General features: G+C 70.2%; 96 protein-coding genes and 1 pseudogene (1 of these 97 running past the window's edge). 52 read left to right on the plus strand and 45 right to left on the minus strand.

Features of this window, described 5'->3' with window-relative positions; translation table 11 throughout:
- Positions 1–697 precede the first annotated feature (697 nt).
- The 3 genes from ACT3UL_RS12525 (at position 698) to ACT3UL_RS12535 (ending at position 5905) form a co-directional block, all read left to right on the plus strand.
- Entirely contained in the window at positions 698–979 is a 282-nt protein-coding gene (locus ACT3UL_RS12525; RefSeq protein ID WP_343926361.1) for a hypothetical protein, read from the plus strand.
- A 60-nt stretch (positions 980–1039) separates the two neighbouring features.
- Positions 1040–4192: a DEAD/DEAH box helicase gene (locus ACT3UL_RS12530; protein WP_444578590.1), complete on the plus strand. Its 3153-nt coding sequence runs from the start codon at positions 1040–1042 to the stop codon at positions 4190–4192.
- A 105-nt stretch (positions 4193–4297) separates the two neighbouring features.
- Entirely contained in the window at positions 4298–5905 is a 1608-nt protein-coding gene (locus ACT3UL_RS12535) for a homing endonuclease associated repeat-containing protein (protein ID WP_441448885.1), read from the plus strand.
- Positions 5906–5980: 75 nt separating this feature from the next.
- On the opposite strand, the gene ACT3UL_RS12540 is transcribed toward ACT3UL_RS12535, so the two are convergent.
- On the minus strand, positions 5981–6169 hold the full coding sequence (locus tag ACT3UL_RS12540; RefSeq protein WP_444578591.1) for a hypothetical protein: 189 nt from the start codon (positions 6167–6169) through the stop codon (positions 5981–5983).
- Positions 6170–6411: 242 nt separating this feature from the next.
- Between ACT3UL_RS12540 and ACT3UL_RS12545 the strand changes: the two genes are divergently transcribed.
- The gene (locus ACT3UL_RS12545; protein ID WP_343922990.1) at positions 6412–6621 is read left to right on the plus strand and encodes a hypothetical protein; all 210 of its coding nucleotides are present in this window, start codon (positions 6412–6414) and stop codon (positions 6619–6621) included.
- 140 nt (positions 6622–6761) lie between these two features.
- A complete protein-coding gene (locus tag ACT3UL_RS12550; protein ID WP_444578592.1) occupies positions 6762–7838 on the plus strand; it encodes a helix-turn-helix domain-containing protein in 1077 nt (358 codons plus the stop codon).
- Positions 7839–7916: 78 nt separating this feature from the next.
- Here ACT3UL_RS12550 and ACT3UL_RS12555 read toward each other — a convergent pair whose 3' ends face one another.
- Positions 7917–11102: a GH92 family glycosyl hydrolase gene (locus tag ACT3UL_RS12555; protein WP_444578593.1), complete on the minus strand. Its 3186-nt coding sequence runs from the start codon at positions 11100–11102 to the stop codon at positions 7917–7919.
- A gap of 321 nt (positions 11103–11423) precedes the next feature.
- Here ACT3UL_RS12555 and ACT3UL_RS12560 point away from each other — a divergent pair, with 321 nt between their 5' ends.
- From ACT3UL_RS12560 to ACT3UL_RS12570, 3 genes are all read left to right on the plus strand, one after another.
- The gene (locus ACT3UL_RS12560; RefSeq protein ID WP_444578594.1) at positions 11424–12392 is read left to right on the plus strand and encodes a hypothetical protein; all 969 of its coding nucleotides are present in this window, start codon (positions 11424–11426) and stop codon (positions 12390–12392) included.
- 258 nt (positions 12393–12650) lie between these two features.
- Complete coding sequence (locus ACT3UL_RS12565; RefSeq protein ID WP_444578595.1) at positions 12651–16592, plus strand: GH92 family glycosyl hydrolase; 3942 nt, start codon at positions 12651–12653, stop codon at positions 16590–16592.
- A 9-nt stretch (positions 16593–16601) separates the two neighbouring features.
- Entirely contained in the window at positions 16602–19862 is a 3261-nt protein-coding gene (locus ACT3UL_RS12570) for a GH92 family glycosyl hydrolase (RefSeq protein WP_444578596.1), read from the plus strand.
- Positions 19863–19903: 41 nt separating this feature from the next.
- Here ACT3UL_RS12570 and ACT3UL_RS12575 read toward each other — a convergent pair whose 3' ends face one another.
- The 8 genes from ACT3UL_RS12575 to ACT3UL_RS12610 all read right to left on the minus strand — a co-directional run bounded on the left by ACT3UL_RS12575 (position 19904) and on the right by ACT3UL_RS12610 (position 29204).
- Complete coding sequence (locus tag ACT3UL_RS12575; RefSeq protein WP_444578597.1) at positions 19904–20920, minus strand: LacI family DNA-binding transcriptional regulator; 1017 nt, start codon at positions 20918–20920, stop codon at positions 19904–19906.
- A gap of 67 nt (positions 20921–20987) precedes the next feature.
- Positions 20988–22001 carry a LacI family DNA-binding transcriptional regulator gene (locus tag ACT3UL_RS12580; protein WP_444578598.1) on the minus strand — a complete coding sequence of 338 codons (1014 nt, stop codon included), beginning with the start codon at positions 21999–22001 and terminating at the stop codon, positions 20988–20990.
- A gap of 80 nt (positions 22002–22081) precedes the next feature.
- Entirely contained in the window at positions 22082–23218 is a 1137-nt protein-coding gene (locus tag ACT3UL_RS12585; protein ID WP_444578599.1) for a substrate-binding domain-containing protein, read from the minus strand.
- A 142-nt stretch (positions 23219–23360) separates the two neighbouring features.
- Positions 23361–24632 (minus strand): sugar ABC transporter permease, encoded by a 1272-nt coding sequence (locus ACT3UL_RS12590; RefSeq protein WP_444578600.1) that lies wholly within the window; start codon positions 24630–24632, stop codon positions 23361–23363.
- A 27-nt stretch (positions 24633–24659) separates the two neighbouring features.
- The gene (gene mmsA / locus ACT3UL_RS12595) at positions 24660–26207 is read right to left on the minus strand and encodes a multiple monosaccharide ABC transporter ATP-binding protein (RefSeq protein WP_444578601.1); all 1548 of its coding nucleotides are present in this window, start codon (positions 26205–26207) and stop codon (positions 24660–24662) included.
- Positions 26208–26531: 324 nt separating this feature from the next.
- Positions 26532–26687 (minus strand): hypothetical protein, encoded by a 156-nt coding sequence (locus tag ACT3UL_RS12600; RefSeq protein ID WP_444578602.1) that lies wholly within the window; start codon positions 26685–26687, stop codon positions 26532–26534.
- A complete protein-coding gene (locus tag ACT3UL_RS12605) occupies positions 26684–28414 on the minus strand; it encodes a GH39 family glycosyl hydrolase (RefSeq protein WP_444578603.1) in 1731 nt (576 codons plus the stop codon). The genes ACT3UL_RS12600 and ACT3UL_RS12605 overlap by 4 nt, the downstream gene beginning before the upstream one ends.
- A gap of 184 nt (positions 28415–28598) precedes the next feature.
- On the minus strand, positions 28599–29204 hold the full coding sequence (locus ACT3UL_RS12610; protein ID WP_444578604.1) for a flavin reductase family protein: 606 nt from the start codon (positions 29202–29204) through the stop codon (positions 28599–28601).
- A 307-nt stretch (positions 29205–29511) separates the two neighbouring features.
- Here ACT3UL_RS12610 and ACT3UL_RS12615 point away from each other — a divergent pair, with 307 nt between their 5' ends.
- Positions 29512–30162, plus strand: coding sequence for a VOC family protein (locus ACT3UL_RS12615; protein WP_444578605.1), 651 nt, complete (start codon positions 29512–29514; stop codon positions 30160–30162).
- Between the two features lie 74 nt (positions 30163–30236).
- Positions 30237–30689: a hypothetical protein gene (locus ACT3UL_RS12620; protein ID WP_444578606.1), complete on the plus strand. Its 453-nt coding sequence runs from the start codon at positions 30237–30239 to the stop codon at positions 30687–30689.
- A gap of 84 nt (positions 30690–30773) precedes the next feature.
- Here ACT3UL_RS12620 and ACT3UL_RS12625 read toward each other — a convergent pair whose 3' ends face one another.
- Together ACT3UL_RS12625 and ACT3UL_RS12630 are read right to left on the minus strand one after the other, a co-directional pair.
- A complete protein-coding gene (locus ACT3UL_RS12625; protein ID WP_444578607.1) occupies positions 30774–31529 on the minus strand; it encodes a metallophosphoesterase family protein in 756 nt (251 codons plus the stop codon).
- A 101-nt stretch (positions 31530–31630) separates the two neighbouring features.
- The gene (locus ACT3UL_RS12630) at positions 31631–32179 is read right to left on the minus strand and encodes a hypothetical protein (protein ID WP_444578608.1); all 549 of its coding nucleotides are present in this window, start codon (positions 32177–32179) and stop codon (positions 31631–31633) included.
- A gap of 147 nt (positions 32180–32326) precedes the next feature.
- Here ACT3UL_RS12630 and ACT3UL_RS12635 point away from each other — a divergent pair, with 147 nt between their 5' ends.
- Positions 32327–33760 (plus strand): Nramp family divalent metal transporter, encoded by a 1434-nt coding sequence (locus ACT3UL_RS12635; protein WP_444578609.1) that lies wholly within the window; start codon positions 32327–32329, stop codon positions 33758–33760.
- Between the two features lie 61 nt (positions 33761–33821).
- Positions 33822–34748, plus strand: a complete 927-nt coding sequence (locus tag ACT3UL_RS12640; protein WP_444578610.1) for an alpha/beta hydrolase fold domain-containing protein — start codon at positions 33822–33824, stop codon at positions 34746–34748.
- 24 nt (positions 34749–34772) lie between these two features.
- Here ACT3UL_RS12640 and ACT3UL_RS12645 read toward each other — a convergent pair whose 3' ends face one another.
- The 11 genes from ACT3UL_RS12645 to ACT3UL_RS12695 all read right to left on the minus strand — a co-directional run bounded on the left by ACT3UL_RS12645 (position 34773) and on the right by ACT3UL_RS12695 (position 46964).
- Entirely contained in the window at positions 34773–35519 is a 747-nt protein-coding gene (locus ACT3UL_RS12645) for a phosphotransferase family protein (protein ID WP_444578611.1), read from the minus strand.
- A gap of 40 nt (positions 35520–35559) precedes the next feature.
- Entirely contained in the window at positions 35560–36882 is a 1323-nt protein-coding gene (locus tag ACT3UL_RS12650; protein WP_444578612.1) for a sulfatase-like hydrolase/transferase, read from the minus strand.
- Positions 36883–36907: 25 nt separating this feature from the next.
- Positions 36908–37459 (minus strand): dihydrofolate reductase family protein, encoded by a 552-nt coding sequence (locus ACT3UL_RS12655; protein ID WP_444578613.1) that lies wholly within the window; start codon positions 37457–37459, stop codon positions 36908–36910.
- A gap of 185 nt (positions 37460–37644) precedes the next feature.
- Entirely contained in the window at positions 37645–39291 is a 1647-nt protein-coding gene (locus tag ACT3UL_RS12660; RefSeq protein WP_444578614.1) for an alpha-L-arabinofuranosidase C-terminal domain-containing protein, read from the minus strand.
- Between the two features lie 138 nt (positions 39292–39429).
- Positions 39430–39999 (minus strand): DUF421 domain-containing protein, encoded by a 570-nt coding sequence (locus ACT3UL_RS12665; RefSeq protein WP_444578615.1) that lies wholly within the window; start codon positions 39997–39999, stop codon positions 39430–39432.
- A gap of 84 nt (positions 40000–40083) precedes the next feature.
- The gene (locus ACT3UL_RS12670; RefSeq protein ID WP_444578616.1) at positions 40084–41145 is read right to left on the minus strand and encodes an ABC transporter ATP-binding protein; all 1062 of its coding nucleotides are present in this window, start codon (positions 41143–41145) and stop codon (positions 40084–40086) included.
- Positions 41142–42755 (minus strand): ABC transporter permease, encoded by a 1614-nt coding sequence (locus ACT3UL_RS12675; protein ID WP_444578617.1) that lies wholly within the window; start codon positions 42753–42755, stop codon positions 41142–41144. Before ACT3UL_RS12675 ends, ACT3UL_RS12670 begins: the two co-directional genes overlap by 4 nt.
- On the minus strand, positions 42752–43786 hold the full coding sequence (locus ACT3UL_RS12680; RefSeq protein ID WP_444578618.1) for an ABC transporter substrate-binding protein: 1035 nt from the start codon (positions 43784–43786) through the stop codon (positions 42752–42754). The genes ACT3UL_RS12675 and ACT3UL_RS12680 overlap by 4 nt, the downstream gene beginning before the upstream one ends.
- 24 nt (positions 43787–43810) lie before the next feature.
- The gene (locus ACT3UL_RS12685; RefSeq protein ID WP_443353392.1) at positions 43811–45232 is read right to left on the minus strand and encodes an MFS transporter; all 1422 of its coding nucleotides are present in this window, start codon (positions 45230–45232) and stop codon (positions 43811–43813) included.
- A gap of 156 nt (positions 45233–45388) precedes the next feature.
- Entirely contained in the window at positions 45389–46144 is a 756-nt protein-coding gene (locus tag ACT3UL_RS12690; protein ID WP_444578619.1) for a response regulator transcription factor, read from the minus strand.
- Entirely contained in the window at positions 46137–46964 is an 828-nt protein-coding gene (locus ACT3UL_RS12695) for a sensor histidine kinase (RefSeq protein ID WP_444578620.1), read from the minus strand. Before ACT3UL_RS12695 ends, ACT3UL_RS12690 begins: the two co-directional genes overlap by 8 nt.
- A 167-nt stretch (positions 46965–47131) precedes the next feature.
- On the opposite strand from ACT3UL_RS12695, the gene ACT3UL_RS12700 reads away from it, so the two are divergent.
- Positions 47132–48322, plus strand: coding sequence for a MalY/PatB family protein (locus ACT3UL_RS12700; protein ID WP_444578621.1), 1191 nt, complete (start codon positions 47132–47134; stop codon positions 48320–48322).
- 57 nt (positions 48323–48379) lie between these two features.
- Here the strand turns inward: ACT3UL_RS12700 and ACT3UL_RS12705 are convergent, their stop codons facing one another.
- Positions 48380–49147: a hypothetical protein gene (locus ACT3UL_RS12705; protein WP_444578622.1), complete on the minus strand. Its 768-nt coding sequence runs from the start codon at positions 49145–49147 to the stop codon at positions 48380–48382.
- A 96-nt stretch (positions 49148–49243) separates the two neighbouring features.
- Positions 49244–50005: an SDR family NAD(P)-dependent oxidoreductase gene (locus ACT3UL_RS12710; protein ID WP_444578623.1), complete on the minus strand. Its 762-nt coding sequence runs from the start codon at positions 50003–50005 to the stop codon at positions 49244–49246.
- Between the two features lie 214 nt (positions 50006–50219).
- Between ACT3UL_RS12710 and ACT3UL_RS12715 the strand changes: the two genes are divergently transcribed.
- From ACT3UL_RS12715 to ACT3UL_RS12750, 8 genes are all read left to right on the plus strand, one after another.
- Positions 50220–50813 (plus strand): hypothetical protein, encoded by a 594-nt coding sequence (locus ACT3UL_RS12715; protein WP_444578624.1) that lies wholly within the window; start codon positions 50220–50222, stop codon positions 50811–50813.
- A 191-nt stretch (positions 50814–51004) separates the two neighbouring features.
- Entirely contained in the window at positions 51005–52057 is a 1053-nt protein-coding gene (locus ACT3UL_RS12720) for an NAD(P)-dependent alcohol dehydrogenase (RefSeq protein ID WP_444578625.1), read from the plus strand.
- Complete coding sequence (locus ACT3UL_RS12725) at positions 52054–53028, plus strand: carbohydrate ABC transporter permease (protein ID WP_443412227.1); 975 nt, start codon at positions 52054–52056, stop codon at positions 53026–53028. The genes ACT3UL_RS12720 and ACT3UL_RS12725 overlap by 4 nt, the downstream gene beginning before the upstream one ends.
- Positions 53028–53963 (plus strand): carbohydrate ABC transporter permease, encoded by a 936-nt coding sequence (locus ACT3UL_RS12730; RefSeq protein WP_444578626.1) that lies wholly within the window; start codon positions 53028–53030, stop codon positions 53961–53963. The genes ACT3UL_RS12725 and ACT3UL_RS12730 overlap by 1 nt, the downstream gene beginning before the upstream one ends.
- A gap of 29 nt (positions 53964–53992) precedes the next feature.
- On the plus strand, positions 53993–55372 hold the full coding sequence (locus tag ACT3UL_RS12735; protein WP_444578627.1) for an ABC transporter substrate-binding protein: 1380 nt from the start codon (positions 53993–53995) through the stop codon (positions 55370–55372).
- A gap of 8 nt (positions 55373–55380) precedes the next feature.
- Complete coding sequence (locus tag ACT3UL_RS12740) at positions 55381–56124, plus strand: glycerophosphodiester phosphodiesterase (RefSeq protein ID WP_444578628.1); 744 nt, start codon at positions 55381–55383, stop codon at positions 56122–56124.
- A 142-nt stretch (positions 56125–56266) separates the two neighbouring features.
- Entirely contained in the window at positions 56267–57220 is a 954-nt protein-coding gene (locus ACT3UL_RS12745) for a sugar-binding transcriptional regulator (protein ID WP_444578629.1), read from the plus strand.
- A gap of 237 nt (positions 57221–57457) precedes the next feature.
- Positions 57458–58561: an ROK family protein gene (locus ACT3UL_RS12750; protein WP_444578630.1), complete on the plus strand. Its 1104-nt coding sequence runs from the start codon at positions 57458–57460 to the stop codon at positions 58559–58561.
- Between the two features lie 72 nt (positions 58562–58633).
- Here ACT3UL_RS12750 and ACT3UL_RS12755 read toward each other — a convergent pair whose 3' ends face one another.
- Both ACT3UL_RS12755 and ACT3UL_RS12760 read right to left on the minus strand, forming a co-directional pair.
- A complete protein-coding gene (locus tag ACT3UL_RS12755) occupies positions 58634–59308 on the minus strand; it encodes a dihydrofolate reductase family protein (RefSeq protein WP_444578631.1) in 675 nt (224 codons plus the stop codon).
- A 194-nt stretch (positions 59309–59502) separates the two neighbouring features.
- Entirely contained in the window at positions 59503–59715 is a 213-nt protein-coding gene (locus ACT3UL_RS12760; RefSeq protein ID WP_193116467.1) for a CsbD family protein, read from the minus strand.
- Between the two features lie 274 nt (positions 59716–59989).
- Between ACT3UL_RS12760 and ACT3UL_RS12765 the strand changes: the two genes are divergently transcribed.
- Both ACT3UL_RS12765 and ACT3UL_RS12770 read left to right on the plus strand, forming a co-directional pair.
- A complete protein-coding gene (locus ACT3UL_RS12765) occupies positions 59990–61117 on the plus strand; it encodes a methyltransferase (protein WP_444578632.1) in 1128 nt (375 codons plus the stop codon).
- A 233-nt stretch (positions 61118–61350) separates the two neighbouring features.
- A complete protein-coding gene (locus ACT3UL_RS12770) occupies positions 61351–62574 on the plus strand; it encodes a 3-deoxy-7-phosphoheptulonate synthase (protein WP_444578633.1) in 1224 nt (407 codons plus the stop codon).
- A gap of 19 nt (positions 62575–62593) precedes the next feature.
- On the opposite strand, the gene ACT3UL_RS12775 is transcribed toward ACT3UL_RS12770, so the two are convergent.
- Together ACT3UL_RS12775 and ACT3UL_RS12780 are read right to left on the minus strand one after the other, a co-directional pair.
- Complete coding sequence (locus ACT3UL_RS12775; RefSeq protein ID WP_444578634.1) at positions 62594–64537, minus strand: aconitate hydratase; 1944 nt, start codon at positions 64535–64537, stop codon at positions 62594–62596.
- Between the two features lie 222 nt (positions 64538–64759).
- Positions 64760–65818 carry a phosphotransferase family protein gene (locus tag ACT3UL_RS12780; RefSeq protein ID WP_444578635.1) on the minus strand — a complete coding sequence of 353 codons (1059 nt, stop codon included), beginning with the start codon at positions 65816–65818 and terminating at the stop codon, positions 64760–64762.
- 404 nt (positions 65819–66222) lie between these two features.
- Here ACT3UL_RS12780 and ACT3UL_RS12785 point away from each other — a divergent pair, with 404 nt between their 5' ends.
- Together ACT3UL_RS12785 and ACT3UL_RS12790 are read left to right on the plus strand one after the other, a co-directional pair.
- Positions 66223–66864, plus strand: a complete 642-nt coding sequence (locus tag ACT3UL_RS12785) for a DUF5701 family protein (protein WP_444578636.1) — start codon at positions 66223–66225, stop codon at positions 66862–66864.
- 365 nt (positions 66865–67229) lie between these two features.
- Complete coding sequence (locus tag ACT3UL_RS12790) at positions 67230–68753, plus strand: DUF1990 domain-containing protein (RefSeq protein ID WP_444578637.1); 1524 nt, start codon at positions 67230–67232, stop codon at positions 68751–68753.
- A gap of 158 nt (positions 68754–68911) precedes the next feature.
- On the opposite strand, the gene ACT3UL_RS12795 is transcribed toward ACT3UL_RS12790, so the two are convergent.
- Positions 68912–69103, minus strand: a complete 192-nt coding sequence (locus ACT3UL_RS12795; RefSeq protein WP_444578638.1) for a hypothetical protein — start codon at positions 69101–69103, stop codon at positions 68912–68914.
- A 261-nt stretch (positions 69104–69364) separates the two neighbouring features.
- On the opposite strand from ACT3UL_RS12795, the gene ACT3UL_RS12800 reads away from it, so the two are divergent.
- The 3 genes from ACT3UL_RS12800 to ACT3UL_RS12810 all read left to right on the plus strand — a co-directional run bounded on the left by ACT3UL_RS12800 (position 69365) and on the right by ACT3UL_RS12810 (position 72401).
- The gene (locus tag ACT3UL_RS12800) at positions 69365–71077 is read left to right on the plus strand and encodes a carbon starvation CstA family protein (RefSeq protein ID WP_444578639.1); all 1713 of its coding nucleotides are present in this window, start codon (positions 69365–69367) and stop codon (positions 71075–71077) included.
- A gap of 116 nt (positions 71078–71193) precedes the next feature.
- Positions 71194–71418: a cory-CC-star protein gene (locus ACT3UL_RS12805; protein ID WP_444578692.1), complete on the plus strand. Its 225-nt coding sequence runs from the start codon at positions 71194–71196 to the stop codon at positions 71416–71418.
- Positions 71409–72401: an ArsA family ATPase gene (locus ACT3UL_RS12810; protein ID WP_444578640.1), complete on the plus strand. Its 993-nt coding sequence runs from the start codon at positions 71409–71411 to the stop codon at positions 72399–72401. Before ACT3UL_RS12805 ends, ACT3UL_RS12810 begins: the two co-directional genes overlap by 10 nt.
- A 102-nt stretch (positions 72402–72503) precedes the next feature.
- Here ACT3UL_RS12810 and ACT3UL_RS12815 read toward each other — a convergent pair whose 3' ends face one another.
- The 5 genes from ACT3UL_RS12815 to ACT3UL_RS12835 form a co-directional block, all read right to left on the minus strand.
- On the minus strand, positions 72504–73271 hold the full coding sequence (locus ACT3UL_RS12815; protein WP_444578641.1) for an SDR family NAD(P)-dependent oxidoreductase: 768 nt from the start codon (positions 73269–73271) through the stop codon (positions 72504–72506).
- Between the two features lie 28 nt (positions 73272–73299).
- Positions 73300–73767 (minus strand): AAA family ATPase, encoded by a 468-nt coding sequence (locus ACT3UL_RS12820; protein ID WP_444578642.1) that lies wholly within the window; start codon positions 73765–73767, stop codon positions 73300–73302.
- Between the two features lie 158 nt (positions 73768–73925).
- Complete coding sequence (locus tag ACT3UL_RS12825) at positions 73926–75494, minus strand: MDR family MFS transporter (protein WP_444578643.1); 1569 nt, start codon at positions 75492–75494, stop codon at positions 73926–73928.
- A 494-nt stretch (positions 75495–75988) separates the two neighbouring features.
- Positions 75989–76699: a response regulator gene (locus ACT3UL_RS12830; protein WP_444578693.1), complete on the minus strand. Its 711-nt coding sequence runs from the start codon at positions 76697–76699 to the stop codon at positions 75989–75991.
- Positions 76700–76821: 122 nt separating this feature from the next.
- A complete protein-coding gene (locus ACT3UL_RS12835) occupies positions 76822–78195 on the minus strand; it encodes a sensor histidine kinase (RefSeq protein ID WP_444578644.1) in 1374 nt (457 codons plus the stop codon).
- A 102-nt stretch (positions 78196–78297) separates the two neighbouring features.
- Here ACT3UL_RS12835 and ACT3UL_RS12840 point away from each other — a divergent pair, with 102 nt between their 5' ends.
- Entirely contained in the window at positions 78298–79047 is a 750-nt protein-coding gene (locus ACT3UL_RS12840; RefSeq protein WP_444578645.1) for a GAP family protein, read from the plus strand.
- Between the two features lie 33 nt (positions 79048–79080).
- Here ACT3UL_RS12840 and ACT3UL_RS12845 read toward each other — a convergent pair whose 3' ends face one another.
- Positions 79081–79722: a hypothetical protein gene (locus ACT3UL_RS12845; RefSeq protein ID WP_444578646.1), complete on the minus strand. Its 642-nt coding sequence runs from the start codon at positions 79720–79722 to the stop codon at positions 79081–79083.
- Positions 79723–79846: 124 nt separating this feature from the next.
- On the opposite strand from ACT3UL_RS12845, the gene ACT3UL_RS12850 reads away from it, so the two are divergent.
- The 5 genes from ACT3UL_RS12850 to ACT3UL_RS12870 all read left to right on the plus strand — a co-directional run bounded on the left by ACT3UL_RS12850 (position 79847) and on the right by ACT3UL_RS12870 (position 85525).
- Complete coding sequence (locus ACT3UL_RS12850; protein ID WP_444578647.1) at positions 79847–80470, plus strand: TetR/AcrR family transcriptional regulator; 624 nt, start codon at positions 79847–79849, stop codon at positions 80468–80470.
- 225 nt (positions 80471–80695) lie between these two features.
- Positions 80696–81742 carry a LacI family DNA-binding transcriptional regulator gene (locus ACT3UL_RS12855; protein ID WP_444578648.1) on the plus strand — a complete coding sequence of 349 codons (1047 nt, stop codon included), beginning with the start codon at positions 80696–80698 and terminating at the stop codon, positions 81740–81742.
- A 5-nt stretch (positions 81743–81747) separates the two neighbouring features.
- Positions 81748–83034, plus strand: coding sequence for an alpha/beta fold hydrolase (locus ACT3UL_RS12860; protein ID WP_444578649.1), 1287 nt, complete (start codon positions 81748–81750; stop codon positions 83032–83034).
- 425 nt (positions 83035–83459) lie between these two features.
- On the plus strand, positions 83460–84800 hold the full coding sequence (locus ACT3UL_RS12865; protein WP_444578650.1) for an MFS transporter: 1341 nt from the start codon (positions 83460–83462) through the stop codon (positions 84798–84800).
- An 83-nt stretch (positions 84801–84883) separates the two neighbouring features.
- Positions 84884–85525 carry a TetR/AcrR family transcriptional regulator gene (locus ACT3UL_RS12870; RefSeq protein ID WP_444578651.1) on the plus strand — a complete coding sequence of 214 codons (642 nt, stop codon included), beginning with the start codon at positions 84884–84886 and terminating at the stop codon, positions 85523–85525.
- Positions 85526–85542: 17 nt separating this feature from the next.
- Here ACT3UL_RS12870 and ACT3UL_RS12875 read toward each other — a convergent pair whose 3' ends face one another.
- A complete protein-coding gene (locus ACT3UL_RS12875; RefSeq protein ID WP_444578652.1) occupies positions 85543–86487 on the minus strand; it encodes a formylglycine-generating enzyme family protein in 945 nt (314 codons plus the stop codon).
- A gap of 242 nt (positions 86488–86729) precedes the next feature.
- On the opposite strand from ACT3UL_RS12875, the gene ACT3UL_RS12880 reads away from it, so the two are divergent.
- The 3 genes from ACT3UL_RS12880 to ACT3UL_RS12890 all read left to right on the plus strand — a co-directional run bounded on the left by ACT3UL_RS12880 (position 86730) and on the right by ACT3UL_RS12890 (position 90495).
- The gene (locus tag ACT3UL_RS12880) at positions 86730–87152 is read left to right on the plus strand and encodes an RbsD/FucU family protein (protein ID WP_444578653.1); all 423 of its coding nucleotides are present in this window, start codon (positions 86730–86732) and stop codon (positions 87150–87152) included.
- A gap of 155 nt (positions 87153–87307) precedes the next feature.
- Entirely contained in the window at positions 87308–88687 is a 1380-nt protein-coding gene (locus tag ACT3UL_RS12885; protein ID WP_444578654.1) for an exo-beta-N-acetylmuramidase NamZ family protein, read from the plus strand.
- Between the two features lie 14 nt (positions 88688–88701).
- Positions 88702–90495, plus strand: a complete 1794-nt coding sequence (locus ACT3UL_RS12890; protein ID WP_444578655.1) for a glycoside hydrolase family 3 protein — start codon at positions 88702–88704, stop codon at positions 90493–90495.
- Between the two features lie 35 nt (positions 90496–90530).
- On the opposite strand, the gene ACT3UL_RS12895 is transcribed toward ACT3UL_RS12890, so the two are convergent.
- Positions 90531–91820, minus strand: coding sequence for an MFS transporter (locus ACT3UL_RS12895; RefSeq protein ID WP_444578656.1), 1290 nt, complete (start codon positions 91818–91820; stop codon positions 90531–90533).
- A 117-nt stretch (positions 91821–91937) separates the two neighbouring features.
- Here ACT3UL_RS12895 and ACT3UL_RS12900 point away from each other — a divergent pair, with 117 nt between their 5' ends.
- The 3 genes from ACT3UL_RS12900 to ACT3UL_RS12910 all read left to right on the plus strand — a co-directional run bounded on the left by ACT3UL_RS12900 (position 91938) and on the right by ACT3UL_RS12910 (position 94153).
- Positions 91938–92501 (plus strand): helix-turn-helix domain-containing protein, encoded by a 564-nt coding sequence (locus ACT3UL_RS12900; protein ID WP_444578657.1) that lies wholly within the window; start codon positions 91938–91940, stop codon positions 92499–92501.
- 62 nt (positions 92502–92563) lie between these two features.
- A complete protein-coding gene (locus ACT3UL_RS12905; RefSeq protein WP_444578658.1) occupies positions 92564–93451 on the plus strand; it encodes a family 43 glycosylhydrolase in 888 nt (295 codons plus the stop codon).
- Between the two features lie 177 nt (positions 93452–93628).
- Complete coding sequence (locus ACT3UL_RS12910; RefSeq protein WP_444578659.1) at positions 93629–94153, plus strand: AAA family ATPase; 525 nt, start codon at positions 93629–93631, stop codon at positions 94151–94153.
- A gap of 50 nt (positions 94154–94203) precedes the next feature.
- Here ACT3UL_RS12910 and ACT3UL_RS12915 read toward each other — a convergent pair whose 3' ends face one another.
- Complete coding sequence (locus tag ACT3UL_RS12915; RefSeq protein WP_444578660.1) at positions 94204–94920, minus strand: hypothetical protein; 717 nt, start codon at positions 94918–94920, stop codon at positions 94204–94206.
- Between the two features lie 180 nt (positions 94921–95100).
- Between ACT3UL_RS12915 and ACT3UL_RS12920 the strand changes: the two genes are divergently transcribed.
- A complete protein-coding gene (locus ACT3UL_RS12920; protein WP_444578661.1) occupies positions 95101–95817 on the plus strand; it encodes an enolase C-terminal domain-like protein in 717 nt (238 codons plus the stop codon).
- A 70-nt stretch (positions 95818–95887) separates the two neighbouring features.
- Here the strand turns inward: ACT3UL_RS12920 and ACT3UL_RS12925 are convergent, their stop codons facing one another.
- Positions 95888–96286, minus strand: a complete 399-nt coding sequence (locus ACT3UL_RS12925; protein ID WP_444578662.1) for an NUDIX domain-containing protein — start codon at positions 96284–96286, stop codon at positions 95888–95890.
- 62 nt (positions 96287–96348) lie between these two features.
- Here ACT3UL_RS12925 and ACT3UL_RS12930 point away from each other — a divergent pair, with 62 nt between their 5' ends.
- A complete protein-coding gene (locus ACT3UL_RS12930; protein WP_444578663.1) occupies positions 96349–97272 on the plus strand; it encodes a phosphotransferase family protein in 924 nt (307 codons plus the stop codon).
- A gap of 87 nt (positions 97273–97359) precedes the next feature.
- On the plus strand, positions 97360–98130 hold the full coding sequence (locus tag ACT3UL_RS12935) for an SDR family oxidoreductase (RefSeq protein ID WP_444578664.1): 771 nt from the start codon (positions 97360–97362) through the stop codon (positions 98128–98130).
- Between the two features lie 23 nt (positions 98131–98153).
- On the opposite strand, the gene ACT3UL_RS12940 is transcribed toward ACT3UL_RS12935, so the two are convergent.
- The 4 genes from ACT3UL_RS12940 to ACT3UL_RS12955 form a co-directional block, all read right to left on the minus strand.
- Complete coding sequence (locus ACT3UL_RS12940) at positions 98154–99548, minus strand: extracellular solute-binding protein (RefSeq protein WP_444578665.1); 1395 nt, start codon at positions 99546–99548, stop codon at positions 98154–98156.
- Between the two features lie 193 nt (positions 99549–99741).
- Positions 99742–100644 (minus strand): carbohydrate ABC transporter permease, encoded by a 903-nt coding sequence (locus ACT3UL_RS12945; protein ID WP_444578666.1) that lies wholly within the window; start codon positions 100642–100644, stop codon positions 99742–99744.
- On the minus strand, positions 100644–101564 hold the full coding sequence (locus ACT3UL_RS12950) for a carbohydrate ABC transporter permease (protein WP_444578667.1): 921 nt from the start codon (positions 101562–101564) through the stop codon (positions 100644–100646). The genes ACT3UL_RS12945 and ACT3UL_RS12950 overlap by 1 nt, the downstream gene beginning before the upstream one ends.
- 6 nt (positions 101565–101570) lie before the next feature.
- A complete protein-coding gene (locus ACT3UL_RS12955) occupies positions 101571–102920 on the minus strand; it encodes an ABC transporter substrate-binding protein (RefSeq protein ID WP_444578668.1) in 1350 nt (449 codons plus the stop codon).
- Positions 102921–103271: 351 nt separating this feature from the next.
- Between ACT3UL_RS12955 and ACT3UL_RS12960 the strand changes: the two genes are divergently transcribed.
- On the plus strand, positions 103272–104405 hold the full coding sequence (locus ACT3UL_RS12960) for a glycoside hydrolase family 172 protein (protein ID WP_444578669.1): 1134 nt from the start codon (positions 103272–103274) through the stop codon (positions 104403–104405).
- A gap of 28 nt (positions 104406–104433) precedes the next feature.
- Entirely contained in the window at positions 104434–105426 is a 993-nt protein-coding gene (locus ACT3UL_RS12965; RefSeq protein ID WP_444578670.1) for a LacI family DNA-binding transcriptional regulator, read from the plus strand.
- Positions 105427–105444: 18 nt separating this feature from the next.
- Here the strand turns inward: ACT3UL_RS12965 and ACT3UL_RS12970 are convergent, their stop codons facing one another.
- Positions 105445–106110: a helix-turn-helix transcriptional regulator gene (locus ACT3UL_RS12970; protein WP_444578671.1), complete on the minus strand. Its 666-nt coding sequence runs from the start codon at positions 106108–106110 to the stop codon at positions 105445–105447.
- A gap of 91 nt (positions 106111–106201) precedes the next feature.
- On the opposite strand from ACT3UL_RS12970, the gene ACT3UL_RS12975 reads away from it, so the two are divergent.
- The 7 genes and pseudogenes from ACT3UL_RS12975 to ACT3UL_RS13005 all read left to right on the plus strand — a co-directional run.
- Positions 106202–106675: a hypothetical protein gene (locus tag ACT3UL_RS12975; protein WP_444578672.1), complete on the plus strand. Its 474-nt coding sequence runs from the start codon at positions 106202–106204 to the stop codon at positions 106673–106675.
- Between the two features lie 59 nt (positions 106676–106734).
- Positions 106735–107279 (plus strand): annotated as a pseudogene (gene folE, locus ACT3UL_RS12980) (GTP cyclohydrolase I).
- A gap of 34 nt (positions 107280–107313) precedes the next feature.
- Positions 107314–108546 carry an NAD(P)/FAD-dependent oxidoreductase gene (locus ACT3UL_RS12985; RefSeq protein ID WP_444578673.1) on the plus strand — a complete coding sequence of 411 codons (1233 nt, stop codon included), beginning with the start codon at positions 107314–107316 and terminating at the stop codon, positions 108544–108546.
- A gap of 84 nt (positions 108547–108630) precedes the next feature.
- Complete coding sequence (locus tag ACT3UL_RS12990) at positions 108631–109662, plus strand: hypothetical protein (protein WP_444578674.1); 1032 nt, start codon at positions 108631–108633, stop codon at positions 109660–109662.
- A 49-nt stretch (positions 109663–109711) separates the two neighbouring features.
- Entirely contained in the window at positions 109712–110599 is an 888-nt protein-coding gene (locus tag ACT3UL_RS12995; RefSeq protein ID WP_444578675.1) for an aldo/keto reductase, read from the plus strand.
- Between the two features lie 442 nt (positions 110600–111041).
- Positions 111042–114581 (plus strand): beta-galactosidase, encoded by a 3540-nt coding sequence (locus ACT3UL_RS13000; protein WP_444578676.1) that lies wholly within the window; start codon positions 111042–111044, stop codon positions 114579–114581.
- A gap of 262 nt (positions 114582–114843) precedes the next feature.
- Positions 114844–115343 carry the 5' portion of an FBP domain-containing protein gene (locus ACT3UL_RS13005; RefSeq protein WP_444578677.1) on the plus strand. It continues 1 nt past the right edge of the window, so 500 of the gene's 501 nt are visible here — the first part of the coding sequence; its start codon is at positions 114844–114846; only part of the stop codon is in view: it crosses the right edge, with 2 bases visible at positions 115342–115343.

Below are 115343 nucleotides of genomic sequence, written 5' to 3' on the forward strand. Positions count from 1 at the left end.
GGCGGCCCATTTGCGGTCTCTCCGCCATTAGTCGATGAGTCCGAGGGCCTCGATCGGCAGCCGCGAGGACCTGCGAGCAGGAGCAATAGAGCGATCCTGACGAACTTCAATGCCGTCGTTGCGGTAGAGCTGAGTCCATTTCGTCAGGGTCGATTGGGCGACCCTACCTCGGCGGCGACGTGGGTGATTGGATGACCATCAACTTCGACACGTTGGACCAGGCGGAGTCTTTCGGCAGGAACCAGCGACGAAGCGCGGGGCCATGGGATGGGCCTCTTCCAGCAGATGGACGTCTTCAGCACCACCCGTCGTGCAGTCCAGGAGTCCATTCCTTCATCCCTGCTCCGTGACTACTAGGTCGTGCCCTGCAACAGCTAGGGCGCCCAATTCCGTCAGCTCTTTCAAGGTGTTCGTGACGTCATGACCTCATTTTGCTGGTTCCTGTTGATGCCCTCCAAAAGGTGAAATCTATGCCTCCATCGGGGAGGTGTTCGGTGCGCCTCGATAGATTGTCAGTCTGTGCTTGGCCAGCCCACGCAGGCATGACAGCAAGCCCGGGCATCTCGCGGTGAACCTCGGTGGATCAGGTTCGGTGGCGAGCCCAAGGAGGGGCATGGAGTGCCGTTGAACGTGCTCGCGAGGCCAAGAGCTGGCTCTACAGTGAGAACCACACGCCACGAGACGAAGGAGCCGGCTGATGTCTGTGGGACGCACGGAAGCGGACGTCAACCTCGCGGACCGCACAAAGATGGCGCATCAGGTCTGCGCAGGACTGGCCGTCGTCTCCTTGCTGATCTGCATCGTCTCGCCCTTGGTCAGCAGCCAGGTGTTCCTGATCGTGCCGCTCTTCGGGCTGGCATCCATGGCTGTCGGGATCTACGGCAGGGCGTGGTGGGGGTGCGTCGCCGGGCTTCTGGAGTTGATCTCCCCGGCGGTCCTCATCTACCTCACCTACTACCTCCTGGCACACGGCGCGTGAGCGACTCGTCGTCGGCGGAGATGAAGGACGACGGAGCACAAGGCTCGAGGAAGGACCCCCATGGCGGGCGCCAGCACAGCAACGGACCCGAGCACGGTCACGGACTACTTCGCGCAGGTCCTGCGCCGCCAGCCGCTCGAGGAGGTGGCTTTCCAGCGCAGCTCGGTGTTCGTCGCGACCCCACGGGAGCGGATCGCCGAAGGCTCCCTGACCTCGGAGCACACGCAAGCGCTGTTCGACGCCCACGACAGGGAGGCCGAGCGCTCCAGGTCGGAGAAGGACAAGAACAAGGCGCCCGATGCCTCGATCTCCGTGGCGATCTCACTCGCCTCTGTCCCGGAACAGCGCGGATCCACCCAGCAGGGGATCCTGCTGCTCGCGGCCACGCTGAAACGCGACGGCACGCTGGAGCCCGACCTCGAGACCGGCACCTCCCCGTGGGTCCCGGCCGAGCGACTGATCGCTCCGGCAGTGACAGAGCGCGAGGTGATGGTTGGGGACCTCCGGAACTTCTGGGTGTTCACCCGCACCGAGCTCGCCGCCGAGGCCTCCCGCTGCGAGAGCGTCGCCGACGCGATGAAGCTCGCCGGACGACTGTTCACCAGCGTCGCGGGCAGGTCGCTCGACGACTTTGCGACGGAGCACACCGAGGCCGGTCGCATCGTCGAGCGCGAGCTCTGCTACGTCCAGGAACATGATCGGATCAATGCCGTCGGTGCACTCCTCGACGTCTACGAGGCGCTCGACCGTGAGCCGGAGCTGCCTCCGATCCTCGAGCAGATGATCACCGGGTGGGACGGCCAGCGGATCCCAGAAGAGCGGATCCACGTCGGCGACGGTCTGCTCTGGAACGCACGCCTGGCCTGCGGTTCCATGAACGACGAGAACCCGCTCACCGCCTCGCAGCGTCGGGCGGTCCACGCCTTCCTCCAGGGAGGGGAGGGCGAGGTCACCGCCGTGAGCGGCCCGCCGGGAACAGGCAAGACCACGATGCTGCAGGCGATCGTGGCGGGGATGATCACCCGTCGGGCGCTGGAGCGCGAGGACGCCCCGGTCATCGTCGGCACCTCCACCAACAATCAGGCCGTCACGAACATCATCGCCTCGTTCGCCTCCGTGACGAAGAAGGACCCAGGCATCCTGGATCTGCGCTGGCTGCCCCAGGAGCGCGACGGGGGAGCGTCCGAGGAGCCGCTGCGGTCCCTCGCCGTGTACTGCCCCGCGAAGGCGAAGCTCTCCGCCGCGAAGAAGCAGTATCTCGTCGAGCAGAAGGACCGCAGCGAGCTCTACGCGGACTACAGCAGCCCGGGCTACCTCGCCGACGCTCGCGATCATTTCCAGGCCCAGGTGCACTACTTCTTCGGCAGCATCGAGGATCCTGCTCGCGTCCAGGACTGGCTCCACGACGCGCTGACGGAGGTCGACGGATATCGACTCGCGCTGCTGGGAGCCATGAATGCCGACGGCCGCTCGGAGGACTATCTGCAGCTGTGCGCCGAGGTGGAGGAGTGCACGCATCTGCGCGAGCTCGGCGCCCTCTCAGATCTTCGCGACTGCACGAGCCTCGAGGAGCTCGACAAGGCACTCGACACGACGCTCCGGTACGCCGAGTTCTGGCTCGCCGTGCACTACTACGAGGCGGAATGGTTGCTCGCCAAGCACCTGGGCAGAACCAAGCGGTTCAAGAGCACTGTGGACGTTCTGCCACTCGTCTGGCCGCAGGCGGCTGCCCTCACCCCCTGCTTCGTGATGACCCTCTACCAGGTTCCCAAGTACTTCGGCCGCTACACGATGCCGGGCGAACCCAAGGCCTTCGACGTGGGCCGTATCGACCTGCTCATCGTCGACGAGGCCGGGCAGGTGGACACCCCGCTTGCTCTGCCGGTGATCGCGCTCGCCCGGCGCGCTCTCGTCGTGGGCGATGAGAAGCAGCTGGCACCGGTATGGGCGCTCGACGAGGAGACCGACCGGGAGATCGCTGAGGGAGCCGGCATCGAGGCGGGGGAGTGGGCCAACGATCTGCGCGAACGCGGAGTGACCGCCTCCGCGCCCTCGAGCCTGATGCGGGCCGCGAGCCACGCCTCACGATGGAGCTTCGGCGACGACGAGCCCGGACTCCTGCTGCGCGAGCACTTCCGCTGCCACGCCGACATCATCGGCTTCAGCAACGAATTGCTCTACGACGGGCTGCTGGAGCCCATGCGCGCAGCGAAGAATTCATTGCTCCATGGGATCCGCCCGGCATTCGAGTGGATCGACGTCCAAGACTCGGAAGACTCCCGTCGGGGCTCGAGCCGCGTCAACGAGCCGGAGGCGAAGGCGATCGCCGCCTGGATCGTCGAGAACTTCGCGAGCTTCTACGACCTCTACCACCACCAGCAGAAAGAGCCAGACAAGAAGGTCGACGCGGCAGCTCTCATCGGCGTCGTCACGCCCTTCCGCGCGCAGGCTGACGTCATCACCGAGGAGATCCGGAAGGCCGCCCGCGCCGCGGACGCCGATGCGGAGCTCCCGACGAACCTCGCGGACAAGATCACCGTGGGCACGGCGCACCGACTGCAGGGGGCCGAACGGCCGATCATCCTGTTCTCCGCCGTCTACGGCAGCGGCAGTCCCCAGGCCGGGTTCATCGATAAGAACCCCGAGCTCATGAACGTCGCCGTCTCCAGGGCGAAGGATCTGCTCGTCGTGTTCGCGGCGCCGAATCGCTGGGACAACGGCAAGATCTTCTCCGTGATGTCCCGCTTCGCGACGCGGGCGGCGAGGACCGAGACTGTCGAGGCCGAGGAGCCCGTAGCGTCCACGGACCAGACCGAGGGCGAGGTGCCGAGCATCGCCGTCCCGGACCCCGAGCGGCCCGAAGTGCTCCCGGATCCTGCATCCACGTCAGTACCCGAGGTGACCCGCCCGGCTGCGCCGGCCCAGAGCACCGCGTCCGCAGCGGCACAGCAGGGCACGCTGTCCACGGTGCTCGGCAGGTGGCGCGAGGCGGGAGAGCTCCATGAGGACGACGCTGACCTGGGCACCCCCGCTCTCAACCTGCGCCTCGCCGACGCCGGTGTGCTCGTCGGCAAACCGGGGGAGTGGGCGCCGACGCGGCTCGCCGAAGTGCTGGGCGTGCTGGAGGTCGAGCGCAGCACGTACACCTCTCTGGAGTACACGCCGCATATGCAGGAGCTGCTGTTGGGGCTGTATCGGGACGGGCGGCTCTGACGATCGTCTGACTCTCGAGCGCCGTGGCAGTTTCCGGTTCGTCCGTCGGACCCTTCCGACACACTCGTGCTATCAGATACGGCAGTACCGATGGAAGGCGATCCGATGACCACCGAGACGTTCTCCCGTGCAGGCACCTCTCTCATCGACGACGCACCGCTGGACGCGGCAGGGCTCTCCGAAGATGGCATCCGACGTGCCCTCGACCTCAGCCAGCAGGGATTCCTGGCGAGTGAGATCGCGGAGATGCTCGAGGCCCGTCTCGACGATGTGGACGCCGCGCTCGGAGCGCTGGTTCCTGGCGGAGCGCTCGCGATTCGTACGGCATTGAGGCGCCGTCTGCGCGGCTGGCGCGGTGAGCACGGCGACGACACCTGGTCCGAGGCGGAGGCAGCCTTCGGCGTTCCTCATGCCCACGTGCTGCGCATGGTGCGGGCCCCGCGGGACCAGGAGGCGGGCATCGTCGAGCTGGGGGAGCCTGGCTTCCTCGATACCGTCCTCTCCGGGGAGGAGTGCGCCGACGCCCGGGCCGCACGCTGCGCGCAACTCTACGCGTTCGGGGCGACCCTTCAGGAGGTAGGCGACCTCTTCGGGGTGACGCGCGAGCGGATCCGCCAGATTCTCGGGCGGAGCACGCCCTGGTCCAGCACTGACCTGAACGTCGCTGCGAAGGCGCTGCGTGAGGCTCGCCGACGGGAGCAGGAGGCTGCCGTGCAGGCGTGGTCACTTACCCATCCGGCGGCACCGATCGCAGCGTCCGTCGTGGAGCTCGGGCTCTCCGAGGATCAGGTGCGTGAGAAGCTCGGGCGACTCAGGAGCCGGCACGAATCCACCTTCGCGACCAGCCGCACTCCGACGCGTCGCACGCAGGAGCAGATCATCGAAGATCTCCGCACCTTCTATGCCGAGACGGGAAAGCTCACCTGTCAGGCTTTCTCCGACTGGGCTCGTGAGCAGGACGTCCCGGGTCACCAGACCGCCGCGATCCGCTTCGGTACGTGGAACGAAGCGCTTCGCGCGGCAGGCGTCGCCGAGGCGACGGGTGCCCCGCGCAGTGCTTTCACCGACGACGACCTCTGGGCCGCCGTGATCTCTGCGGTGCGCGCGCCCGACGGCGGTACGACATATCGCGCGGTCTCGGAGTGGCTCGCAGCGCGCCCGGCGGCGCCGTCCGGAGTGCTCATCCGGCATCGACTGCGTGGACCGCATGCCCGGAGCTGGGTCGAGATCATCACGACCGCCCTGGAGGCGGTCAACGACCCGAGCGCTCTGGACCCGACCTGGGTCGACGCCGTGACGGCCACGCGTGATTGGGACACGCCGCGCGAGGAGATCACCCCGATCGAGCACATCCTAGAAGCGGTGCGGGAGCTCGGACCGATGGTCACCACGAACCAGTACCGTGACTGGGCGCGGGCGAACGGCCGCCCGACGATGCAGACCCTGCAGCGTCGCAGCGGAAAGGTCTGGTCCGAGATGCTCGCCGAGGCCGGAGGCACGCCGAACGCCTCGAAGGTCAAGGGCCGCAGCCGTGACGAGGTGGGGGAGTTCGTGGACCGGTTCCTCGACGATCGCCCCGAGGGGACCAGCAGCGAATACAGCGCGTGGGCTCCCGACCGCTCCGCACCGTCACTCTCCACCGTCGTCGATCGATTCGATTCCTGGTCCGCAGCGATCGAGGGCGCGCGCTCGTCGGGCCGGAAGGTGATCTGATCACGGCCAGTCGGCCTGGGTTCCACTGGTGCTTCACCCGACCGCGGAAGTCAGGCCCGGAGGTATGCCATCCGTTCAACCGCCGAATGCCAGGACGGTTCCGATGAGGGCGACGGTGAGCTCCTCGCCGGGGTACTCCTCGCGGATGTAGTCGACGGCGTCGAGATACTGCTGCTGGCGTTTCGGGCTGAGGGAGTCCCAGGCATGACGATCCGCGTCGGTGACGAAGTCCGGGTACTCGTTGCTCTGGTCGGTGTCGCTCATCAGAAGTCCTCCATCGTGACGCGTCGATCGGGGTGAGGACAGCAGGTTCTCCAAGGGGTGCGACATCCGGCAGGTGGCCGCTCCTGCGTCTGGCCAGATGGGGGCTTCGACAGCGTCGGGCTGGGGCTGCTCGAACGCCGTCGCCCAACGGGCTGTCCCCCGGCCGAGCTACGCTCGTTCCATGAGTTCCTCCCGTTGCCAACCCTGCCCGCCGGGCGGGGACAGCACTGGAAGGAACACCCATGGACAACACCCACGACTGGCCGCAGAAGAACCGGCTTCCTGAGGGGTATCAGCCGTTCACGAAGGCCGATCTGCTCGACTTCCTCGCCGAAGCAGGCGATCGTGACACCCCGATCTGGATCGACAACTACTGGCAGCCGGTCCGCGGGATCACGCAGCGGCCCATCGAGCTGATGGGTTGCTCGGAGGACGGCATCCACCTCGGGTAGAGCGGCGGGGGGAGGGACGACACCCTGGATCGGAGCGGCGCCTGGTGGTCCGCGCAACGTCACTGGCACCCTGGCGACCGAACACGTGGCTCCGTCCACAGGTGATTGGGATTATCCCAACCGAGGAGTACGGTCGAAAGATGACAACCATCGGAGGCCGTGTCCGCACTGCGATGCTCAGCGCGGGGATTCAGCAGAAGCAGCTTGCACAGCGTGTGGGGATGACTCCCGACGCGCTGTCCCGTGCGCTCAATGACCAGCGAGGCTTCGCGGCAACCGAACTCGCCGACATCGCTGTGGAACTCGACGCCGATGTCCACGAGCTCATCACAGGGGACCCGGATCCGCATCGGCTCGTGCTCTCCGCGCGTCACTCCTTCGATCACGAGACCGGATCGCGAAGCGTCGACGGCCTCGACGGTGACAGGGCGCTTCTTGCAGACGTGCGCCTCGCCTTCGCGCAGGCCGGTGACCTCCAGCCTGGCGCGGAGCTGCCTACCGACGTCGAGAAGGTCCGGCGACTTCTCCCCGAGGAGTTCGTGCGCACGTTCATCGACCACCTCGCGGAGATCGAGGTCGACGTGGTGCGCATCGCGGGGCTCAGCACGGCCTACTCATCCACCGTCGAGGGCAGGTCCGTCATCCTGCTCCCGGAGAGTGGCAACTGGTTCTACGAGAACTGGTCGCTCGCCCACGAGCTCGGCCATCTGGCCCTCGGCCATGCGGGCGTCATCCCCGGCTCGAGCGAATTCGATGCGAGGGAGGGAGAGGCGAATGCGTTCGCCGCCGAGCTTCTCCTGCCCGAGGCGCGGATGCGGGAGAGGGCGTGGGATGAGGTCGGCCTGCGCACCGTCGCCGACGTGATCTGGGAATGGGGTGTCTCGACGGAGGCCCTGCGACGCAGGCTGAATGCCCTCGCGCTCGAACCGTCGCCCGAGGTCCAGGAAGTGCTGACCTGGACCACGCAGAAGCTTCTGCGACGTCACTGGTCGGGAGCGAAGCTCGGTGACCCGATCACCCGGCGCATGACGGAAGCGGGCGAGCGCCGCTTCCCCGCCTGGCTCCAGGAGGCGCACCTCGAGCGGATCGCCGAGGGCGCGGTCGGCAAAGGAACGCTCGCGTGGATGCTCGGCGTTCCCGCGGAGACGCTCGAGGTCGACGAGCCCGAAGGCTCCACCGAACTCTCCGACAACGCGCTCGCCGCGCTGCTCGGGTGATCGGCGATGACCGACGCGCCCCTTCTGTTCTTCCACGACGCGTCGCGGTGGGGGCCGAGCCCCCTCACCTCGCGTCCGCTACGCCATCTCCGCGACCTGCGCCCCGTCGTCCGCGATCGCGAAGACGTGCAGGTTCTCGTTGCTCGGGAAGGTCACGGCGGCGATCTGCGTCCCCTCGGGCGGGGACCAGGCGTCGGTTGCGAAGAGATAGGTGGTGCTCGCCCCGCCGGAGTTGTGGTCCATCGTCGCGACCACCGTGTTGCCGTCGATCGGGGAGCCGTCCTCAGTCGGCAGCACCCAGTCCCCGAGAGCGATCGGCACCTCCTGTGTGGTGCCGTCGGTGAGCTCGACGGAGACCGTGTCGTCGACGTTGCCGTGGGTACCCACACCCACGAAGGAGATCGACTCTGCCGCGCGGGGCAGCTCGACCCGCTGCCCGTCGGCGGTCAGGGCGTTCGGACTGCCCGGGGCCACGTCGGGCCACGAGAAGGCCAGGCCGTGCACCTCATGTTCGGAGCCCGGCACGAGACCCGCGTCGGCCAGCGCCTCCTGCGACAGGCTGTTGCCCGACCCGTCGAGATCTCCCGGTGAGGAGCCGTCGTCCGGGGCGCTGCCGACGGTGTCGAATGCCGCTGTGAGCGACCCGGGCGGGGCGACGCGAAGCCGGATCGGCAGCGTCCTGACCTCGTCGGACCCCTTGCGACCCACCGTGAGCTCAACGTCATGGTCCCCTACGGCGACCTCGTCGGAGACGGTGAGGTCGATATCGGCGACCACCTGCCCGGAGCTGTCAGGGCGCAGGGGCCGTGCCGTGGCGGAGATGCCTTCAGGAGCGTCCACATCGACGGCCACCGGACGGTGATTCCCGCCGAATGCCTGCACGGTGGTCGTGACGGTCGCGGACTCTCCCGGCGCGACGGTGCGGAAGGACGGAGTCGCCGTCGCGACGAGCTCGGATTCGCCCTCACGGAACGACGGCGGAGCCGCCTCCTCGCCGGTGCCCCAGACCTGATCCGGGGAATCGGACATCGACAGGTCGATGACGCCGCCCTCGGCGATCAGGTCCTCGGGCAGGGAGGTCCGCTCCCACGGCTCCCCGTCGACCTCCATGCCGGCGATGTATCTGCCGCCCTCGGCGGCGCCCGGGGCGAGGATCTCCAGCTGGCGATCCTCGCCCAGGTCGATCGCGACCCGTTCGAAGCGCGGGGCGTTGAGGGTCAGCACGTCGGTGCCGGGCGTGGATGGGTACAGCCCCATCGCGGCCCACACGTACCACCCGGCCTGCGCACCGAGGTCGTCATTGCCGGGCTTGCCGTTCGGCGTGGGCTGGAACAGCTCATCGACGATGTCGTCGACGAGCTCCGAGGTGCGCGCCGGCTGGCCGACGTAGTTGTACAGCCAGGGCACACCGAAGTTCGGCTCGTTACCGATCCACAGCTTCGGTGAACCGTCACCGGCGTTGTGCTCGGTGGTGAACTCGTCGAGCCGCGCGCTCGCCGCCTCTCTCCCGCCGAGCGCCTCGACCAGGCCGGCGACGTTCTGGGGGACCAGCCAGGTGTACTGATGGTCGTTGCCCTCGTCGAAGCCCTCCTGCCCGAAGCCCGATCCGGCGCTCGGCTCGATGAACTCCCCGGATTCGGAGCGGGCGGACATCAGATCGGTGGCCGGATCGTAGATGTTCTGCCAGTACTGCCCGCGTTCCTGGAACTCGGCCGCGACCTCGTCCCGGCCGGTGGCCGTGGCCAGCTGCCCGATCGCGAAGTCGGCGATCGACCACTCCAGGGTCACCGAGGCGCCGACGATCCGGTGGTCGCCGCGGAAGTCCTCGGTCTGGGGGCCGTACCCGAGCTCGAGGTAGCTCTCGAGCCCGGGGCGCTGCACGTACCCGTCGGTGTCCGCAGGGGTCTGCGTGGCGCCCTTGATCATGTGGTCCAGGGCGGAGTCCACGTCGAAATCACGGGCGCCGAAGGCGTGCAGGGACGCGATCAGCGGCACGGAGGAGTCGCCCGTCATCTGCCCTGTCGGTTGATTCGCCACCGGCCATCGTGGGAGCCACCCGAACTGCTCCGCGTCGTTGACCAGGGACTGCGCCATGTCGGAGGCACGCTCCGGAGCGATGATCGCGTGAAGGGCAGCGAGCGAGCGGTAGGTGTCCCAGTCGGAGAAGTTGGCGTACTGGGTGTGGCCCGGGTCGACCTCGTGGATCTCGCCGTCGAAGCCGGCGTAGCGCCCGTCGACGTCGTTGAAGGTGTTCGGGTGCATCAGCGAGTGGTACAGCGAGGTATAGAACATCGTGGTGTCGGTGTCGGCCCCTCCGGAGACCTCGATCCTGCCGAGCATCTCGGCCCAGGCGTCACGGTTGGCCTGTTGGAGGGAGTCCACGTCCCACTCGGGGATCTCCTCGGCGAGGTTCGCCGCGGCCCCGGCTGCGTCCACGTAGGAGATGGACGACTTGACGGTGACCTCGGAGCCGGCCGGGAAGGTGAGCCAGGCGCCGGCCGCCTGCCCGGAGGCGGTCGCCTCGCCCGGACGGAGCTCGCCGTCCTGCCAGGTGCCGAAGTCCTCGACGGCGGTGTCGAACTCCATGACGAAATGGGTGGTGTGCTGGTTGTCCTTCCCGCAGAACCCGCCGGTGGTCACGGCACCGGTCACGGTGCTCCCGTCGACCTGCAGGTCGACGTCGTACACGCTGGCCTTCGAGCCGCCGGCGTCGAGGATCACCTGGGCCGGCTCGGCCTCCGGGAAGTCGAACGTCATGCCGGCGGAGCGGGTGGCGGCGAAAAGCTCGACGTCGATGTCCGAGTTCTCCAGCGTGACGGCGTACTTCCCGACCTCGGCGGACTCGGCGTCGTGCGAGAACTGCTCGGTGCGGTCCCATGGCGCCTCGCCGATGTCCCCGGTGACCGGGAGCAGCGGAAGGTCGCCGAACACGTTGCAGCCCGCCGCCGCGTGGGTCAGGCTGAAGCCGCTGATCTCGGAGTCGGAGTGGCGATAGCCCGCATAGGAGCTCGGGGTGTCGGGCGAGACCTGCACCATCCCGAAGGGCATCGACGGGCCGGGGAAGTTGTTGATCTCCCCGACCACCGCCCCCGTCGCCGCACCGGTGCCCACCATCGGGTCGACGTGGTCGAGAGGATCGTGCACCGCCGCGTCGGTCCCGCTCGAGGGAGGGGCCGCCGTCGCGGCGCCGACCGTCCCGCCGACGCTCAGCGCCAGTGCCGTCAGCAGTGCCGCGGCACCGCGCGCTGCTCGTGATCTGGTCAAGGGTCTCATCGCGAATCATCCGCTCAGTTCGTGCCGGGCCGCTGTGCCCGAGCCACTGCGGGCCCGCGTCATCGCGAGCCTCCGGGTGACACCTCTCCACCCGGGAGCAGGGTTCCAGCCGCATGACAACCTTGTCAACGGGCGGGCAAGGGTGTTTACTCGGTGGCGTCCGAGGATGACCGCGCCGAGTGCACGCAGCAGCTCGACCCAGGGCTGCGACGTCTCGGCGCGACCGTCGGACGTCCCGCCTTCCCTCCGACAGCTGGGGTGATCGACGCTCCAGCCCGTCCCTCACGATGATGTGACGACGAAAGGACCGCCATGCGCTGGCGCACCGCACTCTCCACCACTGCCGCCGTAGGACTGCTCTCGATGGGCATCGCCCTGCCCGCCCACGGGGCGCTGACCACGTACTGCCTGGGCACCGCTGCCGACGTGACCGTCCCCGGGGACCTGGTCGTCCGCGCCGACCAGTCCTGCGACCTGTCCGGCGTGACCGTGACCGGGGACGTCACCGTTCGAGCGGGGGCGGATCTGATCGCCCAGGGTTCCACGTTCGACGGCAACCTCCGTGTGCAGGAGGATGCCTATCTCGACGCGAAGGGGTCGACCATCGCGGGCAAACTGGTCCTGCGTTCGGCCTACGGCGCCTACGTCGAGGACGGCGCCGTCGCCGGCCGCACCGACGCCCAGGAGTCAGGATTCCTCTACAGCCTGGGCTCGGAGCACGGTGCCAGGGTCGTCGCCGCGAGCGGGGAGACCTACCTCGACGGGTCCGTGATCCGAGGCGACGTCACCACGACCGACGAGCACCTCACGGACGTCTACGACAGCTGGATCACCGGCGATCTGAGCGTGACCGGCGCCGCCGAGGGCGGGCTGCTGTGCACCAGCGAGGTCGACGGCGACCTCAGCTACGCGGGCAGCGGGGGAGTGGTGCAGATCAGCGCCGGCGCACCGGTCGGACCCTGCGGCGTCAGCTACGTCGGCGGCGACGTCGCGCTGACGGACAACACGGACGGCGTGCTCATCAGCAGCACGATCGTCCGCGGCGACCTGCGCTGCAACGGGAACGACCCGGCCCCGACCGGCACCGACAACCGCGTGCGCGGAGCATCCGAGGGCCAATGCGCCGAGCTCGCCGCGCCGGCGGACACCTCCGGCGGCGCCCGGCTCGCGCCGCAGCAGGTCGACGACCGCCGCGCCGGCGTCCTGGAGAAGGCCGGGGCCCGCGCCGCCGAGGGCGAGCGGGAGGCCGCCGCCGCGGGCAGCGCCGAGATCGGCGGCTGACCCGCACCCGGCGATCGTCGTGCAGCCCGGAGCCCGTCCCTGATCAGGGGCGGGCTCCGGCTATGTGGCGAGGAATTCCGGGCAGTGACCGAATCTCGACGAATCGGACATCTTTGGCAAGAGGGGTTCCCGGGGGTGACGTAGGTCGCTACCATCGCAGATGACATCGTTGTCAAAGGCGTGTCGGCACCGGAGCCCGCAGGGAGAGCCTCACCCACGGAGCACGGCGGCCGGGCACCTCATGAGGGGAACCACCACATGTCCAAGACCAGCAGCAGACGTCTTCCGCGCTCGGCCCGAGTCTCCCGAGCAGCCCTCGCGGCAGCGCTCATCCTCGGCCTGACGGTCCTGCCGCCGGCGGCCGCCGCGCCCAACGCACCGGACGCTCCGGGCACCACGTCCGAGGAGCCCGCACCGCGCTTCTCGACCTCGTACGAGACCGACGACCCGGAGCTCGACTGGACCGATCAGGCCGAGACCCGCCCCGACGGGACCCCCTGGTCCGAGAACATCGCCACCTCGTCGGTCCCCGGCGACCTGACCTCGCGCGTCAGCGCCGTGACCGCGAGTGCCGAGAACTCGCCGCAGGAATCGGCGGCGAAGGCGGTGGACGGGAGCTCCGCATCGAAGTGGCTGGCCTTCGACTCCGCGGCCTGGCTGCAGATCGAACTCGAGGAACCGCTCGTGGTCGCCGACTACCTCCTGACCTCCGCCGATGACTCGCCCGAGCGGGATCCGAAGGACTGGACCCTGCAGGGTTCGACCGACGGCGCCACTTGGACCACCCTGGACACCCAGGCGGACCAGTCGTTCGAAGGGCGCAGCTCCGCGAACACCTACGAGACCGACAACACCACCGCGTACCCGTTCTACCGACTCGACATCTCCGCCGTCGCCAGTGGGGACACCGTCCAGCTCGCCGAACTCACTCTGTCTGACGGCTCCGCCGAGGCCGATCCCGGAATGCAGGTCACGCCCGGCAGCGGCCCCGCCGCGGCGTACGCGTCGGCGACCGAGGTCGGATTCACCGGAGTGGGCTCCCTGCGCTACTCCGGCAGCACGACCTCCGAGGACGGCGGCCACCACTGGCAGAAGCTGCACGACGTGGATCTCCCCATCGCCGCGGACACCGAGCTCAGCTACCGCATCTTCCCGGAGTTCGGGGGCGACCTGAGCTACGCCTCGACGAACGCCGCGATCGACCTCGCCTTCACCGACGGCACCTACCTCAGCGAGCTCGACGCGCAGGACCAGTACCGGTTCGACAGCTCACCCGCCGGGCAAGGAGAGTCCAAGGCCCTCTTCACCGACCAGTGGAACCAGCGCACGCTGCGGCTGGGCGAGGTCGCGGAGGGCAAGACCATCGACCGCATCCTGCTCGGCTACGACGCCGCCGTCGGGCCCGTCGGCTTCGCCGGCTGGATCGACGACATCGAGATCGCCGAACGCCCGGTCCAGAGCGAGGAGCGTCCCTCGGACTGGGTCGACACCCGCCGCGGGACCCATTCCTCCGGCGACTACTCGCGCGGGAACAATCTGCCTGCCACCGTGGTGCCGCACGGCTTCAACTTCTGGACCCCGGTCACGGATGCCAGCGCACTGAACTGGCCCTACTCGTATCACCAGGACAACGACGAGCAGAACCGTCCGCAGCTGCAGGCCTTCGCCGCCAGCCACGCCCCGAGCCCCTGGATGGGTGACCGACAGACCTTCCAGTTCATGCCTTCGACTGATGAAGGCGCCCCGGAGACCGACCGGGACGCTCGGGCGATGACGTTCTCCCATGACAAGGAGAAGGCCACCGCCCATCACTACAGCGTCGAGTTCGACAACGGCATGGTCACCGAGATGGCGCCGACCGACCACGCTGCGCTGGTCCGTTTCGACTTCCCGGAGGGCGACGCCTCCGTCATCTTCGACAACGTCGATGACGACTCCGGTCTCACGCTGAACGACGACGGCACCGTGTCCGGGTACTCCGACGTGCGCAGCGGACTGTCCGCCGGCGCCACGCGCCTGTTCGTCCACGCCGAGTTCGACCAGGAGGTGGTCGAGCAGGACGCCGAGGATGGGAACACCGGCTGGGTGCGGCTCGCGCCCGAGGCCGACGGCAGCGCCACGATGCGCATCGCCACCTCGCTGATCAGCCTGGAGCAGGCGAAGCGGAACCTGGAGCAGGAGATCGCGGCGGACGACACCCTCGACACCGTGCGCGACCGCGCGCAGGCGGCCTGGGACGAGAAGCTGTCGATCATCGAGGTCGAAGGCGCCTCGCCGGACGAGCTCACCACCCTCTACTCGAACCTGTATCGCCTCAGCGCCTACCCGAACTCGGGGTTCGAGAACACCGGCACCCTGGAGGAGCCGCAGTTCCAGTACGCCTCCCCGGTCTCGGACCCGACAGGAGAGAGCACCGAGACCGAGACCGGTGCGAAGATCGTCGACGGCAAGATCTATGTCAACAACGGCTTCTGGGACACGTACCGGACAGCCTGGCCCGCGTACAGCCTGCTCATGCCCGATGACGCGAGCGAACTGGTCGACGGCTTCGTACAGCAGTACCGCGACGGCGGCTGGGTCTCCCGCTGGTCCTCGCCCGGCTACGCGAACCTGATGACCGGCACCAGCTCCGACGCCGCCTTCGCCGACGCCTACACCAAGGGAGTCGAGCTCCCGGATCCGATGGGCACCTACGAGGCCGGCCTCAAGAATGCGACCGTCACCCCGCCCGGCAGCGCGACGGACTCCGACGTCGGCCGCAAGGGGCTGGGCACCTCCATCTTCCGCGGCTGGACCGATACCGAGGTCGGCGAGGGAACCTCCTGGGGGCTCGAGGGCGGCATCAACGACTTCGCCCTGGCCCAGCAGGCCGAGCAGCTCGCCGCGGAACCGGGGCTGAGCGACGCCGACCAGGAGCGGCTCCACACCGAGTCCGCCTACCTCGAGGCACGGTCGAACAACTACGTCAACCACTTCGATCCGGAGGCCGGCTTCTTCCAGGGCCGCAATGACGACGGCAGCTTCCGCTACGCGCCCGACGAGTACGACCCGAGGTCCTGGGGAGAGCACGACTACACCGAGACCAACGGCTGGAACTTCGCCTTCCACGCCCCGTTCGACGGGCAGGGCCTCGCGAACCTGTACGGCGGTCGAGAGGACCTGGCGAAGAAGCTCGACGAGTTCTACTCGACCCCGGAGACGGCCGGATTCCCCGGCACCTACGGCGGCACCATCCACGAGATGACCGAGGCCCGCGACGTCAGGATGGGTCAGTGGGGGTTCTCGAACCAGGTCTCCCACCACATCCCGTTCGCCTATATCGACGCCGGCCAGCCCTGGAAGACCCAGCAGATCACCCGTGAGGTGCAGTCGCGCCACTTCGTGGGCAGCGACATCGGCCAGGGCTATGCGGGCGACGAGGACAACGGGGAGACCTCGGCCTGGTGGCTGTTCACCATGCTCGGGCTCTATCCGCAGCAGCTCGGGGACGGCACCTACGCCGTGACCTCGCCGCTGTTCACGAAGGCGACAGTCCATCTCCCAGGCGGTGAGGACATCGTCGTCAACGCCCCCGAGAACAGCACCGAGAACATCTATGTCCAGTCCCTCGCGGTCGACGGCGAGAACCGGGAGCAGGCCTGGATCGACCACGAGACGCTCGCCGACGGCGCCGTCCTCGACTTCACGATGGGCCCGGAGCCCTCCGACTGGGGAGCGGATCCCGAGGACGCCCGTCCGTCGCCCACCACGGGCGATGAGCCCCCGGAGCCGCTCACCGATCTCCTGGCCGACCCGGCGCAGGTGGGAGGGGTCGAGGGCGCGGAGCAGGTTGTCGACGACGACTCGTCGACCCAGCTCGTCCTCACCCCGGAGGACGCCCTCACCTATCAGTCGGACACCCCGCGCAATGAGGTCACGATGTACACGCTGACCTCGGGCGACGACTCCGTCGGACATCCGACCGCGTGGGTCGTGGAGGGCTCGCGCGATGGCGAACGGTGGTACGAGATCGACCGCCGCGAGGGCGAGGCCTTCGACTGGGAGAACCAGACCCGGCCGTTCCAGGCCACAGGGACGCGCGGCCCGGGCACGTACACCCACTACCGGCTGCGGGTGCTCGAAGGATCTTCCGACGAGATCGGGCTCGCCGAGCTCGAGTTCTTCGACATCGACGTCGACCAGCCCGCCACCGAGAAGTAGGAGCAGACGATGTCGCATCGCCGCCTCGCCCCGTTCATCGCGTTCGCAGCCGCACTGAGCCTGGCCGCCCCGCTCGCCTCCGCCGCGCCGACGGACGCGGCCTCCCCGGCCGACTCGGTCGACCTCGTGAACCCCTTCATCGGCTCCCAGGCCGAGGGGAACACCTTTCCCGGAGCGAGCCTGCCCTTCGGGATGGTGCAGCTCTCCCCGGACACCGGGCACTACGCCGGGTACCGGTACACCGACGACCGCATCCGGGGCTTCTCGATGACCCACGTCTCGGGCGTGGGCTGCGGGCTGGGCGGCGATCTGCCCATGACCCCGATGACCGGACGGCCGGACTCCACCGACTACGGCGAGTACGCGCAGCCCTTCCGGCACGAGACCGAATCGGCCTCCCCGGGGTCCTACCAGGTGACCCTCGATGACCCTGATGGTGCGGTGACCGCGGAGCTCACCGCCACCACCCGCACCGGGCAGCAGCGACTGACCTACGAGGGCTCCGAGGAGTCGGGCCTGATGCTCAACGCCGGGCAGGCGCTGCACGGGATGAGGAGCTCGAAGGTCGAGGTCCTCGACGCCCGCACGATCCGCACGACGGTCGAGGGCTCCGGCTTCTGCCAGGAGACCGAGCCGTACACGCTGCACTTCCTGACCACCTTCGACCGCGACATCGAGAACGTCGACCTCTTCGACGGCGACGAGTTCACCGCCGCGAGCACCGATGGCTCCGCCGCCACCGAGGGGGAGTCGCGGCAGGGAGCCTGGATCGGCTTCGACACCACGCAGGACCAGGACGTCGAGGTCACCACCTCGTTGTCCTGGGTCGACGCGGAGGGTGCCGCCGGGAACCTGGCCGAGGAGGGCGGGCGCAGCTTCGACGAGGTGCGTGATGCCGCCCGCAGCGTCTGGCAGGAGCGGCTCGACGCCATCGCGGTCGAGGGCGGGACCGAGGAGCAGCAGAGCACCTTCTACTCCTCCCTGTACCGCAGCCTGCTGGGACCGCACCGCGGCGACGACGTCGACGGCCGCTACCTGGGCTGGGACGACGAGGTCCACACCGCTGACGGCCACGGGTACTACCAGACCTCCTCGCTGTGGGACACCTACCGCACCCAGATCCAGCTGCTGGCGCTGATCGCCCCGCAGGAGGCGCGGGACCAGTCGATCTCCCTGATCCTGCAGGGCGAGCAGAGCGGGCGGCTCCCGCGCTGGGGATGGGGACCGGTCGAGACCAACGTGATGACCGGCGACCCCGTCACCCCGCAGCTCGTCACGGCCCAGCAGTACGGACTCCTCGAGGGCTGGGAGGATCGACTCTGGACGCAGCTGGTCCAGAACGCCGACACCGTCCCGTCGTCGGACCATCCGGCCAACGGGCGCGCCGGCAACGACCACTACCTCGAGCACGGGTACGTGCCCGCCGAGACCGGGGCGGAGTGCAGACCGGGCGACTGCGACCTGGACCATGCAGGGTCGGCGACGATGGAGTACGCGGTCGCCGATGCGGCGATGTCGGTGCTCGCCGAGGACCTCGGCCACGAGGACGACGCGCTCCGCTACGCCGAGCGTTCCCGCTCCTGGGAGAGCATCATCAACCCGGATACAGGGTTCCCCCAGCCCCGCGATGCCGACGGGGTCTTCGTCGGCGATCCGGACCCGGCCTTCACCAAGGGGTTCCATGAGGGCACCTCCTGGCAGTACAACTGGCTGGTCCCGCAGGACGTGCCGGGGCTGATCGCGAAGATCGGCGGCACGGAGGCCACCAACGAGCGTCTGGACAGCTTCTTCGCCTACGACCAGCTGCTCACGGACCCCGAGGGGACCGCCCGCGACGTCTGGGTCAACAGCGCCTACGACTACTACGGGACCTCCCGCTACAACCCGCAGAACGAGCCGGACCTGCACGCCCCCTACCTCTACCTGTGGACGGGGCAGCCCTGGAAGAGCTCGGACGTGGTGCGGGCGGCGCTCACCCTGTTCTCGGACAACCCCTCCGGCATCACCGGCAATGACGACGTCGGCACCATGTCCGCCTGGCACGTGCTGTCCTCGCTGGGCATCTACCCGGCGATCGCCGGCACTGACGTCCTGACGATCGGGTCCCCGGTCTTCGACCGCGCCGTGATCGACCTGCCGGAGCCGTTCTACGACGGTGATCTGGTGATCGAGGCGCCCGGCACCTCGCAGGACGCCCGCTATGTCCAGCAGGTGGAGCTCGACGGCCGCACGCACCGCCAGAGCTGGCTGACCGCCGCCGACCTGCGCGACGGGGCGGACCTCGATATCGGCCTCGGCACCGAGCCCTCGGACTGGGCCACCCGCCGCGGCGAGCAGCCGCCGGCCCCGGTCCCCGGGCGTGGAGAGCGACAGCAGGAGGATCTCGGCGCCGCGCTCACCACCGAGGCGCCGCTGACAGTGATCTCGGGCGAGGAGACGACGATCGACGCCACTGTGTCGGCCGTGCTGACCGGGCGCGGCGAGATCACGGCCGACGTCGCCCTCACCTCCGACGATGCTGTCGCCGTGACCCCGGAGCAGGGGGAGCTGCGCGTGCAGGGAGACGGTTCCCCGCAGCGCGCCGAGCTGCCCGTGACGCTGACCGTCCCGGCCGATGCTCCCGCGGGCGAGCACACCGTCACCGCGACGGTGACCTCCCGGCTCGGCACCGTCGAGTCCGAGCTGGTGGTGGAGGTGCTGGATACCGGCTGCGAGGCGGCGGGCTCCCAGTGCATCGTGCCGCTGGAGGATGCGCTCACCCTGGACGGCGTCGCCACGCTCGAGGACACCTCGGCGGGGGACTTCGACGGAAAGGGATGGGCCTTCGCGGGCGATGAGCTGCCGGCGCCCGGCGAGGCGCTGGTCGACGACGTGGTGATGCGGATCCCCTCGACCGAGGGCACGGACCCGAACCTGGCGGTCGGCCCCTTCACTGTCGAGGTCGGGCAGCTCACCCAGCGGCTGACCCTGCTCGCCACCGCCCGCAACGGCGATACGAGCGACGTGCCGCTGACCCTCACCTACGCCGACGGCAGCGCCGAGGAGACCACGGTCTCGGTCGGGGACTGGGCAGGCGGCTCACCGAAGTTCGACAACCGGCCGGGCCTCCACCAGGAGTACCGGATCGAGAACGGGGTCGGCCGGGTAGGACCGGAGACCGATCTGTGGCTGCTCGACGTCCCGGCCGACCCGACCCGGGAACTGACCTCGATCACGGTCGGCGACGACCCCGACCTCGCCGTGATGGCGGTGACGGCGCAGCGCGCCTGACCCGCGCCGCCGCAGAGGCGGGCCGGATCGCCGCAGCGTGGTCACTCCAGCGGCGTCGCCGTGGAGCGGCGCACGACCAGCTCGGTCGGCAGCCGCACCCGGCGGCGCCGCCCTGCTCGGCCATGGATCCTCTCCAGCAGCATCTCGGCGCCGACGGTCCCCATGTCGGCGGGGGAGTTCGAGACCACGCTGACCCCCAGCACGTCGGCGAGCTCGACGTCGTCGAAACCGATCAGCGCGGGAGGATGCGCGGCGTCCGCCACCGCGCGCATCCCGCCGACCGCCATCCGGTTGTTGGTGGCGAACACCGCGGTGGGCGGGGAGGGTAGTGTCAGCAGCTGTCGCATCGCGGCCTCGGCCCCGTCGGCGTCGTGGGCGTCGGTGATGATGAGACCCTCGTCGATCGGCACCTCGGCCTCGGCCAGGGCGCGGCGCACGCCGGCGATCCGCTCGCGATGGGTGGGCAGAGAGCCGAGATCGCCGATGACTCCGATCCGCCGGTGCCCCTGGGCCAGCAGGTGGTCGATGGCCGCACGGGATCCTCCGACGTTGTCGAACATGACCTCGTCGACCTCCAGGCCGTGGCCCGGTCGGTCCAGGAACACCGTCGGGGTGCGGCTCTCCGCGTGATGCTGCAGATGACGGTGGTCCGTGCGCGAGGAGACGACGAGCAGGCCGGCGACACGACGCTCGAGGAAACCGCTGATGACGCGTGCCTCCGAGGCCGGGTCCTCGTCGCTGACTCCTGTGAACAGGAGCAGGCCCTGTGCAGCCAGCACCTGGCCGGCGGCATAGGCGATCGCCAGGTAGAACGGGTTGGAGACATCCGCGATGACCATCGCGACGACGTTCGATGTGCTGTGCGAGCGCAGGTCGCGCGCCAGGAGGTTCGGGCGGTACCCGAGCTCGGCGGCTGCCTGCTTCACCCGCTCGTAGGTGATCGGCGCGACGTGCGCCTCATCATTGAGCGCGCGGGACGCCGTCTTGATGCTGACCCCGGCGGTCTCGGCGACCTGTCGCAGCGTGGGGAGCCCCCGCAACGCGTCGTGCGTGGACATTGGGCTCCCTCGACAACTGCTCCGGCATGGTTGTCAGCATGATAGTCGCGCCCTCTCCGCCCTGTTCTCAGCCGCCACATCCGCACGACTGCCGCAGGGTCAGGGTCGTCCCGAGGACCAGATGCTCCACCGGCAGCGAGTGGTCTTCGAGGCGCGCGAGCAGTCGCTCCGTGGCGCGGTGGCCGAGCTGCCCCGGGTCCTGCTTCACCACGCTGATCGCGGGGTCGAACAGGTCCGCGTGGCCGAAGTCGTCGAAGCCCATCAGGGCGATCTCCCGCTGCAGCCCTCGCTGCTGGAGGGCCCTCACCGCTCCCGTGGTGATCTGGTTGCGGGCGGTGAACACCGCGGTCGGCGGGTCGTCGCCGTCGAGGAGGCCGAGCAGCGCTTGCACGATCTCCGCCTCGGTCGTGAGTCCGTCGACGACCTGGAGGTCGTTCGCGGGCAGTCCGGCGTCCTCCCATCGGCGTCGCGCACCGGCGATGCGCTGGGCAGCAGTGTGCAGCGTACCGAGATGGGTGAGTACCGCGACGCGGCGATGTCCGTGGTCGATGAGGTGCGCGATCGCGTCCCGGGCGCCCTGGGTGCTGTCTGCCATCACCGTGTCCACTGTGATCCCGTGGGGTGGGCGGTCGACGGCCACGATCGGGGTGCCCAGGTCGATCTCGTGCTGGAGGTAGGAGAGATCGCCGGGGGAGGGCATGAGGACGAGCCCGTCCACACGACGGGCCAGGAGGCCGAGTGCGAGCTGGCGCTCGCGGTCGGGATCCTCGTCGGTGCTTCCCGTGAAGATGCTGACGCGGTGCTGTTGAGCGGCGTCCTCGATCGCTCGGTGGAGGGCGGCGTCGAACTCGTTGTCGACGCTCGCGACGAGGAGCCCGAGGCTGTCGGTGCGGCCGGTGGCGCGTCGCAGGTTCCCGGCGATCATGTCGCGCCTGTAGTGCAGCTCGGCGGCGGCCAGATGCACCCTCTCCGCTGTCCGCTCGGTGACCCCGGGCTCCCCGTTGATCACGCGGGAGACCGTCTTGAAGCCCACGCCGGCGCGTGCGGCGACGTCCTTCATCGTGGGGCGTTTCCTCGCCACCAAGGGCTCCTCTCAACAGAGGTGGCTCCATGGTCGAGCGACCATGGAGCCACCTGCTGCGTTTCGTCCTGCGGGAGGGTTCAGCCGTCCAGGAGTGCCAGGCGATCGGGGTCGTCGGCGAAGACCTCCTTGGCGTTCTCCTTCGTCACCACCACCGGGTCCAGGGCGTAGATCGGTACGTCGATCGTCCCGTTGTTCTCGGTCTCGTCGGCCGCCGGGGGCTCCTCGCCCTTCTGGTAGGCGGAGATGATCTCGATGGTCTTCGCGACGAGGTCCTTCGTGGGCTTGTGGACGGTGGAGTACTGATCGCCCTTCCAGATGGAGGTGATCGATTCGGTCTCTGCGTCCAGGCCGTCGACGACGGGGACGTCCTGGCCGGCGGCCGTGCAGGACGTGATGATCGCGCGGGCGATCCCGTCGTTGGGGGACAGTGCGCCGTCGATCTGCTTGTCGGAGTAGTTCGCTGCGAGGATCGAGTCCATGCGGCTCTGGGCCTTGCCGTTGTCCCAGTCCTGGGTGGCGGCCTGCTGGAAGTCCACCTGCCCGGAGACGACCACGACGGTGCCGTCGTCGATCTTCGGCTGGAGCACGGACATCGCGCCGGTGAAGAAGTTCGGGGCGTTGGGGTCCGCGGGGCCGCCGCCGAACAGCTCGATGTTGTAGGGGCCCTTTCCCTTGCGCTCGGCGAGGCCGTCGAGCAGCGACTGGCCCTGCAGCTCGCCGGTGCGGATGCTGCCGAACTGCACCACGGCGTCGACCGCGTCGGTGTTCTCGATCAGTCGGTCGTAGCCGATGATCCGCACGCCGGCGTCCTTCGCGGCCTTCAGGGCGCTGCCGAGCTGGGTGCCGTCGATGGGGCCGACGACGATCGCCTTCGCCCCCTGCTGGACCATGGCCTCGATCTGCTGCTGCTGCTGAGGCACCTTGTTGTCTGCCGCCTGGACGAGCGCGGTGAAGCCGGCCTCTTCGAGCTGCGCGGTGAACAGGTCCTGGGCCTCTGCCCAGTTCTGCGTGCCGAGCCAGGGGAGGGAGACTCCGACGGTCGCGTCGGCGTCGAACCCGCCGCCGGCGCCCGAGTCCCCGCCGCTGGTGTCCTCGGCGGTGCGGCCTCCGCCGCACGCGGCGAGGAGGAGGGAACTGGCTGCGGCGACGCCGCCCAGGGCGAACGTCCTTCTCTTCACGCTCGTCATGCTCGTCACGGTCTTCGTGGTCTTCATGGGATCTCCTTATGAGGATGGGTGCCCGCCATCGGGCTCCCAGATGAGGTGATGCGGGGTGAGGTGATGTGGGAGAGGGCGGTGCGCCCGGGGTGGCTGTCGCCCGGTCGCCCAGGGGACTGCGCCCGGCCGCCCAGGGGGATTACTGCCCGGTTGCGCCGGGAGTCGTGGGGGCGATCTGCACGGTCTCGGTGGTGGTCTCCGACTTGGTCCGGTCGCCGAAGAGGCGCCCGCTGATCGAGGGGCGGCCCTGCTGCTTGTTGTAGACGTCGAAGGCGACGGCGGCGAGGAGCACGAGTCCCTTGATCACCTGGGTCTTGTCCTGGCCGACTCCCATGAGGAACAGGCCGGAGTTCAGCGTGGCCATCACGAGGCCGCCGATCATGGTCGCGGTGACGGTGCCGATCCCGCCGGAGACGGCGGCGCCGCCGATGAACACCGCGGCGATCGCGTCGAGCTCCCACATGTTGCCGTCCGAGGGGCCGGCGGAGGTGGCCCGGGCGACGAACAGGATTCCGGCGAGAGCGGCGAGGAAGGACATGTTCATCATGACCAGGAAGTACACCCGGTTGACGCTGACCCCGGAGAGGGCCGCGGCCTGCTTGTTGCCGCCCACGGCGTAGATGTGGCGGCCGAACGTGGTGCGCTGGGTGATGACGTGGTAGATGATCACGAGCGCCACGAGGATCAGGCCGGGCACCGGGAAGGACGTGCCGGGGCGGCCGGAGCCGAACAGGAAGGTGACATAGGCGAGGACCGCGCCGACGAGCACCACGCGGATGATCACGGCGGTGAAATTCAGGCCGGTCTCGCCGTCGGCGACCCGGCGGCGGTAGGTGCTGATCTGGCTCCACGCGTACAGCGCGATCGCGAGGATCCCCAGCAGCAGGGTGGAGTTGTTGAGGTAGGTCCAGCCCGGGCCCCATTCGGGGAGGTAGCCCGCGCCCAGCACGTTCAGCTCGGGCGGCACGGGGACGCTCACGGACCCGCTGATCCAGATCACGCCGCCGCGGAAGAGCATCATGCCGGCCAGCGTGGTGATGAACCCGGGGATCCCGATCTTCGCGAGCCAGAAGCCGTGCCAGCAGCCGATGAGGGCGCCGATCACGAGGCCGGCCAGCAGCGCCGCCCACCACGGGAAGTGGAGGTCGCGCGCGGAGAGGGCGACGCACATGCCGACGAACCCGGCGACCGAGCCGACGGACAGGTCGATGTGGCCGATGACGATCACCATCACCATGCCGATCGCGAGGATCAGCACGTAGGCGTTGCCGGCGATGAGGTTCTGCATGTTCCCGGGGGTGAGCATCTTGCCCCCGGAGGCGAGGTGGAACCCCAGGAGGAGCGCCACGAGGGCGAACACCATCGTGAACTGACGGAAGTCCGTGCCGAATACCTGTTTCACTACATTCATTGTTCAGTTCTCTCGTTCCTGCGCCGGTCAGGCAGCGGATCCGACGGTGGTGGTCATCATGCGCATGAGCGTCTCCTGGTCCGCCTCGGAGCGAGGCACCTCCCCGGTGATGCGTCCTTCGCAGATGGTGTAGATGCGGTCGCAGATCCCCAGGACCTCGGGGAGCTCCGAGGAGATGACGATGACGGCCTTCCCCTGGTCGGCGAGATCCTGGATGAGGCGGTAGATCTCGAACTTCGCGCCGACGTCGATGCCGCGGGTGGGCTCGTCGAGGATCAGCACGTCCGGCTCGGGGAACAGCCACTTCGCGAGGACGACCTTCTGCTGGTTGCCGCCGGAGAGGGTGGCGACGCCGACGTCGATGCCGGGGGTCTTGATCCGCAACGACTTGCGGTACCTCTCCGCGACGGTGCGCTCCATCGCGTCGTCGATGAGCCCGCGCTTCACGACGGCGCGAAGGTTCGCCGACACGATCGTGTCCTTGATGCTGTCCAGGAGGTTCAGGCCGAGGAGCTTGCGGTCCTCGGAGACGTAGGCGAGGCGATGGCGGATCGCCTGCCGCACGGTCTTCAGCTCGACAGGCGCACCGTGGAGCGCGATCTGGCCGGACTTGTGCACGCCGTAGGAGCGGCCGAACAGGGAGCGTGCGAGCTCGGTGCGTCCGGCGCCCATCAGGCCGGCGAAGCCGACGATCTCGCCGCGCCGCGCCACGAAGCTCTCGTCGTCGCAGACGAGCTTGCCGGGCACGGTGGGATGCTCGACCGTCCAGCCCTTGACCTCGAGGATGACCTCGCCGCCGGTGTTCGGCTCGTGCTCGGGGTAACGGTTGTCCAGGGACCGCCCCACCATGGCGCGGATGATCCGGTCCTCGTCGACCTGGCCGGCCTCGACGTCGTAGGTTTCCACGGTGCGGCCGTCACGGATCACGGTGACGGCGTCGGAGACCTCGGCGATCTCGCCCAGCTTGTGGGAGATCATGATCGAGGTGATGCCCTTGGCCTTCAGACCCTTCATGAGGGTGAGCAGGTTCGCGGAATCATCCTCGTTCAGGGCGGAGGTGGGCTCGTCGAGGATCAGGATCTTCACGTTCTTCGCGAGCGCCTTGGCGATCTCGACCAGCTGCTGCTGACCCACGCCCAACGTCTTGATCTGGGTGCCGGGGTCCACGTCGAGACCCACCCGGGCCAGCAGGTCCAGGCTGCGTCGCCGCAGGGTGCGTCGGTCGATGAGCCCCTTGGCGACGATCTCGTTGCCCAGGAAGATGTTGTCCTCCACGGAGAGCTCGGGGATGAGGGCGAGCTCCTGGTGGATGATGACGATGCCGACGCTCTCGGAGGACTTGATGTCCTTGAAGGACATCTCCTCACCCTCGAACAGGATGCTCCCGCTGTAGGTGCCGTGGGGGTAGACCCCGGAGAGCACCTTCATGAGGGTCGACTTGCCGGCGCCGTTCTCCCCGCAGATCGCATGGATGTCACCCCGGCGGACGGTCATCGTGACGTCGTCCAGAGCCCGGACGCCCGGGAACAGCTTGGTGATGGTGCGCATCTCCAAGATCGCGTGCGGATCGCGCATGGAATATCCCTTCCACTCCTCGTCGAGTGCGACCGTCGACCGGTCGACAACGTTGTCATCATAGAGGTGGAGGGGTCGATGGGTCCGCCGAAAACAGATCACAGGAACGTCACGGTTAAGGAAAGCGGCATCCGCGGCTGCTCTGCGAACGCCTCGAGATGCTCCGGCGTGAAAGGGGCCGCTGTGTGATGGGCCCATCGGGCAGGCAACAGGGCTCTTCAGAGGTGAGGGGCGAGGCACCTCATCCCTGTCCACCCTGGTCGTGCCGCTCGATCGCATCGCCTAGCTCGCGGAGCGCATCGGGGTGGAAAATAGCGCGAGTGCTCAATCGCGCGACGCGGCCGAGCGAGCATCCACGTACTCGTCGGCCTCCTCGCGTGTCAGCGCCCTCACGGCCCCGCTCTCGAGCTCGTCGGCTGGTCGCGCGGCGACCAATGCCCAGGCCCCATCGACCTCGCCGGGCTCTGGTTCGTCGATCATCGGACCGGCTCCAGCACGAGCAGGGAGACTGCCGGCAGCGGGAGCTCGACCGTCAGCTCGAGGGTCCCCTCGGCGCTCGCCGTCACGTCGGCCGCCTCCGTCAGCTCCTCGAGCCCTTCGCGCGCATGGATCTGGGCGAGCTGATCCGCGTCGGGCACTTGGGGCGAGCCCAGTCCTTCCCAGATGGTGTGGCTGTTGGAGTGCTCGGCATCGATGCGGTGATGGGTGAGCCGGTACGTGCCTGCCTTGAGCCCGCGCACGGTGAGGGCGACCGGGGTGGGTGCGTCGGCGGTGCGGTACTGGTCGTCGGTGTGCCGCCACAGAGCGGTGACGATCCGGCCGTCGCTGTCGCGGGAGGCGAGCACGTCAACCTCCTCGGGCATGGCGCGGCCGTCGGCCTGATCCAGGAGCTCGACCCCGTGGGCGACGTCGCTCGTGGCCTCCACCCGAGTCTCCCCGAGGTGCGACAGCAGGCGATAGCCGTTCAGCAACGGCTTCTCGATGCGGTCCGCGGTGAGGAATGCGCGCGTGCCCTCGAAGTAGCGCTCGCCCTCGAAGTAGAAGGCCCACGACATCGCCTGCTGGATGTTCGCGCCCTCGAGGTCGTTGAGATCGAGGAGCTTCTTCATGAGCTTGACCTGGAACACCGGGTAGTACTCGGTGTTCTGGAAGCGGAAGTTCGCGTTGTCGTAGAACGAGAAGTGGGCGGGCACGCCCGCATCGCACTCGTCGATGATCGCCGGCAACGTCCGGTAGGCGGGGAACTGCGCCATGACGCGCAGCATCGAGCGCACCTCGTAGAGCATCTTGTGGGCCGACGGGCTCTGCTGCTCCGGGGCGTCGCCGCCGGTGGGGCCGTACACGCGCCACGGGGTGAAGGAGGAACCTTTGGTGTGGAAGGAGACGAAGTCCAGCGGCAGGTCCTGCTCGTCGGTGTACGCCAGGAACCCGTGCAGGAACTCGGTGCCGCCGCCGGTCACGGCCGGCCCGCCCACCTTCGCCTGTGGCAGCGCGCTGCGCACGCCCTCGACGGTCGCCGCATACAGCTCGTGGAATTGCTGGGGAGTGCCGCGCCAGTAGAAGATGTCCGGCTCGTTCCACAGCTCCCACAGCCAGGTGTCCACCTCGTCGGCCCCGTAGCGCTCCAGGCAGTGCGCGGCCAGTGCGGCGAGCAGGTCCCGCCACCGGTCGTAGTCCCGCGGCGGGTAGGACCACTGGCCCGCCTCGTGTGCCGAGTACATGGTGGGGCTGGGGGTGATCGTGAGCTCGTCGGCCCCGGGCGGGAGCAGATCCCGCGGCGTGAAGCCGATCTCGACCAGCACGTGGTGGCCGGCCTCGACGATCGCGTCGTAGGTCTGATCCAGGATCGTGAAGTCGTAGTACGGGGTGCCGTTGGCGTCCTCGTGGTAGACGTTCCCGTTGCCCCAGTGGGGGATACCGAAGCCGGAGCCCGAGCACAGCGCGTAGTGAGGGCGGATATGGAACCCGGTGCTGGTGAGGTCGCCGAAGGTGTTCAGGAGGTGACGCCCGGTGGGGGTGTAGGTCCAGTTGATCTCGTCGTAGCCGACGCTCTCCCACAAGCGGGTGAGCGGCCCGATCTCGCGGCCGGCATCGATCTGCACCGCGGCGGCGGTGACATGCGGGGCGTCGGGATCGCTCGGGGCGTTGGGCGGGAAGGGTCGGGCGCTGGTGAGGTTCTCGTGGGTGGGCTGAGCGGTCGTGGACACGCGCGGTCACTGCCTTTCGGGGCGTCACGGAGGATGCCTGGCAGGTTACGCGCTCGCACGGTCCATGGGAATGCGCTGTCCATTCGAATGTCCCGCGCACCCCTCCGCGCAGCCCGCCACGCACAGCCGGCCCCGCTCCTCGGGGCGGCGCCAGGGGCGATCCGCCCTGAGCCGGGACGGGCGCTCAGTCCGGTCGGTGCAGATCGAACTTCTGGGCCTCGTCGATCCCGAAGTACGCGCTCGGCCCCCCACCGCGCAGCACCGGGTCAGCTGCGGCGGTGTCGAAGAGTCCTTCGACCAGCAGCGAGTCCTCGATGTGGACGGCGACGACCTCGCCGACGACGAACGAGGAGCCGGATGGCTGGCCGGAGACTGCCTGGAGGTCGATGATCTGGGTGACGCGGCACTCGAAGTTCACTGGAGAGGCGGCCACTCGGGGCGCGGCGATTTCGCTCGATGCGGCGGCCTCCAGCCCCGCGATGTCGAACTCGTCGACCTCGGCGGTCGTCGAGGAGGCGTTCATCCTCTCGGCGAGAGCGCGGGTGACCAGATTCCAGGTGAACTCGCCGGTCTCCAGGCAGTTGGCGACCGTGTCCTTCCAGGCGTTGCTGGAGAACCCCACGAGAGGCGGCTGGTAGTTCAGCGCGTTGAAGAACGAATAGGGCGCGAGATTGCGGCGGCCACGAGCGTCGAGCGTGCCGATCCAGCCGATGGGGCGTGGCCCGACGATGGCGTTGAACGGGTCGTGGGGCAGTCGGTGCCCTTCCGCGGGCCGATAGAAGTGGGTCATCGACTCATTGTGTATGACCATCCGCACCAGAATCGTCGCCCCCGTCGGCTCCCTGCCGGCAACGCCTCGCACCTGTCGTCAGCCTGTGTGCTCGAGCACGGCGAGTCCCGTGGCACGGCTGAGCGTCCGCGATCGGGCTGTGCACCTTCTCCCGGACTGCGCGGCGACAGGGCGCACACTCCGGCAAGCCGGGTAACGTCAGAGGCATCGACGGTGGCCCCGTCTCGACGGAGCCCGCCACCTCCTGTTCTTCCTCCTGTTCTTCCTCGGCCGCGCCGAGACCCCGACCCTTCTGAAGGAGCGCCCCATGAGCGTCCCCCACCTGCTCGATCACATCGTCATCGCCGGCCCCGACCTGGCCGAGATCGTGGACTGGTTCCGCGAGCTCACCGGCGTCACCGCCGCGCCCGGCGGCACCCACCCCACCGGCACCGCCAACGCGTTGGTGGCCCTCACCGTGGACGGCGCGAAGCGCCCCCACTACCTCGAGCTGATCGGTCCCGACCCGGAGCGCGAGGGCGAGGAGCTGCCCAAGACCTTCAGCATCAACCGGCTGAAGAAGCCCACCCTCATCACCTACGCCGTGCACCCCGAGGGCATCGACCAGGTCGTCGAGCGCGCCCGCGCCGCCGGTTTCGACCCCGGTGACGTGGAGGAGCTCTCCCGCACCACCGCGGACGGCACCGAGCTGACGTGGCGCCTCACCCAGGCCGCTGCCCCGCGCAACTACGCCGTCCCCTTCCTCATCGACTGGGGCACGGCCACGCAGCCGGGCCTGGGCGATCTCCCCTCGATCGAGCTGGTCTCCTTCGAGCGCATCGAGGTCAATCCCGCCCCGCAGCAGAAGTCCCTCGACGCCCTCGGCCTCGAGGACGGCGTCGCCGAGATCCGTGAGGCCCGTGGCTCCCGCTTCGTGCTGCAGCTGCGCACCGAGGACGGCCGCGACGTCGAGATCTGAGGCGCGGCCCCGCGTACTCTGACGCCCACGAACCTGACGCTCACGACTGCGACGCGCACGACGACGGGAGAACCATGGCGACGAAGAAGCTCACGAACCTGGTCCCGAAGGGGAACACGCTCGTCAACCTCGCGATGACGATGAGCCCCTTCGCCATCGCCCTGATCAAGAAGGCCGCGGACAACCCCGAGGTGTGGAAAAAGGTCCAGGAGCAGATCCTGCGCCTCGTCCAGCACGAAGGGGACACCCCGGAGGACATGCGCCAGACGATCGACGCGCTGCGCGAGCAGATCGGGTACCTCACCGAATCGGCCGACGACGACGCCGAGGCGAAGCAGGCCGAGACCTGGGGGAAGCAGCTGGAGCAGCTGGACCGGGCCGCAGCGCTCCTGACGGCCCCCGGCGCGACCCGCAAGCAGAAGAAGACCCTCAAGAAGAAGATCGGCATCCTGCGCGCCGAGATCCTCCAGGCCTTCATCGCCGAGGTGGACGAGGACGCACAGAAGGACGGCACCTCAGGCGCGTAGGCGCGAAGGGCGGTCGGTTCCCCCGAGGGGCGCGGCAGCGCCGTTCGGCACCAACTCTCCTCGGGGGTCGCCTAAAAGAGATGGTCAGGCCGCAGGCTCGAGCCAGAGCAGGTTCCGCTCCATCGCGGTCCCGTCGCAGTCCAGACCGATCACGGCGGTCTCTTGGCCGCCGCCGTGGTCGACGTGCCCTCGGGTGAGCTGGTGGTAGTGCCCGTGCAGCCACAGTCGTGGACGTAGTTCCGTGGCTACCTCCCACAGGCGCAGGCGGTTCTCCTCGCAGTAGTCGAGAACCCCTGGGTCCGTGTCCTCGTAGTACGCACCGAATCTCGGATCGAGGGCCAGATCGACCCCGGCGGGGCAGTCGTGGGCCACGACGATCTGTGCGGGTCCGTCGGCGATGGCGCGGTCGATCGCAGCGTTCGGGGTGATCTCGTCCGGCCACCAGGAGACTCCGACCAGCCGCCCCGAACGATCGATCGAGGCCGCTCCGCCGAGTGCCACGGCGACCTCGTCGCCCACGGTGAGGCGCTGGCCATCCCGCAGATGCCGGACCCGAGGCGACACGATTCCGCAGCCCTCACCGTCACGTTCCAGCTGCTCGAGATAGCTCGTGTCGTCGTGATTGCCGCGCACGAACAGCAGCTGCATGTCGTACTCGGCGAGAGCCTGCTCGACGGCCTCGCGGAAGCGCGCCTCAAAGGTGTACCCGTAGTCACCCAGGTGGAGGATGGTCCGTGCGCCGCGAGAGCCGACGGAGGAGATCGCGGACGCAGCCCATCGCGTGTTGCCGTGCCAGTCCCCGGCGACGACCGTGGTGCGTGGATCGAGCGGGATCATCATGACCTCCTGAGCGGGATAGGCACGCCATCGTGGCAGAGGAGACCCAGCGCCGGCACGGCCCGCGCTCGAAATGTGGATGACCGGATCGTCCCGCCGGCGGACTACCCGCGTCGACCGTGCGCGCTGCTCAGGCCGAAGGCGTCGGCGAGACGTGCCGCAGCGTCGGTCGGCGACACGCTCTCGGTATCGATCGCGATGTCCGCGGGAGGGACTTCTCCCGCGAGGCTGCCGGCGGTGCGGAGATGCCGCAGGGTCTCGACGCTGGCGAGCTTGCCGAACTTCTTGCGGTCCGTGTTCTCGATCCGGCGTTCCTGCTCGGCGGCGGAGACCTCGAGGCTCGCGAACCGCACGCGCCCGCCGTGGTCGTTCACCGCGGACACAGCACGCTCGGGGAAGTCGGCGGGAACTGTCGACTCCGGTGCGAACGTGAAGATCAGCGACGTGTCCGCGTCGGCTGCGGCGGCGAACGTGTCCAGCCAGAACGTCTCCCGCAGCCGGACGAACTCCGGTGAGCCGAACTCGAAGACTTCGAGGAGCAGGTCGACGACGAGATGGTTGTGGAAGACGGGGATCCCGGTCAGTTCGGAGAGCTGCCGGGCGACGGTGAGCTTCCCCGACGCGACGGGGCCGTGCAGGAAGACGAGGTCCATCCGGGCACAGTAGTCGGCGCGAGGGTGGCGGCGGAAGGTGATTATCACGCGCAGCCCGCCGCAGCCCGCCGCAGCCCGTTGCGGGGCGCCGATAAGGTTGTCCGTCCTGCTCCTGAACGGAGCGACGCACGCGACCAGGAGTCACCGTTGACCGCATCGTCCGCCCATCCCGAACGCTCTGAGGTCGAGGAGACCCCACCGGAACGGTTCGTCAGCGGCGACCCGTATGCGCTGGACCCGTCGGCCGTGAAGACCCCGCCCGTCGGCTGGAAGGCGTCCTCGAAGTTCTTCGGCCCGGGCCTGATCGTCTCCGCCTCCGTGGTGGGCGCCGGTGAGCTGATCACCGCCACGTCCCTCGGGGCCAAGGCCGGCTTCGTGCTGCTGTGGCTCGTGTTCGTCTCCACCATCGTCAAGGTGGCCGTGCAGATGGAGATGGCCCGCTACTCGATCGTCACCGGTGAGGGCGCGATGGAGGGCTACAACCGGGTGCCGCCCAAGGCCGGGCGCGTCAGCTGGGTGTTCCTGCTGTGGGCGCTGATGGCGCTGAGCAAGCTCATCCAGACCGGCGGATTGATCGGCGGCATGGCCGCGGCCCTGTCGATCCTGGCACCGCTCGGCTTCGGCCCGCTGTCCCCGGCGGCCGTGACGATCTGGGCCGTGGTCGTCACGGTGATCGCGATCGCCACGCTCATCTCGAACAGGTACGGGCTGATCGAGAGCGTCGCGACGTTCCTGACCATGGCGTTCGTGCTGGTCACGGTGCTTGTCGTGATCGCCCTGCCATTCAGCGCCTTCGCCTATTCGGGGGCGGACCTCGCCTCCGGACTCAGCCTCCAGCTGCCCATCGGCGCGATCGGCATCGCGCTGACGATGTTCGGCCTGACCGGCGTGGCCTCCGAGGAGATCACCGCCTACACCTACTGGTGCCTGGAGAAGGGTTACGCGCGCTGGTCCGGCCCCAACGACGGCACCTCGGAGTACCGCGCCCGCGCGCTGGGCTGGATCGCCGTGATGCAGAAGGACGCGATCGTCTCCTGGGTCATCTACACCGTCTCCACCGCCGCGTTCTTCATCCTCGGCGCCGCCGTGCTGCACCCGCAGGGCCTGGTCCCCGAGGGGAACGAGATGATCCTGACCCTGTCCGAGACCTTCTCCGGGGTGTTCGGCGAGGTGGGCCGGATCGTGTTCCTGCTCGGCGCGCTCGCGGCGCTGGGCTCGACGATCTGGGCGGCGATCCCCTCGTGGTCGAGGTCCTGGGCCAACGCCCTGTCCATCGTGGGCGTCTTCGACTGGGCCGACGCCCGCAAGCGCACCTTCTGGATGCGCGTGTTCATCGCCTTCCTTCCGGCGATGTGGCTGCTGACGTTCCTGTGGATCAACGAGCCGCTGCTGATGATCATGGTGGGTGGCATCGCCGGGGGCATCTTCCTGGCAGCGGTCGCCATCTCCGCGCTCTACCTGCGCGGGCGCATCGAGCCCGCGCTCCGCGGCGGCCGCTTCATCTACATCGCGCTGATCATCAGCTCCCTCGCGATCATCGCGCTCGGCATCTACTCGGCCGTGACCACGGTGATCGGCTGATGGGCGAGAGCCCTGTGAGCCCTGCACCCCGCCCAGACCGCCCTCGACACGGAGCCCGCTCGTGACCCCTCGCCCGGACCCCGCGCCGGCCGTGCACCCCGGCGTCGCCTCCACCCTGCGTGCGGGGCTAGACGAGATCGGCCGCATCATGCCCACGGATCTGCGCACCCTCGAGGACATCCTCGAATACCGCCGGGTCGGCGCCGCCCGCACCACCACCGCGGCGGAGATCGCCACCCGCCTCGGGCTCACGGCCGCCGAACGGACCGACGTCCCGGCGTGTCCCGTGACCGTGTTCGGCACCGGCCGTGTCCCGGCCGCCAGGGTGCTGTTCCTCCACGGCGGCGGGCTCATCGCGGGCTGCCGCTTCGATGGGGCCGACGTCATCGCCCGTCACGCCGACGCCCTGGACCTCGAGGTATGGACGCTCGAGTACCCGCTGGCGCCGGAGCAGAACCTCGACGCGATGATCGACGTGGTCCTCGAGGTCATCGCCTCGGCAGGAACGGATGTACCCCTCGTGCTCGCCGGCCAGAGCGGCGGGGGAGGCCTCGCCGCGGCGACCGTGATCGCCGCCCGCGACCGCGGGATCCACCTCGACGGTCAGCTGCTGGTGTGCCCCATGCTGGACCGGACCGAGCGCCCCTCGACCCGGCAGTTCGCGGACTCCCCGGCCTGGAGCGCGATCTCCCACCGCACGGCCTGGTCGCACGTGCTCGACGGCGCGCAGACCCTGCCACCCGGCGAGACCGCGGATCTTCGCGGAGTGCCGCCCACCTTCCTGGACACCGGGGGCGCGGAGCTGTTCCGCGACAGCATCCTCGACTACGCCGCACGGCTCAGCGCCGCCGGCACCGCGGTCGAGCTGCACATGTACTCCGGGGCCTTCCACTCCTCGGACTGCGTGCTCGAGGACGCCGAGGTCTCCCGCGATGCGCACCGAGCCCGGGAGAGTTGGCTGCGACGTGTGCTCGCCAGGGACGTGTGAGGCAGATGCGTCTCCCCGCCGGCCCTACCCGTCCTGCATCCGGGCCCTGAGCACGTCGAACTCGCACCCCGGAGCATCGGGATCGAAGCCGCGCTGGCTCAGCCAGCGCGCCACCACCAGGCTGCGCAGCGACCACCAAGCGCGGATCACGTCCCGGTCCGCGCCCGGGCCGTAGCCGGCGAGCAGGTCATCCAGGCGTTCCTCGTGCCCGAGGGTCAGGATGGCGAGGTCGTACATGGCGTCACCGGGGGCGGCCTCGGACCAGTCGATGATCCCGGTGACCTCGTCCCCGTCGACGAACACGTGGGTGAGCTGCAGGTCGCCGTGGATGAACGACGGCGACCAGGGCCGCAGCGCCGCCTCGGCGATCTCCCGGTTGCGATGGATCACCTCAGCCGGCAGAACAGCATGGTCGAGCAGCCAGGCGCACTCCCGGTCGAGCTCCGGCGCCATGCCCTCGAGCCGTTGTCCGGGCCACGGAGGCAACGGGGCGTCGTGCAGAGTGCGGATGACCGCGCCCGCCGCAGCCCATGCCGCCGGCGTCGCGGGCGACGGTTCGCCGAGCACGCCCAGCGCCCGGCCCGGCACAGCGGCGATCGCCAGTACGGGCGGCCGGTGCCAGAGGATCTCCGGGGTCGGGACGGGCGCCATACCCATCGCCCGGATCTCGATGTCCGCGTGCGCCGGGTCGCCATCGACCTTGAAGAACACGTCGCCCACGCGCAACGTCGCGCGTTCGCTGTGGGCGACGACGACCTCCACCTCATCCATGCGGGTCATCCTCGCGGATCTGGCCACGGATGTCACCGGATTAGTCGTACGAAGTTTCCGCCCATGCTGCGTGTACTTCCTGCCAGCCCTGCAGCTCCTGTTCCAACGTCGCCGCCACGTCAGGCACCTCCGCCGAAACGTCCCGGCTCTCGGCCGGATCGGCGTCCAGATCGAACACCGCCTGCCCCACCGACGTCGGCGGGTCCATGCCCTCGCGGGCGTCGACCACCAGCTTGTAGCGGCCGCGCCGCACCGCCCACTGCGCCTGGTAGGTCCACATCAGCGAGCGCTCTGGCGCTGCCGCTTCGCCGCACCATGCTTCGAGCAGGGAGACGCCGTCGACCTCCGGCAGGTCTGCCTCGGCACCGTCGACGGCGTGCAGGATCGTGGGCAGCAGATCCATCATCAGACCCGGCTCGTCGAACTCCGTACCCGCCGGGAGATGGCCCGGCCACGACGCGATGCTCGGCACCCGGATCCCGCCCTCGAACACGGAGCCCTTCGACCCGCGCAGTCCGCCGGCCGAACCGCCGGTGTAGGAGATCTCCTCGCCGCCCAGCCAGTTGCGGCTCTCCCGCGAGGGGCCGTTGTCCGAGGAGAACACCACCAGGGTGTCCTCGCGGATGCCTGCCTCATCCAGCGCCGTGAGGATCTCGCCGATCGCGTCGTCCATCGCCGCGATCATGGCGGCCAGCTCCTGGCGACCCGGCGGCAGGTGCGCTACGCGATCCATGTGCTCTTTGGGAGCATGCAGCGGGTAATGCGGGGCGTTGAACGGGACGTAGCAGAAGAACGGGTCCTGTCCGGCGCGCGAGGCGTGGCGGGTGATGAAGTCCGCGGCCCGTCGGCCGATCACCGTGGTGAGGTACTCGCCGTTCAGCCAGACCTCGTCGTCCCCGTCCCACAGGTCGTGCACCGGGTTGTCGCGGCCCCAGTAGAAGATGTGCGAGTAGTAGTCCACGCAGCCGGCGCGCAGTCCGAACACCTCATCGAACCCGTAGCGCGTGGGGGCGTAGGCGGGGTCCACGCCCAGGTGCCATTTGCCGAACAGGCCGGTCGCGTAGCCGCGTTCGCGCAGGTGGGAGGCGAGCGTGGCCTGGTGGGGGAGTCCCACGGTGTCGCGCCTGCCGCCCAGGATCGACTCGACCCCGGCATGGCCCGGGTACTTCCCGGTGAGCAGGGAAGCCCGCGAGGGCGAGCACACCGGGGAGTTCGCGGACCACTGGGAGAGCTTCACCCCGCTCGCGCACAAGGCGTCGAGGTGCGGGGTGGGGATGTCGTCGGCGCCGAAGCAGCCGAGGTCGCCCCATCCCAGGTCATCGGCATAGAGGATCACGACGTTCGGGCGGTGGTGGTCGGTCATGGTCGCTCCCGGTGCGGTGTGGCCGTCATGTCGACGAGCGGAGCACACGATAGCGGTGGTGGGTCTCGCTCGCGAAGGCCGATGTCTCGAGGCGTTCCAGTTCTATGTGCCGGCCCAGCCCGGCGAACAGGGAGATGCCCTTCCCGAGCAGCACCGGGGCGACGTCGAGATGGAGCTCGTCGACCAGCCCGAGCTGGAGGCACTGCCGCGAGATGCTGCCCCCGAGCAGACTGACCCATCCGTCGCCCGCTGCCCGCTTCGCCTCCTCGACCGCCTGCGCGATATCGTCGACCACGAAGGTGTAGGTGACGCCGTCGCGCTCGATCGGCTCGTGAGCGGTGTGGGTCATCAGGTAGACCGGCACCGTGAGCATGCCGCCGTACGGGATCTCGCCGTCCTCGATGGTCTGCGTGCGGTTCGCTCCTCCGACCACGGCGCCGATGCGCTCCAGGACCTTCTCGACGACGGCGTCGTCCTCGGGGGCGGAGGGTCGGCCGAACATCCAGTCCACCCCGCCGTCCTGATCTGCGAGGATTCCGTCGACGGTCAGTGTCGCATGCACGATCGTGGTCGCCATGAGCGTATCCTTTCGTGGGGTGGGTCCTCTGAAGGGGTGTGTCGACGGAGCGGGATGAGCCTACTGAGCGGGATGAACCGTCAGGCTCACCGTGACGCCGATTCAACCTCGACCGTCTGGTGCCCAGCAGTTCCTGGCCGACTCCTGACGGCAAGGCCTTGCCGGCCTGTCAGACCGCGGCTCGGTCAGCCGCCCACCACCTCCCACGACACCACGCTCACCGAGTGCGCCAGCGCCACGAAGACCCCGCCCGTCAGCTCCTGCGTGCTCTCGCGGATCCCCAGCACATCGGGGCTGCTCAGCGTGTTCACGGCGAACAGGTCCTCGGCGTCGGCGCCCAGGGTGTGCACCGTGACCGGGCCGTCGACCAGCTCGCTGTCCACGGCGAGCACCGCCTCGACGTCCTCGTCGGCGGAGCGGTTGATGACTGCGACATACCGGCGCGAGCCGTCCTTCGAGGTCGACGCGCTCACGTCGAGCACTCCCACGGTGGTCAGCACCGAGACGCAGTGCGCCTCGCCGCCCCAGCCCTGCTCGCGCCGCACCGGCTGGGTCACGGCGGGCCCGGCCACCCGGGCCGGGAGCGGCACGGTGCCGAAATGGTTGAGGTACAGGTCCCACACGTGGAAGGTCGCCGAGCGCACCAGGCCACCCTCGCGCACGGCGAGCAGGCCGTTGGCGTTGACAAGGTTCACGGTGTTCGCCATGGTCACCGGCACGAGGTTCCCCGCGGTGCGATGGATCGCGTGGAAAACCCCGGAGTAGAACAGGGCGTCGGCCAGGGTGCGCGGCGAATAGCGGCTCACCCGCCAGCCGTTCTCCGCGGAGACGCCGGGCTCGTCGGAGGGACCGGAGGTGTCGCGCTCGGCGATGCCGCCGTCGGCCCCGGGCTGCGGGTCCTCCCAGCTGCGCGGCTCGAAGTGGCGCATGTTCCACTCGTCGAAGGCGATCTCGAGGGGACTGGAGATGCCGTGACGATCCGCGGCGGCGGCGACCTTCTCGGAGAACCCCTGCAGCACCTTCTCGAAATGCACCGCCTGCGAGACCACGGCGTCGAACTCCTCGCGCGAGGGATCCACGAGGTGGAAGCTCGCACCGTAGGCGTGCACCGAGAACCAGTCGGTGATCTCGCCGAGCTCACGCACCACCACGTCCGTCCACCGGTCATCGTCCAGCCCCACGCACACGAATCGGATCGAGGCGTCCACCGCGCGCATGAACCGCGCATGCTCCAGGGCGTCCTCTGCGTAGCGCTCGGGGCTGCGGTGGCCCATCTGCCAGGGCCCGTAGACCTCGTTGCCGATGCCCCAGATCGGCACCGCGCGAGGGCGCTCGAGGCCGTCGGCCGCGCGGCGTCGGGTCATCTCGGTGTCCCCGGCGTAGTTCGTGTACTCGACCCAGCGCACCGCGTCTTCGACACTGCGGCAGCCATGCGCGAGATAGGGGGTTGCGCCGGTGGCCTCGCACCAGGCGAGGAACTCCGGGGTGCCGAAGCGGTTGGTCTCCTCCGAGCCCCAGGCGAGCTCGAGTCGACGAGGTCGTTCATCGCGCGGGCCGGTGCCGTCCTGCCACCAGTAGGCGGACGTGAAGTTCCCGCCCGGCCAGCGCACCACCGGCAGGCCCAGGTCACGGCAGGCGTCGATGACGTCCTGCCGGCATCCCTCCAGCGGGCCGTCGCCGCTCACGGACAGCTCCGAGCCCTCGTCGAACACTCCGCCCTCGATGTTGCCGAAGAAGGCGGATTCCAGGAAGTGGCCGTAGATCTTCGGATCGATGGGGCGCGGTCCGGTCGTCTGTGTGAGATCGATGCGGGCGGGGGACTGCGGGGTCATGGGTGCCTTTCGGAGAACAGGGGGCCTCATCGACCCGTTCGTCGTCCCGACAGCATGGTGGCGACCGGCGGGTCCCGCAATGGTGTGCCCCGATTCTGGACGGGCGGCCGACGGCGCCGCCCCGGTCCGGGCCCGCGCTCACCCCGCGAGCAGGCGCTCCGGGATCGCCTCGCGCCCGTCGACGCCCGCCACCAGCGACGCATCGATCGTGGAGCCCTGGCGCACGATCGTGAGCGTGCCGCGGTTCTCGAGGATCACCAGCTCGACCTGCTGAAGGTCCAGCACGCCGGAGATCCGCAGCCGGTTCAGCAGGTCCTGCTCCGACAGCCGGCGCCGACGCAGAGCGCTCGCCACGGTGCGTCCGCCGACCATCACCACGGAGGGCCGACGGAACGATCCCATGGACCGGGCCCGCCTCGTGCGCCGCAGCGTGCCCACCAGCCATTCCAGGAGCATCAGCGTGTTCAGCACGATGAGCGCCCCGAGCAAGGTGGGGGACTCGCCCAGCATGGCCCGCGCGGTGACGCCGCCGATCACGGCGAGCACCACGAAGCTGCCCACGGTGGGGTTCGCCATCAGCCGCTGCCCGGACACCTGAACGAGCAGGGAGAAGAACACGTAGAGCACCACGGCGGAGAGGATCACGCCCAGCGCGCCGCTCCAGCTGATGCCGAGGTAGTCCTGCCAGATGAGGTTCCAGTCGATCATCCGTCCATTGTCGGGGACCGGTCGCGGCGCCGAGCACGGACGCCCTGCGGACGGCCCGGGCCGTTCAGGGAGCGGCTCGTCCGTTCATTCCGCGACGGCCCACACCGCCTCGGGCACGAGACCGACCTCGACCAGGGTCCCCGGCGGCCACGGTTCGTCCGTCGGCCCCAGCGGCCGGCGGACCACGAGCGTTCCCGCATCGGTCTCGACGTCGTGGTCGACGTGGTCGCCGCCGAAGGTCGTCGAGAGCACTCGCCCCAGACGGGGATCGACGCCTCGGCGCTCCTCGATCCGCGTCATCGTGAAGGCGTGCGGATGCCCGAGCACGATGCACTCATCCCCCTCCCGTCGCAGCTCGGAGGATGCCGGGACCTCCCATGACGAGCCCAGGATGCTCACCTGCGCCCGATGCCCGCCGCCGTCGTCCACCAGCCTCTCGACCTGCGCCGACAGATAGTTGGGGACGCCCACACGGGTAGCGACCCAGGCGCTCGCCGGATGGGAGTAGACCTCCCGCGGGGTGTCCACCTGCACGAGGATCCCGTCACGCATGACGGCGATCCTGTCGGCCACGGCGAGCGCATCGGACCAGTCGTGGGTGACGAACAGGGAGGCGCTCCCCATCCGCCGGTGGATCCGCGAGATCTCCCGCAGCAGACCTCCGCGAGCGGCAGGGTCCACGTGCGCGAGCGGTTCGTCGAACAGCATCACCTCGGGCCGACGCACGAGGGCGCGGGCCAGGGCGACGCGCTGACGCTGGCCGGCGGAGAGCTCATGGGGGAGCCGGTCGGCGAGGGTGCGGAGGTCCAAGGAGGTCAGCGCGACGTCGAGCACGTCGGCCGCGGTGAGGTCTCCCTCGCGGCGCTCCACCGCGAAGGCGACGTTCTCGGAGACCGTGAGCTGGGGGAACAGCACTGGGGTCTCGAACATCATCGTCGCGGGGCGCCGCTCCACCGGGATCCGCGCCATATCGCGGCCGCTGATGCGAACGGTGCCTGTGGGGAGTCGCTCGAGTCCGGCGACGCGTCGCAGCAACGTGGTCTTCCCCGAGCCCGACGGACCGATCACGGCGATCATCTCCCCGGGGCTCACGTGGAGATCGACCCCGGCGACGCCTCTCAGCTGGAGCCCGGCCCGCGCGGTCATGAGGACCTCGCTCGCGCGCCGAGGGCCGCGGCGCTCGCCGAGGCGACCAGGGCGCTCGCTCCACCGACGACGAGGGCGACGATCCCCGTCAGGGCGAAGGTCTGCTCGAGGGCGGCCCGATCGAGCAGGTCGAGGGCGAAGGAGGCCACCATCGGTGCATCCGGGGTGGAGACGAACACCACCGGCGAGACGGAGACGATGTTGCGGGCGACCACCGCCGCCGCGGTCGCCGCGACGAGCGCCCCGGTCTGCGGCACCACGAGCTGCAGGGTGATGCGCCGTCGGCCCGCCCCGAGCACGCCGGCGGTCTCGTGCAGGGCCCGCGGGACCCGGCGCTGCCCGGCACGCGCGGCGAGATGCACCATCGGCACTGCGGGTGCCATGAACACGGCGACGAGCGCCACAGATCCGGAGGCGAGCGATGCCCCGCCGACCAGGGCGGGCAGCTGCCCGAACGGAGTAGGGGTCTCGAACCCGTAGGCCAGGAAGATCGCGATGCCGAGGGTGGTGCCCGGCATCAGCAGCAAGGAGGTCTGCAGGAGGTCCACGCCGCGGGCGAGACGCGTGCCGCCCTGGTCGGAGGCCCATGCTGTCATCAGGCCCACCGGGACGGCGAGGAGCAGTGCCACCAGCGCGTAGCGCACGGTCGACCCGATCACGTCCATCATCGTCGGCGTGAGCAGCGACCCCCGAGCCCGGATCATCGTGGCGGCGGAGGCGAGCACCAGGAGCAGCACGACGGCCAGGACCAGGACGCTCAGGACCCGGCAGCCGTGCACGAGGATCGAGCGGGGCAGCACCAGCCGGGGGCTCGCACCGTGACCCTGCCAGGGATCCACGAGCGCTCCGGCCTCCCGTCGGCGCCACATCGCCAGGAGGAGGGGGAGCACCGGCAGGGTCAGCAGGACGGCGATGAGCGCGGCGGTGCTCTCCCCGCCCCACGCGATCACCTCGATGTAGGCGGTGTGGGCGAGGGTCGGCATCCGACCGCGCAGCACGGCCGGGATCGAGGGATCCGACAGGGCGGAGACGAACAGCAGCGCGGTCGAGACCGCGAGGGGGACGCGCAGCGGTGGCAGCAGCACCAGTCGGATCACCTGCGTCGCGCGTGCGCCGGTGACCTGGGACATCTCCACGAGCCGTGGATCCACCTCGCGCCAGGCCATCCTGATCGTCAGATACGGGATCGGCAGATGCGCCACGACCATGGCGAGGGTCATCCCCAGCGCTCCGTAGACGTCGGGCAGGATCCCGGTGAGCAGACCACCGCGCCCGCCGACGGCGACGACCGCTGCTGCGACCACATAGGGAGGGACGAGCAGGAGCGCGCCGATGGTCGCATCGAGCACACGCCTCCATCCCTGGGAGAGCGTGCGAGCGGTCAGCGCCAGCGCGAGGCCCACCGCGGTACCGATCACGGTGACGACGACGGCAAGGGCCAAGGACACCGCCAGGGTGCGCCCGAGACCAGGGACGACGCCTGTGGTCGCGACCGCAGCGATCGCCTGCGACACCATGCGCAGCACCGGCCAGCCGACGACGACCGCTGCGCCCGCGCCGGCGACGACGAGGGAGGCCGCTGCAGCGGTGCGGGGCCAGATCCTGCTCACCGTTCGACCTCCTCCGTGTACCAGGCGAGGAGAGCATCCCGGCGTGAGGAGCGCTCGGCGAGCGAGGCGCCGATCACCGGATAGCGACCGTCCGCGAGGACATCGGCGAGGTTGCCGGGAAGGTCCGAGCGGGTCGGGATCTGGTCGATGCCGCTCGCGGCGCCGGCCCGCTGGCCGTCGGCCGAGAGCGCGAAGTCGAGGTACTCCCGGGCGGTCCCGGGATGCGGGGCATCGGCCAGCATGGCGACGGCTCCGACCTCGTAGCTCGTCGCGTCCTCGGGCAGCACCACCTCGACAGGGCTGCCGGCGGCGCGGGCGGCCTCGCAGTACGGCGCGAAGGTGATGGCGACGGCAGTCTCCCCACGCGCGACCACCTGCGCCGGCGCCGTGCCGGAGCGGGTGAACTGGAGGACCTGCCCGTACAGGCCGGCGAGATACTCGCGGCCGGCGTCCTCGCCGAGGCGGTCGATCTGCAGCGACATCGCCGTGTAGGCGGTGCCGGAGGTGCGAGGGGATGCAGTGCTGATCTGACCGTCCAGTGCCGGATCGAGCAGATCGTCCCAGGTGCGGGGGATCTCGGTGCCGAGGTCGGAGATCGCCTGCGGAGCCACGCAGAAGGCCAGCATCGAGGAGTACACGCCGCTCCAGCGGTCCTCGGGGTCGCGGAAGTCTTCGGGGATCCCCGCGGCCTGCACGGAGCGGTACGGGGCGAGCAGTCCCTCGTCGGCGGCCTCGACGTACATCTCGGAGCCGCCGCCGTGCCAGACGTCGAACTCCGGCAGATCCTCGCCGTGCCGGATCCGCTCGAGGGCTTCCGACGTGGGCAGGCGCACCGTGGTCGCGCCGTACCCGGTGCGTTCGGTGAACGCGCCCGCCCAGGCGCGGCAGACCTCGGCGTCGTTGGAGCAGAGGACGGCGAGGTCGCGATCATCCATCTGCCTGTCGCCGGTCGCCGTGCAGCCCGTGAGGGCCAGCAGTGCGAGCACCACCAGCGCACTCACGGCGCGCGGCGACCGACGAGGAGGAGTCATGATCCTTCGAGGGTAGGCCAGGGATCAGCTGTCGGACGTGGAGGCCTGAGCCTCTTCCGCCTCCGCCGCGAGTCGCTTCTCCTCGCGGGCGCGCATCAGCGCCTTCTCGTCCTTGCCGATCACCCACATGATGCCGACGACGAGCAGCGCGCATGCGGTCAGCACGGCGAAGGAGACGTCCCACCCGAACGCGTGCACCATCAGGCCCACGCCGGAGGAGGCGAGCGTCGCGCCCAGCAGGTAGCCGAACAGGCCGGTGAAGCCTGCGGCGGTCCCGGCGACCTGGCGCGGGGAGAGATCGATGGCCTGCAGGCCGATGAGCATCACCGGGCCGTAGATGAGGCCGCCGATGACCGCCACCAGCGCGATCGAGATCCACAGCGGAGCAGCGGCCGGAACCTGCCAGTAGGCCACCAGGGCGATGGCCGTCAGGGCCATGAACAGCATGCCGGTGCCGGACCGGTAGCCGCGGAAGATCTTGTCGGAGACCCAGCCGCACAGCAGGGTGCCGACGATCCCGGCCAGCTCGAACACCACGAAGCCCGTGATGCCGTCGGAGATCTCCGCCCCGCGCGTATCCGCGAGGTAGACGGTGATCCAGTTCAGCACCCCGTAGCGCAGGGCGTAGACGAACACGTTGGCGACGGCCAGCAGCACGATCACGCGGTTGGTCAGGACGTGCTTGCGGACGAACTGCCACATGGACAGATGCTCATCGGCGTCGTCGATCTCGACCTTCGCCGGATCATCGCGGTGCTCTTCGATGGGCGGCAGGCCCTCGGAGACGGGGGTGTCGCGGATCAGGAAGAACGCCACCACGGCGACGATCAGGGCGATCACCGCGGGGAACCAGAAAGCGGCCCGCCAGTCGTCGGCCGTCCAGGCCAGTGCGGCCGCCGCGGCGACGCCGAGCCCGGCTGCGCCCACGTTGTGCGCGGTGTTCCAGATGGAGGTCTTCCAGCCGCGCTCGTTGGTCGAGAACCAGTGCACGAGCACGCGGCCCGAGGCTGGCCATCCCATGCCCTGGAACCAGCCGTTGATGAACATGACGGTCGCGAACACCGCGATGGATCCGGAGACCCACGGCACGAAGGCGACGAAGAGGTTCGTCAGCGCCGAGAGGGCGAGGCCGATGGGCAGGAAGTATCGGGCGTTGGAACGGTCGGAGACCGTGGCCATGAAGAACTTCGAGAGGCCGTACGCGAACAGCACGGCATTGGCGATCAGGCCGATGCCGAGGGTGCTCAGCCCCTTGTCGTCCATGAGGAGCGGGGCCACCAGGGAGACGTTGTTCCGGATCAGATAGAACCCGGCATAGCCGAGGAAGATCCCGAGGAACACGTTCAGGCGGCGGCGGGGATAGACCCGCTGCACCTCCGCGTCGTCCAGGCGCGGCTTCGGGGGCGGGGCAGAGAGGAACCCGCGGCGCTTCGTCGGGGCAGACATCGTTCTCCTTCGTCATCGGGGAGGGACCGGACGCAGGGCGAGCCCCGGGGTGCTCCCCGGAACCGGTGCTCCGTTGCAGCACGTGCGTCCGTCCCCTTCAGCCTGCCCAGGCGTCGGTAACCGTGGGGTGGCGCTCGGTGACGATCGGTGACGAGATCAGTGCGGACGGGTCGAGGGCAGCACGCGGACTCGGTAGCCCTGGCCCCGGACCGCCTCGATGAGGTCCGCGGGCGCGCCCTGGGCGCGCAGCTGCTGGCGCAGCCGGTAGATCATGGACTTCACCATGTCGCGACCGCCCTCGGCGCGGCTCGTGCCCCAGACCTCGTGGAGCAGCGTCCGCAGAGGCACCGCACGGCCCGCGTCCTGGACGAGGCGGCCGAGCAGTCGCAGCTCGGTCTCCGGCAGGTCGAGCTCGGCGCCGTCCCAGCTCGCGCTGCCCCACTCGAGGTCGACCCGCAGAGGCCCGCAGCGGAGCGCCTGGCCGGCAGAGTCCGCGACGGACGTCGACCCCGAGGAGCGTCGCAGGATCGCCTGCACCCGCAGGGCGAGCTCGCGGGGGCTGAAGGGCTTCGTGAGGTAGTCGTCGGCCCCGGCGGTGAGCCCGGCGACGCGGTCGTCGACCTCCCCGAGTGCGGTGAGCAGGATGACCGGCACGTCGGAGGTCTCCCGCAGCGACCGGCACAGCTCGATGCCGCTCTCCCCGGGGAGCATCACGTCGAGCACGACGAGCTCGATCGGCTCGGAGTCGAGTAGGGCGCGTGCCGCGGTCGCGTCGGAGGCGGTGCGGGTCCGAAGCCCCTGAGTCTCGAGCGCGAAGGAGATGATCGCCGTCATCTGCTCCTCGTCGTCGACGATGAGGACCAGGGGCGCCTCCGGGGCCGTGGGGCTGCTGGAGCTCGTGGAGTCAGACATGGGCGTCCTCCTGGGAGGGCCACGGCAGCACCACGAGGATGCGGGTGCCGCGGCGGACGAGGGAGTCGACGACGACGCGTCCGCCGTGCGCATCGACGATCTGCCGGATCACGCCCATCCCGAGGCCGGTGCCCTGAGGGTGGCCGCTGACCTGGGGTGCGAACAGCTCAGCACGTTGCTCGGGGCTCATCCCCGCGCCCTCATCGGACACAGCGATCGTGGTGCCTTCGGCGGTCGCCTCCACACGGACGGTGACCTCGGCATCGCTGCCGGCATGGCGAACCGCATTGTTGATCAGGTTCCACAGCACCTGGCGGATCATGGCACGGTCGACGTCGAGCACGAGGGGTCCACCCCGGCTGTCCAGATGCAGAGGCGTGCTCCGGATCCGCCGCAGCTCGAGGACCGTCTCCCGGACCAGCGTCCGGATGTCGACCGCGGTGCGGTCCAGCGTCGGCTCACCCGTCTCGAGCCTGGCTTCGAGCAGGAAGTCCTCCGCCATGCTCACCACGAGCGACGTGTTGCCCACGATCGTGTCGACGAAGTAGCGCTGCGTGGCGTTCAGCGGTCCGGGAGTCTCCTCGGCGAGCAGATCGGCTGCGCCCTTCACCAGCGTGAGCGGAGTGCGGATCTCGTGGGAGAGGACCCGTGCGGACAGCTTCTCGGGAGGGCTCGCTCCGGTCTCGCCGTCGCCGTCGTCGTCTGAGGACGCCGACGATCGACGGCTCCTCAGGGCGATCGCTCCGCCGCCGACGAGAGCTCCCAGCAGGAGGGCAGCAAGCAGCAGAGCGGCGAGCTGCCACCCCTCGAACTGAAACACGTCTCCTGACACATGGCCAGGGTATTCGTGGATGCCGCCGGGCGGTGACTGCCGCCCTTTTCAGCTGCCCATCGGCTGCGCTGCCGAGGCCGTCCCGCTCCGGCCAGCGCCCTGCTGGATAGGCTCGCCCTGAGTACCGACGCCGTTGCTGCACGAGGAGGCCCCTGATGCCCAGCCCTGAACACCTCGACGCCATCACGCAGGACGACCTGATCGCCACCGGCGCCACCCGCTGGGCCGGCGACGCCGACGTGATCGGCGCTTTCGTGGCCGAGATGGACTTCGGCATCGCCGAGCCGATCACCGAGCGTCTGCATGTCGAGGTGGATCGCGGAGCCTTCGGCTACCTCCCCGCCCACCTGGCGACCGAGCTGCACGGGGCCACCGCCGGCTTCCTGCAGCGCCGCACGGGCTGGACCGTCGACCCCGCGCACATCCACGAGATGCCCGACGTCATCTCCGTGTTCCAGGCCGTGATCGGGAACTTCCTGCGGCCGGACTCGAAGATCATCGTGCCCACCCCGGCCTACATGCCCTTCCTCGAGGTCCCCGAGCTCATGGGCCGCGAGATCCTCGAGGTCGAGATGCTGGTGGAGGATTCCGGCGACTCCGGTGTGCACTACTCCTACGACCTCGCCGCGATCGAGGCGGCGTTCGACGCGGGCGGTGAGCTGCTGGTGCTGTGCAACCCGCACAACCCGACGGGCCGGGTGTTCACCCGCGAGGAGATGGAACCGCTCGTCGAGCTGGTGGACCGCAAGGGCGGGCGCGTGTTCTCCGACGAGATCTGGCTGCCGCTGGTGCTGGAGGGCGAGCACATCCCCTACGCCTCTCTCAGCGAGACCGCAGCCGGGCACACGATCACCGCGGTCGCCGCCTCCAAGGCGTTCAACCTGCCGGGGTTGAAGTGCGCCCAGCTGGTCACGAGCAACGACGCGGACCGCGAGCAGTGGGAGCGCGTGGGCCATTTCCCCATGCACGGCGCCGCGAACCTCGGGCTCGCCGCGACCGCCGCCGCCTACACCCAGGCCGAGGACTGGCTCGACGACATCGTCGGCTACCTGCGACGCAACCGCGAGACCCTGGTGGAGCTCGTCGCTTCCCTGCTGCCGAAGGCGCGCCTGACCACGATGGAAGGCACCTATGTGGCATGGCTCGACCTGCGCGTCTACGGCATCGAGGGGTCGCTGCACGACCATCTGCTCGAGCGCGCCCGGGTGGAATGCACCGAGGGCACCGCCTGCGGATCGGCGTGGTCCGGGCACGTGCGCCTCATCTATGCGATGCCGCGCCCGCTCCTGATCGAGGCGATCACCCGCATCGTCCGCGTGCTGGAACCGGGCCGCGCTGACGGGTGAGACACCGGGCAGGTGGGGCCGATGCGACCGATGGCCTGTCAGTCCTTCCAGGCCCGGTCAGTCACTCCAGAGGTTGGGGCCCGTCGAGTTCGCGGAGATGGTGAGTTTCGCGGACCAGTTCGGCCAGGCACGCCAGCCGTTGGGCTTCGCGTAGCAATGACCCTCAGCCTCCTCGCCCTCGGCGACCACCTGGAGCGCGGGCAGGTCCTCGTCGCAGCGTGGCGCGTCGTACGGCGAGTCACCCTTCTGGGACTCGGCAACCGTCTGCTGGGCCTCGAGGTGGATGGCGCGGTCGGTGACCACGACCTCCTGCTCCAGCACCGTGTAGTGAATGGTGTCCCTGTCGATCACCGTCTGCTCGCCGGAGGTGACGGTCAGGTTCGAGACATCATCGACCTGAATCGTCGAGCGGACCGGCTGGTCATCGACGGTCACCGTGCACTCGTAGGTGGTGCTGTCGGAGGTCGTGCACTCCGAGCTGGTGGGCAGCTCCATCTTCGCCTGCTCGAGCACGCGGCGCTCCATCGCGTAGCGCAGCACGCCGGCGACCATCTCCTCCTCGGTCGTGGCGCCCTCGACGCCCTCCTCCGCGGGATCCGGGATCGACGGTGCGCCCAGCTCCGCCTTCAGGCCCGTGGGGACGGGGTCCCCGGAGCCGCCGCGCACGTCGATGCGCGGGGCGATCAGCACGGCGGCCACCACGAGCGCGGCGATCACGAGCAGGATGACCCAGCCGGGAAGCGAGCCTCCCTCCTCCTCGGAGTGTCCGCCGGACGGGCCGGCGCCTGCGGGCGCAGCGGCATTCGGGGGAGTTTCTGCACTCATGTCGATCAGGGTAGAAAGGTCACCGGGAGAGCGCAATTCGGGCGATGACGTGCAGCGCCCCGGCCACGGCCCGGCCCCGTCACCCACCGCAGACCATCACGTCCGCAGGTGCGAGGCCCCGTTCAGATCCAGTACCGCGCCGGAGGCCCACTGCGCTGCGGGCGAGGTGAGGTACAGGATCGCGGCGGCGACCTCCTCGGCCGTCCCTACCCGTCCGAAGGGGCTCTGCGCCCGCAGGTCGTCCCCGGCAGGGCCCTCGAGCTTGGGCTGCTGGCGCTCGGTGCCGATGAATCCCGGCGCGACCGACGCCACCGTGATGCCGTGCGGGGCCAGCGCGAGTGCCATCGACTGGCCGAAGGCATGCAGGCCCGCCTTCGCCGCCCCGTAGGCAGGGGCGTCGGGCTCACCGCGGAATGCGCCGCGGGAGCCGACGTTCACGATCACCCCGGGCGCCTTCCGGGCGATCAGGCCGCGCGCCATCAGGTAGGTGAGGTTCGCTGGCGCCGTGAGGTCCACGTCGAGCATCCGCGTGAAGCGCTGCTGCCAGGCGGCGTAGTCGGTGCCGTCCACCCGGTGGTCGGTGCCCGGACCGGGCGCGATCCCGGCGTTGTTGACCAGGATGTCGAGCTGCCCCAGGCCCCGCTCGGCCTCCTCGATGACGGACCGGGCGATCTCCGGATCGGAGAGGTCACCGGCCACGAGCACATGACCCTCGCCGTGCAGCAGGCCCAGCGTCTCCTCTGCGGCCGCGGCGTTCGACCCGTAGTGCACCGCCACCTTCTCGCCGCGTGCGCTCAGCGCGATCGCCGTGGCCCGGCCGATCCCGCGGGATGCTCCCGTGACCAGTGCACATCTCATCGTGGTTCCTCTCCGTCGGCTCGTCGGCCCGTCGTCCCTCCACCATGCCGGACAGCGCGGGGCCGACGAGCGCGGCGCACCGGCGACCACGGACGCCATCGTTCTGCGTTCTGCGTTCTGCGCCCTGTGCCCTACGCTTGGTGCTTGGGGCTCTGCGCCGTGGTCGGCGGGCGCCCCTCCGGGGAGGGACGACAGCTGCGGTAGCGTGCGAGCGATGACGAACGATATGGCCCGGCCGGGTCTTGGGCCACACCTGCTGGGACCCGAGCTGGTGGACCTCGGCCCCCTGGGGAGAACCAGCACGGGCCGAGGGCTGAGCGTTCTTCTCGCGATGCTGGTGCTGCTGGGGCTGGGAGTGCTCATCGCCGTCGGGATCCTGGTGGTGCACGCCATCGTCTACGGTGAACCGTCGTCTGCACTCGTCGGCGGGGTGGTGGCGGTCATCGCTCTGCCAGGTATCGGCGGGCTCTGCTTCTTCGCCCTGCGCACCCTGCAGTCCTCCCTTGCGATCCATGAGCACGGGATGGTGGCTCGGCAGCCGTTCTCCGGGACTCTCGTGATCTCCTGGGCAGAGGTGGCCGAGATCATCCACCCCCGGTACCCGACCCGGTATGCGGCCTTCATGGTCGCGCTGACCTCCGGGCGCTGGGTGGGGATCGGGCGCCTCAAGCTCAATCCCCGCCGGGGTCCGGACCGGGCGTTCCACCCCCATCCCGACACCGCGCTCGTCCTGGACCACTACGCGCAGTGGTGCCGGCGCCACGGCCGCCCCATCGCCATACACAGCGCGGGCCTCTTCGGGAAGTGATCGCGCGTCCGTCGCCGCGGGACCCGTACCGGAAACTCCGGATGAACGTCGCACCAATTCGCCAGTGCACATAAGAGCACGCGTCGAGCACAACGGAGCGACGGCGTTACGGTGGATCCCGACGTGACCGGGCCCACTGCGGACGGTGGGCCACAGCAGGCAGGAGCCAGGCCGCTCCCGGAAGGACCACCATGACGTCGAACCGTGCCGCGGTGATGCCGGAGATCGGGACCCTCGAGATCCGCGATGTCCCCGCCCCCACCCCCACCCCGCTCCAGGCGCTGGTGCGCATCGAAGCCGTCGGGGTCTGCGGCTCCGACACCGCCTACTTCCAGGTCGGCTACATCGGCGACTGGGTGGTCGACGGCCCGCTGATTCTCGGGCACGAGGCCGCAGGCACCGTGATCGCCGTCGGCGACGAGGTGACGACCGTGCAGGTGGGGGATCGGGTCGCGATCGAACCCGGCACCCCGTGCCGCCAGTGCCACGAGTGCATGGCCGGTCGGTACCACCTGTGCCCGGACTTCATCTTCCTCGCCACCCCGCCCTACGACGGCGCCCTCGTCGAGCAGCTCGCGATCGACTCGCGCCAGCTGTTCCCGCTCCCGGACTCGATGTCCTTCGAGGCGGGCGCGATGTGCGAACCCCTCTCCGTCGGCCTCTGGGCCTGCCGCCGCGCGAACCTCCAGCCCGGCGACCACGTGCGCGTCACCGGCGCCGGACCGGTCGGGATCCTCGCCGCGCAGGTCGCCCGCGCCGAGGGCGCCGCCGACGTCGTCGTCTCCGACATCTCCGAGTTCCGCCTCGAGCTGGCCCGCAGCCTCGGCTTCCGCACCGAGCTCGCCGGAGCCGTCCCGGCCGAGCGCGGCCACGAGGACGCCGACGTGCTCCTCGAATGCTCCGGGGCGCCCACAGCGCTCGCCGAGGGTCTGTGGCGGCTGCGCACCAACGGCCGGGCTGCGATGGTGGGCATGCCCAAGCAGGACGTCTCCCTCCCGTTGTCGCGGCTCAACGTCAAGGAGATCTCGATCGGCCTGGTCAACCGTTATGCGCACACCTGGCCCACCGCCATCGCGCTGGTCTCCAGCGGCCGCATCGACGTCGAATCGATCATCACCCACCGCTTCGACCTCGCGGACACCGAGGCCGCGATCACCCTCGCCCAGCGGGTTCCCGACTCGATGAAGGCCGTCATCTACCCCGGCGGCCTCCCCGATGCCGAGCACCCACGGGAGGTCCGATGAGCACCAGCACCACGGCGCCGGTGAGGTCGCGGAAGGACGCCACGACCTCGATGCCGTCGCTGCCGCCCCTGTCGACGGAGCGCCTCGCCGCCCGCCGCAAGCGACTGCGCCGCGGCTACGGCCTGTTCGCCCTGTTCGCCTTCCCCAACCTCGCGCTCATCGCCGTCTTCGCGTACTGGCCGATCGTCGCGAACCTCTACCTGAGCCTCACCAGCTGGGACTTCATCTCCCCTGAGCCGCTCTTCGTGGGGCTCACGAACTACACCTCGATGCTCGTCTCACCCTCCTTCCACAAGGTGCTGTGGGTGTCCCTGGTATGGGTGGTCGTCGTGGTCGGCATCAGCCTCGTGCTCGGGGTGCTGCTGGCGGCGCTGTTCTCCAAGAAGCTGCCCGGTACCTCGGTCGCCACGGGCATCGTGTTCACCCCGCACGTCGTCTCCGGCGCCGCGCTCGCGGTGGTGTGGCTGTTCATCTTCGACCCCAACTACGGCCTGGCCCGCGTGGTCTTCAACCTCTTCGGGGCGGATTCGCCGAGCTGGACCACGGACGCGGACTGGGCCCTGCCCGCGCTGCTGATCGTCTCGATCTGGAAAGGCGTCGGCTTCGTCTCGATCGTGTATCTCGCGGGCATCCAGGGCCTGCCCACCGACGTCCTCGAAGCCGCCGAGCTCGACGGTGCCAGCTCCTTCCAGACCTTCACCCGGGTGATCCTGCCGCTGCTCTCGCCCACCACGTTCTTCCTGGTCATCACCCAGACCATCGGTGCCTTCCAGGCGTTCGACGTGATCGCGGTGATGACCAACGGCGGACCCGCCTCGTCCACCACCACGCTGAGCTGGTTCATCTACGAGCAGGCGTTCCTTCGTTCCAACGTCGGCCTCTCCGCCGCCGCCGGCACCGTCATGTTCGTGATCCTCATGGTCATCACGGCCCTGCAGTTTCGATTCGTCGAGAAGAAGGTGCACTACTGATGGCGAATCCCACGACCACCCGCACGGCGGCCGACGGGGCCCAGCGGGCCGATGAGAGCGTCGACAGCTCCTCCGGCAGCGCCGGGCCCGCCCGTCGCCGTCGCCCGAGCTCCCTGAAGCGCACCTGGTGGGGATACCTGCTGCTGATCGCCGTGGGCCTGGTCTTCCTCATCCCGCTGTACATGCTGCTGTCCACGTCGTTCAAGACCAACGGGGACATCTACTCCTGGCCCATGAAGTGGCTGCCCAGCGAGCTGACCTTCGACAACATGCGCGAGGCCTGGCGGATCGCGCCGTTCGGGGCGTTCATCAAGAACTCGGTGATCGTCACGGTCATCGGCGCGACGCTCAAGGTGGTGCTCGCCGTCTTCGCGGCCTACGCCTTCGCGTTCCTGCCCTTCCCGGGCAAGAAGTGGCTGTTCGTGGTGATGCTCGGCGCGCTCATGGTCCCCGGTCACGTCACGCTGCTGGTCAACTACATCACGATGGGCAACATGGGCCTGATCAACACCTACGCGGGCCTGATCCTGCCGGGGGTGGCCTCCGCCTTCGGCACCTTCCTGCTGCGCCAGCACTTCATGTCGCTGCCCGCCGAGGTGTTCGAGGCCGCCGAGGTGGACGGCTGCGGTCACCTGCGCCGGCTGGTCTCCTTCACGCTGCCGATGTCGATCCCGGCCGTGGCCACCGTGGCCCTGGTCGCCGTCATCGACGAGTGGAACAACTTCGTGTGGCCGCTGATCATCACCAACTCGGTGAACATGCGCACCCTGCCCATCGGGCTGATGTACCTGAAGTCCAACGACGGCCTGACCAACTGGGGCGTGCTGATGTCCGGCACCCTCATCGTGGTGCTCCCGATGCTGTTCGTGTTCCTGTGCGCCCAGCGCTACATCGTCTCCGGGCTCACCGGCGCCGCCGCCGGCAACGGCCGCTGAGCACCGTGCCCCGTCCTGCAAGGAGAGCCATGCCTTCCACCCGTTCCCGCGGGCGCTCCGCCCGCCCCCGCACCCCCTCGCGCCGGCAGCTGCTGGGCGCCGGCCTGCTCGCCGCCGGGACGCCGTTGCTGGGCGGCTGCTTCGGCCTCGGCGACACCGAGGGGCTCGTGCTCGAGCAGCCCGGCGGCGAGACCCCCGCCGAGTTCGCGGACCGCCAGCGCGTGGTCATCTGGAGCGCCTACACCGCGCACAACGCCGAGGTGATCCAGGCGAACATCGACGCCTTCCACGAGGCGCAGAGCGACATCTACGTCGAGGTGCAGATCTTCGACAGCTATGACGGCGTGGAGTCCAAGCTCTCCGCGAGCCTGCAGGCCCGCCAGGTGCCGGACATCGTCGTGTTCAGCGACGTGGTGTGGAACCGCTTCTACCTCGCGGAGGTGCTCGAGCCGCTCAAGGGCTACTTCGACGACTCCTTCGGCACCGACACCTACCACGAGCGGTTCCTCGCCGAGGGCACCGTCAAGGACGACATCTGGTGGCTCCCCTTCGGCCGCTCGACGCCGCTGTTCTACTACAACCGCGAGATCTTCGACGCCGTGGGCCTCCCGGACCGCGCGCCGGAGACCTACACCGAGTACGCCGAGTGGGGCCGCGAGGTCACCGGCTACGAGTACCACGGCAACAAGGTCGCCATGCGCGCCTACATCGGGGGCGACGACTGGTACTTCTCGGGCTCGCTCTGGGCCTTCGGCGGCGCCTACTCCGACGGCCTGGACATGACGCTGACCTCGGACGAGTCGATCGCCGCTCTCGAGTACGACCGGAAGTTCATCCACGACGACGGCTCGGGCTATCTCGCGGCCGACGCGACCGGCGACTTCTCCTCCGGTGCCTGCGCCACCGCCCTGCAGTCCACGGGCAGCCTGTCCGGCATCAAGGAGGCCGCGACCTTCGACTTCGGCTGCGGGTTCCTGCCCCAGGAGGTCACCACGGGTGTGCCCACCGGCGGCGGCGGGCTGTCGATCATGAAGTACGCCTCCGCGCAGCGGAAGCAGGCCGCCTGGGAGGTCATCAAGTTCCTCAGCACCGGGCAGGCCTCGATCGACTGGACCCTGGGCAGCGGCTACGTGCCCACCACGAAGGACGCGATGGAGTCCGACGAGATCGCGGCGCGCTCCGCCGAGGACCCCCGCTATCAGGTCGGCATCGACCAGCTCGAGGTCGCGCAGGGGCCCGACGTGGCCCGGCGCTATGTGCCCGAGACGATCGTCGAGGCCAAGAACGCCATCCAGTCCGTCTACTCGGCCGGAGAGGACGCCGAGAAGGTGCTGACCAGGATGGAGAAGGAGCTGGAGCCCGCGATCGACCGGGTCCGGGAGAAGTACGAACAGAGAGTGGGAGAGTGAGAGGCACGATGGGAAAGATGCTGATCGTGGGGCACCGCGGAGCGATGGCGCACGCCCCCGAGAACAGCCTGGAGGGCTACGCGCTCGCCGAGGAGATCGGGGTCGACGAGATCGAGCTCGACGTGCGCCTCAGCGCCGACGAGGAGCTGTTCCTCCTGCACGACGCGACGCTGGACCGCACCGCCGGCGAGGACTCCGCCCGCGACCTCGGTCCGGCCGGGGACATGACCCTCGCGCAGCTGCGCTCGGTGGTGCTGGACTCCGGCACGGGAGTCGTGACGCTGGGGGAGATGTACGAGGCGACCAGCACCGTCATCCAGCTCGAGATCAAGGCACCGGAGACGGTCCCATACCTCGCGAGACACTTCGCGGACCACCCCGACCATGCGGCGCGCACCCAGCTCACCAGCTTCAAGGAGGAGCCGTTGCGCGAGGCCAGGGAGCTGTTCCCCGATGTGCCGCGCGGCATCATCCGCCACAACATCGCCACGGCGGAGGAGTTCGAGGGCGGCTGGCAGGCCCTGGTGGAGCACACCGGCGCGAGCCGGATCTGCATCGGCTTCGAGGGTCTCACCGAGGAGCACGTCCAGGGGATCCGGGACCGCGGCCTCGAGCTGCACCTGTGGCCGATGCGCTCGATCGAGAACATGCGCGAGGCGGTGCGCCTGGGGGCCGACGGCACCACGGCCGACGACCCCGCGCTCGCCATGGACTGGCTCCGCCAGGTCGAGTCCGAGGCGACCTCCGCCTGAGCAGTCTCCGCGAGCAGCGTGCGCCCGGGTGTGAGGGGCGTGCGGCCCGGAGCGAGGGCCTGCCGGATCACGAGGAACGAGGCCACAGATGGGTCAGTCGTCGTCCCCGATCTCCGCACAGATGCGGCACTACTATGCACTGATGAGCGCGCAGATGCCCCTGGACCAGCAGATCCTGCATGTGTACGTCGCCATGCAGAATCTCGCCCATGGTCGCACCGTCAACGACATCGCCGAGGAGATCGGCAAGTCGCGCTTCGTCACCGCACGCATGGTGCGGCGGGCTCGGGACCTCGGGCTGATCGAGGTGCGCCCGGCCGTAGCGGTCCCGATCGACGTGGACCTCTCGGCGCGGCTCGCCCAGCGCTACGGCCTGCAGTCCGCGCTCGTGGTCGCCACCCGATCGGCGCAGGACACCGAGGTGCGCGAGGCGATCGCCGCGGTCACCGCCCGCTTCATCCGCGAGACCGTGCAGGAGGACGACGTGCTCGGCTTCGCGCCGGGCCGCACCCTCGTGCTCGCCTCCCGCCAGATCGAGGTGCTGCCCAGTGCGGACGTCGTCCAGCTGACCGGCATCGGCTGGCCGCGGCTCGAGGACGGCGTCGAGGTCATCTCCAACATCGGCCGCGCGGCCGGGGGAGCGACCTCGCCGCTGTACGTCCCGATCCTCATCGACCCTGAAGCGACGCCGATCCTCCGCCATCCGGCGATCCAGGAGACGATGGCCAGGTTCCGGCACGTCCGCAAGGCCTTCCTCACCATCGGCGGCTGGCCGGATTCCTCGCTGCTGGCGCAGATCCTGGCCGAGAACGGGGAACGGGAGGCCTTCGAGGAGAGGGGAGTGGTGGCCGAGTTCGGCACCACGCTGCTGGACATCGAGGGCCGGAGCGTGAGCGGCCTCGAAGGCCGCTTCATCGGCATCCCCGAGGCGGAGCTGCGCCGGGTGCCGCTGCGGGTGGCGATCGGTGGTGGGGAGTGGAAAGAGCGCGGAGTGCTTGCGACGCTCCGCTCCGGGCTCGCCCACGTGATCATCACCGACGTGCGCTCGGCCGAGCTCGCTCTCGCCGCGGCGGATGTTCCCGACAAGCCTGTGTGAGGCCTGCCTCCTGGCCGGTGCGGATCGGCGGCTCGCCGCCCGTCGGGCAGCCCTCGGAAGGTACGGCGCTCGGGGGAAAACGCCAGTCGGGTCAGGTGGTGCCATACTGGAAGAGCGTGCTTGTGATCGTGGTCACATCGACGAGAAGGGAGTGTCATGGACGGGCAAGGGGGTGTCATGGACAGGCGGAGCACTCGAGCGGATCCCAGCTCGGTACGCCGCTGGAACGAATATGCCGTGGTCCAGTCCCTCCGGACCCGTGGACCGCAGCGGATCACCCAGCTGGTCAGCTCCACCGGCCTCTCCCAGGCGACGCTCGCCGAAGTGATGCGGGGTGTCGCCGCCAAGGGCTGGGCCGAGGTCGGTGCCGCCCGGGCCAGCGGGCCGGGCAGGCCGTCGCAGGTGTTCAGCGCGCGCATCCCGAGCGGGCACGTGCTGGGGATCGACGTCGGCATCCACACCGTGCGCGGCGTCCTCTCCGATCTGGCCGGGGCCCCCCTGATGCATATCGAGCGCGCCGTGCCCACGGGGCCCGTCGGCCGGGACTCCTCCCCGGCGCACGAGGTCGTCGCGGACGTCGTGGCCGAGTGCACGAAGGGGGTCGACGACGTGTGGGTGACGTCCCTGGCGGTGCCCGGCACGGTCGACGATGGCGGGCAGCTGACCCGTTCGATGTCGTTCCCCGCCTGGGAGGGGCGCAGGCCCGGAGATATTCTGCAGGCGCAGATCCGTGGACACGCGATGACCAGCAACGACGTGATCGCTGCGCTGTGGGCGGAGCACGAGGCGGGAGTGGCCCGTGGCCACGGCGACGTGGTGCAGATCCAGCTCGGGCGGCGACCCTCCATGGCCATGCTGATGGGCGGCGCTCCCCATCGGGGCGTCCACTTCATCGCCGGGGACCTGTCCATGAGCACGTTGATCCCCGCTGAGGACTCCCTGGACTGGCTGGATGACTTCCAGGCCGCGCGCGACCCCCTGCGAGAGGCGGTGCGCGCCGCGCTCGCCGGCGACGAAGCTGTGCAGGACGGGGCGCGGGACTACGTGCTCCAGATCGCGCGGGCGCTCGCCCTGGCCGCCACCCTCGTGGATCCGTCCCTGGTCGTGATCGGCGGCGCCCTGACCCCGCTCGCCGCGTACTTCGAGGACGACCTGCGCAGCTATCTCGAGAGCCACGTCCAGATCGCTCCGGCGATGGGCATCTCGCAGCTCGATCAGTTCGCGAGCGCCCACGGGGCCGCGCTGCTCGCCACCCGCGACATCCTGTCCTCCCTCGCCGATCCGACGACGGGGCTGCGGCCGTTCACCCGCGCGGCGTACGCGGAGAGCGCCGCGTCCTAGCAGGCCGGACCGACCCGGCCGACGCACGCTGGACAGAGCCACGCCGGACCCGAGCGTGCAGGACCGGAGCGCTCAGCGCCGCCAGAAGAAGCAGTGGATGACGCCGCTGGGTGCCTCGACCTGCTCCAGATGGAAGCGGTCCGTGAGCTCCGCCGGGGAGTCCCACAGGCGCAGACCTCTGCCGTACTCGAGCGGCGCGATCGCCACGTGCATCTCATCGACAAGGTCCGCCTCGAGGAACTGGCGGACGGTGGAGACCCCGCCGCCGATGCGCACATCCTTCCCGTCGGCCGCCTCGAAGGCCTGCGCGAGCACCTCGTGCGGGGTCCCGCCGACGAAGTGGAAGGTGGTGTCCGAGAGGTTGAACGACGCGCGCGGGTGATGGGTCATCACGAACACGGGAGTGTGGAACGGCGGCTCCTCGCCCCACCAGCCGGTCCACTCCTCGTCCGGCCACGGGCCGCGGACGGGACCGAACTTGTTGCGACCCATGATCTCGGCACCGATGTTCCGGGAGAAGTCGCGGGTCAGGCGATCCTCGAGGCCCCGCGAACCGCCGCCATCGGAGCGACCGGGGAAGTTCGCGGTCTCGAAGGCCCAGGCCATCAGCTCCCCGGGATTCACGGGACCGGTGCCCACGGTCCCGAAAGGATGCTCGAGGTCCTGGTCCTCCCCGGCACCGAAACCGTCGCCGGAGATGGTGAAGTTCTGGATCCTGACCCGCTGGGGCTGTTCTCGTGGCGTCATCGCACACTTCCTGTCGAGGCAGCGGCGGCGTGCCGCTGGCCGGTCACGCTACTCCGTCCCGTCCCGTCCCGTTCCGTCCCGTCCCTGTGGGAGCTGGGCGTCGCGACCCCGGACGCGTCGAGGGCGGCCCCACCAGGTGGAGCCGCCCTCGGATCAGGTCGACGTCGGCGCTGGGCCGATGCCGTCCCCGCAGATCAGTCGGTCTTGTCCTTCTTGCCGAACATCCCGCCGACCGCGCCCTTCACGGTGTCGCGGGCGTCCTGGAGCTTGTCCTTGGCATCAGCCTTGCCCTGCTGGGCCTGGCCCTCTGCCTGGGTCTCCTTGTCTCCGGTGAGCTTGCCGAAGCCTTCCTTGGCCTGGCCGCCCATCTTGTCGGTCGCGTTCTCGAACTTCTCGTCTGCACTCATGAGGTGCCTCCTTCGTCGTAGCGAACACAGGATGCCTACAGTCCGGAGTATAAGAAACTCGGCCGGGAACCCACTGACCCCCCGGTCAGGCCCGGCCTTCCCAGCCGCCCGGCATCCCCCGCCACCTGGACCTCCGTGACGTCGAGCCCGCGATCACAGCGCAGGTGAGACAATCTTCGGACCGGACGAGAAGGACTCGTCGCGAGGACCCCTTCTGCGCGCCGACCCGGATGCGGCGCCGGATCCTCGTTCGTCGACGTCCTGGGAGACACCGATGCCCCTGGTCAGCTGGACCGAGAACGACGCTGTGCAGACGGCGCGGTGGAGCTCCGAGAACGGTGCCCCACCGCCCGCCGCTGTCGAGATCGCCGATGACACGCTCACCGCGAACGCCGCTCTGCGCCACCTGCGCTCCGGCAGCTCGCTGCTGTGGCGCGGAGACTTCCACAACGCCCGCCAGCTCCTCAAGGCCGTCTCCCGGCGCATCGATCACGGAACGATCTCCCGCAAGCTGGGCATCTCGGCCCTGTTCCGTGCGCATCGCGCGGAGCGGGCAGAACGCTCCCAGGTGCTCGGCGGCATCATCGTGCTCCTCGAGCCCGGGGGTCGTCTCGCGCTGCGCCGCGCCCCGGACATCGCGGACGCCTGCCGTGAGGCGTACGGCGAGCTGGAAGAGCCCACGCTGGTCTCGCTCACCGAGCTGCAGGGCGTCCTGAGCGCCTACCAATGGCATGAGCAGGGGGTCCCGGTCCCGGCGCTCGGTGCCCGCATCCACCCTCGTCACAGCGTCTTCTCGCCCTCGCGCTCCGAATACGTGGACCTCGTGGCCCGGGTGCCGCTGCCCACCACGAGGGAGCAGCTCACGGCCTTCGACATCGGCACCGGCACCGGGGTGCTGGCGGCGGTCCTCGCCCGACGGGGTGTGGTCAACGTGGTCGCCACCGATGTGAACCCCCGCGCCGTCGAGAGCGCCCGGGAGAACATCGAGCGACTCGAGCTGACGTCGGCGGTCACCGTGATCGAGACGGATCTCTTCCCGCCGGGGCGCGCCGACCTCGTGGTGTGCAACCCGCCGTGGCTGCCGGGGACCCCCACCTCCGCGCTCGAGCTGGGCATCTACGACGACGGCTCCACCATGCTGCGCGGCTTCCTCACGGGCCTCGCCGATCACCTCACCCCCGGAGGAGAGGGCTGGCTGGTGCTGTCCGACCTCGCCGAGCACCTCGAGCTGCGCAGCCGCGACGAGCTGCTGCGCCTGATCCGCCGGGCCGGGCTGGAGGTGGCCGGCGAGGACTCGACCACGCCCCGCCACGGCCGCGCGGCCGACGCCCTGGACCTTCTCCACGCCGCCCGTCGCCAGGAGGTCACGACCCTGTGGCGCCTCCGCGACAAGGCCGCCTGACCCTGATCCCGTCGGCCGGCCATCGGGCGGACCGGGCTTGCGTCGTGCGCCGCGGCCTGTACTCTCCTGGCATGACGAACCGATGGTTTACCTATGCGAAGTCGGCCCTGGAGGGGCCGGCGATGCCATAGCGTCACCATCCCTTCAGAGCCGCCGGGGCAGAGCATTCGCTCTGCCCTTCGCCATTCCCGGCGGGCTCTGCATCGGGTCCGCTCTCCCTCAGGACAGGACCCATGACAGTTCTCGATACAGCCCCAGCCAGCACAAGCCCGGCGACCACAGCCTCTTCGGCGACCACAGCCTCCTCTGCTTCTTCTGCCACTTCGGCTTCGGCAGTCACCCCCGATCGCCACATCGCGAGCCTCACCCCGCTGCCCACCCCGGCCGAGCTCCTCGCCGAGCTGCCGCTGCGCCCTGATCTCGCCGATCTCGTGAGCAGTGCCCGCGACCAGGTGCGCGCAGTGCTCGAGGGCACCGATGACCGCCTGCTCGTCGTGGTGGGCCCCTGCTCGATCCATGACCCGGAGGCCGGGCTCGAATACGCCTGCCTGCTCGCCGGGATCCAGGAGGAGCTGGGCGATGACCTGCTGCTGGTGATGCGCACCTACTTCGAGAAGCCGCGCACCACCGTCGGCTGGAAGGGCCTGATCAACGACCCGCATCTCAACGGCAGCCACGACATCGCGACCGGTCTGCGGCGGGCCCGCGACTTCCTGCTCGACGTCACCGGGCTGGGCCTGCCCTGCGCCACGGAGTTCCTCGAGCCGATCAGCCCGCAGTACATCGCGGACCTCATCAGCTGGGGCGCGATCGGGGCCCGCACCACCGAATCGCAGATCCACCGCCAGCTCGCCTCCGGACTGTCCATGCCGATCGGGTTCAAGAACGGCACCGACGGCGGCATCCAGGTGGCGCTGGACGCGGTCGCGGCGGCGTCGTCCCCGCAGTCCTTCCTCGGGATCGGGGCCGACGGGCGGGCGAGCCTGGTCTCGACCACCGGCAACCCCGACGTGCACCTGATCCTGCGCGGCGGGGCCGACGGCCCGAACTGGGGGCCGGGCCCCGTGCGCACCGCCGCCGAACGTCTTGCCGGGCAGGGCCTTCCGCCCCGCCTGGTGATCGATGCGAGTCACGGCAACTCCGGCAAGGACCACGTGCGCCAGGCCGAGGTCGCCACGATGCTCGCCGACCAGATCGCTGTGGACGGCCGCGTAGCAGACGGCCGCGTGGCAGACGGCAGGGCGGCCGGCGGCGGGGCGATCGCCGGGATCATGCTCGAGAGCAACCTCGTCGCCGGCGCGCAGAAGCTCGACGTCGACGCCGGTCCGGCCGGTCTCGTGCGCGGGCAGTCCGTGACCGATGCGTGCATGGACTGGGACACCACCGCCGACGTGCTGCGTGCGCTCGCCGGCGGGGTGCGCAGGCGGCGAGGGGGTCACACCCTTCTCGTGGGCTGACCGGGCTGACCGGCCGAGCTCAGACCTCCTGGGCGGCCAGCGGGATCCGACCACCCGCGAGGACCATCTGCACCTGACGCTCCGAGAGCCGATGATGCAGGCCCACCTCACGGCCTCCGATCTGCGCCGTGACCGAGGTGCCGCTGCGGAGCGCCTCGTGCACGCCGTCGAGCACCACCTGGTCGCCCGTCCCGATGCGGGCGAGGTCCGCGGGATCGTCGAACTCGAGGGCGAGGATCCCGAAGTTCGCGAGGTTCTGCCAGTGGATCCGTGCGAAGCCCACTGCGATCACGGCCTTCAGGCCCAGGTGGCGCGGCGCGATCACCGCATGCTCACGGGAGGAGCCCTGGCCGTAGTTCTTCCCGGCCACGACCACGTGCCCGCCCTCGGCGGCCTGCGCGTTCCTCGGGTAGTCGGGGTCGATCCGGGTGAAGGCGAACTCGGAGATCTTGGGGATGTTGCTGCGGAAGGGCAGCACGCGGGACCCGGCGGGCAGGATCTCGTCGGTGGAGACGTCATCGCCCATCACCAGGATCGCGGGCACGTCCAGCTGGTCCTCGATCGGGGCGAAGTCCGGCAGCGAGGAGATGTTCGAGCCCTTGACCAGCTCGACCTCCGCCGCCTCCTCCGGGGGCAGGGGAGCGGCCAGCATCGAGGGCAGATGCGCGTACCGCTCGGGCATCGTCGGGCGCGGATATGTCAGGCCGTGGGACTCGGCGAGGGTGCGCGGATCGGTGATCTTCCCGGTCAGGGCGGCGGCCGCGGCGGTCTCGGGGGAGCACAGCCACACCGCGTCCTCCTCCGTGCCGGAGCGGCCCGGGAAGTTGCGGGGCATCGTGCGCAGCGAGTTGCGGCCCGCGGCGGGAGCCTGGCCCATGCCGATGCACCCCATGCAGCCGGACTGGTGGATGCGGGCTCCGGCCCCGACCAGCGAGGTCAGCCAGCCGCCGGTGATCAGATCCGCGAGCACCTCGCGGGAGGTGGGGTTGATGTCGACGGAGACCTGGTCGTGGCTCTGCTGCCCGGCGAGGATCTCGGCGACCACGGCGAAGTCCCGCAGCCCCGGGTTGGCGGAGGAGCCGACCACCACCTGGAACACCTCCTCGCCGGCCGCCTCGGCGACCGTCACCACGTTGCCGGGGGAGGAGGGGCGCGCGATCAGCGGCTCCAGGGTCGACAGGTCGATCTGCTCGGTGACGTCGTAGGACGCGCCGGCGTCGGCCTCCCAGCGTTCGAACGCGTCCTCGCGGCCGACGGCCCTCAGATAGTCGCGGGCCACGTCGTCGGCCGGGAAGACCGTCGCGGTCGCCCCCAGCTCCGCGCCCATGTTCGCGATGACGTGCCGGTCCATCGCCGTCAGCTGCGCGAGGCCCTCGCCGTGGTATTCGATGATGCGGCCCACGCCTCCGCTGACGCCGTGGCGGCGCAGCATCTCCAGCACCACATCCTTCGCGGAGACCCAGTCCGGCAGGGTGCCCGTCAGCTCCACGCCCCAGACGTCGGGCGTCGTGACGTACATCGGCTGCCCGGCCATCGCCATCGCGATCTCCAGACCGCCCACGCCGACGGCGAGCATGCCCAGCGCGCCCGCCGCGCACGTGTGGGAGTCGGAGCCGATCAGGAGCGCGCCGGGACGGCCGAAGTGGGCCTGATGCACCGGATGGGAGACCCCGTTGCCCGCCTGGGAGAACCACAGCCCGAACCGCTCGGCGGCGGAGCGCAGGAACATGTGGTCCTCGGGGTTCTTCTCGTCGGTCTGCAGCAGGTTGTGATCGACGTACTGCACCGACAGCTCGGTGCGGATCCGGTCCAGGCCCATGGCCTCGAGCTCCAGCATCACCATGGTGCCGGTGGCGTCCTGGGTGAGGGTCTGGTCCACGCGCAGCCCCACCTCGGCCCCGGGTGTGAGCTCACCGTCGACGAGGTGAGAGGCGAGAAGTTTCTGAGCGACGTTCCGTGCCACAGCGCAGTCCTCCTGGGGTAGCGGCCCGCCGTCGTCGGTCCGACGGTGGACCTCCCTGCCAGGGTAGGCCGGAATCGTGCGGGTGCCCAGGGCGGGTGCCCGAGGCGGGCTGTCCGACGGGGCTCGGGTCGTGTACCCCGGACGTGCACCAGGTGGCCCGGGGCGTGCACGAGGTGCTCCGGGGCGTGCACGAGGTGCTCCGGGGCGGAGACTGCGGCGACGTCAGCCGGCCCGGTGGAGCGTGCGCTGGATCGTCTCTCTCACCCGCCCGGCCATCCCGGGCCCGTCGACCGGGGCACGCCCGGCCACCTGGAGCGGGATGAACTCCGGCCAGTTCGGTCCGAAGTTCAGCAGACGCTGGAGGTCAGCGGCCGGATCGATCCGCGTCCCGGCGAGCTGCTCGTAGTCCTCGAAGAACCACATCGCGGCGTCGGAGGTGAACAGCACGGCGAGATTCAGGCGGCAGTGCCCCACGTCCAGGCCGCGGTCGGCGAGGCCGACGGTCGGCCAGTCCACCACCGCCGAGATGCTCCCGCCCTGCCACAGCACGTTGAAGTGCTGGTAGTCGCCGTGACTGAGCACGGCGCGCGCAGGATCGGCCGGGCGGGCCGCGAGCTCCTGAGCCTCGCGGGCGAGCCCATGATCGAGGGTGCCGAGCCATAGTTCCGGAGAGTCGGGTCCGATTGGGACGCTCGAGCTGTCGAGATTCCCTTCGAGCCAGCGCAGATCGCTCGAGGCCCAGAGCTCGCAGGCGGCCAGCTGCGGCGGCGGCACCGCATGGATCCGCACCAGCATCTCGGCGAGGCCCCGCACCCAGGAGCGCAGGTCCGGCGGGGAGAGCTCCACCCGGCCGGGAAGGAACGTCGTCACCGTCGTCGGACGGCCGGACGCGGAGCCATCGGGGTCCGCGGCGATCAGCGCGGGCACCGGCAGCCCGGTCCCTCGCAGGGTCTCCAGCCCGACGGCTTCGCGGCGGACCATGCCCTGCTGCCAGTGGCTGTCACCGGAGGGGGCCTCCGCCCGCGCATGGTCTCGCTCGGCGGGCCAGCGCCGCACCACGATGTCGGCCCCGCCGTCGGCCCGGCGCAGCTGCAGCATCTGCCCGGTGATCCCGCCGACCAGTGAACGCACCATCGCGACGTCGCCGACCATCGGGGCGAGCCAGGAGCGCAGGGCAGGATCGAGCGCCGGGAGCCGTGACGGATCGGTGGCCTGGTCAGGGTCGTGGTCCTCGGCGTGGTCCTCGGCATGATCCTCAGCGTGATCCTCGGGTGGGGGCATGGGGCCGACCCTGCCAGACGGGCGGGGCCACCTCAACGGATTTCCGGAGGCGGAGGTCCGGGGAATAGGTCGCCGGCCGGCGGCGTTGAGTCCTGATCCGTGCGGAGCTGCATCCTCACGACCCCACCTCAGGAGAGCCCATCTCGCATCCCTCTGCCGTCCTGCCCTCGGGAACAGTGCCCCTGGTCGCGGCGTCCGCGCCCGCCGCCGCAACACCACCCATCGCACCACCGGCCGCCGCACTGCCAGCCGTCGCACCGCCAGCCGCCGCGACACCACCCGTCGCACCACTGGGCGCCGCACCGCCAGCCGTCGCACCACTGGGCGCCGCACCGCCAGCCGTCGCACCACTGGGCGCCGCACCGCCAGCCGTCGCCACGCGCCCCGCCTCGAAGGAGACCTCCATGCCCCCTGAGACCGTTCTCCCCACCCTCGCCGAGCAGGCCGAGAGGCTCATCGCCCTCGAGGTGCACACCCTGGCCGGACGTCCGGAGCAGGCACTGCGCAGCGCCGTCGAGCAGTGGGGGAGCGATCGCACCGATGCGCTGCTGGCGATCGACCCGGCGCTCGCGCCTCCGTCGGCCCTCACCCCGCTGCTGCGGCGCGGGGAGAAGCCCGGCTTCGTGGTCGAGGACATGACCGACGTGGACCAGTTCGCTCCGACCGGCATCGAGCTGGGCGGCGAGGCGCTCTACCTCGTCGAGAACCTGGAGCGCGGGGACGAGTACGAGAACTGGTCCGCCGAGGAGGCGCTGCCGGCGATCATCGGCCGCGATCGCACTCCGCTGCTGCTCAGCGAGGGCATCCACTGGGCGCTCCAGCAGGGCGAGATCCTCGAGCGGGGCCACTGCTTCATGACGATCGGCTCCCGCCTCACGAAGCCCACCGGGAAGCTCGACTCCCGCACGCCGGCCCTGTGGATCAGCAACGGGACCGGACGCGACGGCAAGGACCGCAAGGACGCCCCGAAGCTCGGCTGGTGCTGGTGGGGCAACCGCCACACCTGGCTCGGCTTCGCCTCGGCCACCGGGCGAACGGCCGTCTGACCCCGGGTCGCCAGCCCCACGAGAACCAGCCCCACGAGCACCGGCCCCACGAGGAGGGGACCATCCGTCGAGCCTGCATTCTGTGTCGGTGAGCGCTCTCTCACCGACACAGGATGCAGGCTCGAACGCGACGAGCTCGGGTCGCCGGCTGATGGGCTCGGGTTGCTGCTTGATGTGCTCGGGTCGCTGACTGGCAAGCTCGGGTCGCTGACTGACCAGCACGGATTGCGGCCTGCCGAATACGGCTCGCTGTCTGGTCAGCGGTGGGCGTCGCAGGCTGCGAGCACGGCCCGGCCTCGACGCAACAGGGCGTGACCTCGACAAAGACATGGAGATCAGAGCGCGCCTGCCGGTATCTTCGCCTCATGACCTTCCCCTATGCCCCGACCTGGTGGGAGGAGCACGAGGCGATCGTGTCGCGCGCCGCCGAGGACGGCCTCTCCGTCGAGAATCCGCCGTTCTCCGCCGACCTCCTCGCGCTGCTGACGGACGTCGAGGCCGCCTTTGCGCAGACCGGCGCCGACACCCCCGGCTGGGAGGACCCGCACCACGACCCCACAGCACTCGGCGAGCGACGCGACAGCCGCGACGAGGAGTACAGCCGCAGCTCGGACCCCGGCAAGTATCGGATCCTGTGGACCCGTGCCGAGGCCTGGACCCAGGTGCTCACCGCGCGCGGCTGGGCCGACGCGGTCGAGATCGAGGACGGTGCGCAGGTCAGCTGGGCCGTCGACCCGCGCGTGGACCGCTATCGCACGACTGTGCTGCGCCCCCGTCGGCCCGGAACGCAGCCGATCGTGCTCGTCCGCACCGCCCCGGACGATGCCACCGGCAGCACCGATCTCGCCGCCGCCGACGCCGTGGTCCCGGACCTCGTCGTCGGCTTCGGGGAACCCGCTGTCGCGGTCCTGGAGCCGGACTGCCTGTGTGACGCCTGCGACTCCGGCTCCCGCGACCTGCTCGAAGTGCTCGACCAGGCGATCCTGTCGATCGTCGACGGCTCGAGCGAGGTGGTGAGATCGCCGGATGGCGCGAGCGCACGCACCTCCTTCGGCGCCGAGAGCGGCAGCGGCGCCGACGATCCCGCCACCACCCTGCGGCTCACCGCCGGTCCGTGGGCCGACGGCTGGGCGCCCCGGCCGCTGTGCCCGCCGATCGAGCCGCTCAGCCCGATCGAGTCGGCGTGGCAGGACGAGATGCTGCGCGACCCGTGGCCGACGCGCCTGCTCGACGCCGCGCTCGCCGTGCTGCCGGCTCCCCTCGAGGGGCGGATCCACCGGCTGCGGACGGGACGCTCCGCGCCGCCGACGAGGTATGCCACGGCGGTGGATCCGGACGTGGCGATCACCGCTCCGCTCGATGCGCTGGAGAACCCGCCCGCCGGGTACAACCTGATGCACCGCAGCGCTCTGGTGACTGCCATGGATTTCGAGACGGCCAGCTCTGCCGTGCGCGGCTGGGTGGTGCATCGGCGGGCAGGACTGCAGGTCTCTGCCTCGCACGGTCAGGCCGAGCCCGGAGCGCAGGTGCACCTGCGCCTGGGCATCGGGCCGCTCTCGATCCTCGCCCCCTGCCGCGTGCTGTGGGTGATCGATGAGCCGGACCGTGCCGGCTTCGCCTACGGCACCCTGCCCGGGCACCCCGAATCCGGGATCGAGCAGTTCACCGTGACCCGCGCTGGCGCTGGCGCTGGCACCGGCACTGGCACTGGCGCTGGCACCGACGTCGTGCGCTTCCATCTCGACGCGGTCTCGAAGCCAGCCACCTGGTACGCCCGGCTGGGCCGGCCGGTCTCCCGACTCGTCCAGGAGGTCGTCACCCGCCGCTACCTCCGCGCCCTGTCCACCCGCGCTGCCCCGGTATTCGATATGGCCCGACGCGTCGAATAGCCCCCTGGATAACGACATGCCAGGCAGTACGGGGTGGGCGGAGAGCATCCGACGAGTGCAGGAGTCCGGGGAGCACCCGACGAGTGCAGGAGTCCGGGGAGCGCGCACTCGCGTGCCTCGGGCCTGCACGCCGTGGCGCTGCTCAACGGCTCTGTCTCTCAGGAGTCCAGGTCGTGCCGCATCCCGTGGATGATCATGACGATCAGGTAGACGACGATCGCCGGCGCGAGATCCACCGTGATCTCCAGGACGTCACGCTGGAAGATCGCTGCGACCACTGCGACGATGACCGTCACCGCCACGACATTGAGCGCGAGGACGAGCGTCAGGTACTTCGCCCTGTCCGTCATCGACCCACCTCCTTCGCCTGTGTCGGCCAGCACCGTACATCGCGGGCCCCGTCCCAGAGGAATTGCGGTCCTCAGTCCCCGAAGAATCGCGGGCCACCTTCTCCCGACGAAGGCCATCTCACCCACGACGGCGCGCACGTCGGTTACGGTGACCGGTATCGCGTGCGATGACGACGTGACGAGTGGTCGGCGGCCCTGCCCGTCGGCCGCCTGTGCGCCCCTGTCGCCGCGGCCCTTCCCCGCCCCCGACAGGAGAGCCCCGTGAACTCCCTGATCCTCGCTGTGGTCGGCATCGCCATGATGGTCGCCGGCTACCTGCTCTACTCCCGCTACCTCGGCGGGCGCGTGTTCAAGCTCCGCGCCTCCTTCCGCACCCCCTCCCATGAGCTGGAGGACGGGGTCGACTTCGTCCCCACCAACAAGTTCATCCTGTGGGGGCATCACTTCACCTCGGTCGCCGGCGCGGCCCCGATCGTCGGCCCCGCCGTCGCGGTGATCTGGGGCTGGCTGCCCGCCTTCCTCTGGGTCACCCTCGGCACCGTCTTCTTCGCCGGCATGCACGACCTCGGCGCGCTCTGGGCCTCGGTGCGCAACCGCGGCCAGTCCATCGGCACCCTCTCCGCCCGCTACATCGGCGCCCGCGGCAGCCGCTTGTTCCTGGTGGTCATCTTCCTGCTGCTGCTCATGGTGAACGCGGCCTTCGCCGTGGTGATCGCAGGGCTCCTGGTCTCCACCCCCACCGCCGTGATCCCCACCTGGGGCGCGCTCGTGGTCGCGGTGCTGATCGGTCAGGCGATCTACCGGTTGAAGTGGAACCTGCCGATCGTCTCCGTCGTGGGTGTGGTGGCGCTGTACGCGCTGATCCTGCTGGGCGATGCGGTTCCCGTCGTGCTGCCGGAGACAGTGCTGGGCCTGTCCGCCGAGGCGTTCTGGATCGTGGTGCTGTTCGTCTACGCCGCGATCGCCTCCGTGCTGCCGGTGTGGGTGCTGCTGCAGCCGCGCGACTACATCAACGGTCTGCAGCTGTTCATCGCGCTCGGCCTGCTCTACGGCTCGGTGCTGATCTTCCGCCCCGAGGTGGTCGCCCCCGCGTTCAACGCGAACGTCCCCGAGGGGACCCCCGGCATCATGCCGCTGCTGTTCGTGACCATCGCCTGCGGCGCGATCTCCGGCTTCCACGGCATCGTCTCCTCCGGCACCTCCTCGAAGCAGCTGGACAAGGAGACCGACGCCCGTTTCGTGGGCTACTTCGGCGCGGTCGGCGAGGGCCTGCTGGCGCTCGGCGCGATCATCGCCACCACCGCCGGCTTCCGCACCATCGCGGACTGGGAAGAGGTCTACTCGGCGTTCAACGAGGGCGGGGTCACCGCCTTCGTCAACGGCGGAGGCTCGATCCTCAACCAGGGCCTGGGCATTCCCACCTCGCTCTCGGCGACGATCCTGGCGACCATGGCGGTGCTGTTCGCGGCCACCACGATGGATACCGGGGTGCGCCTGCAGCGGTTCGTGGTCCAGGAGATCGGGCAGGTCGTCGGCGTGAAGCTCGGCACCGCGGTCGCCACCGCGATCGTGCTGGTGGTGTGCTTGGGGCTCACCTTCAGCGCCGGGGCCGACGGGTCCGGCGGCATGCTCATCTGGCCGCTGTTCGGCACCACCAACCAGATCATGGCCGGGCTCACGCTCGCGATCCTGGCGGTGATGCTGATGCGCAAGCGCCGCCCTGTGCTGCCGATCATGATCCCGCTGGTGTTCGTGCTGTTCATCAGCGTGTACGCGCTGATCATCCAGCTCGGCGAGTTCTTCGCCGCCGGGAACTGGCTGCTGCTGGCGCTGGACGTGATCATCCTGATCGCGGCGGTGTGGGTGATCGTCGAATCCGCGGTCGCGCTGAACCGGGCCCGGAAGGACGAGCCCGAGCTCGATGACGAGGACGAGCGGGAGTCCGTCGGCGCCGAGGGCGGCTCCGGCGAGTGACCCGCGCGTCCACCCCAGCTCCCGTCGGCGGGTCCCCGGAACGGCCCGCCGACGGGGCGGCCCCCGCCTCCGCGCGGCCCTCGCTCGCCCAGCGCTGGCGGGCGTTCAGCGACGGACTGCACGAGTTCTACGTCGCCCCCTACCGGCGCACCTTCGCCCGGGCCCGACGCGACGAGGACGACCTGTTCCGGATGCTCGTGATGAGCGAGATGCTGGGCGTGCCGAACCCCGCCGCGTACTACACCGCCGAGCTGCTGCCCGTGCTCTACGACAGCTTCCACGACTGGCATCGCCGCGTGGGCATGGAGCGCTCACCGTTGGAGAACTACCGATGCTGCTGACCCTCGCCGCTGAGCGCCGCGTGCTGTTCCTGGGCGGGAAGGGAGGCGTCGGGAAGACCACCGTCGCGTCCGCCGTCGCCCTCGCCGCCGCGCGGAAGGGCCGACGCGCCCTCGTGGTCTCCACCGACCCCGCCCACAACCTCGGCCACCTCTGGGGCCAGCGGATCGGGGACCGCGCCACCCCGCTCGGGGACGGCGCAGACGGCCGGTTGAAAGGCCTGGAGATCGACCCCGACGCCACCACCGACCGCCACCTGAAGGACGTCGCCCACACCCTGAAGCGCCTCATGCCGGACACCCTCGCCGGCGAGGTCGACAAGCACATGGACCTCTCCCGCCGCTCCCCGGGCACCCACGAGGCCGCGGTGCTCGAGCGGATGACGGAGCTGGTCGAGACCGGACTTACGGACTACGACCTGGTCGTCTTCGACACCGCCCCCTCCGGGCACACGGCGCGTCTGATGGCGCTTCCCGAGGTGATGACCGCCTGGACCGACGGCCTGCTGAACCGCCGCGAGAAGTCCGCGAAGCTCGGCGCCGCGATGCGCGGGCTCGACGGCGACCGCGGGAAGACCGTGCTCGGGTCGACCGCCCCGCGGGACCCGATCGAGGAGCGCGACGACGAGATCCGCTCCATCCTGCTGCGCCGACGGGACCGCCTCGCCGGGCTGCGCGAGGTGCTCGTGGACTCCGCGCTCTCGTCCTTCGCGATCGTCCTGGCCGCCGAGCGCCTGCCGGTGCTGGAGACCATCGAGCTGCACGCGGAGCTCACCCGCACCGGTGTCGACATCGGCGCCCTGGTCGTCAACAAGCGCTCCCCGGCCGATCGCGGCGACTTCCTGGCCCGACGCCATGCCGTCGAGGACGAGCACCTCGCGACCCTCCGCGCCGCCCTGCCCCGCGTGCCGCTGCAGGAGGTGCCGCTGGGGGAGGAGGACGTCGTCGGCCCGGCCGCCCTGGAGCGCTTCGCTGCGCTGCTCTGAGTGCTCTGCGCGCTCCCCACGACGCCGACGCAGACGCCGACGCCGACGCCGACGCAGACGCCGACGCCGACGCCGACGCCGACGCCGACGCCGAGCAATCCGCTAGTGCACCGAGAAGCCGCCGTCCACGGCGATCGACCGCCCGGTGACATAGGCCGAGCCCGGGCCGGCGAGGAACACCGCGGCGGCGGCGAAATCCTCGGGCAGTCCGTTCCGGCCGACGACGGTCCGAGCTGCGAGGGCGTCGATGACTGCCGGATCGGAGATCGTCTCGCGGTTCAGGGGCGTGCGCACGAAGCCCGGGATCAGCACGTTCGCAGTGACCCCCTGCGACGACCAGGCCTCGGCCTGCACCCGGGCGAGTCCCTCCACCGCGGCCTTGGACACCCCGTAGGCGCCGCTGTCCGCGAAGGGCCGGTGGGCCTGCTGCGAGCTGATGTGGATCAGGCGCCCGTAGCCGCGCTCCGCCATCCCGGGGGCGAGGCGCTGGCCGAGCACGAACGGTGCGTCGAGGTTCACCGCCATGGTCGCGTCCCACGTCGGCTCGTCCAGCTCCGGCATCGGCGGGCGCAGGTTGATGCCCGCGCAGCTCACCAGCACGTCCACCTCGCCGGCGGCGTCGGCCAGGGTATGGGCGCCGGTCCGCGTGGAGAGATCGGCGCGGAGGCCCTCGGCGGTGCCGCCGTCGGCCCGGATCTCCGCGACGGCCTGGTCGATCGCGCTCTGCGTGCGGGCCGCGATCAGCACCCGCGCCCCGGCGCCGGCCAGGACGCCGGCGATCCCACGGCCGATCCCGGAGCTGCCCCCGGTGACCAGGGCCGTGCGTCCGCGCAGGCCGAACAGGGACTCGAGGGTGGGGGAGGAGCTCATCGCCGAAGCGTAGCGACCCCGTGCCCGCTCAGTCGGTGCGGATCACGGTGACGGGGCCTTCGTCGTCCGTCGGCGGCTCGAAGTGGTCGAAGTAGATCTCCGCGAGAGCGCGCGGCAGCTGGAAGTCGTCGCCGTGCTCCGCGGCCCGCGCGTCGACCCGTGCGAGCGCCGTCTCCCGGGACGCGAGGACCTGCACGATCTCCGGGGTGATGCCCGACGGGAGGAGCAGCGCCCGCCAGTGATCCCGCATCTCCCGCGACCAGAACGACAGGTCCAGCACCACGTCCTTCCGCTCGCGCACGCACGTGAGCAGGTGCTGCTCGAGCTCGGCCATGATCCCGGCGCCCGCGGCCTCCGGCAGCGGCATCGTGCGATGGCCTCGGGCCCAGGCCTCGGTGTCCACGGACAGCCGCACCATCCCGTCAGCCTCGTAGCGGCGCGCGATGGTCGACTTCCCCGAGCCTGCCGGGCCGCACATGAAGATCACCCTGCTCATCGCGCCAGCGTAGGGCAGAACCGGCTCAGCGGTCGCGTCAAGACATTCGGCCCCCAGCGTTGCCCCGACGCCGTGGAGGCGGAGAGGTCACGCTGGGGGCCGAAAGTTCGAAGGGCCGGCCGTATGCGCCAGGTTAAGCGCGCCGGGGACGCAGCAGCTCAGGCGGCTTGCTCGACCTCCGCCGGATTCGACCGCAGCGTCATGGCCAGCACGATCGCGGCCGTCGTGATCACGCCACCGAAGACGAACGCCCAGCTCGCACCGCTGGCCTGAGCATCCTGCGCCGAGGCGCCGGACTCGACTGCGAGGACCGAACCGAGCGTCAGCAGGGCGATGAACACCGCCGTGCCGAGCGCACCGGCGAGCTGCTGGAGAGTGTTGAGGATCGCCGAGCCGTGTCCGTAGAGCGACCGCGGCAGCGCCCCGAGGGACAGCGTCAGCAGCGGGGTCATCACCATCGCCATGCCGATGCCCAGCGGGATGTTCAGCGCGATGATCAGTCCCTGGGTGGCGTCCCCATCGAGCAGGAACACCTCGAGCCAGCTCACCAGCGCCATCAGCGCGATGCCGGGCACCACGATCGGACGCGGGCCCACCCGGTCGTACAGCGCGCCGACGAACGGACCGAGCAGGCCCGAGGCCGCTGCCCCGGGGAGCATCGTCAGACCGATCTCGAGAGTGCTCATCTCGAGCGCCCCGGTCATGTACAGCGGGAGTGCGACCACGGTGCCGAGCATGGTCGCGAAACCGATCAGGATCACCAGCACCGAGACGGTGAAGGTGCGCACCTTCAGCGGTCGCAGGTCCAGCAGCGGCTCGTCGCCGCGGGCGAGCATCCGCACCTGGCGGAGGGTGAAGACCGCCAGGGCGAGCACCCCGATCCCGGCCACCAGCAGCGGCACCAGCCGGCTGGTGCCCGAGACGATCTGGCTGATCGAGGCCAGCGCGTAGATGACACCGCCGAAGCCGATCGCGGAGAGCACCACGGAGACCGCGTCGAGACGCACCTTCTCCGGCTCGGTGTAGTTGCGCATGAAGATCAGCCCGATGGTCAGGGCGATCACGATGATCGGCAACATGATGAGGAAGAGGTAGTGCCAGGTGCCGTGCTCCAGGATGAACCCGGAGATCGACGGGCCCAGCGCCGGCGCGGCGGAGATCACCACGCCCACCAGTCCCATCACCAGTCCGCGGGACTTGATCGGCACCAGCGCGAGGATGGTGGTCATCAGCAGCGGCAGCACCATCGCGGTGCCTGCCGCCTGGACCACCCGGGCGCCCAGCAGCACCGGGAAGGTGGGAGCGAGCATCGCGATCACGGTGCCCACCAGGAACAGCAGCATCGCGGTGATGAACACGGCGCGCACCGACAGCCGCTTCATGAGGAAGCCGGTGGTGGGGATGACCACGGCCATCGTGAGCATGAAGCCCGTGGAGAGCCACTGGGCGGTGACCGCGGTGATCGACAGGTCCGCCATCAGGGTGGGCAACGCGACGGACAGCAGGGTCTCGTTGAGGATCATCACGAACGCGGAGACGACCAGGACCGCGATGATCGGGGCGACCTTGTAGGTGGTGGGTGCGCGGCCGTCCTTGACGGTGGTGCCGGGGTTGTCGGCTCCGTCGCGGGTGGCGTACTCGGCGTCGGCGGAGGCGGAGCCCCCGGAGACGATGCCGGGTGCATCGACGGCAGGGAACTCGCCCGTGGGCGGACGGGTGGAGGTCATAGGGGTGGCATGCTTTCTGCATCGAGGGACCGGAGGGCCGGAACCTGCACGTCCGCGCGCGCTTCGGGGCGGAGCAATCAGGTCACCATCCGGTGGGGCCGACGGGCAGTGCCCGCGACCCGGACGAGTCTTTCAGGTGCGTACGTATCCCTGTAAGGAATGTGCTGTACGCATCCCCAAACGCCGGACCGCGCTCCGGCATTCCCGGCCGCCGCCCGTCAACATTCCTGCGCGCTCCCCGTCGGCGATCCTGCGCCCGCTTCCAGACCCCTCCGAAATGTTCAGCACTCGGGATGGATCTTCGTCGAGCCTGCACCATGTGTCGGTGAGAGCGCCCTCAACGACACGTGGCGCAGGCTCGAGCGGGGAGCGCCCCCGAGCGGGTCGACGACGGAGCAGCGCGGGTCGACGACGGGACGGGCACGGACAAAATTTCGAGCGGGTCGACGACGAGATGGGAAGCACGACCAAGGGGACGAGGCTTCCCGGAACGGTCACCCGCGATGCTGGCGCCACCACAGCGCCGCCTGCACGCGGGAGTCCAACTGCAGCTTCATGAGCGCGTGCGAGAGATGGGACTTGACGGTCGTGATCTCGACGAAGAGCCGCGAGGCGATCTGCTGGTTGGAGAGCCCCTGCGCGACCAGGGCCAGCACGTCTTCCTCCCGACGAGTGAACGTGGGCTCGGAAAGTACGCCCGGGGCCGGCCGACTGTCGGATGCGGGGTCCGACGTCGGGACCGGATCGGATGACGGCTGCGGATGCTCGTCACTCTCCCGGCCGACGGACGCCGACCGCTCGCGCAGCGCCCCGACCACGGCGCGGGTCGCCGCGGCGGAGAGCACGGCGTCGCCGCGGTGCACGTCGCGCACCGCGGCGAGGATCCGCTGCGGATCCTCGGACTTCACGAGGTAGCCGTCGGCCCCGGCGGCGAGCGCCCCGAGCACATAGTCGTCGAGGTCGAACCCGGAGATCACCAGAACGTTCGCTCCGGTCTCGCGCAGTCGCGGGGTGATCTCGATGCCGGTCGCGCCGGGCATCCGCACGTCGGTCAGGACCACGTCGGGCCGGTGCTCGCGGGCGGCGGCCACGGCGGATTCCCCGTCGGCCGCCTCGGCGATGACGGTGATGTCCGCCGCGGAGTCCAGCAGCGCGACCAGGCCGGAACGCACCGCAGGGTGGTCGTCGGCCACCAGGACGCGGATCGGGCGGGTCGACGATTCGTCGGGTGCGGGTGCGGGTGCGGGTGCGGGTGCGGGTGCGGGTGCGGGTGCGGGTGCGGGTGCTTGCGCGGGCGCAGGCGGTCCGGGGCGCGAGGTCGCATCGGTCACGGTGTGGCCTCCTGGGCGGCGTGGGAGGAGGTGCGCGGATCGCCCTCCTCGGCAGTCGTCTCTGTCGTCTCTGTCGTCGGTGTCGTCGTAACCGTCGGTCTCGTGGTGGTCGTCGGTGGGGCCGGTGTCGTCGAGGGGGCCCGGTGCGCGGACGTCGGCCGGTCCTCCGGCGCATCCACCACGCTGGGCGCCCGCACGGGCAGCTGCGCGAGGACCCGCCAGACGTCGGCCTCCGCATCGGGACCAGGGCCGGAGGTGGCGCTCCCGCCCACGGCCGTCGCCCGATACGCGAGGGCACCGCGACCCACACCGGTGCCGGGCACGGAGCGCTCGGCGCGCCGGTTCCGCAGCTCGAGCGTGACCTCGTCGGCCCCGACGTCGATGCGGAGGGAGATCGGTGCCAGCCCGTGCCGCACGGCGTTCGTCGAGGCCTCCGCTGCGATGCGCAGCAGGGCCGCCTGCACGGAGGGCTCCACGCGCGAAGGATCCGTGACGGCCGGGTCGATCTCCACGCGGGCCTGCGGATCGCGTCCGCGCAGGCGCGTGGTCAGCGAGGGCCAGTCCAGGGTGACCGTGGGCTGGGTGCCGGACTCCGCGGTGGAGAGCACCCCGATCATCGAGCGCAGGTCGCGCAGCGCCGCATGCGCCGACTCCCTGGCGGTGACCAGAGAACGGTCCCGCGCCTCGGGCTGTTCGAGGGAGGCGGCGAGGTTGGTGTGGAGGGAGACCGCGCTGAGATGGCCGGCGATCACGTCGTGCAGGTCGTGGGCGATCGTGAGGCGCTCGGTCTCCACGGCCTGGGCGGCGCGGGCGGAGGCGAGCTCGTGCTCGAGATCGGCGAGGGACTCCGCGCTCAGCCGTGCGTCGCGATGGCGGCGCACCTCCCAGCCCCACAGCAGCGGAGTCGACAGCACGAGCGCGGCGACCAGCAGCACCACCAGGAGGATGGGGCCGGGGGCGCCGAGCAGCAGCGCGGCGAGGACGGCGATCGCCCCGGCGCCGATCGAGAGGATCGTGGTGACGCGGGCCAGCCGGATGCTGCCGTGCAGGACCGGGTCGAAGATCGCCTCGAACAGCAGCAGGTAGGCGGAGACCTGGCCGCCGACCACGATCTCCGCGATCGCGAGGGGCCCGGCCACGGCGAGCGGGATCACGGGTCGGCTGCGACGCCACAGCAGGCTGACGCAGGCGATCAGCAGCATCACCACCGAGATCCACGTCGGCCACCGCAGCGCGCCGCCGACGAACCCGGAGTTGCTGGCTCCGGTCGCCGCGAGCAGCACGACGACCACCGCGTAGCCGCCCGCCGCGAGCGCGTCGTGGCGCGTGAGCCGAGGGCGCTCGGGAGTCCCGAACGGGTCTGCAGACATGATCCGAGGTTACGCGGCCGGGGGCCAGCTCACCTGCCCCGGGAGCACAGTCGGCACCTTGGGAGGAGGACCGCGGAGGATGCCGTCGTCACGATGGAGGGCATGGAATCGCTCCCCGACGCCGTCGGCCCGCTGGGCCTGGTCCTGCTCGCCCTCGTGGACTCCACCTCGATGGGCACGCTGGTGATTCCTGTGATCCTGCTCGTGGTGGGCCAGGGCGGGGCGCTGCGCATCGCCGGCCGCACCCTGCTCTACCTCGCGGTGATCGGCGTCTTCTACCTCCTGCTGGGGATCGCGCTCCTGGCCGGGCTGCTGCCGCTGATCGACTCCTTCGGGCACCTCCTCGCCTCTCCGGTGGTGATGCTCGCGCTCGCCGTGGCCGGGGTGCTGCTGGTGGTCTGGTCCTTCCGTCTGGACCCGAAGTCGGTGCGCAAGCGCGGCGGGGACCCCGAGGCGTCCGCCCGCCGCTGGACCGATCGCGCCCGACGGGCCTCCGGGCGGCCCGGCCTGCTGATCTCCCTGGCGCTGCTGGCCGGGGTGATCGAGGCGGCCTCGATGATCCCGTACCTCGCGGCGATGGGGATCATCGCCGACCTGGGGATCGGGTTGGGCGGCGGAGCCCTCGTGCTGGGGGGCTACTGCGCAGTGATGATCGTGCCGGGGGCGGTGCTGTGCGGCGTGCGCGCCGCTCTGGGTGCGCGGGCCGATGCCCTCCTGGACCGCGTCCACGAGTGGGCGGTGAAGAACGTGACCAGCGCCTTCTCCTGGGTGGTGGGCATCATCGGCGTGATCCTCCTGCTCAACACGATCGGTCCTGCCCTGTCCCTGCTGACCGGCGGTCAGGGCGCCTGAGATCCGGCCCCGTATGCTCAGCGCCTCAGCGCCTCAGCGCCTCAGCGTCCGGTACGTCGCCCACGCCGAGCGGGCGGAGTCCACGACGACGACCGCGGGGTCTCTGCTCGAGCGGCACCCGGTGCCCGCGTCCTCGCCCCGACGGCCCGTGGTGACCGCGACCGTCAGCGCGAAGATTCCCAGGCCGAGCGTCGCGAACTCGACGGTCTCCCCGATCAACCCGGCCAGGAGGGCGAGCCCCTCATGGTCTCGCCCGGTCAGCTCATGCTCGAGCCCGGTCACGGGGACCGTCACCACGAGGCCGATCCCGAGCAGGACGGCGCCTGCGGCCAGCCAGGGGAGGGCCGGGGCCCGACCGGAGCGCCCAGCACGGCCAGAGCGACCCTGCAGCGCTGCGACCGCGAGGAGCGCAGCCGCGACGCCGAGCAGGGCCAGCCGGAGCAGGGACACCTGGCTCATCAGGTCCGCCATCCCGGCGAACCCTTCGCCGTGCAGCGAGCCGAGGGGGAGTGCGCGATGGCCGAGGAACCCGATCAGCACGCCGAGCATCGCGAGCGCGCACCCGCTGAGCGCGAGGACCAGGGAGGCGCGGGGCGTGGTGCGCCGATAGACGATCAGGAGCGCCAGTCCTGCCAGGGGTGCGAGCAGACCGACGAGTTCGAGGATGCGGATCATGGACAGGGCTCCTTCGGGGGCAGTGCGCGGCCGACGGGATCGGCGTGCTCTCCGGTTATGGCACACGCGTGCTAAAATAGTAGAGTCGATCGCCGGTTCTGGCAAGGGCGTGCTATAAAAAGGCATGCCCAAGATCGTGAACCCCGAGGAGCGTCGACGCGCCATCGTCGAGGCCGTGTTCGTGGTCGTCGCCCGCGACGGCCTCGCACGCGCCTCCCTGCGCAGCATCGCCGCCGAGGCCGGCCTCGCCATCGGCTCCGTGCGCCACTACTGCGGCAGTCAGCAGGAGATCCGGGAGCTGGCCGTCGAGGCCTTGTCCACGGGATTCGAGGACAGGTTCCGCGCGCACCTCGCGGATCTGCCCGCCGTGCAGGCCGGGGCTCTGTCCCGTCGGGCGCTGGCGCAGCGCGCGCTTGAGGAGCTGCTGCCGCTGGACGAGCGGCGCCGATCGGAGATGGCGGTGTCGCTGGAGTTCACCGTCGCGGCGCGCACGGATCCGAGCGTCGGCCCGCAGGTCGCCCGGCTCCGTCGGGGGATGGTGATGGTCGTCGCACGGATCCTCGCCGGGCTCGAGCAGGCGCAGGCGCTGCGCGAAGGGGTCCAGGTGGAGGTCGAGATCGATCGCCTGGCGGCACTGCTGGACGGCCTGGCGCTGCGCGGACTGGACCCCGAGGAGCTGTCCCCCCAGCGCGCTCGGGACGTGCTCGTGCGCCATCTCGACGACATTCTGGAGCCCACGAGCCTCTGAGCGGGCCCGAGCGCGCCCGGACGGCCCGGCACCCGGGTGGGTTCCCCGCCGTGACCTGGTGCCTGCGCGGTAGCATTCGAGGACGACGGCTCCGACACCGGGGCTGTCGGGTGCGACGGACCGATGAGGGGGCAGGGTGATGGCATCCCCACAGTGTTCCGGCGATCTCGCCCGTCACGCCCGCACCGTCGGTCCGGGCCCCGTCGACCAGGAGGTCCCTCAGTCATGAGCAACGGCGTCACCGGCTCCACCCACCGCACGGCGGTGACCCTCTCGGACGTCGCCCGCGCGGCGGGAGTCTCCATCGCGACCGCCTCGTTCGTGCTCAGCGGCCGCGACGGCAGCCGCTCGGCCGGCTCGCCCGCCACCAAGGCGAAGGTGCGCGCGGCCGCGGAGGAGCTCGGGTACGTGCCCAACCGCAACGCTCAGGCGATGCGCACCGGCCGCGGCGGCGGCATCGTGCTCGCGCTCGGCACCCTCGATGACCCGTGGGGCGTGCAGCTGGCCACGCAGGTGAGGGAGGATGCGCTCGAGCACGAGCTGTCCACCCTGGTCCTGGCCGATGAGCGCTGGAGCGAGTACCTCTCCGGGGCTTCGGCCGACGCCGGCTTCATCACCAGCGTCGACTTCCAGGAGGACGGTCCCGAGAAGGTGCGGCGACTGGCCGCGGCCGTCCAGACCGGGATCGTCGCCTTCACCGCGAAGATGGAGCCCGAGGGGTTCGACGTCATCTCCTCGACGCCCTACTGCGCGATCGCCAAGGCCTACGCCCGGCTGCGAGCCCGCCACGAGACCGTGCACCTGCTGGCCCCGGATCTGGCGGACCGGATCCCCGGCACGATCAACCACCCCCGCACCCTCGCCTTCCTCGACGCGGCTCACGAGCACGGGGACGAGGCGCCCGAGCGGCTGCTCCGCCTCACTCCGGAGAGCGGCCGCGACACCTATCTGGCGAGCATGGAGTGGCTGGTGGCGCCCGACCGTCCCCGCGCCGTCATCTGCTTCACCGGCTATCAGGCCGTCGCCCTTCAGCTCGCGGCCGAGCGGCTCGGGCTGAACGTCCCCGACGACCTCGAGATCATCGCCATCGGCGACGTCCCCTCCGAATCCGAGTACTTCGGCCCGATCAGCTACTACGGCGTGGACGACGTCTTCGCCCGCATCTCCGCCGTGGTGATCGACGCCGCCCGCCAACGCGGCGAGCGAGCCGGCGAGAAGCACACTTTCGACTGGGACTTCTTCCCCGGCGCCACCACCCACCTCGACGAATGAGCCCGATGCCCTCCACCACCTGGACCCTGCCCGGCCTGCACCTGAGCGACATCACGCTGCCCGTCCCGCTGGACCACGCCGACCCCGCCTCGCCGACGCTGGAGCTGTTCGCCCGCGTGGTCGCGGAGCCCGACGGCCAGGACCGCCCCTTCCTCGTCTACCTCCAGGGCGGCCCGGGATCCGAGGCACCGCGGCCTCTCGAGGCAGGGTCCCCGTCGTGGCTCGCCCGCGCCCTGCGCGATCACCGCGTGGTCATGCTCGACCAGCGCGGCACCGGCCGCTCCACGCCCGTCGGCCTGGATGCACCCCTGCCCGAGGGTGCGATCGACGGCGCGACCACCCTGCGTGCGGCGAGCCCTGCGCAGCAGGCCGACTACCTCACGCACTTCCGGGCCGACGCGATCGCGTACGACGCCGAGCTGCTGCGCGAGCACCTCGATGCGTCGAGCTGGTCGCTGCTGGGGCAGTCCTTCGGCGGTTTCACCACCCTGCGCTACCTCAGCGCCCACGCCGGCAGCGTCGACAAGGCCCTGTTCACGGGCGGGCTGCCCACACTGGGTTCAGATATGGACGCCGTCTACGCCACCACCTGGGACGGCATGATCGACCGCAGCGAGCGCTACTGGGCACGCTTTCCCGACGATCGTGACCGCATGCGCCGGCTCTCGGATCTCGCCGGGGCCGGGCAGCTGCGACTGGCCGACGGGCAGAGCGTGGGAATGGAGCGCCTGCGCCGCCTCGGCCATCTGCTCGGCGCCTCCGGCGGCCAGGAGCGCCTGCACTACCTGCTGGATCTCGAGCCGACATCGCCGGCCTTCCTCCACGACCTCGCGGCTGCCCTGCCCTTCAGCGGTCGCAACCCGCTGTACGCCGTGATCCACGAGAGCTGCTGGGCCGACGGCGTGGCCACCCGCTGGACCGCCGACCGCATGATGCCCGAGGCGGTGCGCCAGGATCCGACGCTGCTGGGCGGCGAGCACATCCATCGCGACCTGTTCGCGGAGGACCCGGAGTTCGCGCCCTGGGCCGAGGCCGCCGATCTGCTCGCCGAGCACGAGTGGCCCCGCCTCTACGACGAGGACGCCCTGCGCGCCGCCGACGTTCCCGGCGCGGCCGCCGTCTACTACGACGACGCCTACGTGCCGCGCCAGTACTCCCTGGCCACGGCGGAGCTGCTCAGCGGCGTGACGCCCTGGGTCACCAGCGAGTACGAGCACAACGGTCTGCGCGCCAGCGGCGACGGGGTCATCGACCACCTCCTCGATCTCGCGACCGGCCGCCGCGCCGCCTGACGACCTGACCGCCTGAGCGACTGAGCGACTGAGCCGTCTGACCTCAGAGCCGCCTGAGAGCAGAGATCGTCGTCTCAGCAGCCGTCGGCTCGCGCCGTCTGCTGACTCGGGCCGCCCGCCAGCCCGGACTGCCTTCCAGTCCGGACTGCCTTCCAGCCCGGACTGCCTTCCAGCCCGGACTGCCCGCCAGCCCGGGGTGCCCGCTTGCTCGGGCTGTCTGCCGTCCCGGGCTGCCGGCGATGCTGTGATCCGCCACACAGCTCCTCGTCGACGTGCCTGGCTGCAGGCTCGACGCGACATGCATTGGTGACCAGTGGTCGGTATTGGCTCGACTTATTAGTGCGTTGGAACTAATAATGCTCATCGTGGCTGCGTCGAGCGGCCGGCAATGACGCACATGCGGCACATGACGAAGGAGTCCACCCGTGACGACACCCTCAGGCGGGACCGGTTTCGCCCCGGATCCGACCATCGACCTCCAGGGCAGCCCGAACCTGATCGGACCGAAGCTCCCGATCCCTCACCTCGGCATCAAGCCCGAGGCCAAGAGGCCCATCTGGTTCATCGCGGGCCTCGTCCTGGCGCAGTTCGGAATCTTCGTCGCGCTGCTCGGCCCGGCCACCGTGTCGATCCAGATGAAGGCACAGACCCTGACCACGGATCCTGCCGAGCAGGTCGCGATGACAGCGATGGTCATCGCGCCCGGCGCGCTCGCGGCGGTCATCTTCAACGCGGTCGGCGGGCGGATCTCGGATCGCACCACCTCCGGTCTGGGCAGGCGTCGACCGTGGATCGTCCTCGGAGTCCTGGGCCTGACCCTCTCGCTCCTGCTCATCGCGCTCGCCACCGGCCCGCTGATGATGGCGATCGGGTGGTTCCTCGCCCAGGCCTGCGCGAACCTTGGCTTCGCCGCGTACCTCGCGTCCGTCGCGGACCAGCTGCCCTCCGAGCAGTACGGCAAGACCTCCGGCCTGATCGGTATCGCCCAGAACTCGGCCATCATGGTCGCGACTTGGCTGAGCGCGGCGTTCTCCACCAACATGCTCCTGCTCTTCATGGTCCCGGCGGTGCTCGGACTGGTCCTGGTGGTGGCGTACGCACTGATGCTCCCCGAGCCGGTGCTCAAGGAGAACCGCTACCCGTTCAACCTGAGGGAGCTGATCGCGACCTTCTGGACGAACCCCGTGAAGTACCCGGACTTCGGCCTGGCCTGGTGGGGCCGCTTCCTGATCATCCTGGCCTCCTACCTCTTCGTCACCTTCCGGTTGTTCTACATGACCAACCACCTCGGTCTAGCCGCCGGCGCCGCAGCGGCCGCGGTCGCCGTCGGAGTCACGATCTACACGGTGGCCTCGATGGTCGCGGGCCTGCTGGCCGGGTGGATCTCGGACAAGCTCGGGCGGCGCAAGGTCATGGTCGCCGTCTCGATCCTCGTCTTCGCGATCGGCACCTACGGGCTCCTCCACGCGGACACCGTGACCGGCTTCTACGTCTGCGAAGCCATCATGGGAATCGCCTACGGCATGTACCTCGCCGTCGATCTCGCCCTCGTGTTCGAGGTGCTCCCGGATCGGGAGAACACCGGCAAGCATCTGGGCGTGTTCAACATGGCCAACGCTCTGCCCCAGTCCCTGGCCCCCAGCGTCGGAGGATTCCTGCTCGCGAAGCTCGGCGGAGGCACCGACTTCACGGCGCTGCTCGTCGCGGCCGCGATCTCCGCGGTGCTCGGTGCGATCATCACGATGTTCATCCGCGGCGTGAAATAGAGTTTGCCTGACATCGACGGCCGGGACGGAGCGATCTGTTCCGGCCGTCCTGCTTCCATCACTCGAAGGAGACCACGCGACCGATGAGCGCCACCGGCCAGGACGCCCGCCCCGCCCGCCGTCGGCCCGGACGGCCCCGTGGGCAGGACTCCGCCGTGGTGCGAGAGGGCGCGATGCGGGCGGCGATCGACCTCATCGCGAGGCAGGGCTTCGCGGCGACCTCGATGGCGCAGGTCGCGGCCGCCGCGGGGATCTCACCCTCAGGGCTCGTCCATCACTTTCCCTCGAAGAAGGCCCTGCTCGGCGCGGTCCTCGAATATCGCGACACGGTGGACAGCTTCCCCCGGGAGGCGTTCGGGGAAGGCCCCTGGGCCGATTTCGACCACCTGGTGCATGTGGCCGGGCTGAACATGGAGCGGCGCCAGCTCGTCCTTCTCTACACGACGATGATGGGGGAGGCTGCGACCTCCGAGCACCCCGCGCACGAGTGGCTGAAGAGCCACTACGCAGCCGTCGTCGGGACGCTTGCCGACGCCGTCCGAGCCGCGCAGCGCGACGGCCATATGCGGCCCGAGGCCCCAGTGGATCGCATCGCGCGCTCCACGGTGGCGCTGATGGACGGCCTCCAGGTCCAGTGGCTGCTGGATCCGGAGATCGACATGGAGGCAGCCCTGGGCGACTATGTCGCCGAGCTCAAGCGGCGGTGGGGCACAGACCCCGCCTGACCGGCGGCAGGCTTCTCTCAGGCGTCGGCCGCGAGGCGGAATCCCTTGTTGTCGCTCGCGTCCTCCGCGGCCGTCGAGCTCCGGGCCGCGACCCGGTAGCGGTTGCAGTACGAGTCGTGGCACAGGTACGAGCCGCCGCGCATCACCCGCACGTCACCGTCGAGCGAGAGCGCATCACCGGTGGACCAGTTGTCGCTGCACCACTCCCACACGTTCCCCGCCACCTCGTACAGCCCGAACCCGTTGGGTGGGAAGGACCGCACGGGCGCCGTCGCGACAAAGCCGTCCTCCTGCGTGTTCCGCACGGGGAAGGCGCCCTGCCAGATGTTGCAGCGGTGCTCGCCGTCCGGCGTGAGCTCATCGCCCCAGGCGAATCGCGCCTGGTCCAGGCCACCGCGGGCTGCCTTCTCCCATTCCGCCTCCCGGGGCAGACGCATCCCGCACCAGGTCGCGAAGGCCTCCGCGTCCCGCAGCGAGACGTGCACGACGGGATGATCGGCGCGGCCTCCAGCGCCGGGCTCTCCCGCGTCAGACGCTCCCACGTCGCACCCCGGGCCCTCGGGCTGGTCCCAGCGGGCCCCGTCGACCGCTCGCCACCACGGGGTGCCGGGCGGCTTGCGGCTCGCTCTACGCAGGTCCTTCTCGAGCAGCGGGGCGAACACGAACGACCAGCCGAACTCCTCCGCCTCGGTGACATATCCGGTCTCGTCGACGAAGGCCGCGAACTCCGCGTTGGTCACGCAGGTCGGGTCGATCCGGAAGGCCGGGACGTCGACCGTGCGCACCGGGGACTCGCCGTCGGAGGGGTTGCGGTCGCGGTCCTCCGAGCCCATCCGGAACGCCCCGGCGGGGATCACGACGGCGCGATCGGCGCGGGAACGCACCTCGGCGACGGGTGCCGCCCACTGGTGCGGCCCCTGATCGGCGGGGTCTCCGAGGTCCGAGGGAACGGCCGACGGCATCTCGACTGCGCTCCGGCCGGCGCTGCAGCACGCGGCCGGAGTCGCAGGGGCTGGGTGCTCGATATCGTTCATGCCAGGTCTCTCTCTGTCAGGGTGGTCCTCCGGCGGCGTCGTTGACACGCCGTCAAGCCAGTTCATACGGTATCCGGACCTGCTGTGGCGCGGGCCGGGACCAGGACCGACGGCGAGGTCGCCGCGAACTCGGTGTCCGCCCGCCCCACCTTCCCGAAAGGCACCCACCCATGCTCACCGGCATCGACCCCCTGCTCACCGGAGACCTGCTGCGGATCCTCGACCACATGGGGCACAACGACACCCTGCTGATCACCGATGCGCACTATCCCTCCCATGCGATGGGGGCGCCCGTGATCGACCTGGCCGTCAGCTCCCCGGAGGCGGTGCGGGCCGTGCGCACCGTGCTGCCCGTGGATGTCTACGCGGGCCCCTCGGTCACGCTCATGACCCCGGAACCGGGCACCGGCGAGGAGGTGCAGGCCCAGCTGCAGGAGTCCGCGGCGATCCGGGCGGACCGCCTCGAATGGATCGACCGTTTCGACTTCTACGAGCGGGGCCGTGGCGTGTTCGCGGTGCTGCGCACCCTGGAGACCCGCAAGTACGGCTGCGTCATGCTGCGCAAGGGCGTGGTGGGGGACGACGAGGGCTGAGCGCGTGTGACGGTTGTCACCGGGTCGCTTCATTGTTAGCGTCGGGGCTCCGGGCAGAGCGCCGAAAATCGTTTTGATGGCTGCCGCACGACGTGGTGCGGCCGCCGCCGCCCTGCACGGGACCACATCCGACGACGATGACGGAGGACCGCGCCGTGACGCACCCTGCCCCTCAGCCCAGCGCTCAGACCATGCACGACCGCACCGGGCAGGAGGGGAAGAGGCCGGGCCGCCGCCGGGTCCTCGCCTCCCTCGGCGCCCTCCCCGCCGGCGCGGTGCTCGCCACGGCCGGAGCCGCCCAGGCCGCCCCGGCCGGCCGGGGCAAGGGCACGACGAAGAGCTCCGGCTCGGGGGACTTCGCCCTCGGGGTCGAGAACCTCCTCATCCCGGAGACGCTGGAGATGCTGCGCGACGCGCGCGTCGGCCTGATCACCAATCCCACCGGCACTGACCAGCAGCTGCGCTCCACGATCGACCTCCTGGTCGAGGCGCAGACGGAGGGCGGTTTCACGATGAGCGCGCTGTTCGGGCCCGAGCACGGGGTGCGCGGTGCGGAGCCGGCCGGAGGCTCCGTCGGCGACTACGTCGACGAGAAGACGGGACTGCCGGTCCGCTCGCTCTACGGCGCCACGCAGAAGCCCACCCCGGAGATGCTGGCCGACGTGGATGTGCTGGTCTTCGACATCCAGGACATCGGAGCCCGCTTCTACACCTACATCTGGACCCTCTTCTACGCGATGGAGGCGGCGGGCGAGAACGACAAGCGCTTCGTGGTGCTGGACCGCCCCAACCCGCTGGGCACCGACATCGAGGGCTTCCTGCTCGATCCGGAGCTGTCCAGCTTCGTGGGCCTGAAGGAGATCCCGCAGACCCACGGCCTGACCGTCGGCGAGCTCGCCTCCCTGTTCAACGGCGAGTTCCTGGGCAAGGCCGTGGACCTCGAGGTGATCGAGATGAGCGGCTACGACCCCGAGGCCCCGCCGTCGGCCGATCTGCCCTGGGTGCTGCCCTCCCCGAACATCCCCACCCCGGAGACGGCGGTGGTCTATGCGGGCACCGGCCTGATCGAGTCGATCAACATCTCCGAGGGCCGTGGCACCACCACGCCGTTCCTGTGGTTCGGCGCTCCCTTCATCACCGAGGCCCAGGTCGACGCGATCATCGCGGACCTGCAGGCCGCGGAGCTGCCCGGCGTGCTCTACCGCCCCATGTTCGCCACGCCCACGGCCTCCAAGCACGCCGGAGAGTTCTGCGGCGGCCTGCAGCTGCACCTCACCGATGCCGCGGCCTACGAACCGGTGCGCACCGGCATCCACGTGCTCGCCGCCCTGTTCGCGAACGTCGACGAGGTCGACTGGCGCGAAGGAGAGGACTGCCGCACGGAGGACGACGTCTGCTGGATCGACAAGCTCTCCGGCACCAAGCGCACCCGCGCGATGCTCGAGGCAGGTGACGGCGCACAGGCCATCGTCACGGCGTGGCGGCGGGAGTCGCGTCGCTTCGAGGTCATCACCAAGCGCTACCGCCGCTACTGAGCAGGAGAGCTCCCATGACCCCCATGCACCCGGATTCCCCCACGGATCGCTCTGTCCTGTCCCGTCGTGCCTTCGCCGCGGCGCTGGCCGGCGGGGCCGTGGCCCTCCCGGCCGCCGCCCACGCCGCTCCCGCCGGGCGTGGCGCCGAGACCGCACGAATCGACGAGCTGATGGCCGGCATGAGCCTGGACCAGAAGATCGGCCAGCTCTTCGTCGCCGTCGGCTACGGCTCCGCGGCCGACGAGCCCCACGACTCGAACACCTCCACGACCGGCGTCGACACCATCGCGGACATCGTGCGCACCCACCACGTCGGCGGGCTGATCTACTTCACCTGGAGCGACAACCTCCAGGACATCGAGCAGATCGCGACCCTGTCCAACGATGCCCAGGCCGCCGCCCTGGACTCCGGCGGCATCCCGCTGATCATCAGCGCCGACGAGGAGCGGGGCGTCGTCTACCGTCTGCCGGCCCCGGCCACCCCGCTGCCCGGCGAGATGGCCCTGGGCGCGACCGGCTCACGGGCCCATGCCCGCAGGGCGGGAGACATCGTGGGCTCCGAGCTGCGTGCCGCCGGCCTCCACCAGGCCTTCGCGCCCGACGTCGACGTGAACATCGAGGCGCAGAACCCGGTGATCGGCGTGCGCTCGCTCGGCGCGGACCCGGCGGCCGTCGCTCGCCTGGCGACCGCGCAGATCAAGGGCCTGCAGGGGGCGAACTGCTCCGCCGCCGCGAAGCACTTCCCCGGCCACGGCGACACCGCCACGGACTCCCATCTGGGACTGCCGGTCATCGATCACACGCGCGAGGAGCTCGACGCGATCGACCTGCCGCCCTTCCTGGCGGCGATCGACGAGGGCGTGGACGTCATCATGACCGCCCACATCATGGTCCCTGCGCTCGACGACTCGGAGCGCCCCGCGACGCTCTCGCACCCGATCCTCACCGGACTGCTGCGCGAGGAGCTCGGCTTCGAGGGCGTGATCGTCACCGACTCGCTCGCCATGGAGGGCGTGCGCACCCTGTTCGGCGACGACCGGGTGCCCGTCGAGGCGATCCTCGCCGGCGCGGATCAGATGCTCATGCCGCCGGATCTCGTGGTCGCGATCGACGGGGTGCGCGAGGCGGTCGCCTCCGGGGAGATCACCGAGGAGCGCGTGGAGGAGTCGGTGCGCCGGATCCTCGCCCAGAAGCTGCGTCGCGGGCTGTTCGACGAGGTCCAGGTGGATGCCGCGACGGCCGTCTCGAAGATCGGCACGAAGCGCTCGGTAGGGTCCGCCCAGGCGATCGCCGATGACGCGATCACGCTGGTCACGGACGACTCAGGCATCCTGCCCCTCGCGGCCGGCTCCACGGTGCTGGTCACCGGCGTGGGCACCGCCGCGAAGCTCGACGTGGCCGTCGCCGCCCTGCGCGAGCACGGGCTGGAGGCGAGCTCGCTGGTCATGACGAGCATCGACAACGCCGCGACCGCCGAGGCCGAGGCGGCCGCCCGCGGCGTCGACGCGACGCTGGTGTTCACCTCGTCCTCGGGATTCACCACTCCTGCCGCGCAGGCCGCGCTGGTCGAGCAGCTCGCCGCGGGGGACACCCCGGTGCTGCACGCCTCGCTGCGCAACCCCTACGACGTGGTGCACGTCGGCGAGGTCGCGGCGTCGATGGCCGCCTACGGCAACTCCGACTGCAACCTCCGGGCCGTGGCCGGCGTGGTCGCGGGCGCCGTGAACCTCCGCGGGAAGCTCCCGGTCGCGATCCCCACGGCCGACGGCACGGGGGAGACGTTCCCGCTCGGGCACGGCCTGCGCTGAGGGATCCTGCCGCCGGATCGCGCCGGGGTCGCCGCTCACGGGGAGGCGTCGGCGTGCTCCTGGGCAGGTCGCTCGGGGTCGACGAGCTCGTGGAGCGCGTCGGCCTCGAGCGTGTCGTCGGCCCCGCGCGCTCCGTCGGCCTCGCGTGCGGCGTCGGCCTCCCGGGCGAGGCGGCGCCGGCGCCCCTGCACCCAGGCCCGGGTGAACACGCCGCCGGCCAGCAGCAGCACCGCACCCATCAGGGCGATGACCACGGTGAACGTGGCCTCGAGCGAGACCAGGGAGATCAGGCCGCTGGAGAGGATGATGCCCAGCGCGCTCGCGGTGCGCAGCTGCGCGAACACCTCGGCGCGGTGCTCGGGCTCGACCAGGCGATCCAGGACCAGCGAGTAGTAGGTCGCCAGCGGCGCGAGCACGGAGCCCACGAGCAGGGCGCCCACGACGGTGGCGGTCACCGAATGACCCAGCCCCACCGAGGCGACGCCGAGACCGGTCACGGCGAGCCAGGCCAGCACGGTGCGCCGGCGCGGCACGCGGTTGCGCACGCTCACCCAGACCCCGCCGCAGATGGACGTCACGCACAGGGCCACGGGGAACACGACGCCCCAGGCGGCCGGCAGGCCGAAGGAGACCGCCATCGAGACCGCGCCGATCTCGATCGCGGAGATCGCGGCCGCGCTTGCCGCCGCGCATACCAGCCACAGGGCGATGATCGGCGTGAGGCGCAGGCGGCTGCGTCGGTGCTCCGGGCCGGGTGCGGTGGCGCTCGCGACGCGGGGCAGCAGGAACAGGGGCCCGACGCCCAGCAGCACCATCGCCCAGACCGCGGCCTGCGGAGAGATCCCGCCCAGCGCCGCAGCGAGCACGGGCGAGGCCACGAAGGTCACCTCGTTCAGGGTGGCGGCGACGCCGAGGGCGCGCGGCAGGCGCGAGACGGGCACGAGGTGGTTGAGCACGGCACGCAGGGTCCCGAAGGCCGCGCCGTTGACCAGGCCGGCCGCGGCCGCACCGCCGACCACGAGGGCGAAGGGGGCATCGGTCGCGGCGAGCACCGCGATCCCCACGAGGGCGAGGGCGCGCAGGCCGATGAGCGTGCGCACGAAGGGGAGCGGGGAGAAGCGTCGGCCGAAGCGGGTGATCGGCACGGCGCCGATCACCTGGGCGAGGGTCATCGCGAGCATCATCGCGGCGCCGCTGGCGGCATCCCCGGTCAGCGGCAGCGCGATGAGCGCGAAGGCGATCGGGGCGGCGGCCTGCGGCACGGCGAAGAGCCCGGAGGAGGCGAACCAGCGCAGCAGGCGCACATCGGTGGTGGGGCGACGCATGGGTGACCTCCTTCGAGGCGGGACGGGACGGTGCGAGCGCGCTCGCTATGAGCAACATAGTGCTCATCGCCCAGGATGCGCAATATAGTTCCCATCACTCCCGCTAAGCTCGTCGCCATGACCGGAGGAATGCGCCCCGCCGTCGTCGAGCAGCTCGGCGACCGCATCCGTGCGGCCCGCCAGGAGCTCGACCTCAGCGTCGCCGCCCTGGCCGAGCGCAGCGACGTCAGCCGCCGCATGCTCACCCAGATCGAACTGGGCCAGGCCAACCCCTCCGTCTCGACCCTGGACCGCGTGGCCGCCGGGCTGGGGACCACCTTCGCCGCGCTCATGGGAGTGGGTGCCGACGCCCCGCCCGACGGGGTCGAGGTGTGGTCCACCGAGGCCGGCAGCTGGTCCGTGCTGCTCGATGCGATCGACACCGAGGGCCTCTCCGTCGAGACCTGGAAGTGGAAGTTGGTGGGCGAGGACCAGCGACCCAACGGCTCCGGCGTGCCCTCGCCGGGCGTCATGATCCACGTGATCGACGGCGCCCTGGAGATCGTGTGCGGCGAGGACGTGCAGGTCATCGAGGCCGGCGGCTCCGGTCGTGTGATCACCGACCAGGAGTACGTGTACCGCGCCCGCGACGCCCAGGGCGCCGTGTTCACCTCGGTCGCGCTGCAGTCCCGCGCCGGTTAGGGTCGGCGGAGGCAGGAGCTGCTGTTCCCGCCGCGATCGCACCCGCTCGACGAGGAGCCCCTGTGCCCGCAGCATCCGTCTCGACGACCCCTGAGCCCGCAGCGCCTGTCCGTCTGATCCCCGGGGAGAAGCGGCGCCTGCTCGACGCCTCCCCGCACGCCGGGGAGCCCTGGTACGTCAACGACCACACCCTGATCCGTGCGGCCGACGGCACCTGGCACGCCTTCGGGATCTGGCACCCCGAGCCCGCCGACCCGCTGCACGAGGACCGCTTCCTCCACGCCACCGCAGCAGACCTGGAGGGCGCCCCCTGGACGGTCCACGACTCTGTCCTCCCCGCACGGCCGGATCTCGGCGAGACCCACGTCTGGGCCCCGCACGTGATCGAGCATGAGGGTCGCTACTGGATGTTCTACGCCGGAGGCACCGCCGACCACACCTCCTATCGGATGACGCTCGCGACCAGCGAGGACCTGTTCAGCTGGACCCGCCACGAGCCGCCGCTGTTCACCGACGGCTTCGACGCCCGAGATCCCATGGTGATCCACGACGGCGTGCGCTGGCTGCTGTACTACACGCGCACCTCCGCACCCGACGGTGGCTTCCACGAGGTCGCCGTGCGCACCTCCGAGGACCTCCTGACCTGGTCCGATCCTGCCGTCGCCTACCGCTCCACGCAGTCGGGGACCGTGGGCGGACCCACCGAATCCCCCTTCGTGATCCGTGCCGGCGAGGGCTGGGTGCTGTTCGTCTGCGAGTCCACCGCCTACGACAGGACCCTCGCCTACTACTCCACCGACCCGCTGCACTTCGAGGACTCCGGCGCTCTCGACGTCGACTTCGACGAGCACTGCGCGGAGATCGTCGCGGACGGCCCGCGCACCTGGATCACCGGCGGCGGCTGGGGGAGGGGCGGGCTGACGATTCGGCCTCTGGAGGTGTGGACCTGATGAGTCCGCTGGGCGTGCTGCAGATTGGCTGGCGAGGGGACGGCGTCGCGCCCGACGCGATCGGCTGTCACTCATCCCTTAGCGTGCGGAATGCGACGCAGCCTCGTCGAAGGGCCAGCACACGTGGCGCCCTGAAAATATGTGGTCCGCGCGGCGGCTGGACCATAGATTCAGGACATGGTGCTGACACTGATGTGCGGTCTTTCGTTCTCTGGCAAGAGCACGTTGGCGGCGCGCATCGCGCACGATCTGCCGTCTCAGCTGATCAGCCTCGATCACATCAACGCGGAACGAGGACTTGCGGGCGGTCAGGGAATCCCGGTGGAGGAATGGTCGACGACGAACCGCATCGCCCACGATCGTGCCGAGGAGCACCTTCGGCGCGGGTGTCATGTCGTCATCGACGACACCGGATCGCCGAGATTCATCCGAGATGCATGGCGGGTCACGGCGGAAGCCGCGGGTGCGTCCTTTGTGGTGATCTGGGTGCAGATCTCCAAGGAGCTGCAACGCGAACGCGTTCTCGCGAACAGAGTCCGCCCTGTACGTGCCGGCGTCACCGATGAGGTGCTCCGAGATCATGGAGCGAGCTTCGACGATCCCGAGGACGAGGGCGCGCTCGTCGTCGACGCGAGAGGCACGGACGACCCTGAGCAGGTGGACATGATCGTGCGGAAGCTCAGGATGCTGGGGACTCGATAGGTCCACGGCGTCCGCGCCACTCCGGCGACCAGCTGGAAAGCCCGAAGGGATCAGAGCTGTCCGGGTATGCGCTGCATAGCCGTCGCCCGTCGCCGGTCCATCGAGACCGTGATCTGGGAGCCGATCACCCGGGCGAGGAGCGCGATGATCAGCGTCGCCATCACCGCCATGACGTTGTCGAACCCCATCTGCGACGCGGGTGGCATGCGCAGCTCCTCGGGCTGGGTCACCACGGCCAACCAGGAGATCCCCGTGACCAGTCCGGAGATGGCGAAGAGCGCGCCGAACAGCACCACGAGCGGCCAGAGCCGCTTCACCGCAGCCCAGACCGTGATGCCCAGGGCGAGGAGCGTCATCCACGGCATGCTCGCGATCCACGAGTAGAGCGTGTCGCCCTGGTTGCTCAGGGACCAGGTTGCGAAGAAGGTCGCGGGGAGCATCACGAACGACAGTGCCGCGGCACTGCTCGTCTCGGGCCAGCGGCGGCGTCCCTCGGGCAGTACGAACAGCAGCAGTGCCACGATCAGCAGTACGGGTGGCAGCAGCGGATATCGTGCGAAGTACAGAGCGATGAGCACAGGGAGGATCGCGACGACGGCGACGATGTACGCGGTCACGAGGCCGATCGAGCCGATCACCAGCGCTGCGCCTCCGGCGACCGACATCAGCGACGGTCCGGCGGAGACGACCACCCAGTTGCCGAGCCAGTCCGTACGGGAGGTGTCGTAGGTGGCCCCGGAGCGCGGAGATGTCCAGTGGGAGTTCAACGCGGATCCTCGAGACGTCGACGGTGGGACGGGTCCCACTCTAGGGTGAGGCGCCGACACCTCGCGGCCACGTGGAGGACTGCGTGCAGGGCCTTATACGTAGGCGCTGCTTCGCACTAGGCTCGACCGGGCGGGCGAGCGTTCTCCGGTTCCGACCGGACCGCTCGACGAGGAGCCCCCGTGCCTGCAGAACCGACCCCCGACCTCCCCGGAACCGGCGCTCTCGCCGGGCACCGGATCACGGCCTGCGCGGCCGACTGGGACGCCGGCTACCGCGCCTTCAAGCTCAAGATCGGCCGGGGCAACCTGTGGATGCCGGCCGACGAGGGCTTCGCCCGGGACCTGGACGTGGTGCGCGCGGTGCGCGACGCCTACCCCGATGCGCGACTGCTCGTGGACATGAACGACGGCTACAGCCCCGAGCAGACGCTCCGCTTCCTCGACGCGATCCAGGACTGCGACCTCTACTGGATCGAGGAGCCCTTCGCCGAGGACGTCGAGGGACTGACCCTCGTGCGCGAGCACCTAACCCGCACCGGTTCGCGGGTCCTGGTGGCCGACGGGGAGTCCGACCCCGATGTGGAGCGGGTGCTCGACCTCGCCGAGGCGGGCCTGCTGGACGTGCTGCTCATGGACGTGCTGTCCTTCGGTGTCACCGCGTGGCGACGGATCATGCCGCGGGTCCGCGAGATCGGCGTGCTCGCCTCGCCCCATGCCTGGGGCCATCCGCTGGAGACCCTCTACGCCGCGCAGCTCGCCGCTGGGCTCGGGACCATCCCCGTCGTCGAAGCGGTTCCGGGCCTCACCGAGGGTGTCGACGCGACCGGCTACACGCTGCGCGACGGGGCCATCACGCTGCCGAGCGATCCTGGCTTCGGCCTGCATCTGGGCGGCTGACGCCGGCCGACGGTCCCCGCGGACTCGGCGCCGATCCGTCGCGCCCGCCCTCGGGATCAGCCGTCCGGTATCAGGCGCCGTGGCACCGGAGGGCCGCCGTCACGGCGACGACCGCGCCCTTCGGAACCAGCCCGATGTCCGCGAGCTGGGCGATCTCCACCCAGCGGGGCGTGTAGACGTTCTCGTCCGATGACCGCTCGACCTCCGGCCCGCCGAGACGCAGCGGACCGTCTGCGACCGTCACCGCGAAGTACCTCGCCGCGGGATCGGAGCGGATCTCCAGCTCCTGCGGGTCGCGCCCGATCAGACCGGTCTCCTCCTGCAGCTCTCGCAGGCAGGCCTCCTGGACGCTCTCGCCCCGCTCGACGCCGCCGCCCGGCAGCACCGCATAGTCCCGTCCGGCCCTCCGTCGGCCGATCACCAGCACCGACCCGGCGCTGACGACGACGGCGGCTGCTCGGATGCGCATGGGCCGAGCGTAGCTGCGGAAAAGCCCGTGCTTGCCGGAACTGTGCATGGAAAGGTGTGCACATGACGCACCGGCTGACCTGGACCGACTTCCCCGACCCGCTCCGCGAGCGCCTCGAAGGACTCCTGGGCGGGACCGTGGTGTCCACGACGTCCTGCCGCGGCGGCTTCTCGCCGAGCAGCGCCGAGATCCTGAGCTCGCAGGCCGGGCGCCGTCTCTTCGTCAAGGCGGTGCGGGAGAGTGACAATCCCGGCTCGATGACCTTGAACCGTGCCGAGGCCGCCGCTCTCGCGGCCATCCCGGCCTCCGCCCCGGTCCAGCCACTCGTCGACGCTTTCGCGCACGAGGACTGGTTCGTGCTGGTCACCGAGGTGGCCCCCGGGGCACTCCCGGCTGAACCCTGGACCGGCGAGCAGCTCGACCAGGTGCTCGCCGCCCTCGATGCGCTGCAGGCCGCGACCACCCCGTGCCCCGTTCCAGGCCTGCGGAGCGTCGCGGAGACCCTGGGCCCGGACCTCCTCGGTTTCGACCGGGTCGCCGAGGACCTGCCGACGGATCTGCACCCCTGGATCGCCGAGCGGCTCGACATGCTGCGGGAGGCGGCACGACGGGGCATCGACGCGCTCGACGGCGACACGCTGTGCCACTCCGACGTGCGCGCGGACAACATCCTGCTCACCACAGAGGGGGAGGTGAGCCTCGTCGACTGGGCCTGGGCCTCGCGCGGCAGCCGCATCGCCGACGCCCTCCAGCTGCTCGCCTCGGTCCCGGACCCCGACGGCACGCTGGGCGTGAACGACCGTGTGGACGCCGTGCTGGACCGGCACGGTCTGCCCCGGCAGGTGGGCACCGATGTGCTGACCGGCATCCTCGCCTTCTTCGTCGACGCCGCCCGCCTGCCCCACGCCCCGTCCCTGCCGCTGATCGGCGACCATCGGCGCCGAATGCGTGACTCCCTGTTCGCCGTGGTGCGCGAGCGCTGGTGAGGGTCGGGACCCGGGCGTACGCTCTGAGACATCCGGCAGTCGACTGCCAGCACCGAGTCGACAGCCAGCAGCAAGGAGGAGACAGAGATGTCCCAGGTCATCGCCGTCGTCGGCGCGACAGGCACGCTCGGGCGGACGGTCGTCGAAGTGGCCCGCGCCGAGGGGCTCGAGGTGCGGGAGATCGCCCGCTCGCGCGGCGTCGACATCGTCACGGGTGAGGGCCTCGACGAGGCGCACCGCGGCGTCCAGCTCGTCATCGACTGCTTCAAGCCGCCCACCCTCGAGGCCGAGCAGGCGACGGAGTGGTTCCACGAGGCGATGAGCGGCCTCGGTGACGCGGCACGCCGAGCCGGCGTGACGCGCACGGTCGTCACCTCGATCGTGGGCATCGACGGGATGCAGGACTACGGCTTCTACCGTGCTCAGCTCGCGCATGAGCAGGCCGCGCGCGAGCATTGCCCGGGCACCGTGATCGTGCGTGCCACGCAGTTCCACGACTTCGTGGGGAACATGCTCGTGCGCGACGGCGACGGCGACGGCGACAGCGAAGGTCTGCAGGTCATGGAGGCCCCCTCGCAGCCCGTCGACACCCGCGCGGTCGCCGCCCTGCTGCTGCGCACGGCGCTCGCCGAGCAGCCCGACGCGCTCCTCCAGATCGCCGGACCTCAGGTCGAGAACACCCTGGACCAGGCCCGGCGCCTGCTCGCCGCACGCGGGGACGCCACCCCCGTCACAGGCGCTCCGGCCAGCGAGTCGATGTCCCGCGGCGGCATGCTGCCCGGCCCCGAGGTGCCGACCGTCGGCCCGACCTACGAGCAGTGGCTCGACGAGCACGAACGGCACGAACGGCACGAATGACGGGAGCCGGAGCCGGCGACGGTTCAGAGGCTGAAGTCGGGGTCCGGTTCCCCGAACCCCTCCGGGAGCCTGACCGGACAGAACTGCTGCATCGTGGGGTTCACGTAGTCCTGGGCGAACCGGACCGCTTCCTCCGGGGTGCGTGATCTCTGGTTGAGGCTGTCCTGCATCATCATCATGGCGTCCCAGAGCTTCGTGCCGACGGGTAGCGGCGGGCGGGAGCGGGCGAACTCCATGATCTCGACGAAGAACTCGATGCTCGGATCCCAGGCCTCGGGGTCCTGGACGGCCTCCAGTCTCGTCGGGATCCGGGAAATCTGCGGCATGAGGATCCGCTGTCCCTCGTACCCGGCGTAGAACGTCATGAGCTTCCAGGCCGCCTCGGACCTGCTCGACCCCTTCGGCATCGCCAGACCGAAGCCGCCTGCCCAGGTGAAGGGGTCGTCGCTCCCGTCGGCGATCGGAACGTGCGTCACCCCGTAGCGCATGTCCGGTCTGTAGTCGGTCTGGGACTGCACTCCCCAGGGGCCGGAGATCTGGAACATCTGCCGCTCGGAGAAGAACGAGGTCTGCGTCGGCGGAGCGTTCGGCGGCTGGTAGGTCGCCTTGAAGGCGTCGACGCGGGGGAAGTCGAGCCGATCCACCCAGCTCGCGTACTCCGTCGCGACGGCCAGCATCTCCGGGGAGTCGAGCGTCATGCTGCAGGTGCTGTTGTCGAAGAACGTGACGCCGGAGGCCATCGCCCACATCAGCAGCGAGGCCTCGCCATCCCACGGGATCCAGGTGATCCGCTCGTAGTTGCCCTGCTCGTCCTGGATGTCGAAGGCGTCGCTGATCTCCCACATCTGGTCCAGCGTCATGGGGCCGTTCGCCGGGTCCAGCAGCGTCGGATCGACCCCTGCCTCCTCGGTGAGGTCCTTGTTGTAGTACATGGCCCGGGTGTCCGTATCCAAGGGGAGCCCGTACCACTGGCCGTCGTAGAGCACCTCGTCCGTCGAGAACTTCACCCAGTTCGCCATGAACTCCTCGGGCTCGACGCCTTCGTACTCGCGGATCAGCTCGTCGAGCGGTTCGAGCAGGCCCAGGGACGCCATCTCGGCACCGCTGAACCGTCCCATGAAATAGACGTCCGGTCCCGTGCGTCCGCGGACGGCCGTGATCACCGAGGACGCATCGCCCTGCGAGCTGCTGGGCACCTGCGAGACGGCCACGGTGATGCCGGGATTCTGCTCGGTGAACGCCTCGATGACCTCGGCTTCCTTGTCCACGTCGCTCGCCCAGATGCCCCACAGGGTCACCGTGTTCGGGTCCCGATCGGATCCCGTGGGGCGATTCGTGCATCCCGTGATGGCACCGCCGGCCACGGAGACCGTGCCCCCGGCGGTGAGGGCGTGCAGGAACGCACGGCGATCAATCATGGCGGCACCCCAGGAACGTCGTCGTTCGGGCTGGGAGGAGGACACTCATCATCGACCTTTCCCCGAGCGGCGACGGTGCGGCCCGGTCCGTCACCGTATCCAGAGGAAACGGGGCTCGAAAGGCCGCAGGCGGACTCGCGAGTTCGCACGACGGACGCCGCTGCCCTCATGGCGGGCCGCGCGGTGCGGAGAGCTACTTCAGCCCGGCCATCTTGATGTTCGCGATGATCTGCCGCTGGAAGATCAGGAACAGGATGATCACGGGCGCTGCGGCGAGCGTCGATCCTGCCATGAGCAGCGCCAGCTCGCTGGAGCGTTCGGAGCGGAAGGTCGCCAGGTACTGCTGGACCTGGTAGAGGTCAGGGCTGGTGATCGTCATGACCGGCCACACGTAGGCGTTCCAGAACACCAGGAACGACGTGATGCCCACGACCACGAAGGGCGGTTTCGACAGCGGCACGAACAGTCGCAGGAATATCCCGAACTTCCCGCAGCCGTCGATCATCGCGGCCTCCTCGAGGCTGCGGGGGATGTTCAGATAGAACTGCCGGATGAAGAACACGTGGGCCGCCGCGGCCGCGCCGGGCAGGATCAGCACCGCGAGGGTGTCCAGCATGTGCAGCTTCGTGACCACGATGAAGCTGGTCAGCAGGATCGTCATGCCGGGGATGAACATCGTGGAGATGACCACCACCCACAGCGTGCGCTTGAAGGCGAACTCGAGCCGGGCGAAGGCGTAGGCGGCGAAGGAGTTCACCGTGAGGCTCAGCAGGGTGAACAGCACCGCACCGAAGCCGGTGATCGCCAGGGTCCGCACGAAGGCGGGGTCGGCGAGGATCTGCTGGTAGTTCTCCAGTCTCCACACCTCGGGGAAGAACTGGAACGGGGTGCGCACCACCTCCTGCTTCGACTTGAAGCCGGCGATGGCCATCCACGCCAACGGGAAGAGGGCGGCGGCGACGATGATGACCGCGACGACCGTGCGGATGATCGCGGTGAGCACCCGGCGGGCGGTCAGCGGTCGGCGTCGTGGCTGCGCAGGAGAGGCCGATGAGGGCGGCGCGGGGCGCTGGGAGGTCTCCAGGGGCAGATTCATCAGTCCACCAGCTTCTCGGAGTTCAGCACCCGGAAGATCAGGGCGGAGACCGCTCCCAGCACGAGGAACAGCAGCAGGGCCGCCGCGATCGAATAGCCCTGATAGGCATCCCCGCGGAAGTGGTTGAAGATGAAGAGGTTGGGCAGCGTGGTGGAGTCCAGCGGCCCGCCGCCGGTCATCACGAGCGGCAGCTCGTACTGCTGGATCGCCGCCACGAAGCCCGTGATCAGCAGATACAGCAGCACGTTCTTCATCTGGGGGAGTGTGATGTACCGGGTGCGCTGCCACCAGTTCGCGCCCTCGAGCTGAGCGGCCTCATAGAAGCTCTCCGGCACGTCGAGCATCGCCGCGATCATGATCAGGGTCATCAGCCCCAGCCCCATCCATATCGCCGGCACCGCGATCGCCGGCAGCGCGAGACGCACATCGCCGATCCACGCCTGATCCTCGATCCCGACGAGTCCGACGGCCGCGTTCAGCAGGCCGCCGGAGTACTCGTAGATCAGGGCGAAGGTGATCGAGGTGATCACGGCGGAGATGATCGTGGGGATGTACACGGAGATCTTCAGGACGGTGCCCAGGCGACGCCCCACCCCGGTCACGAAGCTCGCGATGAGGAAGGACAGCAGCAGCTGGAGCGGAAGGGTCATGAGCACGAAGAGGAGGCCGCGCCGGATCGCCGCCCGGAACTCCGGATCGGTGAGCACGTTGACGAAGTTCCGCAGGCCCACGAACTCCGAGTCCTGGTAGAAGCTCCAGTTGAAGAAGCTCAGGTAGATCGCGGAGATCGTGGGCACGATGACGAAGATCGTCAGCAGGATCAGCACCGGCGCCAGCATCAGCAGGGCGATGCGGGTGTCGCGGGGCGGGTGGGAGCGCAGAGGAGCGGGGGAGCCCTGCGCGGTCGGGGAGCTGGTCACCACCGGTCAGTCCTTGGGAGCCTTGCCCGCGAGCTCCTCGCGGTCGATGACCTTCTGGATCTCGGCGTTCGCGCCGCTCAGCGCCTCCGCGGGGTCCTCGCCGTTCATGCCCTTCTCCAGAGCCTTGCCCATGGCGAGGAGAACGTCCCAGGGGTAGGACGGGGTGGGGGCCGACGCCGGGGCGATGTCTTCGCTGACCACGGCAGACCACGGGGCGTCCGCCGCCTCGGGGGCGGCTTGCACGGCCTCGGCGACGTGGGGCCGGGCGGGCGCCTTGGTGAACTGGGTGCCCACGAAGAAGGGCACGAGGTTCTCGACGTCCCCGGCGAGGCACCAGGACAGGAAGTCCGCGGCGCCGTCCGGCTGGTCGGTCTTCGCATCGATCACCCATTTGAAGTTGCCCAGCGTCGCCACGGAGGCCGAGAGGTCACCGTCGCTGGTGGGGAAGGGAGCGATGCCGGTGATGCCCAGGAGGTCCTCGTAATCCGAGGCGATCTCGCTGAACGCCCAGGAGCCGGAGGTCATCATGGCGCACTTCTGCTCGCCGTACGCCTTCGCCTCGACATAGGCGCCGAGGGGCTGCTTGGGGATGTAGCCCTTCTCCCGCAGCGTCTTGTAGAAGCCCAGCAGATCCTCGTACTTCGGATCCTCGGCGTCGGCCTCCGACCAGTCGTCGGTGATCGGGAAGTGACCCGCCACCTGGAACTGCTGGCCGACCGTCGCCCAGGCGAAGGTGTCCTGGTCGCCGGCCGTGGTCAGGGCGAACGCCCCGTCGGGCAGGGTGGGCAGCAGCGACTCGCAGGTCGAGTAGAGCTCGTCCCACGACGTCGGCGGCTTCTCGGGGTCCAGCCCTGCCGCCTCGAACATGTCCTTGTTCCAGAACAGTGCGGACTGCGGCTCGAGCAGCAACGGGTAGCCGTAGATCTTCCCGTCGACGGTCACGAGCTCCTTGGCCTGGTCGGTGAGGTTCTCGAGCTGCTCGGCGTCCAGCAGATCGTCGAGGGCGAGGAACTGTCCCAGCCGTGCGCCCTCGTCCATCGTGGAGGGGTCGGTGTAGACGTCCGGCATCGTGCCGGCCGCCTGAGCGGACTTCACCCGCTGGTCCCAGGCGTCCGCCGGGACCTCGACGTCCTTGACGAAGAACTTCTCCTGGGCGTCGTTGTACGAGGACACGATCCCCGCGTACCACTCGTTCTCGAACGGGGTGAACGTGCGGTGCCAGAACTCGATCGTGGTGCGCCCGTCGGCCGCGTCGGCATCGTCCTTGGACTCGCCGGGCGTGCCGCTGCCGCAGGCGGCGAGGGAGGCGGCGGCCCCGGAGACCGCAGCTGCGGAGAGGAGGGTGCGTCGTTTCATGGTGCTGCTCCTTGTGTCGGTGCTGCCATTTCGGGGGAGGAGCTGCGTCGGGCAGGTCAGCTCCGTTGCTGGCTGGGAGTGCTGGATGTGGGGAGGTGCTGGGCTCGGGACCACATCGGACCGGATTCCGGACCACCGCTCAGCGACGTTGTCGAGCGTGCCCGTCGTGCCGATCGATCCCGTCTCGACGCCTCGTCGCCTCGGTCGGTAATCGTTTGCGGGCCAACGTGGTCCGGGTGCGGGAGGTGTCAACGACCTAGGGCTGGTGGCGAGCCGTTGACGCCGGTCGCCCAGCTCCGTATCGTGCCGGTAAACGTTTCCTGATCATCGCCGATCTCCTGGGAGTACCCCGTGACCCACCCCGCCCGAGACCTCGCCGCGCTGCGACCCGTGCAGACCCGTTCGATCAGCCCCGAGAACGTCGACGGCTCCGTCGGCGGCGGCGGTCGCGCCGTCGAGGGCACCGGTGCCGAGGCGGCCCGCGACCTCGGCCAGGGCTGGAAGGTGTCGCCGAGCGTCGACGTGAAGGCGGGGGAGACCCTCACCCTCGCCGACATCGACTCCGCCGGGGTGATCACCCATATCTGGATCACCACGCACACCGACCACTGGCGCCAGCTGGTGGTGCGGGCCTACTGGGACGGTGCCGAGGAACCCGCGGTCGAGGTGCCCTATGGCGACTTCTTCGCCAACGGCTGGGGCGTGTTCGCGCAGGTCGACTCGCAGATGGTCGCTGCGAACCCGCACGGCGGCTTCAACTCCTACTGGCCGATGCCGTTCCGGGAGGGCGCTCGGCTCACGCTGGAGAACACCTCGGACCAGGACGCCCGGGTCTATTACCAGGTGACCTACGAGCTCGGCGGCGACCACCGAGAGGATGCCTATTTCCACGCGCAGTGGCGCCGCTCGAATCCGCTCCCGGAGGCCACCGAGCACGTGCTGCTCGAGGGCGTCGAGGGCCAGGGCCAGTACGTGGGCACCTACATCGCCTGGGGCGTGCACTCCAACGGCTGGTGGGGCGAGGGTGAGATCAAGTTCTACCTGGATGATGACCTCGCAGGCCAGTCCGACGGCGGCTTCCCGACCATCGCCGGAACCGGCACCGAGGACTACTTCGGCGGTGCCTGGAACTTCGATGTCCCCGGCGAGGGCTACACCGCCTTCTCCACCCCGTACCTGGGCATGCCGCAGGTGATCCGGCCCGATGGGCTCTACATCGCCCAGCAGCGCTTCGGCATGTACCGCTGGCACGTGGCCGACCCGATCCACTTCACCACCGGTCTGCCCCGCGTGGACATCCAGGCCCTGGGCTGGAAGAGCGCCGGCCGGTACCTGCCGCTGCGCGATGACATCGCCTCCACCGCGATCTTCTACCTCGACCGCCCGGTGACCACCCGTCCCGAGCCGCCGACCTTCGACGGCATGGAGGTCCACCTCGGATCCGCCGCCGGCCCGCACAGCCCCGCAGGTCCCGCACGCGCCTGATCGGCGCCCAGCAGCAGGGAGGACCGCGGTGTCTCAGAGACCCACGATCATGGATGTGGCCGCCGCCGCCGGCGTGTCCTCGGCGACGGTGTCCCGGGTCGTCAACGGCGTCGCCTCCGTCGACCGGGACCTCGCCCGACGGGTGCGTGCCGCGGTGCGCACCACCGGGTACGTCCCCAATGCGCTGGGGCGCTCCCTGCGCCGCGGCGGGACCGCGCAGATCGCGGTGGTGACCCCCGATGCGGAGAACCCGTACTTCACGCAGATCATCAGTGAGGTGGAGCGGATCGTGCGCGCCGACCACTACTCGGTGACGGTCGCCCATACCGAGGACGACCTCGACCTCGAGCGGGAGTGCTTCGCCCAGCTGGTCGGTCGCCACGTCGCCGGGGTGCTGCTGGTGCCGGTCCACGGAGCCCGCACCGACCTCTCGCCGCTCACCGAGGCGGGGATCCCCGTGGTGCTGGTGGACCGCTGGATCGAGGGGGCGGCGACCGACCTGGTCGCGACCGACAACCTCGATGCCGGCCGACAGGCCGCCCTGCACCTCCACGAGCGCGGCTTCCGGGCGCCGGCCGTGATCGCCGGTCCCGCCGACCTGCGCACCACCGAGGAGCGCGTCGTCGGCCACCTCGCCGCCTGGCGGGAGCTCGGGGTGCCGGCCCCGGACTCCGTGATCGCCCGGGGCGATCTGCATCTGGAGTCGGGACGCGACCTGATGGCGCAGATCCTCGCGGCCGGCGAGGCCGATTGCGTCTACGTGACCAACAACCGGATGTCCGCCGGGGCGTTCGAGTCGATGCGCGGCGTGGAGGGTCCTCCGGCCCTGCTCGCCACCGACGACGACCTGTGGACCCGCCTGGTCACCCCGTCGGTCTCCGTGGTGCACCAGCCGGTGGGCGCGACCGCCCGGGCTGCGGCGCGCATGCTCGGCCAGCGCGTGACCGATCCCGAGGAAGAGCCCTCGACGACCCTGCTGCGCTCCCGGATCATCGAGCGGGAGTCGACCCGCAGGCGCTGACGGGCAGAGGGTGCGAGGTCAGCCTGCCGCGCGGACGACCACGCAGCAGCGACCCTCGCGCGGGCACAGCTCCGCCCGGTCGCGGTTCTCGCCGCGGGCGTCGAGCATCCCGCCGATCATCGCGTGGTTCAGCCCGCACACCAGGTCCGTATGGGTGCGGCTGAGGCGGTGGAACGGGCAGTTGCGCAGGTCGATGTCCCCGTTCAGCTCGAGCGTCGGCTCGTAGCCGCGGGCCCGGAGCACGTCCAGCAGCTCCGCGTGCGCGACCCCGGCCGTCTGTCCCTCCGACTCGGCGACCCGCAGCAGCGCGCGCTGCACGGTGCCGTCGTCGTCCGCCTCGAGGGCGGCCGCCATCAGATCCGCCAGCAGCTCGTAGTCCCGGGGTGGGACCGAGACGGTGCGCTCGCCCCGGGTGCGCACATAGCGCTTGGCGGGGCGACCGGCCCCGGGGCCGCCGACGCCGACGGGGCGGGAGTAGGTGGTCTCGAGCAGGCCGGCGTCGACGAGCCGGTCGAGGTGATAGGCGGCCAGGGTGCGGCTGATGCCGACGGTGCTCGCGGCGTCCTCGCGGGCGACGGGGTCGTCATGGGCGGAGACCGCCTGGTACAGGCGGCGACGCACCGGGTCCGTCAGGGCGCTGAGCCCGTCGAGGTCCTCCGGGGTGGGAAGTCGGCTGCGATCCATGCCCACGACTCTAACACCAACGACTCTTGACAAATAGGGGTCGGAGGAGGAATCTAAAAAACGCCATCATTGGTTTTAGAAGGAGTTCGTCATGGCAGCCTCCACGCTCCCCGTCCCCGTCCACACCTCCAACCCCACCCCGGCCTCAGCCTCCGTGCTGGTCAGAGTCCGTCAGGACCCGGCCTTCGCCGCCTTCTGCGTGCTGCGCCTGGGCTTCATCGCCCTCCCGCTGCTCATGGGCCTGGACAAGTTCACGAACCTGCTCACCGACTGGCCCGGCTACCTCGCCCCCTGGATGGTGGCCGTCCTCCCGATCTCCGCGCAGGCCGCGATGCACCTCATCGGCGTCGTCGAGATCGTCGCCGCGATCGGCATCGCCCTGCGGCCGCGGCTGGCCGCCTGGGTGGTCGCCGCCTGGCTCGTCGGCAACATCCTGAACCTCCTCACCTACCCGGGGTTCTTCGACGTGGCCCTGCGGGACGTCGGCCTGCTGGTCGCGGCCGTCTCCCTCGGTCTGCTGGCGTCCCGGTACGACCGCCCGCGCAGCGAGGTCGACGCCCGATGACCTCCACAGTCAGCCTCCCGGACGCCCCGGCGCACATGGCCCTCGAGGCGCAGCGCGACATGGCCGCCGCGGAGGTCGCCGCCGCCGACTTCCTCCGGGCGCTCGGCATCCCGCTGGACTCCGAGCACCTCCGGGCGACGCCCGGTCGCATGGCCCGCGCCTGGGCCGAGATGCTCACCCCGCGCCCGTTCGATGCGACCACCTTCCCCAACGACGAGGGATACGACGAGCTCGTGCTGGCCCGCGACATCCCCTTCCGCGCGGTGTGCGAGCACCACCTGCTGCCCTTCGTCGGCACCGCGTGCGTCGCCTACCTCCCCGGCGAGCGGATCCTGGGGCTGTCGAAGCTCGCCCGCATCGTCGAGCATTTCGCCTGCCGTCCGCAGACCCAGGAACGGCTCACCCGCCAGGTCGCCCTGTGGCTCCAGGAGCAGCTGCACCGCAGGCCGTCGGCGTCGTCCTGCGGGCGGAGCACTCCTGCATGACCCTGCGCGGCGTGCAGGCCACCGGATCGAGCACCATCACGTCATCGCTCCTGGGTAGTCTGCGGAGCGACCCCCGTTCGCGTCAGGAGTTCCTCGCCCTCGCCGGCGCCGGAGCCTGACCCCACGCCACCATCCAGCACCACGGGAGGAATCATGTCTGCACCCCAGAACATCGTCGTCATCGGGGCCGGGCTCGCCGGAGCCAAGACCGCCGAATCGCTGCGCAAGCGCGGCCGCACCGGGTCGATCACTCTGGTCGGCGAGGAGAAGCATCTCCCGTACGAGCGGCCGCCGCTGTCCAAGGAGTACCTCTCCGGGGAGGGCTCCTTCGAGGACGCCCTCGTGCGGCCCGAGCAGTGGTACGCCGAGCAGGACATCGACCTGCGCCGCGGCGTGCGGGCCACCGCGATCGACCGCACGGCGCGCACGGTCGCCCTCGACGACGGCACGATGCTGCCCTATGACGCCCTCGTGCTCGCGACCGGTTCCTCCTCGCGCCGCTCCGAGCTGCCAGGGGCCGACGCCGAGGGGGTGCTGTACCTGCGCACCCGCGAGGACTCCGACGCGATCCGTCCGCTGGCCGCCGAGGGCACCCGGATCGTGGTGATCGGCGGCGGCTGGATCGGCCTCGAGGTCGCCGCGGTCACCCGCTCCGGCGGCGCTGAGGTCACCGTGCTCGAGCGCGGGCACCTGCCCCTGGCCCGCCTCCTCGGCGACGAGATCGCCCAGGTCTACGCCGACCTGCACCGTGAGAAGGGGGTGGAGCTTCTGACCGACGCCGAGGCCGCCGAGATCCTCGTGCAGGACGGTCGGGCCACGGGCGTGCGCCTGCGCGACGGGCGCACCCTCGAGGCCGACGCCGTCGTGGTGGGGATCGGCGCGATCCCGCACCTCGAGCTCGCCGAGGCCGCCGGCCTGGACCTCGCCGAAGGCGGCGTCGCGGTCGACGCGACCCTGCGCAGCTCGGATCCCGCCATCTTCGCCGTGGGCGACATCGCCGCCCATCAGCATCCGCTGCTGGGTCGCCGCGTGCGGGTCGAGCACTGGGCCACCGCGCTGAACCAGCCCAAGGCAGTGGCGCGCACGATCCTCGGGGACGCCGCCGAGTACACGGAGCTGCCCTACTTCTACACCGACCAGTTCGACCTGGGCATGGAGTACCTCGGCTCGGCCCCGCAGGACCAGGTGGCCGAGGTGGTCGTGCGCGGCGACCTCGCCGCCCGCGAGTTCCTCGCCTTCTGGCGCGACCGCGACGGCGTGATCCTCGCGGTCATGGCCGTGAACATCTGGGACGTGATCGACGTGATCAAGCCGCTGCTCACCGAGCGCCGTGTGGTCGACGTGGCGCGGCTGACGGACCCCTCCGTCGAGCTGGCCGACCTCTGAGCCCACGGGAGCACCTTTCAGCGTTCTGCCCTGCCAGCTATTCTGGCTCCGACCCGGTCGGGGGGACCGGGAAGGGGGACGACGATGAGATCAGAACTGTCGCGACGCACGATGCTGGGAGCCGGCGGTCTCGTCGCACTGCTCGGCACGGCAGGGTGCTCGAACCTGCCGCAGGTGCCGTTCGGCGCTGAGGACAGCGGGTTGGAGACGCTGCTGCAGCGGATCGGCGGATCCGGCATCACCGGGACGAGCCTCCATCCGACCGCGGTGCTCTGGGCTCGCCCGGCCGCGGTGGCGGAGGTGCTGGGTCTCGACGGTTCCGTCGATACCCACGTCCCGGGGCCGGTGAGGTGGTTGCAGGCTCTCGAGGTCACCGATCCGCAGATCGTCACCGATGCCATCCTCGGACGGACCATGGTGACAGATCCGGACTCGCTGGCCTCCGCAGAACGATTGATGACGCCGACGGAAACCATCCGCGTGAACCGGGACGGGCACGAGGGTGTGCTGTGGGCCGGCGCTGCCGGGATGCTCGAGGACCTCGCGGAGGCGCTCGGGGAGTATGTCGTGCGGGATGGGGACCGGCTGCGGGTCGCTGAGGGCTTCGAGCCGGCCACGTCCATCTACACGCGGATCGCGGCACCTCTCGGAGAGGATCTGGCCTTCTCGACCGACGAGACCCTGGACGGGTTCGACGCCGAGGAGTCCGTCGCCGACCTCTTCCCCGATCGTGGCGAGCTCATCGCAGCGATGGACCTCGAGGACCCCCACCTGGTGACGGGTGCCAGCTATACGGACCTCTCGGAGGCCTCTGACGCGCCCGGCCCCACCGCGTTCGTCTTCGGAACCCGTTTCGATTCCGCCGAGGCGTACACCACGCGCGGTGCTGTGCGCGTGCATGGCGACGCGAAGGTCGTCGCGACGAGGATGCTCGACGAGGCGTCCTCCAAGGGTGACGAGATGACTGGGCTGCTCCGGGTGGTGGCGGCGAAGGCCGAGGGCGATCTGGTGCGGGTGGAGATCTCGTCAGGTTCGCCGGAGGATGACCTGTTCTGGGACGCCCCTAAGCATTTTCATCAGCATCCGCCTCCCGGAATGCAGCAGCGCCTCGACTGACGGCGGACATGCCGTGACCTGGACCACCCTATCGGCATAGGCTTTCCCTATGACTGCACCCACTCGCCGTATCGGCTCCCTGACCGTCTCCGCTCTCGGCCTCGGCGCCATGCCCCTGTCGATGGGGCGTGGCGAGCCCGCCCCGGAGGATCGCGCGACCGCCACGATCTATGCCTCGCTCGACGCGGGCGTCACCTTCCTCGACACCGCTGACATCTACGCCCCCACCTGGGACACCATGGGGCACAACGAGAAGGCCGTCGCCGAGGGCCTGCGCACCTGGGACGGGGACCGCTCCTCCGTGGTCCTGGCGACCAAGGGCGGGATCACTCGCTCCGAGGGCGAGGTGGGCGGCCGCAACGGCACCGCCGACTACCTGCGCTCCGCCCTCGAGAAGTCCCTCGCGAACCTCGGCATCGACTCCGTGGATCTCTACTACTGGCACCGCCCGGACCGCAGCATCCGCTACGCCGAGGGCGTCGAGGCGCTCGCTGCGCTCAAGGAGGAGGGCCTGATCCGCGAGATCGGCATCTCCAACGCGAACGTCGAGGAGATCGACGTGGCCCTGGAGGTGCTCGGCGAGGGAGGCCTCGCCGCCGTGCAGAACCAGTTCTCACCCACCTTCTTCCACACCTCCAAGCGCGAGCTCGAGCATTGCGGCGAGCATGGCATCGCCTTCGTGCCGTGGTCGCCGCTGGGCGGCACCGGCGGTGGCGCGAGCGCAGTGGGGGAGCGGTTCCCGCAGATCCAGGCCATCGCCGAGGCCCACGGCGTGAGCCCGCAGCAGGTCGTCCTGGCCTGGGAGCTCTCTCTCGGCGAGCATGTGGTCCCGATCCCCGGCGCGAGCCGTCCGGAGTCGATCACCGATTCTGCCGGCGCCATGACCCTCGAGCTCGGCGCCGAGGACCTCGAGCAGCTGAACCAGATCATCGCCTGAGCGACAGCGCGCAGCTTCCTCCCGCTGCGCGCACCCGCCTCCCGCCACCCGCCGCGCCCCCTCGCGCCGTGCGCCGCCCACACCCCGCCGTCCGTCGCGCGCACCCCGGCGGAACAGTTCGAGCCTGCACCACGTGTCGGTGAGCGGCCCCTCACCGACACGTGGTGCAGGCTCGAGCCCATGCCCCGCCTCGGGGGCGACGATCGGGGATCACCGCCAGGAGCCAGGAGCCGGGAGCCGGGAGCCGCGAGCCGGGAGCCGGGAGCCAGGGGCCAGCGGCACGGGCGTCGTACCACTAGGAGACTCTCGGCCTGTAAATCGTTCCGCAGTCTGCTAGCGTCCGAGTCCCGACCGCTCGACGAGGAGCTGCTGCATGTCCCGGACCGTCCCGACCCTGCCCGATCTGCCCCGGAACGATCTCAGTCGGAAAGGTTTCCTGCGCATGAGCGCCTGTGCCACCAGCGCCGCCGTGGCCGTCGCCGCTGCCGGGCCCGCCCTCGCCGCGGGTGCGGCCCCGACCATCGCCGCCGGCCCCGCCGCGCCCGTCGGCCCCACCCCCGCGGGCCCCGCGGTGCCCGACCAGTCGGAGGCCACCGCGGACCTGGTGCGCGGCACCTCGACCTTCCCCGGCAACGATGGTGAGGCCCATACCGTCACCTGGGACGAGCACTCGTTCCTCGTGGACGACGAGCGCCTGCTGATCTACTCGGGGGAGATCCACCCCTGGCGGGTCCCGGCCCCGGCGCAGTGGCGCGACCTGCTGCAGGTCCTCAAGGCGGCCGGCTTCAACGCCGTGTCCTTCTACTTCTTCTGGGGCCTGCATCAGTCCGCCCCGGGCGGCGACTTCGACTTCACCGGGATCAGGGACCTGGACCTGCTGCTGACCATGGCGGAGCAGGAGGGGCTCTATGTCATCGCTCGGCCCGGTCCGTACGTGAACGCCGAGATCTCGATGGGCGGTCTGCCCGCCTATATGACCAACCGCGCCGCGTCCCTGCGCTCGACGGACCCGGAGAACCTCGCGGACTCCTGCGCCTGGCTGAGCGCGATCAATCAGATCATCGCGAAGCACCAGGTCAGCGACGGCGGGGGCAGCGTGTTCCTCTACCAGGTGGAGAACGAGCTGATCACCGAGGATGCGGAGCGCTCGGCCTTCCTGCGGGCCCTGTCCGATCACGTGCGCTCCACGGGCATCACGGTGCCGCTGTTCCACAACGACTACAACATGGGCGGCCGCTTCGCGGACACCGCGAAGCACGGCACCGATTTCTACGCCTTCGATCATTACCCGCTGGGCTTCAACGCGGGTGGCGCGCGGTCCCGGATCGGGGAGTCCGAGCAGGGATACCGCCAGATCAGCCCGGACACCCCGCAGTTCATCACCGAATCCCAGGGCGGCGCGTTCACCCCGTGGGGCGCCTCCTTCGACTCCCATCAGGCCTATGAGTTCACCGACCCTGCCTTCACCCGGCAGTGGGGCGTGCGCAACCTCGCCAACGGGGTCACCGCGTTCAACTACTACATGGCCTTCGGCGGCACGAACCTGGGCTACACGGGCTCGCCGTCCTCGGGGTTCACGAGCTACGACTACGGCGCGGCGATCACGGAGGATCGCGGTCTCACCGAGAAGCTCGCGGTGCAGAAGGAGCTGGGCTACCTCCAGCTGGCCATGCCGCAGATCGCGTCGATGACGTCGGTGGCGCCGCAGCCGCTGCTCGAGGTCGAGGGCGCCGAGATCCAGGCCTATCAGCGGGTGGCGACGGACGACGTCGCGTCGGCGACCGAGGGCGGCGCTCCCCGCCTGCTGGCCTTCCGTCTCGCCGATTCCAACGACGAGACCGACACCCGCTTCGCGACGGCGCTGGTCCTCGGCGATCCCGATGATGCCGGGGACGCCGCACCGACGGCCGACGACCGGGACGCCGCGATCACCTATACCGGCGACTGGGACCAGGTCGAGGACGGCACCGCCTCCGGTGGCACCCTGTCGCGCACCGAGGCGGCGGGCGCCACGGCGACCTGGACCTTCACCGGCACCGCGGTGGACGTCATCACCTCCACGGGCACCGACCACGGCCGGGCGCGGGTGCTCGTGGACGGCGCGGAGGAGGGCACCTTCACCAGCCACGTCGACACCGAGCAGAACAAGCCGGCCCAGCAGATCAGCTACCAGGTGACGGGGCTCGCCGAGGGCGAGCACACCCTCGTGGTCGAGGCGCTCGGGGAGCCTGCCGAGGGCGGGGAGGGCACCGTGGTCACCCTCGACGCCCTCGACCTGCCGGGCGCCTCCGGAGACGACGGGGTCGAGATCCCGGACGGCGTGGTGGGCTGGCCCCGCGTCCCCCAGCAGGAGGACGCCGTCCTGCATCTGCACGGGCGGGACGCCCTCACCCTCGTGGTCGACACGGTGATCGGTGGTCATGGCCTGCTGTACTCCACGGCCGCCCCCTTCGGGCCGACGCTCCCGCGTCGCGGCGGGCACCTGCAGCACCTCATCGGCCAGGAGGACGACCCGGTCGAGATCGTGCTGCGCTACGCCGAGCAGCCGCAGGTCGAGGCCCCCGACGCGGTGGCGACCACCTGGGATGCCGAGACCGGGCAGCTGCGCCTGAACCTCACCCCCGGGGACACCCCGATCCAGGTCGACGTCACCGGCGCACCGGTCACCTCCGAGGGCACGGGGGAGGAGAGCCTGCTCGCTCTGCGCCTGCTCGGCCGTGCCGCCGCCGCGACCACCTGGTTCCTCGGCGGCCGTCCCGCCGACCGCATGCCCGCGACACCGGGTTCCCAGGACGCCCATGTGGTGGTCGAGGGGGCGGAGATCGCCCGCACGGTCGCGTTCTCCCGCGCCGACGCGGACCTCGTCGTCGGCTCCACGAGCGGCGCCGACGTGCGCATCGACGTCCCGGAGAGCATCCGTCGGGTGCGGGTGAACGGCACGAGCCGCCCGGCGAAGGACGGGATCGCCACGATGACGCTCGCCGCCCCCGAGGTCCCGGCCGTCCCGGACCTCGCCTTCCGCGTCGCCGAGGAGGGCCCTGAAGCGGCCGCCGACTTCGACGACTCGAGCTGGAGGGTCGCGGACTCCACGGAGGGCTCCACGCCGTTCCAGGGCCCCGGCCGGGGCGGTGTGGTGCTCGATTCCAACCACTACGGCTTCTACGAGGGCGGCGTCTGGTACCGCGCCGCCTTCACCGCGACCACGGGGCGCGAGGTCGTGCTGCGCGGCAACGGCGGGACCGGTCAGCCCGCCCAGGGAAAGCCCCCGGCCTTCCTGCAGGTCTGGGCCGACGGGACTTATCTCGGCGCGGCGCCGGCGACCGGTTCCGACCAGGTGTTCACCCTCCCGGATGCCGTCGCCGCCGCGGGGGAGAGCGCCGTGCTCAGCGTGCTCGTGCACACCCTCGGCCAGAACCTCGACTGGAGCGACGACGGCCTGTCCAAGCAGAATCGCGGCCTGTTCGACGCCGTCCTGCCCGCGGACGGCGAGATCGTCTGGCGCCTCCAGGGCGCCGACGGCGAGGACCCGCTGCGCTCGATGTACAACGTCGGCGGGCTCCACGGGGAGCGCCACGGTTGGCATCTGCCCGGCCATGACGACTCCGCGTGGGAGCCGACGGACTCCCTGACCGCCGAGGCTCCCGGCATCCGCTGGTACCGCGCGGACTTCGAGCTCGACACCGCCGACGGGGTGGACGCCGCCTGGCGCCTCGCCGTCCGCTCACCCCGTTTCGAGGACGACCGCACCGATGCGAGTCAGGCCGTGCTCTACGTCAACGGCTGGAACATCGGGATCTACATCGGGGACATCGGCCCGCAGTCCGACTTCACGATCCCCTCGGGGCTGCTGGACCATCACGGCCCGAACACCCTCGCGATCTGGGTCGCGGCGAAGGAGGCCGGGGCCGGTCCCGAGTCGATCGAGCTGGAGCAGGTCTTCGCCCGCACCGGGTCGATCGGGACGGCGCCGCCGCTGCTGTGAGCGTCGCGGCGCACACTGCGCTTGTCCCCGCGGGAGTGCAGGCGTAGCGTGTCCGCGGTCGGCGCCCGTCAGGGGCGCGGCACCACGATGCAGCGAGGAGATGAGCATGCGCACCCAGCATGCAGGAAGCGAGGCGGCCCACCGGGCCTTCTCGGTGTGACGCGGCACGGCCGCATCCGCCATCGCTCCATCCCCGCATGCCCTCGACAGCTCGGCCGCAGATCGGCCGGTGCGTCGGCGTGCCCGTCGTGAGGACGACCCCATGAACACCCTGACCGAATCCCAGATCCGCAACGCCTTCGTCAACGCCAGCAAGGGTGAGGCCAAGCGCGCGGGCCTGCCCGACCTCGACTCGATCGACTTCTCCGAGCTGGACTATCTCGGCTGGCAGGATCCCAAGCGGCCCCAACAGCACTATGTCGCCCTCGAGGTGGACGGCGAGCTGACGGTGCTGCTGCTGCGCGGCGCCGAGACCCCTCCCAGCCGCAAGATGATGTGCGCATGGTGCGAGGACGTGGTTGACGGGATCCACGCCGCCTCGTTCGTCGCGCCGCTCGCCGGTGCCGCCGGCCGGCGCGGCAACTCGATCGGCACGTCCGTGTGCGCGGACTTCAGCTGCTCGCGTCACGTGCGCCGTCTCCCGCAGGCCTACGAGCTGCGCACCCAGGACCCGGCGCTGGTCGCGTACCACCAGGAGATGCGGATCGAGGGGCTGCGCGAGCGCTCGACCGCCTTCGTGAAGGCGCTCCTCGCGCGCAGCTG

The sequence above is a fragment of the Brachybacterium sp. 107 genome (assembly GCF_052379725.1).
GTDB lineage: Bacteria > Actinomycetota > Actinomycetes > Actinomycetales > Dermabacteraceae > Brachybacterium.

What these genes read in the sequence shown, in the direction of transcription:
- ACT3UL_RS12525 (WP_343926361.1), top strand. Translation starts at nt 698, where the DNA reads ATGTCTGTGGGACGCACGGAAGCGGACGTCAACCTCGCGGACCGCACA.
- ACT3UL_RS12530 (WP_444578590.1), top strand. Translation starts at nt 1,040, where the DNA reads ATGGCGGGCGCCAGCACAGCAACGGACCCGAGCACGGTCACGGACTAC.
- ACT3UL_RS12535 (WP_441448885.1), top strand. Translation starts at nt 4,298, where the DNA reads ATGACCACCGAGACGTTCTCCCGTGCAGGCACCTCTCTCATCGACGAC.
- ACT3UL_RS12540 (WP_444578591.1), bottom strand. Translation starts at nt 6,169, where the DNA reads ATGAGCGACACCGACCAGAGCAACGAGTACCCGGACTTCGTCACCGAC.
- ACT3UL_RS12545 (WP_343922990.1), top strand. Translation starts at nt 6,412, where the DNA reads ATGGACAACACCCACGACTGGCCGCAGAAGAACCGGCTTCCTGAGGGG.
- ACT3UL_RS12550 (WP_444578592.1), top strand. Translation starts at nt 6,762, where the DNA reads ATGACAACCATCGGAGGCCGTGTCCGCACTGCGATGCTCAGCGCGGGG.
- ACT3UL_RS12560 (WP_444578594.1), top strand. Translation starts at nt 11,424, where the DNA reads ATGCGCTGGCGCACCGCACTCTCCACCACTGCCGCCGTAGGACTGCTC.
- ACT3UL_RS12565 (WP_444578595.1), top strand. Translation starts at nt 12,651, where the DNA reads ATGTCCAAGACCAGCAGCAGACGTCTTCCGCGCTCGGCCCGAGTCTCC.
- ACT3UL_RS12570 (WP_444578596.1), top strand. Translation starts at nt 16,602, where the DNA reads ATGTCGCATCGCCGCCTCGCCCCGTTCATCGCGTTCGCAGCCGCACTG.
- ACT3UL_RS12575 (WP_444578597.1), bottom strand. Translation starts at nt 20,920, where the DNA reads ATGTCCACGCACGACGCGTTGCGGGGGCTCCCCACGCTGCGACAGGTC.
- ACT3UL_RS12585 (WP_444578599.1), bottom strand. Translation starts at nt 23,218, where the DNA reads ATGAAGACCACGAAGACCGTGACGAGCATGACGAGCGTGAAGAGAAGG.
- ACT3UL_RS12590 (WP_444578600.1), bottom strand. Translation starts at nt 24,632, where the DNA reads ATGAATGTAGTGAAACAGGTATTCGGCACGGACTTCCGTCAGTTCACG.
- mmsA (WP_444578601.1), bottom strand. Translation starts at nt 26,207, where the DNA reads ATGCGCGATCCGCACGCGATCTTGGAGATGCGCACCATCACCAAGCTG.
- ACT3UL_RS12600 (WP_444578602.1), bottom strand. Translation starts at nt 26,687, where the DNA reads ATGATCGACGAACCAGAGCCCGGCGAGGTCGATGGGGCCTGGGCATTG.
- ACT3UL_RS12610 (WP_444578604.1), bottom strand. Translation starts at nt 29,204, where the DNA reads ATGACCCACTTCTATCGGCCCGCGGAAGGGCACCGACTGCCCCACGAC.
- ACT3UL_RS12615 (WP_444578605.1), top strand. Translation starts at nt 29,512, where the DNA reads ATGAGCGTCCCCCACCTGCTCGATCACATCGTCATCGCCGGCCCCGAC.
- ACT3UL_RS12620 (WP_444578606.1), top strand. Translation starts at nt 30,237, where the DNA reads ATGGCGACGAAGAAGCTCACGAACCTGGTCCCGAAGGGGAACACGCTC.
- ACT3UL_RS12625 (WP_444578607.1), bottom strand. Translation starts at nt 31,529, where the DNA reads ATGATGATCCCGCTCGATCCACGCACCACGGTCGTCGCCGGGGACTGG.
- ACT3UL_RS12630 (WP_444578608.1), bottom strand. Translation starts at nt 32,179, where the DNA reads ATGGACCTCGTCTTCCTGCACGGCCCCGTCGCGTCGGGGAAGCTCACC.
- ACT3UL_RS12645 (WP_444578611.1), bottom strand. Translation starts at nt 35,519, where the DNA reads ATGGATGAGGTGGAGGTCGTCGTCGCCCACAGCGAACGCGCGACGTTG.
- ACT3UL_RS12650 (WP_444578612.1), bottom strand. Translation starts at nt 36,882, where the DNA reads ATGACCGACCACCACCGCCCGAACGTCGTGATCCTCTATGCCGATGAC.
- ACT3UL_RS12655 (WP_444578613.1), bottom strand. Translation starts at nt 37,459, where the DNA reads ATGGCGACCACGATCGTGCATGCGACACTGACCGTCGACGGAATCCTC.
- ACT3UL_RS12660 (WP_444578614.1), bottom strand. Translation starts at nt 39,291, where the DNA reads ATGACCCCGCAGTCCCCCGCCCGCATCGATCTCACACAGACGACCGGA.
- ACT3UL_RS12665 (WP_444578615.1), bottom strand. Translation starts at nt 39,999, where the DNA reads ATGATCGACTGGAACCTCATCTGGCAGGACTACCTCGGCATCAGCTGG.
- ACT3UL_RS12670 (WP_444578616.1), bottom strand. Translation starts at nt 41,145, where the DNA reads ATGACCGCGCGGGCCGGGCTCCAGCTGAGAGGCGTCGCCGGGGTCGAT.
- ACT3UL_RS12680 (WP_444578618.1), bottom strand. Translation starts at nt 43,786, where the DNA reads ATGACTCCTCCTCGTCGGTCGCCGCGCGCCGTGAGTGCGCTGGTGGTG.
- ACT3UL_RS12685 (WP_443353392.1), bottom strand. Translation starts at nt 45,232, where the DNA reads ATGTCTGCCCCGACGAAGCGCCGCGGGTTCCTCTCTGCCCCGCCCCCG.
- ACT3UL_RS12690 (WP_444578619.1), bottom strand. Translation starts at nt 46,144, where the DNA reads ATGTCTGACTCCACGAGCTCCAGCAGCCCCACGGCCCCGGAGGCGCCC.
- ACT3UL_RS12700 (WP_444578621.1), top strand. Translation starts at nt 47,132, where the DNA reads ATGCCCAGCCCTGAACACCTCGACGCCATCACGCAGGACGACCTGATC.
- ACT3UL_RS12705 (WP_444578622.1), bottom strand. Translation starts at nt 49,147, where the DNA reads ATGAGTGCAGAAACTCCCCCGAATGCCGCTGCGCCCGCAGGCGCCGGC.
- ACT3UL_RS12710 (WP_444578623.1), bottom strand. Translation starts at nt 50,005, where the DNA reads ATGAGATGTGCACTGGTCACGGGAGCATCCCGCGGGATCGGCCGGGCC.
- ACT3UL_RS12715 (WP_444578624.1), top strand. Translation starts at nt 50,220, where the DNA reads ATGACGAACGATATGGCCCGGCCGGGTCTTGGGCCACACCTGCTGGGA.
- ACT3UL_RS12720 (WP_444578625.1), top strand. Translation starts at nt 51,005, where the DNA reads ATGACGTCGAACCGTGCCGCGGTGATGCCGGAGATCGGGACCCTCGAG.
- ACT3UL_RS12725 (WP_443412227.1), top strand. Translation starts at nt 52,054, where the DNA reads ATGAGCACCAGCACCACGGCGCCGGTGAGGTCGCGGAAGGACGCCACG.
- ACT3UL_RS12730 (WP_444578626.1), top strand. Translation starts at nt 53,028, where the DNA reads ATGGCGAATCCCACGACCACCCGCACGGCGGCCGACGGGGCCCAGCGG.
- ACT3UL_RS12735 (WP_444578627.1), top strand. Translation starts at nt 53,993, where the DNA reads ATGCCTTCCACCCGTTCCCGCGGGCGCTCCGCCCGCCCCCGCACCCCC.
- ACT3UL_RS12740 (WP_444578628.1), top strand. Translation starts at nt 55,381, where the DNA reads ATGGGAAAGATGCTGATCGTGGGGCACCGCGGAGCGATGGCGCACGCC.
- ACT3UL_RS12745 (WP_444578629.1), top strand. Translation starts at nt 56,267, where the DNA reads ATGAGCGCGCAGATGCCCCTGGACCAGCAGATCCTGCATGTGTACGTC.
- ACT3UL_RS12755 (WP_444578631.1), bottom strand. Translation starts at nt 59,308, where the DNA reads ATGACGCCACGAGAACAGCCCCAGCGGGTCAGGATCCAGAACTTCACC.
- ACT3UL_RS12760 (WP_193116467.1), bottom strand. Translation starts at nt 59,715, where the DNA reads ATGAGTGCAGACGAGAAGTTCGAGAACGCGACCGACAAGATGGGCGGC.
- ACT3UL_RS12765 (WP_444578632.1), top strand. Translation starts at nt 59,990, where the DNA reads ATGCCCCTGGTCAGCTGGACCGAGAACGACGCTGTGCAGACGGCGCGG.
- ACT3UL_RS12770 (WP_444578633.1), top strand. Translation starts at nt 61,351, where the DNA reads ATGACAGTTCTCGATACAGCCCCAGCCAGCACAAGCCCGGCGACCACA.
- ACT3UL_RS12780 (WP_444578635.1), bottom strand. Translation starts at nt 65,818, where the DNA reads ATGCCCCCACCCGAGGATCACGCTGAGGATCATGCCGAGGACCACGCC.
- ACT3UL_RS12785 (WP_444578636.1), top strand. Translation starts at nt 66,223, where the DNA reads ATGCCCCCTGAGACCGTTCTCCCCACCCTCGCCGAGCAGGCCGAGAGG.
- ACT3UL_RS12790 (WP_444578637.1), top strand. Translation starts at nt 67,230, where the DNA reads ATGACCTTCCCCTATGCCCCGACCTGGTGGGAGGAGCACGAGGCGATC.
- ACT3UL_RS12795 (WP_444578638.1), bottom strand. Translation starts at nt 69,103, where the DNA reads ATGACGGACAGGGCGAAGTACCTGACGCTCGTCCTCGCGCTCAATGTC.
- ACT3UL_RS12810 (WP_444578640.1), top strand. Translation starts at nt 71,409, where the DNA reads ATGCTGCTGACCCTCGCCGCTGAGCGCCGCGTGCTGTTCCTGGGCGGG.
- ACT3UL_RS12815 (WP_444578641.1), bottom strand. Translation starts at nt 73,271, where the DNA reads ATGAGCTCCTCCCCCACCCTCGAGTCCCTGTTCGGCCTGCGCGGACGC.
- ACT3UL_RS12820 (WP_444578642.1), bottom strand. Translation starts at nt 73,767, where the DNA reads ATGAGCAGGGTGATCTTCATGTGCGGCCCGGCAGGCTCGGGGAAGTCG.
- ACT3UL_RS12825 (WP_444578643.1), bottom strand. Translation starts at nt 75,494, where the DNA reads ATGACCTCCACCCGTCCGCCCACGGGCGAGTTCCCTGCCGTCGATGCA.
- ACT3UL_RS12835 (WP_444578644.1), bottom strand. Translation starts at nt 78,195, where the DNA reads ATGTCTGCAGACCCGTTCGGGACTCCCGAGCGCCCTCGGCTCACGCGC.
- ACT3UL_RS12840 (WP_444578645.1), top strand. Translation starts at nt 78,298, where the DNA reads ATGGAATCGCTCCCCGACGCCGTCGGCCCGCTGGGCCTGGTCCTGCTC.
- ACT3UL_RS12845 (WP_444578646.1), bottom strand. Translation starts at nt 79,722, where the DNA reads ATGATCCGCATCCTCGAACTCGTCGGTCTGCTCGCACCCCTGGCAGGA.
- ACT3UL_RS12850 (WP_444578647.1), top strand. Translation starts at nt 79,847, where the DNA reads ATGCCCAAGATCGTGAACCCCGAGGAGCGTCGACGCGCCATCGTCGAG.
- ACT3UL_RS12855 (WP_444578648.1), top strand. Translation starts at nt 80,696, where the DNA reads ATGAGCAACGGCGTCACCGGCTCCACCCACCGCACGGCGGTGACCCTC.
- ACT3UL_RS12860 (WP_444578649.1), top strand. Translation starts at nt 81,748, where the DNA reads ATGCCCTCCACCACCTGGACCCTGCCCGGCCTGCACCTGAGCGACATC.
- ACT3UL_RS12870 (WP_444578651.1), top strand. Translation starts at nt 84,884, where the DNA reads ATGAGCGCCACCGGCCAGGACGCCCGCCCCGCCCGCCGTCGGCCCGGA.
- ACT3UL_RS12875 (WP_444578652.1), bottom strand. Translation starts at nt 86,487, where the DNA reads ATGCCGTCGGCCGTTCCCTCGGACCTCGGAGACCCCGCCGATCAGGGG.
- ACT3UL_RS12880 (WP_444578653.1), top strand. Translation starts at nt 86,730, where the DNA reads ATGCTCACCGGCATCGACCCCCTGCTCACCGGAGACCTGCTGCGGATC.
- ACT3UL_RS12890 (WP_444578655.1), top strand. Translation starts at nt 88,702, where the DNA reads ATGACCCCCATGCACCCGGATTCCCCCACGGATCGCTCTGTCCTGTCC.
- ACT3UL_RS12895 (WP_444578656.1), bottom strand. Translation starts at nt 91,820, where the DNA reads ATGCGTCGCCCCACCACCGATGTGCGCCTGCTGCGCTGGTTCGCCTCC.
- ACT3UL_RS12900 (WP_444578657.1), top strand. Translation starts at nt 91,938, where the DNA reads ATGACCGGAGGAATGCGCCCCGCCGTCGTCGAGCAGCTCGGCGACCGC.
- ACT3UL_RS12910 (WP_444578659.1), top strand. Translation starts at nt 93,629, where the DNA reads ATGGTGCTGACACTGATGTGCGGTCTTTCGTTCTCTGGCAAGAGCACG.
- ACT3UL_RS12925 (WP_444578662.1), bottom strand. Translation starts at nt 96,286, where the DNA reads ATGCGCATCCGAGCAGCCGCCGTCGTCGTCAGCGCCGGGTCGGTGCTG.
- ACT3UL_RS12930 (WP_444578663.1), top strand. Translation starts at nt 96,349, where the DNA reads ATGACGCACCGGCTGACCTGGACCGACTTCCCCGACCCGCTCCGCGAG.
- ACT3UL_RS12935 (WP_444578664.1), top strand. Translation starts at nt 97,360, where the DNA reads ATGTCCCAGGTCATCGCCGTCGTCGGCGCGACAGGCACGCTCGGGCGG.
- ACT3UL_RS12940 (WP_444578665.1), bottom strand. Translation starts at nt 99,548, where the DNA reads ATGATTGATCGCCGTGCGTTCCTGCACGCCCTCACCGCCGGGGGCACG.
- ACT3UL_RS12945 (WP_444578666.1), bottom strand. Translation starts at nt 100,644, where the DNA reads ATGAATCTGCCCCTGGAGACCTCCCAGCGCCCCGCGCCGCCCTCATCG.
- ACT3UL_RS12955 (WP_444578668.1), bottom strand. Translation starts at nt 102,920, where the DNA reads ATGAAACGACGCACCCTCCTCTCCGCAGCTGCGGTCTCCGGGGCCGCC.
- ACT3UL_RS12970 (WP_444578671.1), bottom strand. Translation starts at nt 106,110, where the DNA reads ATGGATCGCAGCCGACTTCCCACCCCGGAGGACCTCGACGGGCTCAGC.
- ACT3UL_RS12975 (WP_444578672.1), top strand. Translation starts at nt 106,202, where the DNA reads ATGGCAGCCTCCACGCTCCCCGTCCCCGTCCACACCTCCAACCCCACC.
- ACT3UL_RS12985 (WP_444578673.1), top strand. Translation starts at nt 107,314, where the DNA reads ATGTCTGCACCCCAGAACATCGTCGTCATCGGGGCCGGGCTCGCCGGA.
- ACT3UL_RS12990 (WP_444578674.1), top strand. Translation starts at nt 108,631, where the DNA reads ATGAGATCAGAACTGTCGCGACGCACGATGCTGGGAGCCGGCGGTCTC.
- ACT3UL_RS12995 (WP_444578675.1), top strand. Translation starts at nt 109,712, where the DNA reads ATGACTGCACCCACTCGCCGTATCGGCTCCCTGACCGTCTCCGCTCTC.
- ACT3UL_RS13000 (WP_444578676.1), top strand. Translation starts at nt 111,042, where the DNA reads ATGAGCGCCTGTGCCACCAGCGCCGCCGTGGCCGTCGCCGCTGCCGGG.